The sequence below is a fragment of the Microbulbifer marinus genome (genome assembly GCF_900107725.1).
Taxonomy (GTDB): domain Bacteria; phylum Pseudomonadota; class Gammaproteobacteria; order Pseudomonadales; family Cellvibrionaceae; genus Microbulbifer; species Microbulbifer marinus.
Window position 1 is genome coordinate 962,814 of the sequence record NZ_FNQO01000001.1, and the last position, 115,343, is coordinate 1,078,156.

At 59.6% G+C, this 115,343-nt stretch carries 100 protein-coding genes and 1 pseudogene (1 of these 101 only partly in view); 41 read left to right on the plus strand and 60 right to left on the minus strand.

Translation table 11 applies throughout. The features are described 5' to 3' along the window. Window positions 1-143: 143 nt before the first annotated feature. The 14 genes from BLW36_RS04150 to gyrA form a co-directional block, all read right to left on the minus strand. On the minus strand, window positions 144-2,048 hold the full coding sequence (locus tag BLW36_RS04150) for a polysaccharide biosynthesis protein (protein ID WP_244506123.1): 1,905 nt from the start codon (window positions 2,046-2,048) through the stop codon (window positions 144-146). A gap of 114 nt (window positions 2,049-2,162) precedes the next feature. Continuing rightward, complete coding sequence (locus BLW36_RS04155) at window positions 2,163-3,005, minus strand: MraY family glycosyltransferase (RefSeq protein ID WP_170833114.1); 843 nt, start codon at window positions 3,003-3,005, stop codon at window positions 2,163-2,165. A 44-nt stretch (window positions 3,006-3,049) separates the two neighbouring features. Then, window positions 3,050-3,976: an NAD-dependent epimerase/dehydratase family protein gene (locus BLW36_RS04160; RefSeq protein WP_091385443.1), complete on the minus strand. Its 927-nt coding sequence runs from the start codon at window positions 3,974-3,976 to the stop codon at window positions 3,050-3,052. Between the two features lie 87 nt (window positions 3,977-4,063). Further along, a complete protein-coding gene (locus BLW36_RS04165; protein WP_091386936.1) occupies window positions 4,064-4,372 on the minus strand; it encodes a ComEA family DNA-binding protein in 309 nt (102 codons plus the stop codon). Between the two features lie 133 nt (window positions 4,373-4,505). Further along, entirely contained in the window at window positions 4,506-5,234 is a 729-nt protein-coding gene (gene pyrF, locus BLW36_RS04170; protein WP_091385446.1) for an orotidine-5'-phosphate decarboxylase, read from the minus strand. 54 nt (window positions 5,235-5,288) lie between these two features. Beyond that, window positions 5,289-6,479 (minus strand): lipopolysaccharide assembly protein LapB, encoded by a 1,191-nt coding sequence (lapB, locus tag BLW36_RS04175; protein ID WP_091385449.1) that lies wholly within the window; start codon window positions 6,477-6,479, stop codon window positions 5,289-5,291. A 6-nt stretch (window positions 6,480-6,485) separates the two neighbouring features. After that, a complete protein-coding gene (locus BLW36_RS04180) occupies window positions 6,486-6,794 on the minus strand; it encodes a lipopolysaccharide assembly protein LapA domain-containing protein (RefSeq protein ID WP_244506124.1) in 309 nt (102 codons plus the stop codon). A gap of 119 nt (window positions 6,795-6,913) precedes the next feature. Continuing rightward, window positions 6,914-7,222, minus strand: a complete 309-nt coding sequence (gene ihfB, locus BLW36_RS04185) for an integration host factor subunit beta (RefSeq protein ID WP_091385451.1) — start codon at window positions 7,220-7,222, stop codon at window positions 6,914-6,916. A 142-nt stretch (window positions 7,223-7,364) separates the two neighbouring features. Continuing rightward, window positions 7,365-9,044, minus strand: coding sequence for a 30S ribosomal protein S1 (gene rpsA, locus BLW36_RS04190; protein WP_091385453.1), 1,680 nt, complete (start codon window positions 9,042-9,044; stop codon window positions 7,365-7,367). Between the two features lie 173 nt (window positions 9,045-9,217). Next, the gene (cmk, locus tag BLW36_RS04195) at window positions 9,218-9,916 is read right to left on the minus strand and encodes a (d)CMP kinase (RefSeq protein ID WP_091385455.1); all 699 of its coding nucleotides are present in this window, start codon (window positions 9,914-9,916) and stop codon (window positions 9,218-9,220) included. Window positions 9,917-9,995: 79 nt separating this feature from the next. Further along, complete coding sequence (locus BLW36_RS04200; protein WP_091385457.1) at window positions 9,996-12,242, minus strand: bifunctional prephenate dehydrogenase/3-phosphoshikimate 1-carboxyvinyltransferase; 2,247 nt, start codon at window positions 12,240-12,242, stop codon at window positions 9,996-9,998. Continuing rightward, window positions 12,242-13,345, minus strand: coding sequence for a prephenate dehydratase (gene pheA, locus BLW36_RS04205; RefSeq protein WP_091385459.1), 1,104 nt, complete (start codon window positions 13,343-13,345; stop codon window positions 12,242-12,244). The genes BLW36_RS04200 and pheA overlap by 1 nt, the downstream gene beginning before the upstream one ends. Window positions 13,346-13,375: 30 nt before the next feature. Then, on the minus strand, window positions 13,376-14,467 hold the full coding sequence (gene serC / locus BLW36_RS04210; RefSeq protein WP_091385461.1) for a 3-phosphoserine/phosphohydroxythreonine transaminase: 1,092 nt from the start codon (window positions 14,465-14,467) through the stop codon (window positions 13,376-13,378). Window positions 14,468-14,637: 170 nt separating this feature from the next. Then, window positions 14,638-17,211, minus strand: a complete 2,574-nt coding sequence (gene gyrA, locus BLW36_RS04215) for a DNA gyrase subunit A (RefSeq protein WP_091385463.1) — start codon at window positions 17,209-17,211, stop codon at window positions 14,638-14,640. Window positions 17,212-17,411: 200 nt separating this feature from the next. On the opposite strand from gyrA, the gene BLW36_RS04220 reads away from it, so the two are divergent. From BLW36_RS04220 to BLW36_RS04235, 4 genes are all read left to right on the plus strand, one after another. After that, a complete protein-coding gene (locus BLW36_RS04220; protein WP_091385465.1) occupies window positions 17,412-18,737 on the plus strand; it encodes a TRZ/ATZ family hydrolase in 1,326 nt (441 codons plus the stop codon). A gap of 75 nt (window positions 18,738-18,812) precedes the next feature. Next, window positions 18,813-19,514, plus strand: coding sequence for a bifunctional 2-polyprenyl-6-hydroxyphenol methylase/3-demethylubiquinol 3-O-methyltransferase UbiG (gene ubiG / locus BLW36_RS04225; RefSeq protein WP_091385467.1), 702 nt, complete (start codon window positions 18,813-18,815; stop codon window positions 19,512-19,514). 15 nt (window positions 19,515-19,529) lie between these two features. Next, window positions 19,530-20,192 (plus strand): HAD family hydrolase, encoded by a 663-nt coding sequence (locus tag BLW36_RS04230; protein ID WP_091385469.1) that lies wholly within the window; start codon window positions 19,530-19,532, stop codon window positions 20,190-20,192. 75 nt (window positions 20,193-20,267) lie between these two features. Beyond that, window positions 20,268-21,026 (plus strand): YciK family oxidoreductase, encoded by a 759-nt coding sequence (locus BLW36_RS04235; protein ID WP_091385472.1) that lies wholly within the window; start codon window positions 20,268-20,270, stop codon window positions 21,024-21,026. A 90-nt stretch (window positions 21,027-21,116) separates the two neighbouring features. On the opposite strand, the gene BLW36_RS04240 is transcribed toward BLW36_RS04235, so the two are convergent. Then, entirely contained in the window at window positions 21,117-21,494 is a 378-nt protein-coding gene (locus BLW36_RS04240; RefSeq protein ID WP_091385474.1) for a hypothetical protein, read from the minus strand. 155 nt (window positions 21,495-21,649) lie between these two features. Here BLW36_RS04240 and BLW36_RS04245 point away from each other — a divergent pair, with 155 nt between their 5' ends. The 5 genes from BLW36_RS04245 to BLW36_RS04265 all read left to right on the plus strand — a co-directional run bounded on the left by BLW36_RS04245 (window position 21,650) and on the right by BLW36_RS04265 (window position 25,264). Further along, window positions 21,650-22,072 carry a hypothetical protein gene (locus BLW36_RS04245; protein ID WP_091385476.1) on the plus strand — a complete coding sequence of 141 codons (423 nt, stop codon included), beginning with the start codon at window positions 21,650-21,652 and terminating at the stop codon, window positions 22,070-22,072. A 605-nt stretch (window positions 22,073-22,677) separates the two neighbouring features. Beyond that, on the plus strand, window positions 22,678-23,811 hold the full coding sequence (locus BLW36_RS04250) for a sigma-70 family RNA polymerase sigma factor (RefSeq protein WP_244506125.1): 1,134 nt from the start codon (window positions 22,678-22,680) through the stop codon (window positions 23,809-23,811). A gap of 98 nt (window positions 23,812-23,909) precedes the next feature. After that, window positions 23,910-24,503: an acyloxyacyl hydrolase gene (locus BLW36_RS04255; protein WP_091385480.1), complete on the plus strand. Its 594-nt coding sequence runs from the start codon at window positions 23,910-23,912 to the stop codon at window positions 24,501-24,503. 276 nt (window positions 24,504-24,779) lie between these two features. Next, window positions 24,780-24,962, plus strand: a complete 183-nt coding sequence (locus BLW36_RS04260) for a hypothetical protein (RefSeq protein ID WP_091385482.1) — start codon at window positions 24,780-24,782, stop codon at window positions 24,960-24,962. Continuing rightward, a complete protein-coding gene (locus tag BLW36_RS04265) occupies window positions 24,956-25,264 on the plus strand; it encodes a glycosyltransferase (RefSeq protein WP_091385483.1) in 309 nt (102 codons plus the stop codon). The genes BLW36_RS04260 and BLW36_RS04265 overlap by 7 nt, the downstream gene beginning before the upstream one ends. 1 nt (window position 25,265) lies before the next feature. Here BLW36_RS04265 and BLW36_RS04270 read toward each other — a convergent pair whose 3' ends face one another. Continuing rightward, window positions 25,266-26,387 (minus strand): glycosyltransferase, encoded by a 1,122-nt coding sequence (locus tag BLW36_RS04270; RefSeq protein ID WP_091385485.1) that lies wholly within the window; start codon window positions 26,385-26,387, stop codon window positions 25,266-25,268. 265 nt (window positions 26,388-26,652) lie between these two features. Here BLW36_RS04270 and BLW36_RS04275 point away from each other — a divergent pair, with 265 nt between their 5' ends. After that, window positions 26,653-27,543, plus strand: coding sequence for a TraB/GumN family protein (locus BLW36_RS04275; protein WP_091385487.1), 891 nt, complete (start codon window positions 26,653-26,655; stop codon window positions 27,541-27,543). 147 nt (window positions 27,544-27,690) lie between these two features. Further along, complete coding sequence (locus BLW36_RS04280; protein ID WP_091385488.1) at window positions 27,691-28,965, plus strand: OprO/OprP family phosphate-selective porin; 1,275 nt, start codon at window positions 27,691-27,693, stop codon at window positions 28,963-28,965. A 57-nt stretch (window positions 28,966-29,022) separates the two neighbouring features. Here BLW36_RS04280 and BLW36_RS04285 read toward each other — a convergent pair whose 3' ends face one another. Continuing rightward, window positions 29,023-32,589, minus strand: coding sequence for an indolepyruvate ferredoxin oxidoreductase family protein (locus BLW36_RS04285; RefSeq protein WP_091385490.1), 3,567 nt, complete (start codon window positions 32,587-32,589; stop codon window positions 29,023-29,025). A 277-nt stretch (window positions 32,590-32,866) separates the two neighbouring features. Here BLW36_RS04285 and BLW36_RS04290 point away from each other — a divergent pair, with 277 nt between their 5' ends. Next, window positions 32,867-33,337, plus strand: coding sequence for an Lrp/AsnC family transcriptional regulator (locus BLW36_RS04290; protein WP_078085981.1), 471 nt, complete (start codon window positions 32,867-32,869; stop codon window positions 33,335-33,337). A 52-nt stretch (window positions 33,338-33,389) separates the two neighbouring features. On the opposite strand, the gene BLW36_RS04295 is transcribed toward BLW36_RS04290, so the two are convergent. Continuing rightward, window positions 33,390-33,902, minus strand: a complete 513-nt coding sequence (locus BLW36_RS04295; protein ID WP_091386940.1) for a shikimate kinase — start codon at window positions 33,900-33,902, stop codon at window positions 33,390-33,392. A gap of 61 nt (window positions 33,903-33,963) precedes the next feature. After that, window positions 33,964-34,686: an acyltransferase gene (locus BLW36_RS04300; protein ID WP_091385492.1), complete on the minus strand. Its 723-nt coding sequence runs from the start codon at window positions 34,684-34,686 to the stop codon at window positions 33,964-33,966. A gap of 108 nt (window positions 34,687-34,794) precedes the next feature. Here BLW36_RS04300 and BLW36_RS04305 point away from each other — a divergent pair, with 108 nt between their 5' ends. Beyond that, window positions 34,795-35,412: a class I SAM-dependent methyltransferase gene (locus BLW36_RS04305; protein ID WP_091385494.1), complete on the plus strand. Its 618-nt coding sequence runs from the start codon at window positions 34,795-34,797 to the stop codon at window positions 35,410-35,412. Here the strand turns inward: BLW36_RS04305 and BLW36_RS04310 are convergent. The 11 genes from BLW36_RS04310 to BLW36_RS04360 all read right to left on the minus strand — a co-directional run bounded on the left by BLW36_RS04310 (window position 35,341) and on the right by BLW36_RS04360 (window position 51,204). Continuing rightward, window positions 35,341-36,456: a prenyltransferase/squalene oxidase repeat-containing protein gene (locus BLW36_RS04310; RefSeq protein ID WP_139304814.1), complete on the minus strand. Its 1,116-nt coding sequence runs from the start codon at window positions 36,454-36,456 to the stop codon at window positions 35,341-35,343. The genes BLW36_RS04305 and BLW36_RS04310 overlap by 72 nt on opposite strands. Next, entirely contained in the window at window positions 36,453-37,241 is a 789-nt protein-coding gene (locus BLW36_RS04315; RefSeq protein ID WP_091385495.1) for a class I SAM-dependent methyltransferase, read from the minus strand. The genes BLW36_RS04310 and BLW36_RS04315 overlap by 4 nt, the downstream gene beginning before the upstream one ends. Further along, window positions 37,241-38,587 (minus strand): glycosyltransferase family 4 protein, encoded by a 1,347-nt coding sequence (locus tag BLW36_RS04320; RefSeq protein ID WP_091385497.1) that lies wholly within the window; start codon window positions 38,585-38,587, stop codon window positions 37,241-37,243. Before BLW36_RS04320 ends, BLW36_RS04315 begins: the two co-directional genes overlap by 1 nt. A 281-nt stretch (window positions 38,588-38,868) precedes the next feature. After that, window positions 38,869-39,714 (minus strand): OmpW/AlkL family protein, encoded by an 846-nt coding sequence (locus tag BLW36_RS04325; RefSeq protein ID WP_091385499.1) that lies wholly within the window; start codon window positions 39,712-39,714, stop codon window positions 38,869-38,871. Window positions 39,715-40,041: 327 nt separating this feature from the next. Beyond that, on the minus strand, window positions 40,042-41,427 hold the full coding sequence (locus BLW36_RS04330) for a glutamine synthetase family protein (protein ID WP_091385501.1): 1,386 nt from the start codon (window positions 41,425-41,427) through the stop codon (window positions 40,042-40,044). Window positions 41,428-41,508: 81 nt separating this feature from the next. Beyond that, a complete protein-coding gene (locus BLW36_RS04335) occupies window positions 41,509-42,858 on the minus strand; it encodes an aspartate aminotransferase family protein (protein WP_091385503.1) in 1,350 nt (449 codons plus the stop codon). A 527-nt stretch (window positions 42,859-43,385) separates the two neighbouring features. Then, window positions 43,386-44,552: a cyanophycinase gene (locus BLW36_RS04340; protein WP_170833115.1), complete on the minus strand. Its 1,167-nt coding sequence runs from the start codon at window positions 44,550-44,552 to the stop codon at window positions 43,386-43,388. 98 nt (window positions 44,553-44,650) lie between these two features. Continuing rightward, complete coding sequence (locus BLW36_RS04345) at window positions 44,651-45,589, minus strand: GlxA family transcriptional regulator (RefSeq protein ID WP_091385507.1); 939 nt, start codon at window positions 45,587-45,589, stop codon at window positions 44,651-44,653. Further along, window positions 45,586-46,764: a beta-aspartyl-peptidase gene (gene iadA, locus BLW36_RS04350; protein WP_091385509.1), complete on the minus strand. Its 1,179-nt coding sequence runs from the start codon at window positions 46,762-46,764 to the stop codon at window positions 45,586-45,588. The genes BLW36_RS04345 and iadA overlap by 4 nt, the downstream gene beginning before the upstream one ends. A gap of 16 nt (window positions 46,765-46,780) precedes the next feature. Continuing rightward, window positions 46,781-48,229, minus strand: coding sequence for a putative basic amino acid antiporter YfcC (yfcC, locus tag BLW36_RS04355; protein WP_244506126.1), 1,449 nt, complete (start codon window positions 48,227-48,229; stop codon window positions 46,781-46,783). Between the two features lie 170 nt (window positions 48,230-48,399). Next, a complete protein-coding gene (locus tag BLW36_RS04360; RefSeq protein ID WP_244506127.1) occupies window positions 48,400-51,204 on the minus strand; it encodes a TonB-dependent receptor plug domain-containing protein in 2,805 nt (934 codons plus the stop codon). Between the two features lie 314 nt (window positions 51,205-51,518). Here BLW36_RS04360 and BLW36_RS17090 point away from each other — a divergent pair, with 314 nt between their 5' ends. Next, a complete protein-coding gene (locus tag BLW36_RS17090) occupies window positions 51,519-51,752 on the plus strand; it encodes a hypothetical protein (protein ID WP_139304815.1) in 234 nt (77 codons plus the stop codon). Between the two features lie 78 nt (window positions 51,753-51,830). Here BLW36_RS17090 and BLW36_RS04365 read toward each other — a convergent pair whose 3' ends face one another. From BLW36_RS04365 to BLW36_RS04385, 5 genes are all read right to left on the minus strand, one after another. Then, window positions 51,831-53,207 (minus strand): Type 1 glutamine amidotransferase-like domain-containing protein, encoded by a 1,377-nt coding sequence (locus tag BLW36_RS04365; protein ID WP_091385513.1) that lies wholly within the window; start codon window positions 53,205-53,207, stop codon window positions 51,831-51,833. Between the two features lie 173 nt (window positions 53,208-53,380). Further along, window positions 53,381-53,689 carry a DUF6122 family protein gene (locus BLW36_RS04370; RefSeq protein ID WP_091385514.1) on the minus strand — a complete coding sequence of 103 codons (309 nt, stop codon included), beginning with the start codon at window positions 53,687-53,689 and terminating at the stop codon, window positions 53,381-53,383. 4 nt (window positions 53,690-53,693) lie between these two features. After that, complete coding sequence (locus tag BLW36_RS04375; RefSeq protein ID WP_091385517.1) at window positions 53,694-54,365, minus strand: GntR family transcriptional regulator; 672 nt, start codon at window positions 54,363-54,365, stop codon at window positions 53,694-53,696. After that, window positions 54,362-55,468: a hypothetical protein gene (locus BLW36_RS04380; protein WP_091385519.1), complete on the minus strand. Its 1,107-nt coding sequence runs from the start codon at window positions 55,466-55,468 to the stop codon at window positions 54,362-54,364. Before BLW36_RS04380 ends, BLW36_RS04375 begins: the two co-directional genes overlap by 4 nt. Before the next feature lie 105 nt (window positions 55,469-55,573). Continuing rightward, window positions 55,574-56,014: a VOC family protein gene (locus tag BLW36_RS04385; RefSeq protein ID WP_091385521.1), complete on the minus strand. Its 441-nt coding sequence runs from the start codon at window positions 56,012-56,014 to the stop codon at window positions 55,574-55,576. A 78-nt stretch (window positions 56,015-56,092) separates the two neighbouring features. Between BLW36_RS04385 and BLW36_RS04390 the strand changes: the two genes are divergently transcribed. Together BLW36_RS04390 and BLW36_RS04395 are read left to right on the plus strand one after the other, a co-directional pair. After that, entirely contained in the window at window positions 56,093-57,256 is a 1,164-nt protein-coding gene (locus tag BLW36_RS04390) for an aminotransferase class V-fold PLP-dependent enzyme (protein ID WP_091385523.1), read from the plus strand. A 108-nt stretch (window positions 57,257-57,364) separates the two neighbouring features. Further along, complete coding sequence (locus BLW36_RS04395; RefSeq protein ID WP_091385524.1) at window positions 57,365-58,072, plus strand: SIMPL domain-containing protein; 708 nt, start codon at window positions 57,365-57,367, stop codon at window positions 58,070-58,072. Window positions 58,073-58,146: 74 nt separating this feature from the next. Here BLW36_RS04395 and BLW36_RS04400 read toward each other — a convergent pair whose 3' ends face one another. Beyond that, the gene (locus BLW36_RS04400) at window positions 58,147-59,469 is read right to left on the minus strand and encodes a metal-dependent hydrolase family protein (protein ID WP_091385526.1); all 1,323 of its coding nucleotides are present in this window, start codon (window positions 59,467-59,469) and stop codon (window positions 58,147-58,149) included. Between the two features lie 108 nt (window positions 59,470-59,577). Here BLW36_RS04400 and BLW36_RS04405 point away from each other — a divergent pair, with 108 nt between their 5' ends. Beyond that, complete coding sequence (locus BLW36_RS04405) at window positions 59,578-60,189, plus strand: glutathione S-transferase family protein (RefSeq protein ID WP_091385529.1); 612 nt, start codon at window positions 59,578-59,580, stop codon at window positions 60,187-60,189. A gap of 20 nt (window positions 60,190-60,209) precedes the next feature. Here BLW36_RS04405 and BLW36_RS04410 read toward each other — a convergent pair whose 3' ends face one another. The 5 genes and pseudogenes from BLW36_RS04410 to BLW36_RS04425 all read right to left on the minus strand — a co-directional run bounded on the left by BLW36_RS04410 (window position 60,210) and on the right by BLW36_RS04425 (window position 67,237). Beyond that, on the minus strand, window positions 60,210-61,538 hold the full coding sequence (locus tag BLW36_RS04410; RefSeq protein ID WP_091385531.1) for a mechanosensitive ion channel family protein: 1,329 nt from the start codon (window positions 61,536-61,538) through the stop codon (window positions 60,210-60,212). Window positions 61,539-61,646: 108 nt separating this feature from the next. Continuing rightward, window positions 61,647-61,955, minus strand: a complete 309-nt coding sequence (locus BLW36_RS17475; protein ID WP_425286750.1) for a cation:proton antiporter regulatory subunit — start codon at window positions 61,953-61,955, stop codon at window positions 61,647-61,649. Then, window positions 61,938-62,861: pseudogene (locus tag BLW36_RS04415) on the minus strand (ATP-grasp domain-containing protein); the annotation flags it as partial. The gene BLW36_RS17475 and the pseudogene BLW36_RS04415, both read right to left, overlap by 18 nt. Window positions 62,862-63,122: 261 nt before the next feature. Beyond that, window positions 63,123-65,939 carry a M16 family metallopeptidase gene (locus BLW36_RS04420; protein WP_091385534.1) on the minus strand — a complete coding sequence of 939 codons (2,817 nt, stop codon included), beginning with the start codon at window positions 65,937-65,939 and terminating at the stop codon, window positions 63,123-63,125. A gap of 221 nt (window positions 65,940-66,160) precedes the next feature. After that, window positions 66,161-67,237: a Glu/Leu/Phe/Val dehydrogenase dimerization domain-containing protein gene (locus tag BLW36_RS04425; protein WP_091385537.1), complete on the minus strand. Its 1,077-nt coding sequence runs from the start codon at window positions 67,235-67,237 to the stop codon at window positions 66,161-66,163. A gap of 369 nt (window positions 67,238-67,606) precedes the next feature. Between BLW36_RS04425 and BLW36_RS04430 the strand changes: the two genes are divergently transcribed. The 5 genes from BLW36_RS04430 to ybaK all read left to right on the plus strand — a co-directional run bounded on the left by BLW36_RS04430 (window position 67,607) and on the right by ybaK (window position 73,819). Beyond that, a complete protein-coding gene (locus BLW36_RS04430) occupies window positions 67,607-69,577 on the plus strand; it encodes a VacB/RNase II family 3'-5' exoribonuclease (RefSeq protein WP_091385539.1) in 1,971 nt (656 codons plus the stop codon). 133 nt (window positions 69,578-69,710) lie between these two features. Further along, window positions 69,711-71,183, plus strand: a complete 1,473-nt coding sequence (locus tag BLW36_RS04435; RefSeq protein ID WP_091385541.1) for an aminoacyl-histidine dipeptidase — start codon at window positions 69,711-69,713, stop codon at window positions 71,181-71,183. Window positions 71,184-71,596: 413 nt separating this feature from the next. After that, window positions 71,597-71,977 (plus strand): VOC family protein, encoded by a 381-nt coding sequence (locus BLW36_RS04440; RefSeq protein ID WP_091385543.1) that lies wholly within the window; start codon window positions 71,597-71,599, stop codon window positions 71,975-71,977. 548 nt (window positions 71,978-72,525) lie between these two features. Then, the gene (locus BLW36_RS04445; RefSeq protein ID WP_091385545.1) at window positions 72,526-73,023 is read left to right on the plus strand and encodes an endonuclease V; all 498 of its coding nucleotides are present in this window, start codon (window positions 72,526-72,528) and stop codon (window positions 73,021-73,023) included. A gap of 328 nt (window positions 73,024-73,351) precedes the next feature. Then, window positions 73,352-73,819: a Cys-tRNA(Pro) deacylase gene (ybaK, locus tag BLW36_RS04450; RefSeq protein WP_091385547.1), complete on the plus strand. Its 468-nt coding sequence runs from the start codon at window positions 73,352-73,354 to the stop codon at window positions 73,817-73,819. 96 nt (window positions 73,820-73,915) lie between these two features. Here ybaK and BLW36_RS04455 read toward each other — a convergent pair whose 3' ends face one another. Further along, a complete protein-coding gene (locus BLW36_RS04455; protein ID WP_091385550.1) occupies window positions 73,916-74,932 on the minus strand; it encodes a WD40/YVTN/BNR-like repeat-containing protein in 1,017 nt (338 codons plus the stop codon). 261 nt (window positions 74,933-75,193) lie between these two features. On the opposite strand from BLW36_RS04455, the gene BLW36_RS04460 reads away from it, so the two are divergent. The 4 genes from BLW36_RS04460 (at window position 75,194) to BLW36_RS04475 (ending at window position 79,974) form a co-directional block, all read left to right on the plus strand. Beyond that, window positions 75,194-77,551 (plus strand): TonB-dependent receptor domain-containing protein, encoded by a 2,358-nt coding sequence (locus BLW36_RS04460; protein WP_091385553.1) that lies wholly within the window; start codon window positions 75,194-75,196, stop codon window positions 77,549-77,551. Between the two features lie 188 nt (window positions 77,552-77,739). After that, window positions 77,740-78,732 carry a recombination-associated protein RdgC gene (gene rdgC, locus BLW36_RS04465; protein ID WP_091385555.1) on the plus strand — a complete coding sequence of 331 codons (993 nt, stop codon included), beginning with the start codon at window positions 77,740-77,742 and terminating at the stop codon, window positions 78,730-78,732. Between the two features lie 57 nt (window positions 78,733-78,789). Then, the gene (locus tag BLW36_RS04470; RefSeq protein ID WP_091385557.1) at window positions 78,790-79,263 is read left to right on the plus strand and encodes a GNAT family N-acetyltransferase; all 474 of its coding nucleotides are present in this window, start codon (window positions 78,790-78,792) and stop codon (window positions 79,261-79,263) included. 168 nt (window positions 79,264-79,431) lie between these two features. Beyond that, window positions 79,432-79,974, plus strand: a complete 543-nt coding sequence (locus BLW36_RS04475) for a DUF4136 domain-containing protein (protein WP_091385559.1) — start codon at window positions 79,432-79,434, stop codon at window positions 79,972-79,974. A gap of 70 nt (window positions 79,975-80,044) precedes the next feature. Here the strand turns inward: BLW36_RS04475 and gndA are convergent, their stop codons facing one another. Further along, window positions 80,045-81,577, minus strand: coding sequence for an NADP-dependent phosphogluconate dehydrogenase (gene gndA, locus BLW36_RS04480; RefSeq protein ID WP_091385561.1), 1,533 nt, complete (start codon window positions 81,575-81,577; stop codon window positions 80,045-80,047). A 522-nt stretch (window positions 81,578-82,099) separates the two neighbouring features. On the opposite strand from gndA, the gene BLW36_RS04490 reads away from it, so the two are divergent. The 7 genes from BLW36_RS04490 to BLW36_RS04520 all read left to right on the plus strand — a co-directional run bounded on the left by BLW36_RS04490 (window position 82,100) and on the right by BLW36_RS04520 (window position 89,510). Next, window positions 82,100-82,561 carry a methyltransferase family protein gene (locus BLW36_RS04490; protein WP_091385566.1) on the plus strand — a complete coding sequence of 154 codons (462 nt, stop codon included), beginning with the start codon at window positions 82,100-82,102 and terminating at the stop codon, window positions 82,559-82,561. Between the two features lie 422 nt (window positions 82,562-82,983). After that, entirely contained in the window at window positions 82,984-84,708 is a 1,725-nt protein-coding gene (locus BLW36_RS04495) for a carbohydrate-binding module family 20 domain-containing protein (RefSeq protein ID WP_091386945.1), read from the plus strand. A 193-nt stretch (window positions 84,709-84,901) separates the two neighbouring features. Then, window positions 84,902-85,996, plus strand: coding sequence for a PaaI family thioesterase (locus tag BLW36_RS04500; RefSeq protein ID WP_091385568.1), 1,095 nt, complete (start codon window positions 84,902-84,904; stop codon window positions 85,994-85,996). A 215-nt stretch (window positions 85,997-86,211) separates the two neighbouring features. Next, a complete protein-coding gene (locus BLW36_RS04505) occupies window positions 86,212-87,813 on the plus strand; it encodes an AbgT family transporter (RefSeq protein WP_091385570.1) in 1,602 nt (533 codons plus the stop codon). 112 nt (window positions 87,814-87,925) lie between these two features. After that, on the plus strand, window positions 87,926-88,462 hold the full coding sequence (locus tag BLW36_RS04510) for a DUF2058 domain-containing protein (protein WP_091385572.1): 537 nt from the start codon (window positions 87,926-87,928) through the stop codon (window positions 88,460-88,462). 13 nt (window positions 88,463-88,475) lie between these two features. Next, window positions 88,476-89,021, plus strand: a complete 546-nt coding sequence (locus BLW36_RS04515) for a DUF1415 domain-containing protein (protein WP_091385574.1) — start codon at window positions 88,476-88,478, stop codon at window positions 89,019-89,021. A 63-nt stretch (window positions 89,022-89,084) separates the two neighbouring features. After that, window positions 89,085-89,510 carry an MAPEG family protein gene (locus BLW36_RS04520; protein ID WP_091385576.1) on the plus strand — a complete coding sequence of 142 codons (426 nt, stop codon included), beginning with the start codon at window positions 89,085-89,087 and terminating at the stop codon, window positions 89,508-89,510. Between the two features lie 40 nt (window positions 89,511-89,550). On the opposite strand, the gene BLW36_RS04525 is transcribed toward BLW36_RS04520, so the two are convergent. Next, a complete protein-coding gene (locus BLW36_RS04525; protein WP_211567131.1) occupies window positions 89,551-90,429 on the minus strand; it encodes a patatin-like phospholipase family protein in 879 nt (292 codons plus the stop codon). 203 nt (window positions 90,430-90,632) lie between these two features. Here BLW36_RS04525 and BLW36_RS04530 point away from each other — a divergent pair, with 203 nt between their 5' ends. Together BLW36_RS04530 and BLW36_RS04535 are read left to right on the plus strand one after the other, a co-directional pair. Continuing rightward, complete coding sequence (locus tag BLW36_RS04530) at window positions 90,633-91,124, plus strand: PH domain-containing protein (RefSeq protein WP_244506128.1); 492 nt, start codon at window positions 90,633-90,635, stop codon at window positions 91,122-91,124. Window positions 91,125-91,346: 222 nt separating this feature from the next. After that, window positions 91,347-92,678: a tetratricopeptide repeat protein gene (locus BLW36_RS04535; RefSeq protein ID WP_091385580.1), complete on the plus strand. Its 1,332-nt coding sequence runs from the start codon at window positions 91,347-91,349 to the stop codon at window positions 92,676-92,678. Between the two features lie 50 nt (window positions 92,679-92,728). Here BLW36_RS04535 and BLW36_RS04540 read toward each other — a convergent pair whose 3' ends face one another. Genes BLW36_RS04540 through BLW36_RS04550 form a run of 3 tightly spaced genes read right to left on the minus strand, consistent with a single transcriptional unit; the run spans window position 92,729 to window position 95,881 of the window. Continuing rightward, the gene (locus BLW36_RS04540) at window positions 92,729-94,162 is read right to left on the minus strand and encodes an RtcB family protein (protein ID WP_091385581.1); all 1,434 of its coding nucleotides are present in this window, start codon (window positions 94,160-94,162) and stop codon (window positions 92,729-92,731) included. Between the two features lie 10 nt (window positions 94,163-94,172). Continuing rightward, a complete protein-coding gene (locus tag BLW36_RS04545) occupies window positions 94,173-94,592 on the minus strand; it encodes an archease (protein WP_091385583.1) in 420 nt (139 codons plus the stop codon). Between the two features lie 26 nt (window positions 94,593-94,618). Beyond that, window positions 94,619-95,881, minus strand: a complete 1,263-nt coding sequence (locus BLW36_RS04550) for a hypothetical protein (protein ID WP_139304816.1) — start codon at window positions 95,879-95,881, stop codon at window positions 94,619-94,621. Between the two features lie 313 nt (window positions 95,882-96,194). On the opposite strand from BLW36_RS04550, the gene BLW36_RS04555 reads away from it, so the two are divergent. The 4 genes from BLW36_RS04555 to BLW36_RS04570 all read left to right on the plus strand — a co-directional run bounded on the left by BLW36_RS04555 (window position 96,195) and on the right by BLW36_RS04570 (window position 99,680). Continuing rightward, window positions 96,195-96,896, plus strand: coding sequence for an esterase/lipase family protein (locus BLW36_RS04555; RefSeq protein WP_091385587.1), 702 nt, complete (start codon window positions 96,195-96,197; stop codon window positions 96,894-96,896). Between the two features lie 86 nt (window positions 96,897-96,982). Continuing rightward, window positions 96,983-97,825, plus strand: a complete 843-nt coding sequence (locus BLW36_RS04560) for a carbonic anhydrase (protein ID WP_170833116.1) — start codon at window positions 96,983-96,985, stop codon at window positions 97,823-97,825. A 304-nt stretch (window positions 97,826-98,129) separates the two neighbouring features. Then, window positions 98,130-99,137, plus strand: a complete 1,008-nt coding sequence (locus tag BLW36_RS04565; protein ID WP_211567132.1) for a mechanosensitive ion channel family protein — start codon at window positions 98,130-98,132, stop codon at window positions 99,135-99,137. Between the two features lie 72 nt (window positions 99,138-99,209). Then, window positions 99,210-99,680: a GNAT family N-acetyltransferase gene (locus BLW36_RS04570; RefSeq protein WP_091385594.1), complete on the plus strand. Its 471-nt coding sequence runs from the start codon at window positions 99,210-99,212 to the stop codon at window positions 99,678-99,680. On the opposite strand, the gene BLW36_RS04575 is transcribed toward BLW36_RS04570, so the two are convergent. The 10 genes from BLW36_RS04575 to adk form a co-directional block, all read right to left on the minus strand. Next, window positions 99,677-100,006, minus strand: coding sequence for a DMT family transporter (locus BLW36_RS04575; RefSeq protein ID WP_091385596.1), 330 nt, complete (start codon window positions 100,004-100,006; stop codon window positions 99,677-99,679). The genes BLW36_RS04570 and BLW36_RS04575 overlap by 4 nt on opposite strands. Before the next feature lie 79 nt (window positions 100,007-100,085). Next, window positions 100,086-101,654, minus strand: coding sequence for an AbgT family transporter (locus BLW36_RS04580; RefSeq protein ID WP_091385598.1), 1,569 nt, complete (start codon window positions 101,652-101,654; stop codon window positions 100,086-100,088). A 116-nt stretch (window positions 101,655-101,770) separates the two neighbouring features. Then, a complete protein-coding gene (locus tag BLW36_RS04585) occupies window positions 101,771-102,778 on the minus strand; it encodes a tryptophan--tRNA ligase (protein ID WP_091385600.1) in 1,008 nt (335 codons plus the stop codon). Between the two features lie 84 nt (window positions 102,779-102,862). Next, window positions 102,863-103,987 carry a tRNA-queuosine alpha-mannosyltransferase domain-containing protein gene (locus BLW36_RS04590; RefSeq protein ID WP_091385602.1) on the minus strand — a complete coding sequence of 375 codons (1,125 nt, stop codon included), beginning with the start codon at window positions 103,985-103,987 and terminating at the stop codon, window positions 102,863-102,865. 40 nt (window positions 103,988-104,027) lie between these two features. Further along, window positions 104,028-104,909, minus strand: a complete 882-nt coding sequence (locus BLW36_RS04595; RefSeq protein WP_091385603.1) for an NAD(P)-dependent oxidoreductase — start codon at window positions 104,907-104,909, stop codon at window positions 104,028-104,030. A 6-nt stretch (window positions 104,910-104,915) separates the two neighbouring features. Next, complete coding sequence (locus tag BLW36_RS04600; RefSeq protein WP_091385604.1) at window positions 104,916-105,713, minus strand: undecaprenyl-diphosphate phosphatase; 798 nt, start codon at window positions 105,711-105,713, stop codon at window positions 104,916-104,918. Window positions 105,714-105,716: 3 nt separating this feature from the next. Continuing rightward, complete coding sequence (tsaB, locus tag BLW36_RS04605) at window positions 105,717-106,418, minus strand: tRNA (adenosine(37)-N6)-threonylcarbamoyltransferase complex dimerization subunit type 1 TsaB (protein ID WP_091385606.1); 702 nt, start codon at window positions 106,416-106,418, stop codon at window positions 105,717-105,719. A gap of 195 nt (window positions 106,419-106,613) precedes the next feature. Then, window positions 106,614-107,402 (minus strand): hypothetical protein, encoded by a 789-nt coding sequence (locus BLW36_RS04610; RefSeq protein WP_091385608.1) that lies wholly within the window; start codon window positions 107,400-107,402, stop codon window positions 106,614-106,616. 289 nt (window positions 107,403-107,691) lie between these two features. Then, window positions 107,692-108,696, minus strand: a complete 1,005-nt coding sequence (gene hemH / locus BLW36_RS04615; RefSeq protein ID WP_091385610.1) for a ferrochelatase — start codon at window positions 108,694-108,696, stop codon at window positions 107,692-107,694. Window positions 108,697-108,842: 146 nt separating this feature from the next. Continuing rightward, on the minus strand, window positions 108,843-109,496 hold the full coding sequence (gene adk / locus BLW36_RS04620; RefSeq protein ID WP_091385612.1) for an adenylate kinase: 654 nt from the start codon (window positions 109,494-109,496) through the stop codon (window positions 108,843-108,845). A 262-nt stretch (window positions 109,497-109,758) separates the two neighbouring features. Here adk and BLW36_RS04625 point away from each other — a divergent pair, with 262 nt between their 5' ends. Further along, entirely contained in the window at window positions 109,759-110,754 is a 996-nt protein-coding gene (locus tag BLW36_RS04625) for a 2-hydroxyacid dehydrogenase (RefSeq protein ID WP_091385615.1), read from the plus strand. Window positions 110,755-110,771: 17 nt separating this feature from the next. On the opposite strand, the gene mazG is transcribed toward BLW36_RS04625, so the two are convergent. The 3 genes from mazG to cysM are packed head-to-tail and all read right to left on the minus strand — an operon-like array spanning window position 110,772 to window position 114,792. After that, a complete protein-coding gene (gene mazG / locus BLW36_RS04630) occupies window positions 110,772-111,584 on the minus strand; it encodes a nucleoside triphosphate pyrophosphohydrolase (protein WP_091385617.1) in 813 nt (270 codons plus the stop codon). A 17-nt stretch (window positions 111,585-111,601) separates the two neighbouring features. Further along, the gene (gene relA / locus BLW36_RS04635; protein WP_091385620.1) at window positions 111,602-113,848 is read right to left on the minus strand and encodes a GTP diphosphokinase; all 2,247 of its coding nucleotides are present in this window, start codon (window positions 113,846-113,848) and stop codon (window positions 111,602-111,604) included. Window positions 113,849-113,898: 50 nt separating this feature from the next. Further along, complete coding sequence (gene cysM / locus BLW36_RS04640; protein ID WP_091385621.1) at window positions 113,899-114,792, minus strand: cysteine synthase CysM; 894 nt, start codon at window positions 114,790-114,792, stop codon at window positions 113,899-113,901. Window positions 114,793-114,943: 151 nt separating this feature from the next. On the opposite strand from cysM, the gene BLW36_RS04645 reads away from it, so the two are divergent. Continuing rightward, window positions 114,944-115,343: the start of a response regulator gene (locus tag BLW36_RS04645; protein ID WP_091385623.1), read on the plus strand. It continues 2,444 nt past the right edge of the window; the window shows 400 of its 2,844 coding nt (coding positions 1-400); its start codon is at window positions 114,944-114,946; its stop codon lies beyond the right edge, outside the window.

The following is a 115,343-nucleotide window of genomic DNA, read 5'->3' on the forward strand; positions in this document are numbered from 1 at the left end:
AACATGAAAGCCCTTAGCGAAAGCTAAGGGCTTTTTTCGTTGTGTCCTTGCCAAGGTAGATCCTTGCGCCCCTCTTTCCCGATACAAAAAAGCCCCACATTCCTGCGAGGCTCTTCCGAAGACACACTGCCGATCACTACAGGTCAGCGACGCCCGACATCCGTTGGCAGCGGCAACCTTTCCACCTGCCCGACTTGCGGTGCCGGCATATTTTCGCGGCGCTGAGCCCAAACCACATCGACCAGGCTTTGTTTCGGTGAATAGTCTTTCACTGCCTCCAGCAGAATCCGGTGGACTTCCTCGCAGTCGTGCCGGCTGCACGCCTGTCGCAACTCGCCAATCAGCAACTGCAGCTTGTCAGTGCTGAGACGCTCCTCTTCGGCACGCATGATCATCGGGTGGTCGGTGCCGGATACGTTGTCGCCGAGCAGAAGCTCCTCGTACAGCTTTTCTCCCGGGCGCAGGCCGGAGATCTGGATTTCGATATCGCCCTCCGGGTTCTCTTCATCGCGCACGGTGTGCCCCATAATCTGGATCAGCCGCCTGGCCAGATCGTGGATGCGCACCGGTTCCCCCATATCCAGAACAAACACATCACCATTGCGCCCCATACTGCCGGCCTGTAATACCAGCTGCGCGGCTTCCGGGATGGTCATGAAATAGCGTGTCACCTTGGGGTGCGTGACGGTCACCGGACCACCTGCATTAATCTGGTCAGTAAACAGTGGGATTACGGAGCCGGACGAGCCGAGCACGTTGCCGAAGCGCACCATACAGACGCGGGTCTTGGTAAAACGGCGCCCGAAATCCTGACACAGCAGCTCGGCAAATCGCTTGGTCGCCCCCATCACATTGGTCGGCCGCACGGCTTTGTCGGTGGAGATCAGTACGAACTGCTCGACTCCAAACGCCTCGGCCGCCTCCAGCACGGAGAGAGTGCCGAGCACATTATTGTCCGCCCCTAAGACCACATTCTGCTCCACCAGCGGCACATGCTTGTACGCCGCCGCATGATAGATAGTGTGGATCGAGAAGCTCTCGATAATCTCTGCCATGCGGGCGCGGTCGCGCACATCGCCGAGCAGTGCGGTCACCTTCAGCTGATGCCCCTCATCCAGCTGCTGCTGGTAGAGCTCCCGCTCGATCTGATAAAGGGCAAACTCCGAGGTCTCCAGTAACACCAGGTGGGCGGGCCCCCACTGGGCGATCTGCCGGCACAGCTCCGAACCGATCGAGCCACCAGCACCGGTGACCAACACCACTTTGCCGCTGATCGAGCTGGCGATCAGGGCCTTTTCCGGCTCAACCGGCGCACGACCGAGAATGTTCTCGTAGATCTGCGATACGTCTGAGACGCGCCCAGCGCCATCCACGAGCTCTTCCAGCCCCGGGATCACCTTCACTACCAGTCCGCGCTCGCGGAGCCCGCGGGTAATCTCCCGGCGGCGACGCTTGGGCACACCGGGCATTGCCAGCAGCACCTCGGCAATATCGCGCTCAGCGACTACGTCGAGAATATTGCTCGGGTTATAGACCAGCACGCCGTCAATCAGCGTCTTCTGCTTGGAGGCGTTATCGTCGAAAAACGCCACTGGCTTGTAAATTTCACCGTGTACCAAAGCTTTGTACAGCTGCAGACCAGCGGTACCCGCACCGTAAATTGCTACGCGGGTCTTGTGGATTTCCAGCGCCATCTGGTAATAGACACGCACCAGCCAGCGGGAGCCACCGACGGCGATAAGCGCAAAACACCAGTAGATGACCGGTACCGAGCGCGGCACCCCGGCGAAGGTAAGGTAGGAAGCTACCGCGAGCACCACGGCAGATGCAGTGACCCCCTGCAGCACGGCCACGATGGCCTGCTGCCCCATATAGCGGATAACGGTGCGGTAGAGGCCCAGGCGCAGAAAGATGAAACTACTGGAGCCGAGCGTCAGCGCCAGGCAGATCAGCATTTCCGCCTCCAGCGCCGGAGTGATCCCATTGACGCGGATCGCCATCGCCATGACAAAGGCGAGGCTCAACATCAATAGGTCGAAGAGCAGCATCAAAACCGGTTTGTGATGTTTTTGTACTATCCGCCAGATGCGTGTCACGCAGCCCCCAAATTTTCCCCATTTCCCCACTCGCTGCCACCCTGCCCCACACAGGGTGTCGACCGGTTATGCCAGGCCGAGCTTTGTAAGTGAGACCGCCAGTATAGACATACTCAGCATAAATCCCAGCTCCCAATACAGCGTTTGTTTCACCCCGATACGCAGCGCGCTGCGCTGGTAGAGATGTTCGCGATGCGCTTCCCACCAGCGTTTGCCGACCAACATCCTGCGCAGCAGCGTCAACGTGGCGTCCAGCCAGAAAGGCGCAAACACAAGAACAGGCACCAGCAAGCCGAAAGCGCCGCTCTGCCAGCCGTAAAGACTGACCCCAACGGCGGCCAGACCCAATACTGTAGAGCCGGCATCGCCCAGAAAAATGCTGGCCGATGGCCAGTTGAAGCGCAGGAACACCAATGCACCGGCGACCAGCAACGCGCAGACACCAGCGAGATCGCCATGTCCGCGCAGCATCGCAATCAGCCCCAGCGACGCAAAGCCGATGACCGTCATGCTACCGGCCAGGCCATCCATACCATCCATAAAATTGTACAGATTGATCATCCACACACCGCTGACTAACAGCAGCGGGTACCACCACCAGGCCAGCGCCTGCGGCAGTGCCCACAGCACCAGTGCCACCGCCAGCAAATGCACAGAAAAGCGGATTCTTGCCGGGACGTGACGCAGGTCATCGATGGCGGATACCGCCAGCAGCAACACGAACCCTGCCGACAGCGCCAGGGGCGGTGAGATCGGGCTGACAGCCAGCGCCGCCAGGCATCCGGCCACCAGGGCCCAGCCGCCGGTGCGCGGTACCGGTGTTTCGTGCATGGAGCGATGGTTCGGCAGATCCAGCGCAAACTCACGCAGATTTGACAGTAACAGTGTGGTGATGGCGTAACTAACCACTACAGCCACCATCGCCGGGGCCAACCACCCCCCCATTAACCCCATCAGGCAATACCCCGTAAAAACTGACTGTATCGCTCTTTCGCACGCCATGGCAGCGCGCGACGCAATCGCGCGGCACTATAAAGTTCGCTCTGCTCCAGCTCAAGTAAAGTGCGGACAATCGACAGGCGGCGCAGGGGGCGGGCGGGCGCCAGCAGCAGCGAGGTCAACCGCCTGCTGGTGCGTGCGCGCGCGCCAGTCAGGGCTTGAATGATGTTCGCCAAGTCGTAGTAATTGGGTTCCGCGGCAATAAAGACCTCCCGGTCACATTGCTCTGCCTGCGCCAGTAGAATAATTGCGCGGACCAGGTCCCCCAGGTGGATAAAGCTGCGGCGACCGCTGGCCGGCAGTATCGGGGCCAGGCGACCGAGCAAATGCAATCGCCCTCGCCAGCGCCCCGCCTTACCGCCGACTTCGGCGATTCCCTCGTCAACTCCATAAACGGCCGCTGGCCGGATCAGGTTGACTCGACAGCGGGATTGCTCGGACAGCAATTGTTGCTCCCCTAGCCACTTACTGCGCCCGTAGGCATCCTGGGCCGGCGAACCGCAATGCTCATCCGCAACCCGGCCCCCTGGCGGACACAGCGCTTTGACACTGGAGAGATATGTAAAAGATTCGGCGCCGGCGGCTTCCGCACAGCGCAACAGCTCTAGCGGGCAATCACTATTCAGCCAGCGCGCGAGATCGGGTCGGCGCTCGCAGTCAGAGCGGCGGGCCATTCCTGCTGCGTAAACTACCCGATCCCCGGACTGGAAAAGAGAAGAGAAATCACCGTCGGGCGACAGTGACAGGGGCTGGTGATCACAATTTTGCGGGCCGCTGGGGGCACGGGACACGGACAGCACTCGCTGTCCACTAGAACTGAGGCGACGGCAAAGTGCCTCGCCAATGTAGCCAGTGCCGCCGATTACTACCCAACGCGCCATCTGTTGTCTTACCCGGATTTGTTCTTTGCCCGCCACACTAGCCGACAGTGACCCGCGGTACTGTCGACTGTGCACGGATTTATGTTACTAGAGTTGAATCCTGTCGCGATTCTTTTCCAACGTTGCCGTTCCTATTCCCTTGATCTCCAGCAACTGCTCGACCGACGTAAAGGGCCCTTTTTCCTCGCGGTATTTAACAATCAGCTCCGCACGCGCGGCGCCGACGCCATCGAGTTTTTCCGCCAGCTCGGCGGCCGAGGCACTGTTAACATTGACCGTGATTGCGACCACCTGTGCTGTGTCAGTCTGCATGTCGTCGGCAACGGCAAGCGCCGAAGAGCAGACCATCAACAGGGCGGCGAAAAGGATAGAAAATGATGTACGGATAGTGTTCATAGCGAACTCCCAGTGAAGGTTAACTATTTTCACTTTGGGACTGCTGTTACTCCCCCAAGCCGCAACACTCTACCAGCTCATCACACGCCTTTGGCTGCAAATTGATTACACGCCATTACAGTACGCGATCCGCTTATGCGCCCGCGCCGATCTCCGCCAGAATCTTCTGCAGTGACTGCATTGGATCAGCGGCGGCAGTGATCGGTCGACCGATCACGAGGTAGTCCGCACCCCACTCCAGCGCCTGAGCCGGAGTCACGATCCGCCGCTGGTCATCGGCGGCGGCGCCCGCCGGACGAATGCCCGGAGTAACTAACGCAAAGTTCGTGCCACACCGCTGACGCAAAGCCTCTGCCTCACGCGCCGAACAAACGACCCCATCCAGACCGCACCGCTGCGCCAGAACGGCGAGGGACAGCACCTGCTCTTCCAGTGAACGCGCGATGCCTATGGCCGCCAACTCCTCGGGCGCGGTGCTGGTCAGCACGGTCACGCCAATCAATAACGGCCGCTGTTCGCCAAACGGCTGCAACGCCTCGGCCGCCGCCTCCATCATGCGCGCGCCGCCGCTCGCGTGGACATTCACCATCCAGACCCCCAGCTCTGCGGCCGCCTTTACCGCCGCAGCGACAGTGTTCGGGATATCGTGAAACTTGAGATCCAGAAAGACCTGAAATCCGCGCCCTACGAGATCCCTGACGAGCTGCGGCCCGGCAATGGTAAAGAGCTCTTTGCCAACCTTGACGCGACACAGGCCGGGATCAAGCCGATCTGCCATCGCCAGCGCAGCTTCGGCATTGTCATAGTCCAGCGCGACAACGACGGGGGAAGAAACCTGGGATTGCAAGGGTTTACCTCTCATTGGCGCTCATGTCGCGCCCAAAACAGTTAATTGGTTAATAGGGGGCCACACTGGTCACTCTCCCTCAACCCCCCTGACGGAGCGGACAGAGTCCCAGTGCTTGCAGCTGGGGCAGAGCCAGTGGAGCTGATTGCCGGAAAAACCGCAGTTGTTACAGCGGTAATGGGGGCGACTGGCGATCAATTGGTCGATCAGGGTTTTGAGCAGCGACAGGTTTTCCCGCGCCCGGCCCTGAGTAGTGTCGATGTGCAGGTCAATAAAGTGCCCCAGGCCGCGCAGCGATGGGCGCAGCGCCAGCTGCTTGCCCATGAAGGCTGCAGCCGCCGCTTCACTTTCCTGACGATGGATTCTCTCGGTCAGCGCAATCAGCACACTGTTGGAGGGGTGTTCCCGCAGCAGCGACTCCAGGTAGCGATCCAGCCCCTTTTCATCACCAATTTCCTGATAGCAGGTAATCAGCAATTCCAGAATCTCCGGAATATAGTCCGGGTTCTGCTTCGGGATCCGCTGCAGCACCTTGATTGCCTCCCGCGGACGATTCAGCAGGTGCTCCAACCTCCCCCATAGCAGGTTGGCGCGCACAGAATTACGATCGTAACCGAGGGCAGCGTCTATATGCTTGCGCGCACTCAGGTAATCCTTATTTTTGATGGCTTCTTCCGCGAGCTCGCAGCAAAAGTGCGCCTGCACCGGCGCCCATTCGGGCGAAAGCCGCTTGAAGCGACGGCCGTGCAGCAGGTTCACCGCATGGATGGCTTTCGTCCACTCGCGCTCGTCCCGATAGACCTCGACCAGATGCTCGAGACTGGTATTGCGTAGCTCAGAGGAGGTTTCGACCAACTCTTGTAACAACCGCTCGGCCCGGTCGAGCCAGCCAGCGGCAATATAATCGCGCGCCAGTTCGAGCTGGGCCTTCTGCTGACTGGCCCGCGCCAGACTCGGACGCGCCAGCAGATTCTGGTGCACGCGAATGGCTTGATCGTGTTCGCCGCGCTTGCGCAGTAAATTTCCCAGCGCCAGGTGCGTATCGAAGGTAGCACTGGTGACTTCAAGCGCATCGATAAATTTGTCGATGGCATCATCGTGACGCTCACTCAGCAGGTAGTTAAGGCCCGCCGCATAAGAGCGCGCCAGTGCCTGTTGCTGTTCACTGCAGTCCACCTTCTTTCTGGTACTCCTGCGCCCCAGCGTCCAACCGATGGCAATGGCGGCAAGCAGAAAAAAGAAAAACGTTAGGTCGAGCATCAGGCCCTAGTCTCCGGATACCTGTCGGCGCACCGTTTGGAGTTCCCGCTCCAAGCGCTGCAACTGCCGTTCCAGCCCGCGAGCCCGACGCCGCTCGGCGTAGAAAGGCACGAGGCTGACGACAAAGCCCAGCAGCAACCCAAGTAACAGAAAACCGATCAGCCAGAAACCCACACTGCCCGATGGCAGCGCGTAACCAGCAAAATTTGGGGCTATGGCATCGGGGTTGTCGACGGCAAAGTAAACACCGACAGCGATACACAGCAGGGCCAACAATCCGTAGAAGAGACGCAGCAGCCAGCGCAAGAATGACAAGGGAACCTCCGCGTTCCGCAAGAAGTGACTAAATCAACGATTCGATGGGGTACTAGTCTCTACTGCCCTGCCCCATCCTGTTCCACAGCCCCAGGCACTTCGACCCGCGGGCAAATTCATCATACTTCGGTCACAGTCTCATCGTGCATGCTGCGATTGACTCTGTCACGCAGCTCCTTGCCCGGCTTGAAATGGGGCACGTATTTGCCCGCCAGGGCCACCGCATCGCCCGTCTTGGGGTTGCGGCCAGTCCGCGGTGCGCGGTAGTGCAGCGAAAAACTGCCGAAACCACGTATTTCGATGCGCTCGCCCTGGGAAAGCACATCCGACATGGTGTCCAACATTACCTTGACCGCCAGTTCGACATCTTTGACTGGCAGCTGATCCAACCTCAACGCAATCCTTTCGATCAGTTCGGATTTGGTCATGCGCGCCGCAACCTTCTGTAAGTCATTGATTATTCTAGATTAGAGCGGCAATCATCTAATAGAAAGCCGGACTGGGCAACCCCAGTCCGGCTCTCGAATAGCCCTAAACAATCAATTCAGAGCCTATAACAACCAAGAGCTATTACTCTTTGTTGTTCATCTGCGCCTTGATCAGGTCACCGATAGTCGCCGGCTGAACCTGCTCAGCCTGCTTCTTGCTGTGATCCTTGATGGCTTGCTTCTCGTCTTCCTGGTCCTTGGCTTTGATGGACAGGCTGATCACGCGGTTCTTGCGATCCACGCTGGTGATCTTGGCCTCGACCTCTTCACCTTCTTTCAGGACATTGCGGGCGTCTTCCACCTTGTCACGGCTGATTTCGGAAGCGCGCAGTACGCCTTCGACTTCGTCCGCCAGGGTGATGACAGCCTGCTTGGCGTCAACTTCCTTGATGGTGCCGGTCACGATGGTGCCACGATCATTGGTGGTCACGTAATCGTTGAACGGATCGGACTCCAGCTGCTTGATACCCAGGGAGATACGCTCGCGGTCGGAGTCGATACCCAGGATAACAGTCTCGATTTCGTCACCCTTCTTGAACTTGCGCACGGCTTCTTCGCCAGCTTCGTTCCAGGAGATATCGGACAGGTGCACCAGACCGTCGATGCTGCCGTCCAGACCGATGAAGATACCGAAATCGGTGATGGACTTGATCTTGCCGGAGATCTTGTCGCCTTTGGCGAATTTACGCGCGAAGGCATCCCACGGGTTCTCCTGGCACTGCTTGATGCCCAGGGAGATACGGCGACGCTCTTCGTCGATGTCCAGAATCATCACCTCTACCTCGTCGCCAACATTGACAACTTTGGACGGGTGGATGTTCTTGTTGGTCCAATCCATTTCGGAAACGTGCACCAAGCCTTCGACACCCTCTTCCAGCTCGGCGAAGCAGCCGTAGTCGGTCAGGTTGGTCACAACGGCCTTCACGCGGCTGTTTTCCGGGTAACGCTGCTTGATGGATACCCAAGGATCTTCGCCCAGTTGCTTCAGGCCCAGGGATACACGGCTGCGCTCGCGGTCGAACTTCAGTACTTTTACTTCGATCTCGTCGCCAACATTCACGATCTCGCTCGGATGCTTGATGCGCTTCCAAGCCATATCGGTGATGTGCAGCAGGCCGTCGATGCCGCCCAGGTCCACGAAGGCACCGTAGTCGGTCAGGTTCTTGACGATACCCTTGATGGTCATGCCTTCCTGCAGGCTTGCCAGCAGTGCTTCGCGCTCTTCGGAAGTCGCGGCTTCCATAACGGCGCGGCGGGATACCACAACGTTGTTGCGCTTGGCGTCCAGCTTGATGACCTTGAATTCGAGCTCTTTGCCTTCCAGGTGCGCGGTGTCGCGAACCGGGCGTACGTCTACCAGAGAGCCGGGCAGGAATGCGCGGATGTTGGCAACGTCGACAGTAAAGCCACCTTTAACCTTGCCGCTGATAACGCCTTTAACCACTTCGTCAGCAGCGTGGGCTGCGTCGAGGATCTTCCAGGCTTCAGCGCGCTTGGCTTTTTCACGGGACAGACGGGTTTCACCGAAACCGTCTTCTACCGCTTCCAGGGCAACCTGTACTTCGTCGCCCACCTGCAGCTCTACTTCACCCTTGTCATTGGCGAACTGGGCGGCAGGGATAACGCCTTCAGACTTCAGGCCCGCGTGAACGGTAACCCAGTCTTTGTCCACGTCGATCACAACACCGGTCACGATGGAACCCGGTGCCATCTCTACGCTTTTCAGGCTCTCTTCAAATAAATCAGCAAAGCTCTCGCTCATTACATTACCTATATAGATGGGCCCAGCCGTTGGTAACTATTGAGTTTAGTCAACCGCCAGCCGCAACCCCACCGCGCTGCCAGCACGCGGGTCGGATTACGACAACGGCCGGGCGATTCTGGCTGATCCCGGCCGCTGTCGTTAAAAAACTGATTGTCAGGCTATCCGCTGTGCTAAGCGCCCCGGACACGGATCCGGTCGCGCACCAGCTGTAGCACTATCTGCAGGACACCGTCGATATCCACCCCGGTACTGTCGAGCTCGACCGCGTCTTCGGCGGGAGCCAGGGGGGATGTGGCGCGGTTCATATCGCGCGCGTCGCGGGCGCGGATGTCCTCCAGCAGGTCGCGGAGGCTAACAGAAACCCCCTTCTCCCGCAACTGCTCAGAGCGCCGCCTGGCGCGCTCCTCGGCGCTGGCGGTCAGAAAGATTTTGACCGGCGCGTCGGGGAACACGGTGGTACCCATATCGCGCCCGTCTGCCACCAACCCCGGCGCCTGGCGGAAGTCCCGCTGGCGCTGCAGCAGCGCGGCGCGCACGCCGGGCATGGCGGCCACTTTTGAGGCGGCCATGCTAACCCGTTCCATACGGATATCGCGACTGACATCCTGCCCTTCCAGCAGAGCAGACACTTCGCCATCGCGCAGATCGAAGCGGATATCCAGATTGGCGGCGATCTCGGTCAGGGTGGCCTCATCGGTCAAATCGACTTCTCGGTTCAGTGCCGACAAGGCGGTCAGGCGGTAGAGGGCGCCGGAGTCCAGCAGGGAAAAATTCAGCTTGTCGGCCAGCAGCCTGGCGATGGTCCCCTTGCCGGAACCACTGGGACCGTCGATGGTTATGACCGGCGGCAGTTTGTCTAAATCGCTCATAGAATCCTGTTCTTGGTAGGCACTGAGAAGGCCCCACTGCCAGCGACAGCGGAGCCTCTTTACATGCTACATGCTCGCGCTACGCGAGTTGCAGCTTCAACCCGGCGCGCTTGGCCAGCTCGGCAAAGTTCGGGAATGACGTCGCCACATTGGCGCAGTGCAAGATGCGTATGGTATCGCGGGCACGCAGGGATGCCACGGCGAAAGACATGGCGATGCGGTGATCGCCGAGACTGTCCACGGTGCCACCGCCGAAGGCAACACCTTCCCCCGCCCCCTGAATGACGATGCCATCCGACGTCGGCTCGGCGTTGACGCCAAGAATACGCAAACCATCGGCCATCGCTTGGATACGGTCACTTTCCTTTACCCGCAACTCCTCGGCGCCGGTCAATACAGTCTCACCCTCGGCGCAGGCGGCGGCGACGAACAGCGCCGGGAACTCATCGATCGCCAGCGGCACCTGGTCCTCGGGAATACTGATTCCTTTCAGCGGCGCGTAGCGCACGCGGATATCCGCCACCGGCTCGCCCCCGACTTCGCGCCGGTTCAGCAGCTCTATGTCGGCGCCCATCGCGCGCAGTATATTGATCACACCGTCGCGGGTCGGGTTGATACCGACGTGCTCCAGCAGCACATCGGATCCTGGAGCGATGGCGGCGGCCACCATAAAGAAGGTGGCCGAGGATATGTCGGCGGGCACATCGATCCTGGCCGCGGTCAGCCTGCCACCGCCGCGCACCGTCGCACGGGCACCCTCGCGCCGTACCTCGTAGCCGAACCCCTGCAGCATGCGCTCGGTATGATCACGGGTAGGCGCCGGCTCAGTGGTACTGGTCTCACCTTCGGCATACAGGCCGGCCAGCAGCACACAGGATTTTACCTGCGCACTGGCCATCGGCAGCTGATAGTCGATACCGCGCAATTTGCACCCACCCCTGACCACCAGCGGCGGACGACCATCCGGGCCGGTATCGATCACCGCACCCATTTCCCGCAGCGGGTTGGCAACACGGTTCATCGGGCGCTTGGACAGTGACTCGTCCCCGGTCAGCGTCACATCGAATTCCTGCCCTGCCAGCAGGCCGGCCAGCAGGCGCATCGAGGTGCCCGAATTGCCCAGATACAAGGGTCCCGGCGGCGCCTGCAGTCCATTCAGACCCACGCCGTGAATCACCACCCGGCCATCCACCGGACCCTCGATAACCACCCCCATATCGCGAAACGCCTGCAGGGTGGCGAGGGCATCCTCACCCTCGAGGAAACCCTCCACTTCCGTGACCCCCTCGGCCAGCGAGCCCAGCATGATGGAGCGGTGGGACATGGATTTGTCACCGGGCACCCGCAGCGTGCCGCTGACAGTACCCCCGGGTTGCGCGATAAAAGTAACTTCCTGTGCTTGCATAGGCTCTGTATACGCTTTCTTGGCCAACATTTTTGTAAAGTGATCCCGCGCCGCCTTGGCCCGGGTGAAGACGCCCATCAGCTGCTCACTGTCGCCAGCGGCAATGGCGTCGCGCAGTGAGGACAGATTGGCGCTGTACAGATCGATCGCCTGCAGAATCGCATCCCGATTCGCCAGCATGATGTCCCGCCACATAACCGGGTCGCTGGAAGCGATACGGGTGAAATCGCGGAAGCCCCCGGCAGCGTAGCGGAAGATATTTTCGTTTTCCGCGTCGTGTGCGAGCGTATCGACCAGGCCATAGGCGATCACGTGCGGCAGGTGACTCGTTGCAGCCAGTACTTCGTCGTGCTCGGCCACCGGCATATTCAGGACTTCCGCGCCGGTCGCCTGCCACATCTGCACCACGCGCTGCAGGTGATCTCCGTCGGTATGCTCCAGCGGCGTCAGGATAATGCGGTGGTCGATATAGAGGTCGTCCCTTGCCGCGGTCACGCCGCTCTTTTCCGATCCGGCGATTGGATGGCCGGGCACGAGGAATTCCGGCACCCGCCCCCAGATCTTTTCCGCCGCGGTGATGACACTGCCCTTGACGCTAGCGCCGTCCGTTATGGTTACGCCCGCGGGCAGTCGCTCGCGCATCTCGGCAAATACCTGTTCCACCGCGAGGGTCGGCACGGCGATAAAAACGACGTCGCCGGGTTCCAGTTGCGGCAGCACTTCGCCGAGATCCGTTACCGCGCGGTCGACGATGCCGAGTTCGACAGCCTGTTCACAGGTTCGTGGGCGGCGGGCGACACCGACCACCTCACGGCAGGCGCCGGCGGCCTTCAGTGCCAATCCCAGACTGCCCCCGATCAGACCGATACCGACGACTACCAGGCGGCCGATAACCCCTCGCCCACCGGCCGTTTCGAACATCAGAGGACCCCGCGCGGGTAGGAACCGAGCACTTTGAGATCCGATGCGCAGGCTCCGACCTCTTTTAACGCCGCGGCGATATCCGCACTGTCACGGTGCCCCTTAAAGTCAATAAAGAACACATAGGTCCAGTTACCGGACTGCGAAGGCCTCGTCTCCACGCGCGTCAGGTCGACATTGTGGCGCCGGAAAGGCTCGAGCAGATCGTGCAGGGCACCGGGCTCATTGCGCATCGACACCATCAGCGAGGTCTTGTCATCGCCGCTGGCGGGCACCGCCTGGGAACCGATAATCAGGAAGCGCGTGGAATTGTCAGGGCGATCTTCGATTTTCTCCGCCAGCACTTTGAGGTCGTAGAGCTCTGCCGCCATATCGCCGGCAATCGCTGCCGCATTCCACTCCCCTTTTACCCGCTTGGCCGCCTCGGCGTTGCTGGCCACGGCGATCCGCTCCACGTTCGGGTAATGGGAATCCAACCACTTGCGACATTGCGCCAGGCTCTGCGCATGCGAATAAATACGCGTAATCGCATCCGGACGAGTGATATCCGAGATCATCAGGTGGTGATGGATACGCAGCTCCACCTCTCCACAGATCTTGAGATTGGACGTCATAAAATTGTCGAGCGTGTGGTTGATCACACCCTCGGTGGAATTCTCCACCGGCACCACGCCATAGCTGACCGCACCGGCCTCCACTTCGCGAAACACTTCGTCGATCGCAGCGAGCGGACGGCTCTGTGCCGAGTGGCCGAAATGCTTGAGCGTCGCCTGCTGCGTGAAGGTGCCTTCCGGCCCGAGATAAGCGACCTTGACCGGCTCTTCCAGCGCCAGACAGGCGGACATGATCTCGCGGAACAGTCGCGCCATTTCCTCATCGGTCAGCGGGCCCTTGTTGCGCTCCATGGCCCGACGCAATACCTGCGCCTCGCGCTCTGGACGGTAATACAGCGCGTCCTCGCCAGTGGCCTTTTTCACTTCCGCCACTTCCAGCGCGCAATCGGCCCGCTCGCTGATCAGGCGGGCGATTTCGCCGTCGATCTCGTCGATGCGATCGCGCAGCGCCAGCAATCGCTGGTCGCTGCTTATGGTTTCTTCAGTCATCCGTCTGCCTAGATTCTTCCGTCGAATTGATTAGCCGCAGCGCTTCTCGAAATCGGCCATAAAGGCCACCAGCGCCTCGACCGCTTCCAGAGGCACCGCGTTGTAGAGGGATGCACGCATACCGCCCACGGAGCGATGCCCTTTCAGGTTCAGCAGCCCCGCCTCTTCGGCCTGCTGCAGAAAAGCCTTGTCGAGCTTGTCGTCAGCCAGCACGAAGGGGACGTTCATCCGCGAGCGACTGGATTTTTCCACCGGGCTGGAATAAAAATCGCTGCCATCGATAAACCCATACAGCAGTGAAGATTTCTTCTCCGCCAGCTCCGCCATCGCCTCGACACCGCCCTGCGCCTTCAGCCACTGAAACACCAGACCCGACAGGTACCAGGCAAAAGTGGGCGGCGTATTGTCCATGGAGCCGGCATCGGCAGCGACCTTCCATCTCAGGCTGCGCGGGATATCCGGCAGGGCGCGATCGAGCAGATCATCACGCACTATCCCCACCGCGATGCCGGAGGGGCCGATATTCTTCTGCGCGCCGGCATAGATCATGCCGTACTTCTCCACCGGAATCGGCCGCGACAGGATGTTCGAGGACATGTCCGCCACCAGCGGACAACTGACCTCCGGCACATAATCAAACTCCACCCCGCCGATGGTCTCGTTGGGCGTGTAGTGGAAATAGGCCGCGTTGTCACTCTGCTGCCAACTGTCCGGTCCGGGAGCATAGGAAAAATTGCGGTCCGCACTGGAGGCAACTATGTTGACCTGTCCGTAGCGGCGCGCTTCCTTGATCGCCTTCTCCGCCCACTGTCCCGTATGAATATAGTCCGCGACGCGCTGCTCCCGACTGCCGGCGGCGCCGAACAGATTCCAGGGCACGGCGCTGAACTGGCCGGTAGCGCCGCCCTGCAGGAACAGCACTTTGTAGTTGGCGGGGATGTCGAGCAGATCGCGCAGATCCTGTTCGGCGCCCTCGGCCACTTCCGTAAATTCCGGCGAGCGGTGACTGACCTCCATCACCGAGCAGCCGAGGCCACGCCAATTGAGCAGTTCCTGTTGGGCCTGGCGCAGAACAGGTTCCGGCAGCGCGGCGGGGCCGGCGCAAAAATTGAATTTCCTCATGAAGCAACTTCCAGAAGAACCCAGAGAAATGGTTACAAAATTAACTAGATAAACCGACGCAAAAAATGCCAATTGGAGCAAAGTACATCACGCATTCGCTCAAGTTTTAGAGAAGCGGAGTCAAAAAAGGCCGCGAAATTCGCAGCCTTTCCTGTCAGCGCCAGCGGGGATCACTCTTCCCCGCCCTCGTCCTGTTCGCCCTCTTCGCCTTCCTCGCTCTCCTGGATGCGCGCCAGACCCACCAGCTTTTCGCTGGCCTTGAGTCGGATCACTCGCACACCCTGGGTATTGCGGCCGAGAACGGAGACTTCGTCGACGCGGGTGCGCACCAGCGTGCCCTGATCGGATATCAGCATGATTTCCTCGCCTGGATGCACCTGGCAGGCGCCGACCAGAGCGCCGTTGCGCTCGCTCTCAGCAATGGCGATCACACCCTGGGTGCCGCGCCCCTTGGTGGGGAAGTCCGCAGTGGCGGTACGCTTGCCGTAACCGTTTTCGGTCACCATCATCACGGAGCCACCCTCTTCCGGGATCACCATTGCGATAACAAACACACCCTCTGCCATGCGAATACCGCGCACGCCGCGGGACACGCGCCCCATGGAGCGCACATTTTCCTCGGCGAAGCGGGCCGCCTTACCGGCACTGGTGAGCAGCAGCACATCGCGGCTACCGTCGGTAATGGCGGTGGCCACCAGGCGGTCGTCCTCTTCGAGCTCGATGGCGCGCAGGCCGACGCTGCGCGGACGCGCAAAGGCGGACAGCGGGGTCTTTTTCACGGTGCCATTGGCAGTGGCAAAGAAAATAAAGTGATCTTCGTCGTATTCGGATACCGGCAGCATGCTGCTGATGCGCTCGTCTTCTTCGAGCGGCAGCATGTTCACCATCGGCCGTCCGCGGGAGGCGCGGCCGGCGGTCGGTACTTCGTAGACTTTCAGCCAGTACACCTTGCCCTTGTTGGAGAAGCACAGAATGGTGTCGTGGGAATTGGCGATCAGCAGGTGCTCGACGAAATCCTCATCTTTCACCTGGGTCGCGGACTTGCCCATGCCGCCGCGGCGCTGGGCCTGGTAGTCCGCCAGCGGCTGACTCTTGGCGTAGCCGCCGTGGGAGATGGTCACCACCTTGTCTTCCGGGGTGATCAGGTCTTCCACGGTCAGATCCTGGCGGGAGGCGACGATATCGGTGCGGCGCTCGTCGCCGAACTCCTTGTCGAGCTGCTCCAGCTCTTCACGGATCACCTCCATCAGGCGCTCGAAGCTGCCGAGGATATGCAGGTATTCGGCGATCTGCTCCAGGCGCTCCTGGTACTCGCCCAGTAGCTTGTCGTGTTCCATGCCGGTCAGGCGATGGAGGCGCAGCTCCAGAATGGCCTGAGCCTGGGCCGGCGACAGGTAGTAGGCACCGTCGTCGCGCAGGCCGAATTCCTGCGGCAGATCGTCCGGGCGGCAGGCGTCGGCGCCGGCGCGATCGAGGAACTGCTGCACCTCGCCCACTGCCCAGCCCTTGGCCAGTAGTGCTTCACGCGCGTCCGCCGGAGTGGCGGAGGACTTGATCAGCTCGATCACCGGATCGATGTTGGAAATCGCGATCGCCAGACCTTCGAGGATATGTCCGCGCTCACGCGCCTTGCGCAGCAGGTAGACGGTACGGCGGGTGACCACCTCCTGACGGTGGCGAATAAAGTATTCGAGCAACTGCTTCAGGTTCAGCACCTTGGGCTGGCCATCCACCAGCGCCACCATATTGATGCCGAACACACTCTCGAGCTGGGTCTGGGAGTAGAGGTTGTTCAGGACCACATCGCCCAGCTCGCCACGCTTGAGTTCGATCACCACGCGCAGGCCGTCCTTGTCGGACTCGTCGCGCAGCTCGGAGATACCCTCGATCTTTTTGTCCTTGACCAGCTCGGCAATGCGCTCGATCAGGCGCGCCTTGTTCAGCTGATAGGGGATCTCATGAATGACGATGGTTTCTTTATTGGTCTTGTCATCGCGCAGCACCTCCGCCTTGGCGCGCACGTAGATGCGACCGCGGCCGGTGCGGTAGGCCAGCAGTATTCCGGCGCGGCCGTTGATGGTGGCGCCGGTGGGGAAGTCCGGACCCGGGATGTATTCCATCAGGTCGTCGACAGACAGCTCCGGGTTGTCGATCAGCGCCAGGCAGGCCCGCACTACCTCACTCATGTTGTGCGGCGGGATATTGGTGGCCATGCCCACAGCGATACCGGAGGAGCCATTTACCAATAGGTTTGGTACCCGCGACGGCAGCACTTCCGGCATCTGCTCGGAGCCGTCGTAGTTGTCGATAAAGTTGACGGTTTCCTTGTCGAGGTCCGACAGCAGCTCATGGGCGAGCTTGTCCATACGGATCTCGGTGTAACGCATGGCCGCCGGGCTGTCGCCGTCGATCGAGCCGAAGTTACCCTGGCCGTCCACGAGCATGTAGCGCAGCGAGAAGGGCTGGGCCATGCGCACGATGGTGTCGTAGACCGCAGTATCGCCGTGCGGGTGGTATTTACCAATGACATCACCAACGACACGTGCCGATTTTTTGTACGGCTTGTTCCAGTCGTTTTTCAATTCGTTCATCGCGAAGAGCACGCGCCGGTGCACCGGCTTCAGGCCATCGCGCACATCCGGCAGCGCACGGCCCACAATCACGCTCATCGCATAGTCGAGATAGGACTGCTTGAGCTCTTCTTCGATATTGATCGGAGAAATTTCTTTGGCTAATTCGCCCATGGCTTATGGCGTTCCTTTTTATAGCGCGGGCGTTAGTACGGTGCCCGGATAAGCGGGCGATTCTACCACAGTTTGGCGCCAGAGGATGGAGTCCTTACCGGTGCGGATACAGGGCCCACCCCGGCGGAGAGCTCCGGTTGCCGGCGTGGTGCTCCACCGCTAAAGTCTACCGCTCTGTAAACAGCCGCTAAGCCACTTCCATGCCCCAAACCATCGACACACTGGTTCGCGCACGCTGGATAATCCCGGTCGTACCCGCGCAAAAAGTGTACGAAAATTGTGCACTCGCGATTGACGCCGGCAAGATTATCGCCCTGCTGCCCGCTGCGGAAGCCGCCGCGCGCTTCCGGCCGCGCCGGGAAGTTGAGCTGCAGCGCCACGCGCTGATCCCGGGCCTGATCAACACCCACAATCACGCCGCGATGACGCTGTTGCGCGGTTTCGCCGACGATCGCCCGCTAATGCAGTGGCTGGAGCAACATATCTGGCCGGCGGAGCAGAAGTGGGTGAGCCAGGAATTTGCCGCCGATGGCAGTCGCCTGGCAGTTGCGGAAATGCTGCGCGCCGGTACCACGACATTCTCCGATCAGTACTTTTTCCCCGAGGCCACGGCTCTGGTCGCCAGGGAAGCCGGCATGCGGGCCCAGATTGCGTTTCCGGTGATCGACTTCCCCACCCCCTGGAGCCGCAACGGCGATGACGCGGTGCAGAAGGGCCTGGCCCTGCGCGACGACTATCGCGCCCACGAGCGAATTGATGTGGTGTTTGCCCCCCATGCACCCTACACGGTTGGAGATGCCACACTGGAGAAGATTGCCGTCTACGCCGCCGAAGCTCAGGTCCCGGTACAGATGCACCTGCATGAGACGGCGGGCGAGGTGGAGCGCGCCCTCACCGAGACTGGCGAGCGCCCGACCGAACGGCTGCAGCGCCTCGGCCTGCTGGGCCCCCAGACCCTGTGCGTACACATGACTGCGGTCAACGAGCGCGATTTCGAGCTGCTGCAGCAAAGCGGCGCCCACGTGGCGCACTGCCCCAAGTCCAACCTGAAGCTGGCCTCCGGCTTCTGCCCCGTCGCCAGATTGCTGGCAGCAGGGGTGAATGTCGCCCTCGGCACGGACGGCGCCGCCAGCAACAACAGCCTGGACCTGTTCGCCGAGGCCAACACCGCCGCGCTGCTGGCCAAGGCGGTCAGCGGTGATGCCGCCGCCCTGCCCGCCCACCAGGCACTGGCCATGGCCACCATCAATGGCGCCCGCGCACTCGGCATCGATAACGTGACCGGGAGCCTCGAGACAGGCAAGAGCGCCGATCTCACCGCCGTAGATCTCGGCGGGGTCGAACAGCAGCCGCTGCACGATCCGATTTCACAGCTGATCTACACCGGCGGCGGGCACAATGTCAGCGATGTCTGGGTAGCCGGCAAACAGCTGCTTAAAAACCGTGAACTGCTGACACTCAACGAAGCGGAGGTGATTCAGCGGGCCCAGCAGTGGCGTGCTAGAATCGCCGGCCAGTCAAGGTGATGGCATATCCCCGGCACCAGTGCCGCCCCCGCTTTCCGAACACGAGCGGAGCCAAAAAGAAGTTAGGGAAAATCCATGAGCAATGTCGATCCGGCGGAAATCGCCAAGTTTGAACAACTCGCCAGCCGCTGGTGGGACCGCGAGGGCGAATTCAAACCGCTGCACGAAATCAATCCTCTGCGCGCCAACTATATCGACCAGCGGGCGCCGGTCGCCGGGAAGAAGTTACTGGATGTCGGCTGCGGCGGTGGCATCCTGACCGAAGCAATGGCGCAACGGGGCGCCGAGGTCACCGGTATCGATCTCGGCGAGGCACCGCTGAACGTCGCCAAGCTGCATGCGCTCGAGAGCGGGGTAACCGTGGATTACCGCCGCATCGCCGTGGAGGAACTCGCCGCCGAAAAGCCGGCCAGCTTCGATATCGTCACCTGCCTGGAAATGCTCGAACATGTGCCCGACCCCGCCTCGGTGATCCGCGCATGCGCGGAGCTGGTAAAACCGGGCGGCCAGCTGTTTTTCTCCACGATCAACCGCACCGCCAAAGGCTGGCTGTTCGCCGTCGTGGGAGCCGAATACGTACTGCGCTTACTGCCCAAGGGCACACACGAATACGGTAAATTTATCCGCCCGTCTGAGATGGGCTCCTGGCTGCGCGACGCGGGGCTGGAAGTCCGCGATATCACCGGCATGACCTACAACCCGCTTACCCGCAATTACAAGCTGGATCCGCGGGACGTAAACGTGAACTATTTGATGCATGCCAGCAAACCGGAATAAGTGACCGCAACGACAATGAAAGCTGTTTTATTCGACCTGGACGGCACCCTCTTCGATACCGCTCCGGACTTTATCGTGGTCCTCAACCAATTGCGTCATCAGGAACAATTGCCGCCGCTATCCGATGACACCATTCGCTCGGTGGTTTCCAACGGCGCGCGCGCACTCGTGACACTTGGATTTGGCAAGGACGAGGGTGACCCGGCTTTTGATGGACTGCGGCAGCGGCTGCTGGATCTGTATCTCGCGCATCTGGCCGAAAAAACCGTACCCTTTCCCGGTATCGAGAAGCTGCTGGACAATCTCGCCGCCCATAATATCGCCTGGGGCATTGTCACCAATAAGCCGGAAGCCTACACAGTCCCATTGATGCAGGCCTTCAAGCATCTGCCGACGCCGGCAGCGGTTATCTGCCCCGACCATGTGACCAACCGGAAGCCGGATCCGGAGCCCGTCCTGCTCGCCTGCAGCCAAATCGGTTGCGGCCCGGATGAGGCGGTTTATGTCGGCGATCACGAACGGGACATCCGTGCCGGGCGCGCCGCGGGCATGCCGACCATCGCCTGCCGCTACGGCTATATCGATAACGGCGATGATCCCGGCAATTGGGGCGCGGATCACCTGGTGGATTCCGCGGAAGAAATCTGGCCGCTGCTGCAGCAACTTTATTTAAAGTGAGCGCAATCCCTAACTGGAAGGCGGCGCGGAGGTGTAACTGCTGCGCACCGTTATACGACCAAACCTGGAATTTCTATGTCTGAATTCATCGGCGAATACAAAGCTCCCCAAGACCTGCTCAAAGGCAAAGTCATCCTGGTCACCGGCGCCGGCGACGGCATCGGCAAGACCGCAGCCAAAACCTTTGCCGCCCACGGCGCCACCGTGATTCTGCTCGGTCGCACTACGGCGAAGCTGGAAATGGTCTACGACGAAATCGAAGCGGCCGGCGGCCCGCAACCGGCGATCTTCCCGATGGACCTGAACGAAGCGCGCATCGAAACGTTCGAGCACTTCGCCGAAGCCGTGGACCAGGAGTTCGGACGTCTCGACGGCCTGCTGCACAACGCCAGCCTGCTCGGCCAGCGCACGCCCATCGCCAATTACCATTTCGGCACCTGGCAGCAGGTCATGCAGGTGAACGTCAACGCAGCGTTCGGTCTCACCAAAACGCTGCTGCCACTGCTGGAGAAATCTGAGGCCGGCTCTATCGTGTTTACCAGTTCCAGCGTCGGCCTCAAGGGCCGCGCCTATTGGGGCGCTTATTCGGTATCGAAATTCGCCACTGAGGGCCTGATGCAGGTACTTGCCGATGAGCTCGATGGTGTCTCCAATGTCCGTGCCAACAGCATCAATCCCGGTGCCACACGCACCAACATGCGCGCCGCCGCCTACCCGGCTGAGGATCCGCAAACCGTCACGGCACCGGAAGCGATAATGCCGACCTATCTGTACCTGATGGGCGATGACAGCCGCGGCGTGAGCGGCAAGCAGTTTAATGCGCAGGGTAGTTAGTCGCGGACTCGCGCTGCGACCTCCACATAAAAAAATACCCGGGAAATTCCCGGGTATTTTTTTGTGCGATGAAACAGATCGACCGGGAAATTATTCTTCCGCGTGATCAATCTCTTCTTCGGCCATTTCCATCGCTTCCTCAGCCATTTCCCCTGCTTCGTCGGCCATTTCCTCAGCTTCGTCAGCCATTTCCTCAGCCGCGGCCTCCACCGAGTCCGCTGCCTCTTCGGCAGTTTCCATCATATGCTCGGGGGCATCGGCAAATACGTCACCTTCAACTTCCGTCATTTCGTTGGTGGCGACAACCGCCTTGTCCGCAGCCTCTTCTGCCGCCTCGCCGGCCTGTTCCACCGCGGATTCAACTTCCTCCGCAATGGCAGCCTCGGGAGTCGCGGGCTCCATGTTCTGGTAATAGAAGTAGCCGCCGATAGCAGCGATTACGATAGCGGGAATAATGAGTTTCTTCATTCTCCGACCCCTGGATAGTGTGGATTTATGATTATTTGCACCGACTATTGTTCCACGCTGCTCCACCTAAAAACGTGAGATGTAGCACGTTTTTGTTTGTCGATTTTCGCCTATTCGGGCAAAATTTGCCTAACTAAACTAACGAAACTGACAATATGCGAACTGTACTGATGATTCCCCTGCTGGCGCTGCTCGCGACCGGTGCCAGCGCTGACAGCCTTGCCAATCAATTGAAAGGCTGCTCCAGCATTGAGGCCGATACCGAGCGGCTGGCCTGTTACGATGCGCTCAGCAACTCGCTCACCGAGCGAGCCGAGCAGCACTTCGGCCAGGAGCAGCAACGCGTTATCGAGGAGGCGCCCGACTCCATTGAGGCAACCATTGCACAGATTGACAAGGTGGCCTACGGCAAGCTGTTGATCACGCTGGATAACGGCCAGGTATGGCGCCAGAATGACAGCGGACGGGTCAACTGGAAAACCGGCGACTCGGTAACGGTGGAGCGCGCCCTGTTCGGCTCTTTTCTGATGAAGCCCACCGACGGAGGTCGCAATCTGCGGGTAAAGCGAGTTAAGTAACCGCCTTCCAGAAATCTCTCGACGCTGCCCACAGCCCGCGCCTGACGGGCAGCTTCGTCCACCCTCCCGATTGGTTTGCCTGTCCGGCGCCGCATTTCCGGCACGATACTACTCGCCAATGCCCCGCAGGCTTCGCGGTTCGAACTTCTGATTCCTGCCACAGCGCTGGAGTCCACAAAAAGCGGGAACAGAATCAGCTTCTCCACACGACGGTAGAACTGGCCGGTCGCAGAATCCAGTTGCGACCACCCGCGCGGATTCAGTTCCGCGGCGGCGATTTGCGAGCCAGCGGCAGCTTTACGCTCAGCCACCGACAACCCGGCCCGAAGTCTTTCAGCGCCGCCATAGGCCCTACAAGTAGCCGAAAATGTCGACTTTACCTGCGACATCCGTACGAAACGCAGCAATCGAGTCTCAGCGAGTAATTCCGTACGTCCAGCTTTAAGACCGATAAAACCATTCGGTCGAACATAGTCCGGCGCGGTATTCGACATTCATCTATATTCAAAAGGAATCAAGCGCCATGCGGTTGGCACCCACACAAGGAGCCAATTGCAGGCCGTCATACAGCCAACAGAAGGTTTACTCTCTTGTCCCGAGAAAATTTGTACTCAAGGGATGAAACATGGCTGAAGGACACAGACGAATCCCTCTCCGACGACATTCCTGCGGAGGATACTTCCGAGCGAGCCAGCAACGCTGAGCCCGAAGGCGCCGAGATACCGGCGGCGGAAGAAACGGTCGCCGATAGCAGCAGTACGCCGATGCAGAACTACCTCAAGCATCTGTACCGGTTGGAACTGCTGACGCCGGAAGAGGAACACACCACTACCTGCCTGCTAAGGGATCTGGAAGACAAGCTGATCGCGCTGCTGCAGAAACGCGGTACCGAGCTGGTGCAGTTGCGCAGCGAGGGCGTGGAGCAGCGCGGCAGCACCGGAGCCTACGATCACGGCCTGATCATCGCCCGCGCCGAGAACCTCCTCGCATCGGACAAGCTTTCGCGGCGCGACCGCACCTCCATGCAGAGCCTGCTGCGACGCTTCCAGGCCCAGCGCAAGAAACTGATCCAGTGCAACTTGCGCCTGGTCATCGCCATCGCCAAGCGCTTCCGCAATCCGTCGGTGCCTTTCATCGATCTGATTCAGGAAGGCAATGTCGGCTTGATGAAGGCCATAGAACGCTTCAAGCCACAGATGGGGTACCGCTTTTCCACCTACGCCTACTGGTGGATACAGCAGGAGATTCAGCTGGCCTTGCGCCGCAATGAAGATCTCGTGCGCCAGCCGGCCAATGTGCAGGACGACCTGCGCGCAATCTACCGCGCCATTGGCGAAGTGCGCGCCGATGGCCTGCCCGCTTCCGATGAGAACCTGGCCAAGTACACCGGTCTCGATCTGGAGCGCATCCAGAGCCTGCTGAAACTGCCGGGCCCTACCGGTTCACTGGACGATCCGGTGGCGGACGATCAGAGCAGTACGCGACTGGATTACGCGCCCGCGGACGAGCTCTACAATACCGATGAACTGGTCACCAACCAGGAGCTCGCCCAGCGACTGCGCGAAGCGGTGGCGCGCCTGCCGGCTCGTCAGCGAACCGTGCTGAATCTGCGCTACGGTTTAGCCTCAGACCGCGACTGTTCTTTCCGCGTCATCGGCGAGCAGCTCGGCCTCAGCCAGGAGCGCGCGCGCCAGCTGCACTCAGACGCGCTGCGGCAACTCAAGCGTCAGTGGCGTTGACCCATTGGCCGATGGCAGGCGGCACGACTTGCGCTTGTCATCGGCAGATATCCCGCTAGGCTTACTCACTGTTGCTTAACTGAATTAAGCGAGAAGCCATGCGCAGAGTGTTTGCGGCTGCTCCCGGTTCCAACGCGGTTTTTTCCGCCCTATGTTGTCTCGCCGCAATTGCCTGTAGCTTTTTTGTCACATCTACAGTTCGCGCAGAGCAGGAGTTGATAGTCAGCGCCGGCAAGGGTCTCGGCGATGCATTGATTCAGCAGAAATCGATTTCGGCCGCGGAAATGGTCGGGGTCAATTACTCGTACCTGTTCTCGGAATTTCGGGGCGGTATCGGCTACTGGCAGTGGTGGGCGCAGGGCAGCTATTCACATATGCGCCTGGATTATCGCGGCAAGAAGCAACGTCAGAATATTTTCGAACTAAAACCGGTGTTGCGCTGGTATCCCGACAAGGACCCGCACGGCATTTTTGGCGAAGTCGGCGTCGGCGCGGCCTACCTGACCAATAAAAGTTTCGGCGATATTCAACTCACCACAAAGCCCAATTTCGCCCTGCACTTCGCCGGCGGCTACCGCCTGCGCAGTGGCTATACTCTGTCACTGCGCTACAGCCACTTTTCCAACGCCTACACCAATACCCCGAACCCGGGGTTCGATTTTGCCTCACTGAACGGTCACTTCCATTTTTAGTGAGAGGCCAGCATAAGGTAGTCAATTTTTATAACGCCCCTCTAAAACCGTCAGAATTCAATCAAAGTTCTGTAACAGCCCTCCTTCAAAATACCCCTAATAAGATTATGAGGGATCTATAGACGCTACCGATCGGCGCTTCAATCGGGCAGTCAGACCATGCCGTCAGACTCGCAGCCTGAAGTTCAGAAGCCCACAATAGCTTCGACAGCACAGCCGCATCACGTTCACAGCGTCTGTCATCTGGTCGCCACACGCCTATTGACGCAAGCAGACATGGATGCGGTACTGGAGGTGCTGGTGCTGCTAGCGGTGGTGCGTTTGATCGTATTCGCTGGCGGCCGGGATAAGCCGGGGCTGGAACACATCAGTGAAAGGCTTAACCTCACTGAGAGTGTGAGACGTACCAGCCACATCGAGCGTTTCGGGGCTTTTATGCGGGGCGTGGATTTTTGCTGATACCGTCGCCCGGTGAAACCACAGCCTACACGCTTATCGAGGCGCTGCTGAACCGCTGCCCGGTGATCGCGGACCACAGCGGATATGCCGAAGAATACCGTCCGCCGGAATACCTACCGAAAAAGCTGGAACCTGCCTATCTGGTGGAGAAACTGCAGTATGCCCTGCAGGGCATGCACAGTCTGCGGCATGTTTTTTCCGCAACGTTCGAACGCGTCGCAACCGAACTGACCTGGAGCAGATGGGCCGGTCGACCTGGCAGATCTACGCGCAAATGCTCGCCTGATAAAGTACTTCTGTAAACTACCCGGCTGCTGGCGCCTGTACGGGTTGTAACAGATCCCTATACACCGCCAGTGTCTTGGCCGCCGTATCCTCGTGACTGAAACCGCTGAAAGAAATCTTCTGTGGACGCTCGAGGACTTGCAGGCTCGCCTCCACCAGTGCATCCAGACTGCCACGCTCAACCAGGCCCTGTGGAAAGCACTGTTGCAACATCTCGACAGCGTCCCCATCCACAAAGGAGATCACCGGGCAGTTCATCGCCAGGGCTTCGGCTGCCGTCATTCCGCAGCTGTCAGAACTTTTGGCCAGCTGGTAGGTGATCTGCGAGCTGGCGTAGAGTTCGCGCATATCGCGACGCTCACCGAGGAAAAGCACCTTGTCGCTCAATCCCAGGTCGAATGCCTGTTGCTCCAATCTGCGCGCGAATTTTTCCCCGCCCTGGCCCGCGGCACCGACCACCAGCCCGAACACGTCCTCACGCTGCCTGGCCAGTGCCGCCAGCAGCTGCAGGAATATCGTCTGACCATTTTCCGGCGACAGGGGTGCCGGCATCAGTAACCAGTTCTTCCCCTCCAGCTGCGGATAATCGTTGAGAAGGCGATTTTGCCAGTGACCTGAAATGGGAGCCCCGCGATCGAACTCGCGGGTATTCACCCCCCGGTAAACGACGTGCGGCGGCGTGCGCAATTTATGCCCGCAGCGTTCCTGCAGTTGATCCGCCACGCGCCGTGAAGTCGCGATGACCCGCTCGCCGGAGGCCAGAATTCCGTTGTAGAAGTTGCGTCGGTAAAAAGTATGTGCGGCGGTCACCAGGCGCGGGCGCTGCTCTTCCGGCATACCGCGCCAGGCGCGCAGGGTGATCCAGGCCGGCATATACGATCCGACATGGACGACGTCGGCCTGCAACTCCTGTAGCAGGCGGCGCATTCGCCCTGCCAGGCGCAAGGACCACAATGAATTTTTGTGCAACGGCATCTCGATGTGTTGACTGCCGCGCAGTGTCAGGCGGGCAACCAGTTCGCCGCCGCCGGAAATCACGATGGACTCATGCCCGAGACGGACCAGTTCATGGGCAAAATCCAGTGCTGCCTTACCCGTGACATCTGCTTCCAGAACGGGCAATACTTGTACAATTTTCAAACTGCCACCGTGAATTCCTTGAAAACCGGACTATTCTGCAGCCGTTCTGCACTCGCTCCCAGTGCATTCCGCACAAAATTCAATTCCGCCGTCGGGAATTGCTGACCACACCGCGCGGCCTATCCGGTCTGTTTGGCTTCGATACCACGGGCCGGCGCGCATCACCAATAGCGGTTCGGCAAGGCCACCTACAGCACAGGCTGCATGTGGAGACTCTGGTTGGGTGCTAAGATTTCATGTTAGTCGCCATTTCCAAGAGACAAGAATGCTGAACCGCTACTTTTTGCTCCCGCTGTTTTTCGTGTTCCTGTTGTTCGCCGCGGTCGTCAGTGCGGCGGAGAGCGATCGGGGAATTTTCTGGCAAGCGGAGAAGGCGGGCCGTACAGTTTACCTGCTCGGTTCCGTGCATCTTGCCACCGCCGATTTCTACCCCCTGCGCCCCGATATCGAGCGCGCCTATGCCGATAGTGATGCCCTGGTCGTGGAGGCCGATATTGTTGCAGCCGAAAGCGATATGGCCCTGCAACAGCAAATCATGCTGCAGTCGCTCTACCAGGGGGATCGCAGCCTGCGCGACGATCTGTCGCCGGCCGTGTACAAACAACTGCAGTCCTGGCTTCAGCAACGGCGACTGCCGGAGGCGATGTTTATCCGCCAGCGCCCGGCTATTGCCATGATCTCAATCAGCATGGTGGAAATGCAGGCCCAGGGGCTGGATCCACGACTGGGCATCGACCGGCATTTTCTGAAGAAAGCCAAGCGCGACGGCAAGCCGATCGTTGAGCTCGAAGGCGTACTGCAGCAGTTACGACTGCTGAACAGTCTGGAAAACCCGAGTCTGTTACTGCAGCAGACGCTGGAACAGTTAGAGGACATGCAGAATTTTGTGCCCAAAATGACCAGCGCCTGGAAACGCGGTGACAGCGAATCCCTGTACCGCCTCATCATTGCCGAAAGCCTGCAAGAACATCCCGAGTACCGGTCTCTGTACGACACCCTGTTTTTCCAGCGCAACCGAACGATGGCAGAAAAGATCGCAAGTGGTGCCCCCACGTATCAATCACTGTTTGTGATCGTCGGCGCCGGCCACCTGGTCGGGAATGAGAGTGTCATTGAACGGCTGAGGGAACAGGGTTACAAAGTGCAACAGCTGTGACCCCCACTATGGCGCGCCCCGCTTCAGCGCCTGTGAATTGTCCATTGTATTAATTGATTAACCAGGGCGCCCTCCCCGGCAATTGCTAAACTCGAAAAGTATCGCGTTACGCGAGCGTCTCAGCAATGGCATACAGGGAGGTAGCCAATGAACCGCTGTGCCCTTTTATGGATCCTGGCCGGCGCAGCCATCATCCATCCGGCACTGGCCGACCAGGCGGAAACCAAAGGTGGATTGAAGATCACGTCGGATGACGGAAACTTCTCCGCCGAACTCGGCGGGCGCATCCACTTCGATACCTACCTGTTCGACCGGGATATCGAGGATCCGGTCAGTACTACCGAATTTCGTCGCGCGCGACTGGCCATGAAGGGTCAGTTGTGGAACTGGGAATACAAACTGGAACGGGACTTCGCTTCCGGTGGTACCGGTGGCTTGCGCGACGTGTACATCGCCACCAAGGTACTGGGCGGCAAGCTGACCATCGGCAACTTCAAACCCTACCGCTCCATCAATGAGCTGACCAGCTCAAATGAAATCACGATGATGGAGCGCTCCTTCGCCTCGGCCAGCGGCATCTATGCCGACCGCGGGCGCCAACAGGGTGTCGGCTGGCTCACGCACTGGGACTGCTACACATTCGGTGCCATGGCGTTCAATCTGCGCGATCCCGGCGGGCCGCGCAACGAGGGTGTCGGTGTGGCCGGGCGCTTTACCTGGGCACCGATCAATGACGACCTCAGCACATTGCACCTGGGGATCTCGGGAAGTTACGAAAACGCCAACCGCAATTCAGACCCATTAGAGGCCGATGTCAGCTACGCGGGCCGTCGCGGCCCCAGCCAGCTCATTGCGTTCACCCCAGGCGACCGGGAGTTTTTCTTCAACGATTTCGACGATGACGAGTTTTTCTTCGGCGATCAGGGCGGCAGCGTTGGCACCGTGGGACTCGAGCTGGCCGGCACCTATGGCCCCCTGTACGGACAGGCAGAATACGTATATGGGGATTTTGACGGGGACTATTTCATGTCCGAAGATGTTTTCGAAGACTTCTTCGGTGCGCCACCAACCTTTAGCTGCGATCCAGATTTTGGTTGCTTCGTTGGTGGCCAGGATGTGCGCACCTGGTATGTCATGGGCAGCTGGGTGATTACCGGTGAACACAAGCCCTACGACAGTAAGAAAGGCGTGTTCAAGTCCGTAAAACCACACAGCGACTGGGGTGCCTGGGAGCTGACCGCGCGCTACGAAACCATCGAAAACAAGGACATCCGCAAGCTGGAAGCGAGCAACCTGCGGCTCGGGGTTAATTTTTATTTCAACCCAAAGGTGCGCTTTATGCTCAATGTGGTGCTGGGGGAAGATGACTTCACCGGCGACGATACCAATCAACTGGCGTTTCGCGCCCAGGCGAACTGGTAGCCTATTTCAAAGCTTCAGCGGGGGCGGCCGAAAAAGCCGCCCCCGCCCACAAAGGCCTCAGCCCACCTGCTGCGCCTTGGCCGGGTCGAAGACCTCGACCGGCGTGATACCTTCCAGATCCACGGACGGATTTTCGAATCGCAACAGCGCCGCATCGCGCAGCTTCTTCGCCTTTTCCAGGCTGGCATCCTTCACCAGACCATAGCCGCGAATTTCATCGGGGTAGCTCAGCAGATCGATCGCCGCGGCGTGGTTTTCGGCATTCAGTTCGCCGACGACCTTGTCCACCAGCTGTTCGTATTCACCGATAAGGGCGCGCTCCATCTTGCGCTCGGCGGTGTAACCGAAAACATCCAGTGCCGTGCCGCGCAGGAACTTCAGTCTCGCCAGTACGCCGAATGCCTTGTGCATCCAGCCGCCGAACTTCATCTTGCGCGGGCGACCGAGGGCCTTGTCGAACGGTGCCAGCAACGGCGGTGCCAGATTGAATTCCAGCTCGAAGTCGCCGGCGAAGTTTTCTTCCAGTGCCTTGGTAAAGCGGCCGTCGGTGTACAGGCGGGCCACCTCGTACTCGTCCTTGTAGGCCAGCAGCTTCGCATAGTAACGTGCGACGACTTCCGCCAGCGCCTCACTACCGGGAACCTTGAGGATTTCAGCGGCCTTTACCTTATCCACCAGGGCGCGATAACGCTGCGCCAACTCGGCATTCTGGTAGCCGGTCAGGTGCTCGGCCCGGTGCGCGACTATGTCTTCCAGGCTGCGCGGCAGCACAATTTCCGACTCGTCGCGCACCAGCAGTGCATCCAGCGCAGAGCGGTTCGCGGCGGCCAGACGACCGGCGGCAAAGCCCTGCAGATTGCCTTCGACGGCCACGCCGTTCAGTTCGATTGCCTGCAGCAGGGATTCCTGCTGCAGCGGTAATAGGCCTTTCTGCCAGGCGAAGCCAAGCATAAATATGTTCGCTGCCAGGGTATCCCCCAAGGCCGCGCTGGTGAGCTTGTGGGCTTCCACCGCCTCCAGTTCCTTCACCGCACCACTGATGGTGTCCAACACCGCCTGCGGCGAATGCACGTCTTCGCGGCCCAATACGGAGGCGGCGGTCGGGCTCAGGTGGGTGTTGACCACCGCGCGGCTGTGGGTCTCATCCAGTTTGGCCAGACAGGCGGCCAAGTTGCCCGCCGCAATCAGGTCGCAGGCCATCAGGCCATCGGCGCGGCCATCGGAGATACGCACCGCCTGCAGTGCCTCCGGCTCGGCGGCAAAGCGTACGTGCGAGTAGACCGCACCGCCCTTCTGCGCCAGACCGGTCTGATCGAGGGTACTGCTGGCCTTGCCTTCGATATGGGCGGCCATTGCCAGCAGCGCGCCGATGGTGACGACGCCGGTACCGCCGACACCGGTCACCAGCAGGTTGTAGGGCTCGGCCAGTGACGGCAGCTGCGGCGCCGGCAATTTATCTGCCTCGGTGCGCAGCACATCACCCACGCCGGCGCGCTTGGCCAGCTTGCCGCCCTTGATGGTGACGAACGACGGGCAGAAGCCGTTCACACAGGACATATCCTGGTTGCAGCCGGTCTGGTTGATGCGGCGCTTGTCGCCCAGTGCGGTTTCCACCTTCTCCACCGCAATACAGCTGGACTGCTGCACGCAGTCGCCGCAGCCCTCGCACACCAGCTCGTTGATAAACGGCCGCCCTTCCGCCTTTGGCAGCAGGCCGCGCTTGCGCTTGCGGCGCAGTTCGGTGGCACAGGTCTGGTCGTAGATGATGACGGTGACGCCTTCGGTTTCGCGCAACTCCTTCATCACTACCGGCAAGTGGTCGCGGTGGCGAATTTGCACTTCGCTCGGGAAGGTCAGCGCGCCCTTGTACTTGTCCGGGTTGTCCATGACCAGTACGACTTTGTTGACGCCCTCCGCCAGCACTTGGCGACAGATCATGTCCGGCGCCAGTTCGCCGTCGTGCGGCTGGCCGCCGGTCATCGCCACGGCGTCATTGAACAGGATCTTGTAAGTGATATTCACCTTGGCCGCGACGGAGGCGCGGATGGCGAGAATGCCGGAATGGAAATAGGTGCCATCGCCCAGGTTGACGAATACGTGCTTCTCACTGGTGAAAGGCGCCTGACCGACCCAGTTCACGCCCTCGGCGCCCATCTGGGTGAAAGTGTAGGTCTCGCGATCCAGCCACTGGGCCATATAGTGGCAGCCGATTCCGGCCAGCGCACGGCTGCCCTCCGGCACTTTGGTGGAGCGGTTGTGCGGACAGCCGGCACAGAACATCGGCAGGCGCGACACACTGGAACCGGCCTGCTGCGCGATGCGCTCCGCCAGCGCATTGAGGCGCATCAGCCGGTGCTTGGCGCGCTCACTCAGCTTGTCATCGCCGAGCACCCGGCCCAGTACCTGCGCCACGATTGCCGGCGACAGTTCGCCGTACATCGGCATCAGGGCGCGATCGTGTTCATCCACCTTGCCGAGGATACGCGGGAAATGCGGATCCTTCTGATGCACGTTGTACAGCTCTTCTTTCAGCTGCACTTCCATCAGGCTGCGCTTTTCTTCCAGAACCAGCAGCGTGTCGAGACCGCGGGCAAATTCCTGGATGCCGGGTACGTCCAGCGGATAGGTCATGCCCACTTTAAGGATACGGATACCGAGCGCTTTCGCCTTCTGCTCGTCGATCCCCATGTCCTCGAACGCCTGCATCAGGTCGAGGTGCGCCTTACCGGTGGTCACGATCCCCAGGCTCGCCTCGGGATTTTCCAGCACCACCTTGTTCAGGTTGTTGGCGCGCGCAAAAGCCAAGGCCGCCGGGCGCTTGTAGCGCCACAGGCGTTCTTCCTGCTCCAGCGGGTTGTCCTGCTTACGGATATTCAGGCCGCCCTCGGGGCGCTCAATCTCCGGATAGGAAAACTGTACCCGCTCGGGATCCACATCAACGGTGGCCGAGCTGTCCATATTTTCCGCCAGCGTAATCATTGCTACCCAGCAGCCGCTGAAACGGGACAGCTCGAAACCGTAGTGGCCGTAGTCCAGTACTTCCTGCACCGTGGCCGGGTTCAGCACCGGGATATGCATATCGACAAAGGCGAACTCGGACTGGCCCGGGTAGGACGAGGACTTACAGCCGTGATCGTCCCCCGCCACTATCAGGGCACCGCCTTTCGGCGACGAACCGGCTGCATTGGCATGCCGGAAGGCGTCACAGGAACGGTCAACGCCGGGAGTCTTGCCGTACCAGATACCGCAGACGCCATCCACCTCTGCACCTTCAAACAGCCCTACCTGCTGCGAGCCCCATACGGCAGTTGCCGCCAGCTCTTCGTTGACGCCCGGCTGGAATCGAACATTGTGCTGATCGAGGAGTTTTTTCGCGCGGGAGAGCTGCTGGTCGTAGCCCCCCAGAGGAGAACCGCGGTAACCGGAGATAAAGGTAGCAGTGTTGAGTCCGCGGGACTTGTCCATGCGCATCTGATCGATGGGCAGGCGGACCAGGGCCTGGATACCGGAGAGGAGCACGCGGCCCTTGAGGGTGGTGTAGCGATCGTCCAGAGAGATCCGTTTTGCCTGGCCATTTTCCGGGGACTGGGCCGCGCGCTGCGGGCTGCTTACTTTCTCACTCATTCGCCTACTTCCGGTTGTCTATTCAGCTCGAAACTGGATTCGAGTCATTGGTCATTATTCTTCCGGCCTAACTGCCATCAGCCGCCACCAGCCTCGATCACCCCGGTCGGCCACTGACCAACTGGCGGGCAATCACAAAAAGCGTTCAGGCTGCGACGAACTGGTCAGGTCATACTAGAACGTAAAGCGCAATGAAGCATTGCTTTATTTACGCATTTGCGCGTAAAATTATGACAAACATCTCGACTAGATTATTTTTTGTAGGATAGGAGTTTATATGAAGCGTTCGACAGACCTGGATGATTTTGACCGCAAGATTCTGCGAGCGCTGCAGGAGAACGCCGATTATTCCATGGCGGAACTCGGAGACAAAGTGGGCCTCTCCCATACTCCCTGCTGGCGCCGGATCAAACGCCTCGAGGCCGAAGGCATCATCCGCGGGCGCGTTACCCTACTCGACCCCCGCAAACTCGACCTAGGGGTCACAGTATACTGCTATGTCACTATACACAACCACGACGAGGAGTCACTGAACAGCTTCGAGTCGGCGGTCCAGGATGTCCAGGAAGTGGTGGAGTGCTATTCCACCAGTGGTGACAAAGACTATGTACTGCGCGTGGTCGTGGACAGCGTCGAGCACTACGAACAACTGCTGAAGCGCTCACTGGTGCATCTGCCGAATGTGGCCTCGGTCAATTCCACCTTCGCGCTGAAACAGGTGAAGTACACCACGCAGTTGCCGCTGTAAATTCGCGGCCTTCGACATAGGGCGAACACAGTGTTCGCCCTATGCCCCTCCCCTAATTCAGGGCGTTCAATTCCCGCAATACCTGATCCACCACCTGCTGCAGATCGCGGCCATCACAGCACACGGTAATATCCGCGTACTTGCGGTATAGCGCCTGGCGCTCCGCGAACAATTCCTCAAACGATTGCCCCGGCGCCATCGCGATACCACGACTTTCGTAATTGTGGATACGCCTGCGCAATTCATCCGCTGAACAATCCAGAAACACAACGGGACCGAAACGCTGCAGATTTGTCATGCCCTCGTCGCTATACACGGCGCTACCGCCGGTGGCGATGACGTGATTGGGCAGATCGGCGTCCGAGAGCACCTCACCCTCGATACGACGCAGATTCATGTAATCGCTCTCGTCGATTACCTCCTGCAGGGTCTTGCCTTCGCGCAACTGGATCATCACGTCGGTATCGACAAAATCCAGAGCCAGCTCCTTCGCCAGCAATACCCCCAGAGTACTTTTGCCGGCTCCCGGCATGCCTATCAGCACGATACTTCTATGTTGTTTCATTTCGCTATTGTATTTCGACTTGGCAGTACTGTCAGTTTCCACTGAAACTACCGGCTAACGCTCAATCTCCCCGCCTTGGCAGCAGTAGCGAGCGCAGCCAGCCCCGCAGGGAATTGCCGTCCAGCAGCATACGGTCCAGTCCGTCCATATTGTGCGCCTGGCGAAAGGCGTCGGCAAACAGTGCTTCGCGGGTGATCATGCGCCTGCGGGGGTTGATCTGCTTGATTTCGCGCGCGGGATTCCCGGCTACGACAGTGTTCGCGGGTACGTCTTTCGTCACGACACTACCCGCACCGACGACAGAGTTTTCACCGATACTGACGCCCTTACAGATAATCGCGCTATCCCCGATCCAGACGTTGTCAGCCAGTGTCACCGGGGCGGTACAGCGGAAGGGACGCGTGCGATTGTAGAGACCGTGCCAGTCGGAATCGGATATATACACGTTGGCGGCGATCATGCAGGCATCGCCGATAGTGATAGAGGCCTCCGCAGAAATGCGCACCCCCGGAGAAATCAGCACATAGTCGCCGATTTTAATAAACGCATCGCCACCACGGTGCCCGAGCGTGGTGAAGCGAATACAGTTATCCGGGGTAGAAATCAGATGTGGATAATTTCCCAGGCAAATATTTCTGCCGAAAACCCGCACCGAACCCGGATCCATAATTTCCGGCTCAATTCCTATAGCGTCAAACTGGGGCAACAAGAAATGCCGTGCTCGCCACTTGCGCAACCGTACCAGCCAGTGCTTTAGCCAATAGGGTCGATGGTCTTTACGCATCTTTCGAAATCCGGTTTTGCCGCATTTTTTCGTCGGAAAAATTCACAATTGCTTTTATCCAGGCGGCGGTTTAGTGTTTGGGCCATTCAATATAACGAGCGGTAAAAAATGTCTATCAAGCTGCCTATCGACGTTCACGCCATCAAGGGTTTTTTGGCCGCCCACGAGGGCGAAGCACTGTATCATTTAGCAGCAGAAGCCAGTGAACTTGGCCCCTGCCTGGAGGTCGGCAGCTACTGCGGCAAGTCAAGCGTATATCTCGCCGCGGCATGTAAACTCACGGACAACGTCTTGTTCGCGGTCGACCATCACCGCGGCTCAGAAGAGCACCAGCCCGGAGAGGAATACCACGATCCGGAACTGTTTGATGACAATGCGCAGCTGATGGACAGTTTCCGCACTTTCCGCGCAAACATTCGCGCGGCACAACTTGAGGATTGGGTGGTACCCGTGGTCGCGCCTTCCGCCGTTGCCGCGCGTTGCTGGAACACGCCACTCGGCCTCGTTTTTATCGACGGCGGCCACTCACTGGAAGCAGCGATGACCGACTATCGCAGCTGGTCTCGCCATATCGTGCCCGGGGGCTATCTCGCCATCCACGATATTTTCCCGGACCCGGCTGACGGCGGACAGGCGCCCTACGACATCTATAAACTAGCCCTGGCTTCCGCTCAATTCGAACTGGTGGAGACGGTCGACACGCTCGGTGTCCTCCGCCGGGTCTGACAGCAGCCGCACCGAGGTAAAAAGCCCGCTCGCCGGCGTCAGCCCGGCGAGCGCGTCAGCGGCGAGCAGCATGGCCCCCACCGTCCAGGTGGTTTTCTCTTCCGGCCAGATCGCCTGGTCGCGGTAAACGTAGCCGGTCCAGTAACCGCCATCTTTGTCCTGCCAGCGGTGCAATCCGCGGTAAAGCTTGGCCGCGCGCCCCATTTCTCCTGCCGCGATCAGTGCCATCGTCAGCTCGCAGGATTCCGCCACCGTCACCCAGGGCTCATCGTTGACACAACGGCAGCCCAGCCCGGCCACGACAAACTCATCCCACTTCTTCTGCAGGCGCGCCCGCGCCCCGCTGCCGGAAACCACACCGGTCAGCACCGGGTAAAACCAGTCCATTGAAAAGCGCGCCTTGCTTTCCCAGGTGCGGTCAAAACGCTGCGGCCGCTCCCGCAACGCCGTGCCCAGAGCAGTCCTGCCGGCAAGCCAGTGCGGACGCGAATGGCCGAGCCTGTGGGCGATATTGATCGCGCACTCCAGGCTCTTGTATATCGAGGCACAACCGGTTATCAGCGCGTCTTCCTTTGGCTTGCCATCGGTATCGACGGCCCAGTGAATTTCTCCGTGTTCAGTCTGCAGGGAGAGCACGAACTCCACCGCTTTTTCTACGGTCACCCAGTAGCGCAGCAAAAAATCCACATCACCGGTAATCAGGTAGTGATGCCAGACACCGGTGGCAACATAGGCCACGAAGTTGCTCTCGCGGCGCTCGCAATTGTGCACCTCGCCATCCTTGTACGCCGCCCACCAACTGCCGTCCGCCAACTGGATATCGGCAAGCCAGCGATAGGCCTTCTCCGCCGCGGCAAACTCGCCAGCGATACTAAGGCCCATCGCCGCCTCTACATGATCCCAAGGGTCTGCGTAACCGCCATCAAACCAGGGGATGGCACCATCGCTGAGCTGTTGCGAGAGAATATAATCGGCGCTATCTCGCAGGAAACCACGCGGGAACAGCCCTATTTCGGCCGGGGAGGAAATCGCCAGATCGCTCAAGACTGTGCCTCCACTGCAATTCCCGCTGGTACCGCCGTGGAAGGAATTTCTTTGCCTGCCCCTGCGTTAACGGCTGACAGCTGCGGCTTTACAAAATAGAGCACGATGCTTTTACCCAGGACAGGGTTCAGTAGTTTTTCCAGTGTGCGCGTCAACAACGGCTTTTTCATCAGATCCCAAACCAGCAGCCGGTGATAGGCCGCGAGCAACCGGGATTCAGGCTTGTTCCACAGCCAACACTTTAACCACCAGTAAGGGGCATGCAGGGCGTGTGCCTTGTGCCGGGCAAAAAATCGATGACCGAGCTTTTCAATACTGCCGCGCAGCTCGCGCTCGCGGAAGATGCGGATGTGCCCCCCTTCCACCTGGTGGTAAGCATCGCTGAGCCGCCAGCAGACCCATTCCGGAAAAAATGTCGGGACACTCGCGGCAAACACGCCACCCGGTTTCAGTATCCGGTCGATCTCCTGAAGCACTGCCCGGTAATCTTCAATGTGTTCCAGTACTTCCGAACAGATGACCACATCAAAGCTGTCATCTGCAAACGGCAGCTGCAGACCATCGGCCACCCCAAGCAGCAGTCGCCCGCACGCCTGCTCCTGCTCGACAAACGGCTGCGCGCGCTCACTGGCGGTGCGCACATCGTCGATATTCAGATCGAGGCCGACGATATCCACCGCCTCTGAAATCAGCAAGTGTATGGAATGGCGTCCTTCGCCGCAGCCAAGGTCCAGCACTGTCTGCCCTGGCTGTAGCTTCAACAGCTGCGGGTCGACGGTAATCATCAGGCCGCCTCCGCGCCGTTGGCGCCTGTGGGCGGTGCCAGCCGCTGTTGTGGCAGCGTTTCAATCCGAGGCTCGCCGATTATCTGCCGGTAGTAGTCAACCAGACGCGATGCCGCCAGCCGCCAGGAAAACTGCTCAACGATACGGGCCCGGCCTTTCTCTGCCAGCCGCGCACGCAGGGCGTCGTCCGTGAGGAGGTTCTGCAGCGCCCGCGCCAGGGCCTCGCTATTACCGGCAGGCACGATGACGCCCGCATCGCCCACCACTTCCGGCAAGGCTCCGCCATCACTGGAAATCACCGGTACCCCGCAGGCCATTGCCTCACCTGCCGGCAGGCCGAACCCCTCATAGAGGGACGGACAGACCACTACGCTGGCACTCGCGTAATAATCGACCAGCTGCTGGCTGGATATGCCGGATACAAATCTGACGCACCCCTGCAGCCGCAATTCGCCCAGCAACTGCTCTGTGGCGCCGCCTTGCTGCAGGCGCCCTACCACCAGCAACTCCAGGTTCGGGAAGCGCCCGCGCAGCCCGGCTATGGCATGCAGCAGGAAGCGCAATCCTTTCAGGGGCTGATCTGCCGAGGCAGTCGTCATAATACGCAGTGGCCTGCGCTCGACATGGTGCTGCGGCTTGAAAATATCGGTATCGATGCCGTTGTAAATCAGGTGGATCTGCCGGGGGGCCACACCAAACTGCTCGACAATGTCCTGCTTTGACTGGCGAGATACCGTGACGATGTGCCGCAGCTTCCGGGCCACCTTGATCTGCATGCCGAGGAAACTGTGCCAGCGGCGGACCAGCAGGCGGAAACGCCAGTCTGGGGCGGCATCCAGGGCCAGCTGGCGATCGCGCGTAATCGGGTGGTGGATGGTCGCAACAACCGGCATTCCACTACGTTCGATATCCAGCAGGCCGTAGCAGAGCGACTGGTTGTCGTGCACGATGTCGTAATGCTGGCCGTGGCGGCGCAGGTATTTCGCCACGCGGCGACCGAAGGTATAGGGCTCGGCAAAACCGCCGGTCAGCTTGCCCCACCATTCAAAGAAATCGGCCCAGGAGAACAAGTGCCTGAATCTCAGTGCGCGGGTCGGGTTCTCAACCTCAAACAAGTTCAGCCCCGGCATCTTGATCAGCTTGACTCGCGGGTCCAGCTCCGGATAGGGCTGTCCCGAAATCACATCCACGGAGTGACCGGCTTCTACCAGCGCCTTACTCAGATAGTGAAGGTAAACCCCCTGCCCGCCACAGTAAGGGTGACTGCGATAGCCCAGCAGGCAAATTTTAAGCGGCTGCGAATCCGCAACCGATGGACCGTCTGCAAAATTCCCCAAGGCGGTCATAGCTTCCCCATTTGCGTTGTTCTGTAGGGTTCCGTGAGCACCGAATTTCCCAGCCGCTATTGCAACCGTCTTACGCTTGGACGGCAACGCGGCCAATTATTTTAGTGTCTACAGCCCCCGAGCTGGCGAAAGCGAAGAATACACTGGCGCGGAAATGACTGCTAGGCGAAATCTGTCCACCCACAGATTCCGACGCCGTCCGCCACCCGCATCCCCCCCAAAAACAAAAGGCAGGCGGGCTGCCGCAGCCGCCCACCTGCCTCGTTTAAAAGCCGGATTGATCAAAAGCTGAACCTGTAACCCACGCCAAGATTGACCAGCCACGGATCCAAGTCCAACTCATCGCGGACCCGTACCGGCAAGATCACACTGTCGCCAAAGCCCGGCACAAATGTCTCGGTGTCGTAGCCGATGAAAATATCCGGTCGGGCCCGCACATACATCGCAGACAGGTTTACCTGCCAGCCGTTATCAGGGCCGAAATTGAAATCCACACCAACCTGAGCGGTCCAGTTGAAGTCACTGCCGAAATCGATCAACCCGAATCTCTCGCGACCTTCACGGAATACCGGCCGCAGGAAATCCTGCTCGATATCCACATAGGAGAAACCAAGGCCGACATACGGTTGAATCAGGCAGGTCGGGCTCATCGGATACCAGTTCGCGTAGAGGCTGGTGATGTAGGTATCGAAATCGCCGATGCCCTGGGAGAAGTCACCGATAAATTCCCCATCCGTCGTGCTGGCGGACGAGAACAGTGTCGCGTCAAGATTCGCATCGACACTGGCAAAGAGCTCCACCCCGAAGTGTTCAATCGGCAGCCAGACAGCACTGACATACCAGGTAGTGTCATTGTCCAGGTCCAGCGCAGTTCTGACATCCACCGGCACCTCCTCTATGGGATCCGTGGTGGGGTCATCGGTGACGAATGTCTGTCTACCAAAACGAAACCTGTCGTCAGGCTCCACGTAGGAGGCACCGATACGAACCATAACGGTGCCGGCGGTATAAATGCCTTGGGGAGGTGGCGGTTCGGGGTATCCGGAGGGGCCGGCCAGGGCCGGCAGAGCGGCGAAGCCGGCGTAACCCGCCATTGCCAGAGGGATGAGGAGAGACTTCAATCTCATGGGGTAACTCCTTGTAACGCTGAAAAGCTCCTTCGCCGCATTCGCGGTTACTTCCAGTATAGGCAGGCATTTTCAAGCTGCAGTAATGCGTACCAATTAGACAGCGTAATTAAGGAAAGAATTTCCGACACTAACTGAACAGGAAAAAAAAATGCCCGCCAAGTGGCGGGCCAGTTTTCTCGAACACACTTTCAGGAGGAGAGTATCAAGCGCGTTACGCGCTTAGATTAGGTATAGCAAAGGATTCCCCCCGCCTATCCCCCGCTGTCGCCTAAGGCATCCAATAGCGGAAACAATAAGCGCCGATGCGTTCACACATATTAGAAGTCACACTCGATACAGATAACTCTGGTATTCCACATCTGTTACCCGCGCGCCGATTTCGGCCAGCTCCTGTCGCTTCAATAAAAGGAACAGCTCGACGAAGCGGGGATCCAGATATTCCTGCCACAGCGGGCTCGCCTCGAAACGGTTGAGCGCGCCACTCCAGGTATTGAGCAGCTGCTCACTCTCCACCTGATAGGCGTCACCTTCAACCGGCGCCGGTGGCTGCAGTTTGTTCTCGATACCGTGACAGACCCCAGTGAGGATTGCCGCCAACACCAGGTAGGGATTCACATCCGCGCCGGCGATGCGGTGCTCGATACGGCGCGCCGCCGGGTCGCTGGCGGGTATACGCAGCGTGGTCGTGCGGTTGTCGTACCCCCAGCACAGGTTGAGCGGCGCATGTGAGCTTTCCTGGAAACGGCGATAGGAATTGCTGTGCGGAGCAAAGAACGCCATAGCGTCGTTGGCCGTGGCCAGCATGCCGGCCGCAGCATAACGCAGCAGATCGGAACCCTCGTCACTGCCGTCATCGAATACATTTTTGCCGCTGTCGTCGATCAGGCTCAAGTGCACGTGCATGCCGTTACCGGCCTGATCACCGAAGGGCTTGGCCATAGTGCTGGCACGCAGGCCGTGGCTACGGGCCACGCCCTTGAGCAGCCGCTTGAACAGCAGGGTCTGGTCGGCGACTTGAACCGGGTCCGCACTGTGCAGCAGGTTGATTTCAAACTGTCCCGGTGCGCACTCGGACAGGACGGAATCGGCGGGAATCCCCTGCTCTTCGCAGGCCGCGCGCACATCGGCGAAAAAGTGCCGCTGCGCATCGAGTTCCGACAGGTCGTAGACATCGGTGGATGGGACCAGCTCGGTATCGTTGTCGCTGACCGGGCGCGGGCGTGCCAGGTGATCCACCTCTTCGCGCAGCAGGTAGAACTCGAGTTCGGTGGCACACACCGCCGTGTACCCCAGTTCCTTCAAGCGCGCGACAACGCCCTGCAACTGGGTACGAGGGTCCGCATACAGCGGCGACCCGTCCGGCTCGTGCAGCTGCATATGCAGTTGCGCCGTCTCCTCGCGGTGCCACGGCGCGCGACAGATGGGTGAAACCGGGATACAGACACCGTCACTGTCACCACTGGCATAAACCAGCGGGCTGTGTTCGATATCGCGCCCCCAGATATCCAGGCTGGCGGCACTGCGCGGCATCTGCAGGCTGCCCTTCAGCAGCTTCTCTGCAGAGTCTGCCGGCAACCACTTGCCGCGGGGAATGCCATTGATATCGAACGAAAACCCTTCAATCCATTTGAGATCGGGATGCTCGTGCAGGAACTTGCGCGACTCTTCCAGCAATTCCGGTGGCGGGGTAAATTCTTTTTCTTGAGACATATATTGCCTGAGTGTTTTAAATCTGACTGCGGGAGCGGCCGGTGGCCGCTCCCGCACAAGCCAAGTACAACGCTTGCGATATTACGCCAACGCCTTGGCCGTGTCGTCCAGTGCGCGGCGCGCCTTTTCCACCAGCTCGTCCACCTGCTCAGTGGTGATGATCAGCGGCGGCGCGATAATCATCGTGTCACCGGTGGCGCGCATTACCAGGCCATTCTTGATGCTCATGTCACGGCAGACACCGCCGGCGGTACAGTCGTCATCGAAACGCGCGCGGCTGCCCTTGTCTTTCACCAGCTCCAGCGCGCCTACCAGACCCAGACTGCGCGCCTCGCCGACAATCGGGTGATCCGCCAGCTCCGCCCAGCGCTTGGCCAGGTAGGGGCCGGTATTGTCGCGCACATTTTCAATGATCTTCTCGTTGCGCAGGATATTGATGGTCGCCAGGCCCGCCATACAGGCCGCCGGATGCGCAGAGTAAGTGTAACCGTGGGTGAATTCGCCCCCCTTGGCCTTGATCACATCGGCCACCCGATCGCTGATCATGGTGCCGCCCAGCGGGAAATAGCCGTTGGTTACCGCCTTGGCAAAGGTCATCAGGTCCGGCTGCATACCGTAGTAGTCGGCACCGAACCACTCGCCGGTACGGCCGAAACCGAAGATCACTTCGTCCATGACCAGCAGGATGTCGTACTGATCCAGGACTTTCTTCACCTCCGGCCAGTAGGTTTCCGGGGGGATGATCACACCGCCGGCGCCCTGAATCGGCTCGGCGATAAAGGCCGCTACCTTCTCCGGGCCCAGCTCCTGAATTTTCTCATCCAGGCAGCGCGCGGCGTAGATGCCGAACTCTTCCGGAGACATATCACCGCCTTCAGCGAACCAGTAGGGCTGCTGAATGTGCTCGATGTAGTCCAGTGCCTGGAACTGCTTGTGCATGCCGCTCATGCCACCGAGGCTGGCGCCGCCAATGGTGGAACCGTGATAAGCATTCTTGCGGGAGATAATGATGCGTTTCTCCGGCTGCTCTTTCAGGTCCCAGTAGCGGCGAATGATACGCAGGTTGGTGTCGTTCGCCTCGGAGCCGGAGCCGGTGAAGAACACATTGTTCATGTGCGCCGGCGTCACTTCCGCCAGCGCATCAGCCAGCTCGATGGACGGAATGGTCGTGCACTGGAAGAAGCTGTTGTAGAACGGCAGTGTGTTCAGCTGCTCATAAATCGCGTCGCTGATTTCCTTGCGGCTGTAACCCAGGTTACAGCACCAGAGCCCGGACATACCGTCGAGCATTTTTTGACCATCAATGTCGGTGATGTAGGCGCCCTCAGCGCTGGTAATCACCCGGGTCCCCTGCCTTCCCAGGTCGTGGAAATCGGTAAACGGGTGCAGCAGGTGCTCGCGGTCGTGTTGTTGCAGTTGACTCTTGTTCATATCTCGCTCCTGGCTTGTAGATGAGATCCGCTCCACCGCTCTGGGCGGCGCGCCACCCATGACATGGGCCCTATCTCTCCAAAATCTGTTATTCGCCGGTCCCTGGCGCTCACCCTAAGGGCGCCGCTGGCGCCCAAATTTGCTCCCTGCAAATTTGTGATCACATTTTAGAGGTGACTGCGGCGAGAGCGCAAGATCTATCGATCCACAGGGACAACACTATAGTGAGGAGCCTTTCTATACCCCCCGAATCGCTGGGGCTCGGCATGGAAGGTGACTGTGAGGCTGCCGCCAGGGGTTACCAGGGCGGATCAGGAGTTACTGCGGATCTAGGAGATGATGGCATGGCCAGGCGAGGCTCTGGGACAGTGACGACGGCGCAGCGCCACTCTGCCTCGACCGCTGTAGCGGTGCCGGACGCAATAATGACGTCACAGTCTGGCCCGGCCTCGCGGAGCAAACGGGCCGCCGCGGCTACAGCGCTCGCCCCTCAATGGGCGGCCCGCGGACGTGTACTCAACAAAGTATTACGGCTTGATTTGGACCGTTACCGGTTCCACTGACAGACGCACTTCGCCGATCGAATACTGATCCTTGGTCCCCGACCCATAGCGCCAGAAACCGCGACTCTCATCGGTCTGCACAAAGCGGAAGCGGACGCCCCGCCCCGTCTCATTGAATGCATAGCGACGCAGTTCCCGCGAATCGCTGTTATCGAGCAGGGAAAAACCCAGCAGCTGATCCAGACGCTGATTCGGGAGAGCGATACCTGCGCCCTGTTGCGGCTGGTAGGCAAATGCCTCGTTTCCAACCGTTGCACCACCCGCAGCGCGCAGGGCGCCCGTTTTCCAGTTGTAGCTGTCGCCGTTACTCAGCACTGACAGCCGTATACCGTCAACCCCAAAGTGCGACTTCTGTTTCGCGAAATTTGCCCGGCGCGCATCGAGCAGAATCAAGTTGCCCCGCCCCAGTACCTGCATTTCGCCGCTATTCCGATCGACCAATATCGCGGTGTCCTCATCGATACCGAAACCGCGCCGTTCCCCCTCCGGCAACGGCGGCGCCAGCGCCCGCACCAGGCGGCCGAGACGGCTCTTGCGATCGAAGTGCTGATCGACGATACCTGTCGGCATAAATCCGAGACCGGTTGCCAGTAAGAGCTGCCCGGACTCCTGTGACTGCATTCCCGTGTACCGCGCTGCCGGCGGCTGGGTCAGTGCGGAAAGGGAATCCCCGGCGGCGATCATTGTGCCACTCATGATGGCCGCGCCGGCGCTGGTACCACCTACAATTGCACCCCGCTCCAGCTGCCGGCGAATCGCGGCCAACAACGGGGTATCACTGCCGTCGGCGTCCAGAAGCGTGTTCGTGATACGCGTTTGGTCGCCACCGACAAACCAGACTCCGCCGACCCTCTCCATTTGCTCGACCAGGGCGCGATCGTAGGCTCCACGCCGCCAGCGACTCTCGTCTTCCGGCGTCTCCGGATCATCCTTTACCGCCACCGGCAGAACATGCACCTGACCGGCAAAGCCGTAGAGCCGCATATCCTGCCGAAAGGCTTCGGCGTAGTGAGCCGGCCGCCCCGATGCAGCAGGCACAATGGCGACATCGGGGAACGCGGCGGGTATCGAGGCAATGAACTCGCGATAAACTGTCGCATTGTCGCTGCGCAATGCGCCGCCGACGATCATCAGCTTTCCGCGGTCTGCAGCCAGGGCATGACTTGCGACCAGTCCGAGCAAAAGAGTAATGAGAGTTCGGCTAAATCCGTAAATACCAAAGCGCATAGTTAACCTGCGTATAAATTCATATTTGTCGCCCCGGATGTTGAGGCTATTTCCGATATCGCCGTGAATTGCTGACGCTCGACGCGTGGCGGGCGACCAAAGTGATTGCGAAAAGCACGACTGAAATGGGACGCCGAGCTGAAGCCACACCGGTTGCCGATCTCTTCAATACTGAAGTTGCTGTGATGCAGCATTTGCCTGGCGGCAGACAGGCGCAAATCAATATAAAAGCGCGCCGGTAACTGCCCGACGAGCCGCCGGAAAATTCGCTCGAGCTTTTTGCTGGTAACCCCGAGATAAGTTGCGATCTCTGCGGTGGTCAACGGCTCTGTGACGTTGTTCCGCATCAGCATCTGGGCTTCCAACAAGATCGCGCGATCCTCAACTTCACTGCGTGACCTGGCACCATCAGCCCCGTCCTTCTCGCCAGGTTCGGAGAACAGCGCATTCAGCATGACGGCCACAGCGTCCTCATCGCTGCAGGTCCACAGCCGGCCATCGCGGGTAAACGCAAATGGGCTGAGCAAGAGTTGCGGATCCTGTCGTTGCAGCTCCGCGCGGAGTTCCATCGGCGCACTGCAGCGGCAACTAGCGAGTAGCCCGGCCTGCGCGAGCGCGATTACGCCGCTGCCGATGCCCATCAACTGCCCACTGCGCACGCCAATTCGTTGCAACAGCACGCGCTGACTCGGCTCGAGTCGCAGGCTCTGGCGCCCACCACAGACAACCAGGATGCGGCATGCCGGTACCGCCTGCTGCGGCAGCGATCGAGCCTGAATCTGCACGCCGTGTTCCGCAGGAACCATTTCTTCACGGAAACTGCAAATCAGCGGCGCACCTCCGCTAATGGCGGTGAAGCGCTCCGTCATTACTCCCAGGCTGGCCACGGAAAAGCCGGGCAGCAGCAGGATAACAACTGAGTTCGCGGCTGCCTGACTCATGATCCGGCAAATGCCCCCGAGTAGCGGAGTCCGCCATCAAAATACTGCCACTCGCCCCGCGCCATCACGTGTCGAATCGAGAAGCTCTGCGGATCCACGACGATGAGATCGGCGTCCATTCCTGCAGCGATCCGGCCCTTTTGCCGCAATCCGAGCACGCCGGCCGGGTTGGCGGTTACCGCCTGCAGCGCCTTGACGAAATCAATGTTTTCCTCGCTGACAGCCCGCTGAAATTCCCCGAACAGACTGGACACGGAGCCCACCTCAATATCCTGCAAGCGACCCTTGTCACAGAAGTTCGTCATGGAGCCCTGGGCGTCCGATGAGAACGTAATACGATCTGCGGGGACACCGGCGTCCAGGACCGCCTTCAGCGCGGCACTCGCGCGCAGCTCACCAGTGGCTAGAATTTCCGGTGTGGTCGAAGTGGTAAAGTCGATGTATCCGCCGGCGCGGGCAAATGCCACTCCGTGCTCCAACAGAGCCTCGTCGCGATTGATATGGGTCGGGTAAAACTGGCTGATGGGGATGTCGGACGCCGCCACCGCATCGAATAGCGGCTGCAGCCGCCCCGCACAACCGCCCACATGGATGCTGACTACACCACTCTTGCCACTTAGCAGCCCCGCCACCCGCGCATCGGATGCGACTCGCACCAGCTCCTGAATTGAGGGCTGGGAAGAGCGATGATCGGAAATCGCCAGCTCGCCGACGCCGATAATATTGTCCACCAGCATAATATCGGTGCGAACACTGCCGGTCAGCGTGGTTACCGGGAACTGGTAGGAACCGCTGTGCATGTAACAACTGAGCCCCTGCGCATCCAGCGCACGGGCCTTGCCGTAGAGCTCATTCAATGTCCGGGTGGTGGCGTCGGTGCCGAGTACACCGACCAGCGTCGTAACACCGGAAGCAAAAGCCTCGCGAGGCTCCAGCTCCGGGGTGCGCGAGGCAAAGCCGCCCTCACCGCCCCCTCCACTGATATGCGCCAGAGAATCCACCAGGCCCGGCAGCAACCAGGCACCGTCAGCATCGATGACATCGCCGATTTCGGGCGGCAGCTCCAGGCCCTGATCGATCCGGGCTATCTTGTCGCCCGCTATGAGCACATCGCAGACACCAAGATCTCGCGGCGCAAACACATGGGCATTTTTTATCAGGAAAATTTTTGACATAGAGAATAATTACAACTTAAAAACCACTGAATGCGGCGATGATCACCGCCAGAGACGCCAGCAGGAAGAGTCCGGCCTGCAGAGGCAAAACAAAACGTATCCAGATACCCCAGTCGAGGCGCGCGGCTCCCAGACACCCCATCAACGCTGCGGACGTGGGCACAACGATGTTGGTAAAGCCATCCCCGAGTTGAAATGCCAACACCGCAGTCTGGCGCGTGACGCCAACCACATCGCCGAGCGGCGCCATGATCGGCATGGTCAGTGCCGCCTGTCCGGAACCGGAAGTAACGAAGAAATTGAAAACAGTCTGAAACAGCAACATAAACCAGGCAGACACAGCGCCGGAGACACCGGACAGAGATTCGCCGGCCCAATGGAGAATGGTGTTCAATACGCTGGCACCACTGGGATCATCACCGCCGAGTAACAGCACTATGCCTTTAGCGAAGGCCACCACCATCGCCGCAGGCAATAACTGCTGTGCTCCCTCTTTAAAGGCTGCCGCAGCTTTATTTGCTGTAAGACCGTTGAGGCCGAAAACAATGGCCACCACCGCAATGACAATGCCCATGGTAAAAAACTGGGTAGCAATTTCAGGGAGAAAATAGCTGCGCTCGACCACGCCCCAGATCATCCAGGCGATACCCGCCGCGAACAGCAGCAACACCCAACCATCTCCGCGCACCATGGTGCGTAGATGATCTGTCGACTGGCGCTTTTCGCGAAACACCGCATCCGACGTATAGGCTAGCGACGATTGCGGATACTGCTGCACGCGGCGCGCATAGAGTACAGTGAAGCCAGTGAGGAGAGCCGTGGCGATAAACCACAGCAGCATGCGTGGGCCACTTCCAGACATCAATGGCACATCAGCAATTCCCTGGGCGATGCTTACCCCGAACGGATTCATCCATGAGGTGGCAAAGCCAACCTGAGTGGCAACGTAGGTCACCAACAGCGCGGTAATGCTGTCATAGCCCATCGACACCAGCAGCGGCACCAGAATCAAGGTGAAGGGGATCACCTCCTCCCCCATGCCAAACACCGCGCCGCCGACCGAAAACAGGCCGCACAAAATAACCAGGTACAGGGAACCCGCCCGGCGGTTACGCGCAATGACCTGGAACAGCCCGCGCTCTACCGAACCGCTGGCAAAGATCAGTCCGAAGGCGCCGCCGGTAAGCAGAATAAATGCGAACACACCAATGGAAGCACCCCACTTGGAGCCTGACACCATCCCCTCGAAGGGGAAGTTCAGCAAGCCAATTTCTCCGCCTTCCGCGAACAGCGCCATTCCCTGTGGTGCCGCTGCAACCTGCCGGTAAGTGGCCGGGTCGATCACACTGCGCTCGACGCCATTGACCGTATTGACCACGGTGTCGAAGCTACCGGCGGGAATAAAAAAATTAAGTGCGAAGGCAAAGACCGCCACACACAGGAGAATCAGATAGGTATCAGGCATTGCCCACTTTGGCTCAGCGGCAATACTGCCGGATTCTTGCCGGTCAGCTCTGGGAGCAGTTGCTTGCATAGAAAATACACCCGTTTAAAAGTCTTTTTCGCTCTCGCGGTCACCGGGGGTACCCGCCGAACAGGAAATGCCCAGCGGATACCACCTGTCACTCATTCATATCAGAATGCATGGCCATAACGGAGCGTGACGAAGCGCCCCATCGAGTTGTGGTTGAAGTGATCCACGTTGGCGCTCGTACCCAATACCAGCGGCGGTTCTTCATCCAGCAGGTTATCCACGCGCAGGCTCAGCCAGCTGCCGTTGTCGAAGTCGCGACTCATACTCAGGTCAAACACTGTCCAGGGATCCACTTCGACTTGCGCGTCGTCCGGCAGGCCTACCGCCGTCAGAACCCGCGGGCTGGGATCGTCCATATAACTGTGCGTATACCTGGCACCCAGCGTCGCGGACCAGTCCTGGTAACTCCAGCGCAGTGAGCTGTTGGCCAGCCAGCGCGGGTAAGTGTACTCGCCGGCTTCGCTGACGACACCCAGGGCCGCCGACGGCAACTTGTCGAATGTCTCCAGGTAGGTGCCATCCAAAGTGAAGCGGAAACGACCCCAGTTATCGGTATCGAAGTACTGGGTGAATGCCATGTCCACACCGCTGGTTTTCTGCCAGCCCAGGTTGGTCAGCTGGAAGTGGGCATCGACTACAAAGCCACCTGCCACTTCCAGTCCGGGCATCCCGGTCGCCAGCTCGCCCTCGCCAACAGCCGGAAATTCCCCGGCCAGTGCGCGCAGGATGAAATCATCCTCCTCGACACCAATCAGGTTTTCATGCTCGATATTCCAGTAATCGATCGAGATCTCGGTATCTGCGGTGGGTTTGAGCAGGAAACCGGCGCCCCAGGTCGTGGCAGTTTCCGGCTTCAGGTTGTCATTGCTCACCTCTTCGGACAGCAGCGCCTCACCATCTTCATCGACAAGGCCATCACAGGCAGCTGGCGTCACGGCACAGTCCACGGTGTAACTGCTCAACAGCGTGCCGGCGCCTACCTGGGCCAGTGACGGGGCCCGGAAGGAAGTCGACCAATTGCTGCGGAAAATGATCGCTTCATTGAACGCATGGCGCAGCGCGATCTTGGGATTCGCATCGCCACCGAAACTGTCGTAGTGGTCGTAGCGCAGTGCCAGTTGCAGTTCGGTACTGGATGCCAGGGGGATCATCTGCTCGGTGTAAAGGGCCCACTGGTCGCGCTCGGCATCGGCGGAGGTGGAGCTGAAACCGAGAATCGGCTCCGGGTTCAGGGTCATGGAGACCGCATCGCCCGACGGCCTGTCCTGCACGGACTCACGGCGGAACTCGGCACCGACCGCCACCTGAATCGCGCCAGCGGGCAACTCTATCCAGCTGCCGGAAATATTGCCGTCAATCGCAAACAGTTCGGAGACGCCACTGCGACGCGCATCGGTGCGGACATACTGATCGACGACGTCGAGCTGTTCTGCCTGACCACCAAAAGGGTTATACCAGGCGGTAGTCTGGCCGATGGATTCACAGGTTTCACCGACATAGTCCGCATCCGGGCGCGCCAGATCCAGATCCCACCGATTGACCAGGCTACCATCGCTACACAGGTTGCCCATGCTGGCGTTATAGAAGGCCTCGGAGCGGTACAGGCCGGACAGACCACGCTGTTCCGACTCGCTGCGACCCAGATTGGCAGCCAGCTCCCAGTCCCAGCCGGAGATAGCGCCGCGCAGTCCGGTCACCAGCCGCGCCGATTCGCTCTCGACCTCCACCGCACGGGGATCGGGAAATTTGCCCCAGGCGTAAATCGGGTAACCGTAGAAATCACTGAAGGAATTCGTCGGGTAATCCGCGCTAAAAGAGCCCTCTTCGACGAGATCTGCCTGCAGCGCTTCCGGCCACAGGGGGCTCTCCGGGTCGAAAGGCGCGCGACTGAAATTGGCCGGGGCGGCCGTGCCACGGGACTGATTCATCTGCAACATCGCGGTATTGAACCACTCGACATTGTCCGTCAGCTGGTAACGGAATGTGCCCACCAGACTCGCACTGTCATACTCGTCCTGGGTAGCGACAAAAGCATTGGTATTGAATTCACAGTACTCGCCAAAGCTGCCAAAGCCGAACTGGTCATCCGGACAGCCGCCATCAACCGCCATTTCGGTCTGGTCGTAGTACATCGCGAACAGGTCGTTGAAACTCGGGTAGACGCCCTGTTGACTGGGGCGCACGGAGTTCGCGGAAATGTCGCGATCCCGATCGTAGAGGGCATTGCGGGTAAAGAAGTCGGCAACCAGCATCGTATGGCTGCGTTCGCCTTTGTGACCCCACACCCAGTTCAGGTTGTACTTGCCCTCATCGGTAGCGGCAGTCGAGTTGCCGTGCGACAGGGAGATCTCGCTGCCCTCAAAATCCTCGCGCAGCACAAAGTTCACGACCCCGGCAACTGCATCGGCGCCGTAAGTGGCGGCGGCACCACTCGGCAGGACTTCCACCCGCTCGATGGCCGACAGCGGAATCGCATTGACATCGACAAACGATTCCTGCCCCTTGGCGAAGGAGCTGACCGAAACGCGTCGCCCGTTGACCAGTACCAATGTCGCAGAAGCACCCAGGCCGCGCAGGGAAACACCGGCCGCCCCTACCGGCGTATCGCTCGACAGCGGCCCGCCAGTAGCAGTGGAAAAAGTCCCGCCGCCACCACCGGTCTGTGTCAATTGCTGCAGGATTTCAATCGGCGATGTCGCCCCGGAGGCTTCAATATCTTCACGGCCGATCTGTACGACCTGCACCGCGCCCTCGGTATCCAGCCCCTTGATGTGGGTACCGGTCACCACTACCTGTTCGATAGCCTCCTCCGGCTGTTGGGCGTTCTGAGCGAACGCCGTGCCATATACCAGAGAACAGCCGATGGCGAGACGAATTGCCTGATATAGATGGGTTCTTTTATTCACATTATTTCCCTTTTGCTTTTCGGGTGTCGGATCCCAAATTAGTGGATAGTCAGAAAATTCAGACACATCACGGGTAAACGGACACACGACGGCCGGGCAAAGCCACACAAATCAGCAGACCCTGGGCATACCAATCCTGTGGAATATTGCAGTGGAAATAAGTACGGGGAGATTCCGACTTATAGCTTCCCTTCCAATTCACCTAACGACTTACGGGCAATGCGAAATGTTAAGCAATGCCCAATAGCGTTGGGCTCCCGGCTACGCCGAGAGGAGGAAGCTACTCGTCAAACCACTCGCTGAGCTGGTAGTTGGTGGAGCAGCGCTCGATAGCAGCAATTGTAATCATGTTGCCTGAGTTCATAGCGCTTTTAAGTTGGCAGGTTAAAGTTTTTATTAGCAAACTTCCTGCATTTTTTATCACGGCAAAAAAATGCTGTAAAGCCTTTATTCAATCCCGCGCAAACCAACGGAAAACAGCCGCCAATACCGAACTATCTGCCGCGCTGCAGCCGGAATCATTGGCTCAAAATCAACACGTCCATTAAAACCATGTGCTGTACCGGGCCGCGAATCGGCAACAGACAGCCCGATCCGCGCACCCCCAACATGCACACTACTGGTCATTACTGGTAAGGCTGATTGATATAGAAGCTGCCATATCGCCCATCGACGCCGATGCGCTTCGGCACTGCGCTGGTCGCGCCGGTGACAATATTGAACTGCTCAAACTCGGACAATTGATAGCGCAGCACATTCTCGTAGATGACCGGCTCACCACAGCTCGCCTGGGTTCGCGAGGTGGCCCCATCCTCGGCCAGTACATAGACATGACCGCTGCCATCGACGATACCGCTACCGTCTGTCGAGAAGAAAATGGACGTAGCCTCATCCACGCCGATACCGCCTATACCAACCGGCAGGGCGGCCATAAATACCATCAGCCGCCCCATGCGGTCCCGCTCGACAAAATGCGTATCGACAATCAGGTTCTGCATCACTGGCGTGCCGAGAAAACCCGTGGAGATATTGACGTAGGCGTGGCACAGATCGGTGACCGCCTCGGAGGAGTAGACACCGAGCACGCCGTCCGGATCGTAGATATGTTCTGATTGCACCGCGGCACCGGCAGAAGTGCCACCGAGTACACCTCCGCGGGCCAATACCTCATCCAGCGCCTGCTGCAGCTCCGTACCCTGCCATTGATTCAGATAGTCGGACTGATCGCCGCCGGCGATCCATACGAATTCTGCCGACCGCACCACCCAGGCAACATATTCGTCATCCGCATACTGACGGCGATCAACGATCAGTGTCTCTACCGAATCCGCGGCCAGCAGCTGCTGCAGATAATCGTTGTAGCCATCACTGCCGGAGGTGCGCAATACCACCACATCGCCACCACCAATCAGCGGCTTGACCCTGCGGGTAAAGGCCGCGTCCACATCGCTGCCGCCGCCCATCACCAGCAAACCGCCCTCGCCCTGCTCCACGCAGATATCCGCTTCGCTGCCGGTTAGATAACGGGTCAACCCGCCCGGCTTCGCCGGCCGCACGCCCAGATCACACTGACCGCCAGAACCGCCGCCGCTACCACCCGCGGGAATACCGCTCACATCCAGGCTGTACCAGCCCTGTCCCCGGTAGCGGGCCACCTTTAGCGTATAGAGGCCCGCGCCGTCGACGCTTACCGAAGCGCGCTCGGGCACAGCACCGGTTTCCGCGCGATAAAGTTGTTGCTGGGAATCGTACAGATACCAGTCGAAATCATCGCTAGTGTGATGTTCGAGGGTAATATCCAGAGTGACCGGTTGCTCGATATTGAAATAATACCAATCCTGATCGCGGCGACTGCCGATAGCGCCATCTACCAGCTGGCCGGAACAGACGGGGCCGTCAGCATCGGGCTCGGCTTCGTTGGATTCGGATTCCTGGGAAATACAGGCGAAAGCAGAATGGCCTACCAGAAGACAGGAAAATAGCAGTGCGATTCTCGCGAACATGACGCGCTCCTTGATGGGGGCGGCCGACCTGGATGGCGGCCGATTATTGTTATGCCATCAAAGAGTAACGCGGCGGCTGTTTTTTGAATCACCGCCAGATAATGAAGGGTAAAAATGAGCAAATTCACGGCGGAAATTGCACATTTTCAATGGATTCGGCGCAACGGTTCGCGTCAGAAAGCGCAGTCCGTGGCGTCCAGCAACATATGAATAATGAGTCCGATACCCAGGTAGCGTAACGGCTTCGCGGGCAAAAACATCATCGCGCCGTAGAGGGAGATGGGCAGCATCTTGTGCAACGGGTGGAAGTTGATACTGCAGCGGTTGGGGTCGTAAACCGTATCGGCGACCAGGTGATCCAGATCCACCAGGTTGGCGGCCAACATAATCAGCGCGGCCCTCTTCCAGTCGTCACGAAAGAAAAACCAGGCAACTGCCACCGGCACCAACCCGTGCAGGACGAGATGAATATAACTGAACATTTATTTACAGGAGCTCTTCTGCAGAAATGGAGCCGAGCCCCTCTTCGATATCCTGGCGCACGGCGGTGCGCACAAGCGCCGCATCGCCGGAGGCGATAGCCTCGATCAGGTCCTGGTGGCGGTCCGGCAGCTCCTGCACACCGAAACGCTGGAATACCAGGTGCTGTAGCGGCGCTGTCTGCAACCACAGGCTCTCGATCAGGGACAGGATGATATGGGGTCGCCCCAGACGGTACAGGGTGAAATGGAACTCGAGGTTGGCGGTGACATATTCCTCAATGTCCTTGTCCGCCAGTGCCGCGGTAACCCGCTGGTCCAGCTTGCGCAACTGCTCCAGCTCCTGCGGGCCAACAAAGGGCAGTGCCTGCTCTGCGGCCTGGCATTCCAGCGCAACACGCGCCGCGCAAATTTCGGCGAGTTTTTCCGGTGTCATGGTCGGCACGGTCACCCGCCGCGTATCCGACAGCTCCAGCGCGCGCTCCGAGGTCAGGCGGCGCAGCGCTTCGCGCACCGGCATCGGGCTGCAATCGAGGTCTGCGGCCAGACCGCGGATAGTGATCGCATGGCCGGGCAGGAACTTGCCGCGCAGAATCGCGTCGCGCACTTGGTAGTAGACCCGCTCCTGTGTGGTGCGGTACTCCTCCTGCGGGGCGTTGAATTCCGGTGCCGTACTCATGCTGCGGCGACCTGCTGCAGTTTGTGCGGCACATCATCGGACCCGACCTCGATCAAATGATCGGCTACAGTACCGGTCTGCCACAGCTCGTAGAAGTCTTCCGCAACCTGGCGGCTCATATCCACCACCCTGTTCCAGTACTTCAGTCGCTCGTCGTTGCTGAGCTTGTAGAAATCATTGCGATCCGGAATCTTGCCGTAGGGCAGGCTCGCCACAAAGGCGGGCGACGGCGCTACCAGCAGCGTGTTCTGCATGGCACCGCCCCTGACCCAGCGCCACGACAGGCTCTTGTCAAACCAGCCGGGCACCATGTAGGGGAAGAAGTGCGGATAGAGCGACAGGCCCTCCGGATGCTGGAAGCGCAGGTCGAAGTGGTAGTCGGTGATGCCGCCATCGCGGTAATTGCCGACCGGCGCCCCATGGGGATTCTGTACCCCCGCCATGACCAGCGGTATCGAGCCGCTGGCCAGTACCGCAGCGCAGACGTTCTCGGTGGACAGCCGTGTATTGACCGTGCGCAGGTTGTCAAAGTGGACTGCCGGCCGCTCACCGGAATGGAACACCACCCTGTCCCAGAAAGCACTCAGGCTGCGCCGGGACAGCGCGTTGGCCAGTGCGGAAGCAAACAGGGCCGGTGCCAGCAGCGCGCGCTTTTCACTGGCCAGCGGTCCGCGGCCGCGCACGGTGACGAAGTGGCTGTGCCATACGGGATTGTCCGCCACCTCGCGCGCGCCCTCTTCGCCCAGTACGTCCTGCAGGATCTTTTCACCAGCGGCGGTGATCTCCACCGGAGTGGGCCTGTCCGAAGCGTAGGACTGGTTGATATAGCCGTACTCGAGGCGCTCGAGGGCCGACAGCGGATCCCGCATCGCGTAACACATATTGCGAAAACTGCCGATAGAGGAGCCAAGGGTCACTATCGGCTCGCGGCGCTCGCGGAAGAACTCCCCCATCAGTACCCGGTCCAGCTGACTGATTACCAGCCACTTGGGGCCGCCGGAGGCGCCCACCAGGGTGGAGAATTGCTGCGGGCGCAACCCCTCGTCGCGGATGCGGCCGGCCGCGTTGGCGCCCGCCAGTAGTACGCAATTGGTTTTTTTCAAAGCTGCTCTCTAAACACTCACCGGCAAACGCAGGGTTCGCCGTTCAAATCGTTACCGCCGGGCCAAAGTCGCGCTCGCGCCCTTAGCCTCAACCATCCGCAACCGCTACCACTCGCCGGTGTTTTCCATCGACGCCCACGGCTCCTGTGGGTCCAGGGGCTCGCCTTTCTGCAGCAATTCGATCGAGATACCGTCCGGGGAGCGTACAAATGCCATATGGCCATCCCGGGGCGGGCGGTTGATTGTAACGCCCTCGTCCATCAATCGCTGGCAAATTGCATAGATATTATCCACGCGATAGGCCAAATGACCAAAATTGCGCCCACCGCTGTACGTTTCGGGATCCCAGTTGTAGGTCAGCTCCAGACAGGGAGTCTTGTTCTCGCGCGCGCTATCCGCATCGCCCGGCGCAGCGAGAAACACCAGGGTAAAGCGCCCCTTGTCGTAATCCTTGCGACTGATCTGCTGCAGGCCCAGTTTCTCGCAATAAAACTTCAAAGACTCTTCCAGATCCGCTACGCGAACCATTGTGTGCAGATATTCCACGCCACTACTCCTTCCGTTTGTCACCATCTACAATCGCGACACAAATTAAATGATCCAGATTGCAGACACTAGAACCAAATGTATCAAAAATACTATCGACAGTTTTTGCAGGCTCCCAGTGGCAGCCCGTCCTCGATGCTGCACATGGCGTGCCACTCCCACCACTACTGGCCCGACGTCACAATGGACGCGGTGCAGCAGTACTGGCGCGATTCTGCCCTGCTCGCCGACGAGAAATGGGGCCCGATCTTCGAACAGAAGATTCCGGCCTGGCAGGCGGCCGTCGCCCGCACACTGAATCTGCCGGACCCGGACCGCATCGCCATCGCACCCAATACCCATGAGCTGGTCTATCGCGTCATCAGCGCCTTCGACCTCGCCCGCCCGCTGCGTATCCTCACGACCGATGGCGAATTTTACAGCTTCGCCCGCCAGCTGCAGCGCCTGGAAGAATTACCCAACGTCGAAGTGACGCGTATTGCCAAAAAGCCCTACGCCACACTGGCCGAGCGCTTCGAACAGGAACTGCAACGCAACGATTACCAGCTCGCCTACGCCAGCCTGGTATTCTTCGACTCCGGCGTGGTGTTTCCCGAGCTGCTGGAGATCGCCGCGCGAAAACCGGCGCGCACCGAGTTCGTCATCGACGGCTACCACGGCTTCTTCGCGCGCCCCATCGACCTTAGCAGGGTTGCCGACAAGGTGTTCTTCACCGCCGGTTCCTACAAATATTTGGGTGCCGGCGAGGGTATGTGCTTTATGAGCGTTCCCGCCAGCTGCTCCCTGCGGCCACTGAATACCGGCTGGTTTGCAGAGCTGGAGGAGCTCGAGAACCGCGCCGACCGGGTGGGATTTGCCGACAACTGGCTGCGCTTCGCCGGTGCGACTATGGATTACTCGCCTCTCTACAAGGGGCTGGCCATTTTCGATCTGTTCGAACGAGACGGCATTACCGTGGATAAAATCCACGACTATGTGCTGGCCGCCCAGCGGCGGTTCCTGCAGACCATGGATGAAGCCAACCACCCACTGCTAAACCGGCAAAACCTGATCTGTCACGATCTGGAAAACGGCCACGGCCACTTTTTCACCTTCGATTGCGGCACCGCACAGGATGCCGAGAGACTGCAAAAGGAATTGAAGTCCCGGGCCGTCCTGAGCGATCGACGCCAGCAATTGCTACGTCTCGGTTTTGCAATCTATCACGGTGAAAATGAAACTTATCGACAGGTATTCACCTAAGGAGAGGCGGGCTCGCTCAGCTCCTGTTCAGAAAGCGACGATTAATATTCTGTCATCGGTACTACCGGGATTTCCCGGTCCCAAAACACGACTTATAAGGAAAGAGTCATGAGAGTTGTAAAAATTTCGACCATTGCCCTACTCGCGCTGCTGGCCACCGCCTGCGGCGGTGACCGCGCCCCTGCCGAGCGCGGCACCCTGGTGTCCATTTCCGCCAGCGGTGAAGCCAGCAAGGCACCGGACATCGCCCGTATCTCCGCCGGTGTCGTGACCGAAGCGGAGGACAGCGAGAAGGCGATGCGCGATAACGCCGAACAGATGGACAAACTGCTGAAAGCGATCAAGAAAGCCGGCATCGACGACAAGGACGTACAGACCAGCGGTATCAGCCTGTCGCCGCGCTACGACTATCAGCAGGGTCGCAAACCGCAGATCACCGGTTACATGGCGCGCAACACCGTAAGCATCAAGGTGCGCGAAATGGAAAAGCTCGGTGACGTGCTGGATGATCTGGCGGCGGCCGGCGCCAATCAGATCAACGGTCCGAGCCTGGAGATCGGTGAGCCGGAACCGGTCATGGCCGAGGCGCGCAAACAGGCACTGGAAAAGGCCCAGGCACGCGCCGAAGATTACGCCAAATCGCTGGACATGAAGGTGCGCCGCATTGTCAGCGTTTCCGAGAGCGGCAACGTCGGCATACCGCGCCCGATGATGCGCGCGGAGATGGCGGCCAAAGACAGCGCCGGCACGCCAGTCGCACCGGGAGAAACGACGCTGACCGTGAATCTGGACCTGGTATTTGAACTGGAAGACTGATCCACTAATCGCTTCGCTGTTCCGCAAGCAATAAAAAAGGGCCCGCATGCGGGCCCTTTTTTTAAGCGCAGGTGTTACTGCGGCTGCTTGAACACCTTGCCATCCTTCATCACAAACTTGACCCGCTGCAGTTCGGCAATATCCTCGAGCGGGTTGCCGGCTACGGCGATGATGTCGGCTTTCTTGCCTTCTTCGATACTGCCCAGCTCATCCTGCACCTTGAGCAACCGGGCCGCGTTCCAAGTCGCACTGCGGATGGCGTCGGACGGGGTCATGCCGCCCTGGACCATCAGCACGAATTCACGCGCATTGTCGCCGTGGCGGCTCACGCCTGTGTCGGTACCGAAAGCAATATTCACCCCGCGCTTGTAGGCGGTGGCAAAGGTCCGCTGGATCAGCGGGCCGATCGTGGCCGCCTTGCTGCGCACCATATCCGGAAAGAAGCCCTCGACCGCGGACTTCTCGGTAACCCACTCGCCGGCCATCAGCGTCGGCACATACCAGGTGTTGTTGCGCTTCATCAGTTCCATCGTCTCGCCATCCATGTAGGTACCGTGCTCGACGGAGTCCACACCGGCGCGGATGGCGCGCTCCATGCCCTCTTTGCCGTGCGCGTGCACCGCCACGGTGAAACCGTAGTCTTTCGCCGTGGCGACAATCGCCTCCAGCTCGTCCTTCATGAATTGCGGATTCTGGCCGCTCTTGGCCACGCTCAGTACGCCGCCGGTGGCGGTAATCTTGATCAGATCCGCCCCGTCCTTGTAGCGCTGGCGCACCGCCTGGCGCGCACTGGCCGGACCGTTGACGACACCGTCGGCGGCACTGGGGCTACCCATCAGGTCCTGGCGGTAGCCGTTGGTGGGATCCGCGTGGCCGCCGGTGGTGGCGATTGACTTACCCGCGGTAAAGATCCGCGGGCCCTCGATGGTGCCGGCCTCAACCGCCTTGCGCAGGCTGATGGTCACGTTGCCACTGTCACCGAGGTCGCGCACGGTGGTAAAACCGGCCTGCAGCGTGCGGCGCGCCGCATCCACGCCGCGCAGCGTGTAGTCGGCCGGGTTCCAGGTGAAAGTCTCCATATAGGTACGCGGGCCGAATTCGTAGGTCAGGTGGGTGTGCATATCCATCAATCCGGGCAACACGGTGTAATTGCGCAGATCCACCAGTTTTTCGCGATCGCGCTTGGCGAAGCCTTTCTGCACCGACGCTATGCGGCCATCCACGACGTGAATTGTACGATTTTCCAGCAACCTGCCGGTTTCACTGTCAAACATCTTGCCCGCGTAGATGGCGGTGGCCTCGGCGAGGGCCTGCCCGGAGGCAAGCCCGGCGCAGACCGCCAGCAGCGCAGCGGCGGCGCGATTGAGGAAGTAGCTCCGATTGGTATTTGTTGTCATTGTCCCACCCGTGAATTCCAACATAGAGTCAATTTGTTCTTATAAGAAGCGGCACAATCTACCGCAATCGCCGCCCAACCCCAAGGGAAGAGTCGAGAGGAAGCCCCGATGAAAATCTACGAATTTGCCAGTGCCCCCAACTGCCGCCGGGTGCGTATGTACCTGGCCGAGAAAGGTGTGGAGGTCGATTACGTACCGGTGGATATCGCCAAGGGTGAGAACCTGACCGCGGAGTACCGCACCAAAGATGTCAATGCCAAAGTGCCGGTGCTGGAACTGGACGACGGCAGCTGTATCGCCGAGTCCGTGGCCATCCAGCGCTACTTCGAGGAACTGCACCCGGAGCCGCCCCTGTTCGGCCGCAATGCGAAGGAAAAAGCCCTGGTGGAGATGTGGAATCGCCGCGCCGACTTCAACATGATGACCAGCGTCGGCATGTGCTTTCAGCACACCTCCGGCTTTTTCAGTGATCGCATGAATGTCTTCCCGGAGTTCGGCGAGGACGCGGGCAAAAGGGCGTTGAAGTTCTTTGACGTTCTTGACCAGCACCTGTCCGATCACGAGTTTCTCGCCGGCGATTACTTCTCCGTCGCCGATATCGGCATGCTGTGCTCAATGGACTTCGGCAAGGTGGTGAACCTGCGACCGGATGCGGACAAGCACCCCCACTTGACTCGCTGGCGTCAGCAGCTGAGTGCGCGCCCCAGCGCCAAAGCCTGACGCCTGGGCGGAGCCTCCCGTCAGACGGACGGCTCCGCAACGACACGGCTCGGACTGTTGACCAGCCGCACGTCCCGCTGTGGGAACGGGATTTCGACGCCGTTTTCCTGCAGTGTTTCGAGGATGATCAGCAGAAGGTCGCCGCCCACCCGGTTGCGGCCGTCATCCACCCCCTCCATCCAGAACTCCACAAACATATTGACCCCGTTATCGCCAAAGCTGTCGATTTCACAGTCGGGGCGCTCCTCGATCGGCAGCTCATCACCGCTCAGCACCTGCGGGTGACGCGCGACAGCCTGCTTGATGATCTCCACGGTGTTGCGGACATCGGTGCTGTAGGCCACGGAAAAATCGACCCTGTAACGCTGTTTGTTGTTTTTTTGTGTCCAGTTGACAAAAGAGTTGGAAATAAATTTCTCGTTCGGCACCACCACATCCTTGCCGTCGAAGGTCTCCAGGGTGGTGGAGCGCATGCTCAGTTTGACGACGGTTCCCTTGCGGCCATCCTCCATCTCGATGTAATCGCCGAGTGTCAGCGACCTGTCGAGGATAATGATGATGCCGGAAATCAAGTTCGCGGCGATATGCTGCAAGCCGAAACCAATGCCGACACCGACAGCACCGCCAAATACTGCCAGCGTGGTCAGATTGATCCCCATCAGCTGCAGGATCAGCACGGCAATGACCACGAACAGCAGGATCTCGAACAGCTTCGCGATCACTTCGCGCGTGCGGTAATCGAGGTTTTCCTGCCTGCGGATAATTGTCTGACCGGTGGAGTTGGACACGCGGCCGAGCCAGAACAACAGTGAGCCGAAAATCAGGGTCCTGACGATTCCGTAGGCGGACAGCCGTATATTCCCGATCTCGACAGCCATGGAATCAAGCACGCTAACAACGTCATCCAGAGCACCGACCACATACAGGAACAGGATCGGCATTCCCACCCAGCGGAATATCGTCGCCGCGGTTCCATTGGTGATCACCACCCGGACAAAGGAATTGAACAGCAGGATAATGGCCACGGCCAACGCCACCTGTACCAACCAGCTCTCGCCGATCAGGCGGGGAATAAAGGCGGCGGAAACCTTCAGTAACAGGATGGCGAGCAGCGGAAACAGCAGCCTGCCGAACCGGTAGAGCAGCAACCGCAGCGGGTATGCAGCCGGTGACTCCGGTGGTCTCTGCAGTACGGGGACGTGCTTTTGCAGACGGTGTGTAATGACGAAGGAGAGTGCGTAGATCAGCAGAATCACGCCTAACTGGCTGACAATCGACACCTCGGAAGTCTCGGCCAGCAGCTTCTCTACCTGTGCTTTCAGTTGGCTCAGCAGTGCCTGGGTATCCATAGTGATGCGCTAGCGAAACCTGATATACGCGAGCAGCCACCAACACCGAGCCGCGGTCGCTCGGATTGATGGCTGCTCTGCATCACCGACGGACAAGCGGACCGGCCCCTATTCCACCGATTCCACGTCCGCGGCGGTCACTGCATCCACGGGCAGGCTGGTGATATCCGGCTGGCGCCGGCGGCGGGTCTTGGCCGGAATCATGCCGCGCATTACCTCCAGCTTGCCAAAGCAAAGTAGTTTGTCATTGGCTTCCAGCACGCGGTCGCGGCGCGGGTTGGGGATAACCTTGCGTCCGCGGTAGAGCGTCAGCACATTGATATCGTGCTCCTCCGCGCGAATCTCGGCAATGGTGCGACCCACGAATTTGGACCCTTCCGGCACATAGATCTCGGTGACGCCGTAGCCTTTGCTCACGGTAAGCCGCTGGCGCACGTCGATCTCCGGGAAATCCACCTGCGCCGCAATATACTCGATCACCGCACCGGCGACATCCAGCCCAGTGCAGGTCTCTATGCCCTCGAGCCCCGGCGACGAGTTCACCTCCATAATCTGCGGTCCGGAACGGCCCTCCAGCATATCGACGCCGGCCACCTGCAGGCCCATGATCTGAGTGGCGCGTACCGCCGTCTCAATATATTCCTGCGGAAGATCCACCGGTTCGGCGATGCCGCCGCGGTGGACATTACTGCGGAATTCCTGTCCCTGCGCCACCCTGCGCATTGCCGCCACGACACGATCACCGACGACGAAGGCACGGATATCCCTACCCTTGCTCTCAGCGACGAATTTCTGGATCAGCACATTCTGCTTCTGGCTCTGCAGCAGCTCGATAATGGCCTCTGCTTGCTTTACTGTCTCTGCCAGCAATACGCCGATTCCCTGGGTGCCCTCGTTCAGCTTGATCACCACCGGCGCCCCACCCACGCGCTCGATCGCTGGCAATACATCCTTCTTGTTATGGACAAAGGTGGTTCGCGGGATACCGATATGGTGTCGACTCAACAATTGAAGACTGCGCAGCTTGTCCCGGGAGTTGTTAATACCGTGCGCCGTATTTGCACAGAACACATCCATTTCCTGGAGCTGCCGCACCACCGCCGTACCGTAGTAAGTGATGGAAGCGCCGATGCGGGGCAATACCGCATCGAAATCTTCGATCTGTTTCTGGCGGTAGTACAGGTCCGGCGCACCGCGTTGCAGGTCGATGGCGAATTTGATCGTATCCAGTACCCGCACCTCGTGGCCGCGATTCTGCGCGGCCTCCTGCAGGCGCAGGGTGCTGTAACACTTAGGTGAGCGGGAGAGGATGGCGAGTTTCATTGCGGTCACCTTTTCTTATATGTTCAGGGAAGCACATCAGATGCAGACTACCTTCCGGTGGCGAAGGGATCCGCTGGGCGATTGCGGTTATTCTTGTACAGAAATTGATCGACCACCCACAGGAATCCCAGATACCACCGATCCAGCCGATGACTGGGGCAATACCCAGCCTAGTAGAAAATGAGAGAACTGCCAGTTTTGCACTCTGAAACGGGCGCGAGACCCGGGCTCCCCTCACAGAGCTGCGACAGGCGCGCCGGCTTATGACTCGCTCGGCAGAACCGTTACTGGGCCTATATCCAGCGCCTCCACTTCAGCTTGTATCTTGTCGAGATCTCCCACGATCACCCAGGTGAATTGCTCGGGTGCGAGAAATTCCCGCGCGGAAGTTTCCACTTCGTCCTTGGTCAAAGCGGCCACTCGCTGCGGATACTCGGCGATGTATTCCGGCGGCAGGCCTTTCTCCACTTGCCAGGTGATACTGGACAGCAGCTGCCCCTTGGTCTGGAAGCGCCCGCTCTGCTTCAACACTTCGTCATCGCGATAATCGGCCAGCTCTTTTTCGCGCACCGGATTGTCGCCGAGATAACTGCGGTACTCCTTCAGTAATTCCTGCATCGCCGGAGCGGTTTTATCGGTTTGCACCGGCGCGAAGAGGATATAGGGGCGCTGACCTTCGGTGTCCAGCGACACCGCACGGGCGCCGTAGGACCAGTGCTTGTCCTCTCGCAGATTCATATTCACCCGCGAGGTAAACTTGCCGGCAATGATATCGGCCATCGCGTCGAAAGCCTCAGCGCCCTCCGGCTGCCACGGCGACATAACCAGGCCCGCCATGATATAGCTCTGCTGTGCACCCGGACGATCGAGCAGATAGACCCTCGCCTTCTGCGGCCGCTCCACCGGCGGCACTACAATTTTCACCAATTCTGACTCGGGTGCCTTCCAATCATCGAGCGCCTGATTGAGCAGCGACTTGATCTCCTCTTCGGTGACGTCGCCAACAATCGTTAACATGGCGTTATCAGGGCGCACCCAGGTGTTGTGGAACTGCACCAGGTCATCGCGGCTAATTGCCTCAATGCCCTCTACAGTGCCAGAGCCGGTCAGCGGCGATCCGTACGGGTGCTTTTCCCCGAACAGCAGCGGCGGCAGCTCGCGCAGCGCCAGCCCCTGCGGCTGGGCCTTCTCCTGGGCAATTTTGTCGATGCGATTGGACTTCACCCGCGCCAGGTCCTTTTCCGGGAACAGCGGCTCCAGCACTACCTTGGCAAACAGTTCCAGCGATGGCTCCAGCTGCGTCTTCAGTGCGCTGAAAGTGATGCTGTTGTAATCCAGGCCGCTGCCGGCACCGATACTCGCCCCCAGCTCCTCCTGGCGAGCGCTGAACTCGAGGCCGTCGAGATCTCCCGCCCCCTCACTGAGCATTTGCGCGGCCACCGAGGCCAGGCCTGGCTTTTCACCGTCCGCCGCCGCCCCGCTGCGGAACTGCAGGTTCATAAACACCACCGGCGTATCGTGGCGCTCTGCCAGCACCACGCGCAGACCGTTTTTCAGGGTGAATTCCTTCTGCTCCGGCAGTTCCAGCTCAACCGTCTTGTCCACTTCCGGCAGCTTGCTGCGATCCACACCCTGCTCCGCTGCCGAATACTTCTGTCTGGGTTTCACCACCAGCGTATAGCTGTTGGGCTTGAGCCAGTGGCTGGCAACATCCTGCACTTCCAGCGCGGAAACCCCGGCGTAATCCTCCAGGCCATTGATCAGCGCGCCGGGATCGCCGTAATAGAATTCCGAGCGTGCGAGAATATCGCTCTTGCCGCCAAAGCCGCCGGTTTTCTCCAGCCCTTTGACCAGACCGGCAAACTCGCTCTGCTTAATGCGACGCAGCTCTTCGACACTGACGCCACTGCGGGCGAATTCCCGCAGTTCTTCATCCAGCAGTTTTTCTACCTTCTCCAGCGGCTGTCCGGGCTTGACATCGACGATGATGATCAGCTGCCCGGCCAGCTGGCGCCCGTAGTAGAAAGCGCTGACTCCGGTGGCTACCTGTTCGTCGCGCACCAGGCGGCGGTAGAGCAGCGAGTTCTTGCGGTTCGCCAGCAGCGACGTCATCAGGTCCAGCGCATCTTCTTCATCACTGCCGAGCGCCGGTACGTTCCACACCTTGTAGATGCGCGTCTGCGGCACCTGGTCGAACATCACTTCGCGCTTGTTTATCTGGGCGGGCAATTCCCAGTTTTTCAGGCGCGGCTGTACCTCGCTACTGGGGATATCACCAAAATACTGCCGCGCCTTGGCCATCGCCTCGTCAACGGTGATATCTCCGGCGATCACCAGTATCGCGTTGGCGGGCTGGTAATAATCGGCAAACCACTTTTTCACGTCTTCCAGGCTGGCATTGTCCAGGTCATCCATGGAGCCGATCGGCGTCCACGAATAGGGGTGGTAAGGCGGGAAGGTGCTGCTGGCAATCGTGTCGAAGGCCTTGCCGTAGGGGGCGTTCTCTCCCTGGCGTTTCTCGTTTTTCACTACGCCACGCTGTTCGTCGAGCACTTCCTGGGTTATGGCCCCGCTGAAGTGCCCCATGCGATCCGACTCCATCCACAGCGCCATATCCAGCGCCCCCTTGGGCACCGTCTCAAAGTAATTGGTACGGTCGTTATTGGTGGTGCCGTTCATATCGGTGGCGCCGGAGCGCTGGAAGGGTTCGAAATATTCGCCCGGATAATTTTCCGAACCATTGAACATCAGGTGCTCGAACAGGTGTGCGAAACCGGTCTTACCGGGCGATTCGTCCTTGGAACCGACCTTGTACCAGATATTGACCGAGACCACCGGCGCCTTGTGATCCTCGTGCACGATGACGGTGAGACCGTTGTCCAGCACTTCCCGGTGGAAGGGGATCTCCAGCTTCGGCGCCGGCACATACGCCTGCTTGTCCGATGCCGCCGCGCGACTGCTGGCGGCGGCCTCCTTATCTACCGTCAGGGCCCGATGGGTATCGTCATCGGGCCTGCCGCAACCGGCGAGCAGCAACGTGGCAAAAAGGAGACTGAGTGCTGATAGGCGCAGATCCATGTTCTTATTTCCTTATCAAGACCGGGTCTTAAGAAGGAGATTGTAGGCAACATTTGCACGGGCGTGTCGGCAAATTCGCTGACTAAGCGCGCCAGCGCGACAACTGGAAGGCAAAAAAATGGGCACCGCAGTGCCCAAGTAAATACATCACAGAGAGAAGCGACGATGCATATCGCTTTAAGGGAGAAAGGTTCGGCAGGGCGTCACACCCTGCTTAAAAATCATGCAGCTTCGGAGTCAGTTTTTTTTAGCGCGTCTTCGTGGCCAAAGCGCTCTTCGGCTATACGGTCGGCCACGTGCGCAGTGGTCTCACCGCTTTCTTCGGCGCGCTGGAAAACTTCCTTCATGGTGGAGCCGATAGTCTCGATGTGCTCCTTCACCTGCGCCGGCTTGTAATCGCCCTGCTGCTGGTAGTAAACGTCGATAATGCCGCCGGCGTTAATCACGTAGTCCGGCGAGTAGAGAATGCCCTTCTCGCGCAGTACCGCCGCATGGCGCTCTTCCGCCAGCTGGTTGTTGGCAGCGCCGGCGATGGCGCCGACCTTCAGGCGGGAGATGGTGTCGTCATTGAGGATGGCACCCATTGCGCAGGGGGCAAACAGGTCTACGTCCAGGTCGAAGATTTCGTCCGCGCCAACCGCAGTCGCGCCCAGCTCATTTACTGCGCGGTCGATGTTGTCCTGGAAGATATCGGTCACGAAGAGTTCGGCGCCCGCCTCCTTCAGCAGCTTGGCAAGGCGGAAACCCACGTTGCCCACACCCTGCAGGGAAACCTTGAGGCCGGTCAGGTCCGTCTTGCCCCAGCGGTGCTCAACAGCGGCTTTCAGGCCGACGAATACACCGTAGGCAGTGGACGGGGACGGATCGCCGCCGTGCTCGGAACCTTCGATCAGGCCGGATACAAACTTGGTGCGCTCGCCGATGATGTGCATATCGGCAACGCTGGTACCGGAGTCCTCGGCGGTGATGTAACGGCCGCCCAGGGTGTTGATGAAGTCGCCCATCGCGCGCAGCAGCTCGGGGGTCTTGTCCTTGCGCGGATCGCCGATGATCACGGCCTTGCCGCCGCCCAGCTTCAGGCCGGCCATGGCAGATTTGTAGGTCATACCGCGAGACAGGCGCAGCACGTCATTCAGCGCCTCGCCGTCGTCGGCGTAGGGCCACATGCGGCAGCCGCCTAATGAGGGTCCCAAATTGGTGTTGTGCACCGCAATAATCGCCTTCAGTCCGCTTTTGGCATCCTGATAAAAAGCCACTTGTTCGTGCTTATCGTAGGCGGGATGGGAAAATATACTCATTTACTGTTCCTCTCCGGAAGACCGGTTCTACAGCTGGGGAACAACCACAGCCCTTATCTGTTTTTATCGGAAGGTAAGATTATATCCACCTTCGGCAGATAAAGTTTGCAAATTTTGCACACTTGCTCGCCAACGGAGCTAAATCATCACCCAAATTGCCGCAATTTAGGATAACGGGTCACACAAGAACGTCGTCGGCTCTATAGTCATCAAATGGGAATAGCTTCCTCCACCCTTTTTGACCGGGCCCATAAAAAGCCATCTGGAGGTGCATGGCGCCAAGGCCCGCGATGCGTTACCCGACGCCACATCCGTCTGGTAGAATCCGCGCCCACTAATGACCCCCAGAAGACCCTCAGAGATAACTCGATGCTGAATGCCGACGCCCTCAAACAACTTTCCCAACTGAAGACTGACATCCGCTCCAGCAAGGAGTTTGCCGAGGGCCGGGTGCGCGGCAGCAGCGGCAAGTTCGGCTTTGTGGTACTCGACGATGGCCGCGAGGCCTTCCTGCCGCCAGCGGAAATGGAACGCGTCTTTCCCGGCGACCGCGTGCGCGTCAGCCTGAACGAAGAAGACAAGGGTAAGCTGTCCGCGGAACTGGACGCGCTGCTGGATAGCGAACTCAAGTTCCTGGTGGGGCAGTACGTACAGCGCGGCCAGGGCCACTTCGTGCAGCCGAGCCAGAACGGCCTGTCCCGCTGGATCTTTCTGCCGCCTAAAGCCCGCGGCAAGGCGCAGCCGGGTGAATTTATTGCCTGCAAGGTCAACCGCCACCCGTTTAAAGACGGCAAGGCTCAGGCCAAGGTAGAGACGGTGATCGGCAAGCCGGACATGCCTGGTATCGAGCACGCCTTCGTCGTTGCCCAGCACCGGCTGCCGGAACAGTTCGGCGAAGCCGCGCTGAAACAGGCAGAGGCGATAAAAGACAAACTCGCCGCAGTGACCGCCGAGCGCACCGACCTGACTGAAATGGGTTTCGCCACCATCGATGCCGAAACCACCCGCGATATGGATGACGCCCTCGCCGTCACCACCCGCGACGGCGGCTGGACCCTGCACATCGCCATCGCCGACCCGTCCAGCCTGATAGAAGAAGGCAGCCCGCTGGACAAAGAAGCATTCAAACGCGCGCACAGCCAATACCTGCCCGGCGAAACCCTGCCGATGTTACCGCGCGATCTGTGCGAGAACCTTTTTTCCCTGATCGCCGGCGAATTGCGCCCGGTGCTGGTGGTACACATCGATATCGAACAAGACGGCAATATTGGTGACAGCCGCTACGAGTTCACGGCGATCCGTTCGCAGCACAAGCTGAGCTACGAGCAGGTAGCCAGGTTTATCGATGGCGACGAAGCCGCCGTGCCGGCCGAGCAACACGAGAGCCTGCGCAATCTGGCTGCGCTCGGCGAAGCCCGCGCAGCCTACCGCGCGAGCCACTCGCTGATTATGGAAGACAGACCGGATTACGAGATCTATCTGAACCGGCAGCGCAAGATTGAACGCATCGAAAAGCGCGAGCGCAATGCCGCCCAGCGGATGGTCGAGGAAGCCATGCTCGCCACCAATATCTCCATCGGCCGCAAGCTCGCCGAGCTGCAGCAGGGCTGCTTCTCCGTACACCTGGGTTTCCGCGATGAGCGCATGGGGGAAGTTAAAAGCCTGCTCAAGGAACTGCTGCCGGAGCACGCAGAAAAAGACCTGCACCAGCTGGAAAATTACCTGGCGCTGGTGAAGTACCTGGAAACCCACCACGAGCCGCAGATGCGGAACCTGCTCGCGGTACTGAAGCGCATGCTGCGCCCGGGACAGCTGGCCAACAAGGCCGGCGCCCATCTGGGGCTCGGCCTGGACGCCTATGCCACCGTTACCTCGCCAATCCGCAAGTACAACGACCTGCACAACCATCGCGTGCTGCGCGCCGCTGCGGAAGCCCAACAGGCCAAGTCGCTGAGCGACGAACAGATCGAAGCCCTGCAGGACAGCCTGATCCGCGGCCGCCAGGCCAACCGCGGGCTCGAGCAGTGGCTCTATGCCCAGTTCATGCAGGACAAGATCGATCAGGAATTTACCGGCAGGGTCACCCTCGTCAATGGTGCCGGCCTCGGCGTGCGCCTGGACGACAATGGGATCGACGGCTTTGTCCGCCTGAATGGCAACAAGAAAAACCTGCCGGAATTCGATGGCAAGCATCTGACCCTGAAGCACGATGAGCGCAGCTACCAGCTGGAACAGCCGGTAACCGTCAAGGTCGCTGCCGTGGATGTGGACAAACGGCGCATCGCGTTGGAACTGGTGTTAAACGAAAAGGCACTGGCCGACGCCGACGCAGCGGAATAACCTGTAGCTGTCGGGGCGCGGTGTCACACCGCGCCCCGTTATTACGCCCGACGTCTCGGCCGGCACCGGCCCGCGGCAAAACCGCACAACCGGTGGCAAGCCACTCTCAAAAAGAACCAACTTGAGGCCCCCGATGAGCAATATCGCCGAACTGAACCCCACTCCGCTGTGGAAACACTTCGCCAAACTCTGCGAGATCCCGCGCCCGTCCAAACACGAGGACCGGGTGGTGGAGTACATCGTCGACTTTTGCAAGGAGCGCGGCCTCGACGTACAGCTGGACCAGGTCGGCAACATCATCATCAAGAAGCCGGCCACCCCCGGTATGGAGGATCGCAAGATCCTCGCCATGCAGAGCCACGTGGACATGGTGCCGCAGAAAAACGCCGACTCTGACCACGACTTCCTGACCGACCCGATCCGCCCGCAGATCGACGGCGAATGGGTTACCGCAACCGGTACTACCCTCGGTGCCGATAACGGCATCGGCGTGGCCGCCATCCTGGCGCTGCTAGAAAGCACCGATATTCCCCACCCCGCGCTGGAAGCCCTGCTCACCATCGACGAGGAAGCAGGCATGACCGGGGCCAAGAATCTGCAACCTGGCTACTTCGACGCGGACCTGCTGTTGAACCTGGATACCGAGGACGAGGGTGAACTCTACGTCGGCTGCGCCGGTGGCGTGGACGTCAATGCCACCCTGCCCTATTCCGCCGCAACGGTGCCCACAGGTCACAAGCCGTTCAAGCTGAGCGTGCGCGGCCTGCGCGGCGGCCACTCCGGCCTGGATATCGACAAGGGTCGCGGCAACGCCAACAAGATCGCCAATCGCATTATCGATGCCGCGAGCCGCGAAATTACCGCACTGCGCATCGCCGCACTGGATGGCGGCAGCCTGCGCAATGCGATTCCGCGGGAGTCCTTCAGCACCATCACCGTGCCGACGGACGCCGAAGCCAAGCTGCGCGAAATCGTCGCAGCCGAGAGCGCAGTCATCGCGCGCGAATTCGATAACGAAGCCAAGCTGGATATCGCGCTGGACGCAGCAAATGCACCAGCCAGCGTGATGGACAAGGCCAGCCAGCGGAAGGTGATCCAGGCGCTCCGGGCCTGCCCCAGCGGTGTGGAGCGTATGAGCACCGCATTGGAAGGCATTGCCGATACCTCCAACAACCTGGCTCGCGTGGTGACAGAAGAGGTGGACGGCCAACACCAGGTGCGTATTCAGTGCCTGGTGCGCAGCCTGTCCGACAGTGCCCGCGACCAGCACGGTCTGAATGTTGCCGCCGCCTTCGAACTGGCCGGGGCCGAGACCTCACTGGATAACGCCTATCCGGGCTGGACGCCAAATATGCAGTCGCCACTGCTGGCGCTGATGAAGGACGTGTACAAGGAGGTGACCGGCGCGGAGCCGGAGGTGAAAGTCATCCACGCCGGCCTCGAGTGCGGCCTGCTGGCCAAGCCCTACCCGAACTGGGATATGGTCTCCTTCGGCCCCACCATCCGCCGCGCGCACTCACCGGAGGAGCGGGTGCATATTGAGAGTGTGGGCAAATTCTGGGATTACTTCCTGAAGGTGGTGCAGGCGATCCCGGCCAAAGCCTGATCCCACTACCAGGCCCCGCGCAAACACTGCCGCGGGGCCTCTCCTTGCTCTGCGCTTCTTCCCCGCCTAATTGCACAAGGAAATCCTCCCGCTGCGAAATTTATCAGTGATTCCACAGCCAGGCCCTGCAGCAGCGGTCGCGACCAAATAAATTGTCTTACCCGAGCAGAGTTACACTGCGGCTCTGCTTTGCCAGTCTTGCGGCTCGCTAGAGAGAAAGTATTTAATGCTCGACGCGCATGACAGCAGACTTCGCTCATATATATCGACCCAGCCCGCCCCCCATGCATACTCATTCGCAGGAGCAGGGAAAGCGTTGTAGCGAGAAGACGGATAGGAGCACCGCTGCAACAGAGTGACGAGGACTCGTAGAGGTGTGCCCTGCCAGTAAATTTTTAACGAGGAGAGTAAGAATGTTCAGCCATATTATGATCGGCGCCAATGACATCCAGGAGTCCAAGGTTTTTTACGATGCCATCCTGGGAGCAATGGGTTATGAACCGGGTATGATCGACGAGAAAGGTCGTTGCTTTTACTTCACCAAAAGTGGCGTGTTTGCGCTCACCAAGCCCATCAATAACGAGCCTGCGAGCCATGGCAATGGCAGTACCATCGGCTTTGCCGCCGACAGCCCCGCGGCAGCGGATGCCTGGCATGCGGCGGGGCTCGCCAATGGGGGTACAGAATGCGAAGATCCCCCCGGCGTCCGCGAGGGCGCCATCGGCAAGCTCTATCTCGCTTATTTGCGCGATCCCGCTGGCAACAAGATCTGCGCCCTCCACCGGATGGGCTGATCGCTCGAGTATCACTGACGGTACTGCCTGTAAAGGCAGTACCGCATAAGAACCGAAGCTTCCATAAGCCGAATCAACGCTGGAACGACAATCCACCTGACTTCTCCGATCCCACCGCTACATCCCTACTCTTATTGGAATACGTGCTACCTAAAACACAAACTGTGAGAAGTGGCACGCAAATCTGTAGAAAAGTACAAAGGTTGAATAGACTGCCAGCGTGGTAAAGCCATATGCTAAACAAGGGTTTATTCAACAGAGTTTTGCAATGAAATTAAAAGTAGCATTATTAACTTGCGCGGTTACATTCATGAGCGGGTGTGAACTAGTCGGCCCTAGCGTGAAACTGGAGCCCGCTAAAGTCAGGGTCCCTGGTGTCGTGGTTGGTGGTCAACAAAGGCACTGCCCGCCAGGACAGGCCAAGAAAGGCAATTGCTAAATCAATCAGTAATGTTGGGGAGAGGCAAGGCGATCGCGCATAGAGTTCTGCCACAGTAATAGCCAAGCTTTACGCTCCCCATTCTTTTCGCGAACGCTTTTAGGTTCCAATGATCCTCGCCGTTGATGTTGACTACCGAAATTCGCGGGCCTCAACAGTCGGCATTGGTTTCAATGGCTGGCGAGATGACACCCCCTCTCACGTTTACCGCAGCACAATTCACCAGGTCGAAGACTATAAACCCGGCAGCTTCTACCAGCGTGAATTACCCTGCATCCTGACACTTCTGCGTGAGCATAACCTCTCGCCAGATATCATCGTTATCGACGGCTACGTTTATCTCGGCGATGACGCCACTCCCGGCCTGGGTATGCATCTCTACAATGCCCTGGGAGGGAAAATTCCGGTAATCGGAGTAGCCAAATCGCCCTTTAAAGGGACGACAACGGATACCGAACTTTTTCGGGGCGACAGCCACAGGCCCCTCTATATAACAGCCGCCGGGATGGCCATCGATGCTGCGAGGTCCAGCATAAGTTCCATGCATGGCAACTACAGAATCCCTACCCTCTTACAGCTTGCAGACCGAGAATGCAGAAGGCATTGAAGGATGTCACTAGCCAGGCAAGCGAGTCCGCCGCAAACGCTGGCAAACATACTTCTGGCAATCCAGACCGACAAATGAGTCGTTCACGGCACCGGCAAATAACTGCCATTCGCTATTCCTCACTATTTCCTTCTCAGGCATTCGCAGGAACGGAGGTTAGTGTGGCCGCCGATATCGCCGACAAAACCGCGAGCTATGGGAGGCCCCATGTTGATTGCTGAACACGGTTTTCCGGAAACGCGCCAATTGCAGATTGACGATACGACATGCTAGATGCTGGAATTCCCCATCGATAGGGCACTACCTCAACGGGACTCACGAGCGAGTAATGACACCGGCAATCAACATCGCCAAGAAAGCCAAAATTGCGTACAAGGTGCACGAGTATATCCATGATCCAGCGAGCGAATCCTACGGCCTGGAGGCTGCGGAGAAGCTGGGTATTGATGACGCCCGGGTATTCAAAACGCTGGTGGTGCAACTCGATAACAAAGTGCTGGCTGTCGGAGTGGTGCCCGTCGCCGCAATGCTGAGCATGAAGCTAATCGCCAAAGCCGCCGGTGCAAAGAAGGCGGGGATGGCTGACAAGGCTGACGTTGAGCGGTCGACTGGCTATGTTCTGGGCGGCGTCAGTCCACTCGGACAGAAGAAGCGCCTCAGGACCTTTATCGATGCCTCCGCCAGGCAATACGATACCGTTCTTGTCAGCGCCGGCCGCAGAGGACTGGAAATCGAACTTTGCCCCACCGATCTGCAAGCGCTGACCGACGGCGACATTGCCGAAATCACGCAATAAAGCCACAGATACCGGCCCCAACCCTGGGGCACGCATCACAATCTCGCCCAAAAGGTGCCATCGACAGGGTAAATCCCCGCTTTTTTATCCGAGACTTCAACGCTGAGGGGACACGCGAATCACGCCTACCCGACCGTCGGCGCCAGCTCCGAGTATTAGGTCACTGCCCGCCGCCAGGGTATAAAAGCCCTCTCCGCCCAGCGGCTGCCAGCTGACACCGTGATCGAAGGAGATATCGCTGGCGGTCTTGCCACTGGCCACACAGGTACTTTCGATACAGGCCATGGCCGTGCGCAGACCGCGCTGATCATTGTCGGCCACGTGCCAGCCATCGGTGTCGCGCATGGCCAGATTATTATATTTGCCGGGGCGGTCCTGAAAATCACCTCCCATCACAAACACGTCACCGCGCTGATTCAGTGCCAGTGCGTAGCCGCCCGCAGTCTGTGTCTTCTGGTGTAGCGGCACCGAACTGCGCTGCCAGTTATGGCCGTAGTCTTCACTCGCATACACCGAGGCCTGAAAGCCACCGGTGGTAAACCAGGCCTCGCCATTGGGGCCGGTGATCAGCGTATTGCCGCTAGCGGCAAAGGCGGCCTCGTTTTCCAGCAGCGGCGGAATTCTGTCTCTGCCGATACGGCTCCAGGTATGCCCGCCATCTTTGGTTTCCATGACCACGTAATAGCCATCCACCGGATCCCCCAGCAGCAGACCACGATTGCGGTCCCAGAAGGCGATGGAATCGAAGAAACCCTCCTTGTCCGGATTTTCGTACAGCAGCTGCCAGTTCTCACCGCCGTCTTCGGTCAGGTAGAGACGTGATTGCACGCCGCTCCCGACACCCATGACGATGGCAGTCTGATCGTCAAACAGTTCGATATCGCGGAAATCCGTTACCGGCTGCTGCGTTACCGATACATCCTGCCAGCTTTTACCGCCGTCGGTGCTTCTGAACACGGCATTGTCGCTGCCGCTCACCCACAGGCTATTTGGGCCGACCGCACTGCCCCGTAAAGACGCCTTCGCTGACAGCTGCGCAGTCTGCCATTCAGGGAGAATTACCGCATCAGCGGACAAGGGAATAATCATCAGTAGGAAAAACAGGCGGATCATGCAATGCCCCTATTCGGATTTTATTAGCTTTATTTGTTGATCATCATAACAGGAAGTTTGCGCAGAAGACGCCATTCAGCGACCGCCCCGCTCGCACAAAACTGGTTCGTTAAATCCAGCACAAAAACACGGTCAACAGAATTTCATCTGACCGTAAAAAACCATTCATCAACTCCAGTCATTGTATCCGCGTAACAACGTAGAGCCGCCGATACCAGGCTGCCTTCCACCTGACCATTACCATTCACCAGGGATGACCCGATGACTACGACAAGAAAGTATCTGGCTTCAGCCATTTCCTTCGCCACTGCGATGGCGGCCAACCCGCTGCTCGCCCAGCAAGCCACTGACGATAAACTGGAGGAAGTGGTGGTGCTCGGCAGTGGTACCGCATTTAACAGCAGTTCCGTTACCGAGCCGATGCGTAAACAGCAGTCCGCCATTACCAGCGTCAACGCACTGATCGACAACCTGCCAGGTGTGTCGGTAAATGAAGGCGATACCTACGGTTTCGACGACTGGTCCACCAATATCACCATGCGCGGTTTCACCACCAGTCTCGATGAGCAACAGATCGGCACCACCATCGATGGCATTCCCAATGGCGGCTCCAATTACGGTGGTGGCGCCAAGGCCAACCGCTTTATCGACCCGGCCAATATCGGTGGTGTCGCGGTTTCCCAGGGCACCGCAGATATCGCCTCGCGCAGCCATGAAGCGCTGGGCGGCACCATCGAATACCGCACCGACGATCCGCTCGACCTGCGCCGCAGCCGTGCAGAGGTTTCCATGGGCGAATTCGATGCGCAGCGCCTCTACTTCCGCTACGACACCGGCATCTTCGCCGGCAATACCAAGGCGTGGGTGTCCTACTCCGCCCAGGAGGCGACCGACTGGATCACCGAAACCGCCGAGAATGAGCGCGAGCATATTGCCGCGAAACTTGTCAGCACGCTGGAGCGCGGCACTATCAAGGCCTATGTCTCCTACGACGATATCCACGAGGACAATTACCAGCGCATCTACTCCGACGCACAGTTCGAGCGCTTTCCGGAAAATGACTTCCTCACTGGCGAGTGGAGCGGAGTGCCCTATATCGATCAGCTGTATCGCCGCGGCTGGTCGACGCTGCGCGAAAACACCCTCGCCTACGCGCAGTTCGACTTCGACCTGACCGAAAGCTTCAACCTGCAGGGTAGTGTCTACTATCACGGCAATGAGGGCCGCGGAGACTGGGTGCCGCCCTACCTGGTCGATGTCACCGATGACGGAACCGATGGCCAGTCGGAATTTGTCGGCGGTGTCACCGCAACGGGCGGAGCAGCCGCCGGTCAGTTCTTCTTTGTCGATGCCAATGGCAATGCGCTGGCGCCTAACGCCGACTGCGAACGCAACATAGTGACCATCTATGGCCCGGCCGAGCCGCAGTACGATCCGGCCTGTTACCCGACCGGCGCCGTCCCGGTCATGTCCTACCGCCATACCCACTACGAGAAAGAGCGCAGCGGTTTGACCCTGGACTTCATCCACAACGGTGAAATCGCCGGTCTGCAGAACGAACTGCGCGGCGGCATCTGGTATGAGGACGCAAGCCGCGACGAGTACCGTGACTGGCACAAGATCACTGATGCGACCCGCGGCTACGGTTTCAATTCCACTCCCTACTGGGTGCAGTACAACCGCAGCTATCCGCAGGAAACCACCAAGTGGTATCTGCAGGATTCGCTGACCATCGATACGCTGACTCTGAGTCTCGGTGCCAAGCAATTCCTGGTGGACGTAGAGCGCGAAGACCTGTTCGGTGAATCGCCCAACGTCAGCATCGACTCAGACTCCGATGTGCTGCTGTCCGCTGGCCTGGTCTGGGAGACACCAGTGGCCGGCACCGAGGTATTTGCCGGTTATGCCGAGAACTTCAAGGCGGTCGGCGACAGTATTCTCGAGCGCCCCAATTCCGATCTGGACAATATCGAACCGGAAACGTCCGCAACCATCGAGCTGGGCCTGCGTTACTCCGGCGATGCCCTGTCGGCGACGGCGACCTATTTCCAGAACGATTTCGATAACCGCATTATCTTCCTGGACAATAATACCCTGGCCGGCCCCAACTACCTGATCGGTACCAACGGTTCCTATTTCAATGCCGGCGGTATCGAGTCGGACGGATTCGAACTGCTGGTCAATTACGATATCAACGCGGCATTTAATCTCTACGCGTCATACACGATGATCGATGCCAGCTATATCGGCACCGACGATGCGGCTGTCGATACGGCGCAGGGGCTGGTTCCGGGTAACGACGTTGTCGGTATCGCGGACCAGCTGTTCGTCGCCGGCCTGGACTGGAATGGCGAACTGCTCTACGGCGGTATCTCCGCGAAACTGACCGGTGACCGCTATGTAGATCCGGCCAACACCTGGGTGGTCGATTCCTACACCGTTACCGATGCGTACCTGGGGCTGAGCCTGGTCGACATCAACCCGGCGTTCGGCGGCATCAACCTGAGCCTGGTGGTCAACAACCTGTTCGATGAAGACTACCTGGGTAGCGTCGTGACCGGCGGCGCCTGGATAGGTGCGCCGCGCACCGCTTCGCTGTCCGCGACGCTGGACTTCTAATCAACCAATTCATTGCCAGACTCGGTGGGCAGGGTTTTCCCTGCCCGCCCCGGATTGCGGCCCAACTGATCAAGAAACCAGCAGCCGACGCTTTCTTCCAATTTTTCGACACCGTTCGCTGGCTGTACTCCCCGTCATTTCGCATAATTGCCGACCGCTCACGAATAACAGAACAGATGGCCCGATGTATGTGGTTTAAGAATCTTCGCGTCTACCGCCTCACCAAAGAATTTGCCCTGACCTCCGAAAAATTGAACGAACTGCTGGAGCCGCATGCCTTCGTGCCCTGCGGCAGCCAGGATGCGGCCCGCTATGGCTGGGTGGCGCCACTCGGGCGCCACGGCAGTGAGCTGGTGCACGCGGCCAATGGTTACCTGATGGTCTGCGCCAAGAAGCAGGAGAAGGTTATCCCGGCCGCCGTGGTCAACGAGAAGGTCGAGGAGCTGGCCCAGGCCATCTCCGAGAAAGAGGCCCGCCAGGTGGGCCGCAAGGAGCGGCAGAACCTGAAGGACGAAGTGCTGCTGGAAATGCGCCCCAAGGCCTTCGCCCGCTCGCGCCTGCAATACGCCTACATAGCCCCCAAAGACGGCTGGGTGGTGGTGGATGCCTCTTCGGCCTCGGCGGCGGAGGAACTGCTGGAGAACCTGCGCGAGGCGATCAGCAGCCTGGCGGTGGTGCCGCTGGCGGCCAAGAACCTGCCACAGCAGACCATGACCCACTGGCTCTCCGCACCGGAGGCCCCGGCCCAGTTCGAGTTCGGCCACGAGTGCGAACTGCGCGATCCGAAGGACAGCGGCAGCGTGATCCGCTGCAAGAATCAGGACCTGTGCGCGGAAGAGATCCACAACCACCTGGTGGCGGGTCTGCAGGTACACAAGCTGGGACTGGTCTGGCGCGGCGGTGTCGAGTTCCTGGTCGACGACCAGTTGTCCCTGAAGCGCGTCAAGTTCGGCGACGAACTGATCGAAAAGGCGGACAGCGCGGATACCGAAAATGCCGCCCAGCGTTTCGACGCGGATTTCTCGGTCATGACGCTGGAAATCTCCGCACTGCTGACAGACCTGCTGGCCGCATTCGGCGGCGCCAACACCGACACGGCCAGCGTCGAGGAGATCGTCGCCCGCGCCTCCCGCGCCGAGGCCGAGCAGACCGCCAGGGAAGTCGAAGAAGTCGTGTTCTGAACCCGGGCGAATCTCCCGCAATAGGGCTGCGGCGTCCGGCATTCACCCGTAAGGATTGTGTCTTTCGTGAGAGTCGAGAACCTGATCGAGCGCCCGGAGGCTGTGGAACAGCTGGCCCGGTGGCATTACCGCGAGTGGGCTCACCTCTACCCGGAGCAGAGCCTGCAGGACTTTACCGAAGACCTGCAGCGCTCGCTGCGCGGCGCGCCGATACCCGCCACCTGGGTGCTAGTGGATGGCGGCAGCGTCTGGGGCTCCGCTTCGGTGATCGAACACGATATGACCATCAACTGCCACCTGGGTCCCTGGCTTGCGAATGTCTACATCCACCCCGACAAGCGCGGCCAGGGGCTGGGCAGACTGCTGGTCGCGGCGGTCATGGAGGTGTGCCGAAAGAATGGCCTCAATGAGCTATTCCTGTTTACGCCGGCACAGGAGTATTTCTACCAGAGACTGGGGTGGACCCTCCTGAAAAGAGAACTCTATCAGGGCGATACCGTTTCCATCATGACCACCCGGCTGCAGGACTAATTCCCCTCGCCTGCTCCCTGCTGGCGCGACAAAGAATTGCGCCCAACCATCCTGAACTAAGCTCAATCATTGGAACCCCCGGTCGCCCTGTTCGGGGCGACGGCCGCCAATGCGCAGCTGCCACGCCGTGCAGGCGGCCAAAGACTGACATTGTGTGGAGCAAAAGAGATGAGGATCTGGATCGCCAGCGCGCTGCTTGTGTCCCTGCTACTGAGTGCCTGCGCCGGCTCGCCGGCATCTTCCGCATCCGGCAGTGGTGCGCGCTGGGGAGAGTACCGGACTTTCGGGTTTGTACCGGGAGGCAGCAGCTCCGGCGAGGTGAACTCCATCCTGCGGGCGGAAATTTCCCGGCAGCTCAACGCCCGCGGCCTGACCCGCAGCAGTAATCCGGACCTCCTCGTCAGCATATCGGTGCAGACACAGGAGAAAGTGAGAGCCCCCAAGGTCGCTGGCACGACCGGTGGCGCGGCGGCGCGCTATCCGTTCCTCGAGGAATACTACCGGCAACTGCCGCCGTCGCACACGACCAATATCGACAAGTACACCGAGGGCCGGCTGACCGTCGATATACTCGACGTGCAGCAGAAACGGATGGTCTGGCGGGGCAGAACCCAGGGTCGGATTACGCAGGAGATGTACGCGAACCCGCAAGGAACCCTGGCGGCCGCTGTCAGCGAAGTTTTCCGCCGCTTCCCTGTTCAGTCGCGCTGACGGAAGACAGACCAGAAAACTATCATTTTCCCGACGGAAACGGCCGCCTGTCCGGCGGCCGTTTTTTGTATCAGATTTCCACCACCGGGCGGCCCGGTTCACTCCACTGCACGTGGTATTTCTGCTGCTCGGGACGGTCGACGCGGGAAAAGGTGTGCGCGCCAAAGAAATCGCGCTGGCCCTGCAGCAGGTTGGCCGGCAGGGATTCCATGCGGAAGGCGTCGTAGTAGCTGAGCGCGGAAGACAGCGCCGGTACCGGAATACCTTTCAGCGTGGCATCGGCCACCGCTCGGCGCCAGTTACCCTGGTGTTCGGCGATCTGTTCGGCGAAGAAATCGTCCAGCAACAGGTTGGACAGTTTTACATCGCGCTCGTAGGCATCGCTGATGGATTGCAGGAACACCGCACGGATAATGCAGCCGGCGCGCCAGATACGCGCGATCTCGGCAAAATTCAGTTCCCAGCCCTGCTCGCGTGCGGCCAGCTTCATCAGGTCGAAGCCCTGCGCGTAGACGCAGATCTTGGCACAGTAGAGCGCGTCGTGCAGCTCTGCGATAGCCTCGGCGCGCTTGGCCGGCTCGATTGGCTCCACCGCCGGGCCCTGCAGTTTCTTCGCCGCACGGGTGCGCAGTACCTTGCGGGTGGACAGCGAGCGCGCGTACACCGCCTCGGCGATACTCGGCGCCGGGCAGCCCACTTCCAGGCTGCTGACTGCGGTCCAGAGACCGGTGCCCTTCTGGCCGGCCCGGTCGAGAATCACGTCCACCAGCGGTTGCTCGGTTTCCGCATCGACGGTGGCCAGTACTTCTGCGCTGATGCTGATCAGGTAGCTGTTCAGCGGTCCCTTGTTCCACTCGCGGAACACCGCCGCGATATCCGCCGGCGACATATCCAGCGCACTGCGCATCACGTGGTAGGCCTCACAGATCATCTGCATATCGGCGTACTCGATACCGTTGTGCACCATCTTCACGTAGTGGCCGGAACCGATGGGGCCGATATAGGCCGCACAGGGTTCACCCTCGGTGACCGGATTGCCCGGTTCGAAGCGCTCGAGCGGCTGGCCGCTGGCCGGATCCACCTTGGCCGCGATCGCGTGCCATACCGGTTCGATACGACTCCAGGCGTAGCGATCGCCACTCGGCATCAGGGACGGCCCGAAACGCGCACCGACTTCGCCGCCGGAAACTGCGGTGGTGAAAAAGATCAGCTTGCCCTCGTAGCGCTTGGCGCGCTCGACCGAGTCGGTCCACAGGCTATTGCCGGTGTCGACGACGATATCATCCGCCTTCAGGCCGGCATCCAGCAGCTTGTTGCAGACATCATCCACCGGCGCACCGGCAGGCACGGAGAGAATAATCAGGTGTGGGGCCTTCACCTTGGCCAGCAGCTCGGTGTAGGAATTACAGGTTTCCACACGCGCCGGCTGATCGCCGCGCTCTTTTGCGTCTTGCTCCAGCAGCGCATTCAGGCGGCCCTGATCCAGGTCGAAGGCACAGACTCGGTAGCCGTTATCGGCCAGGTTCAGGATCAGGTTCTTGCCCATCACCCCGGCGCCGATAAAGCCTATATCACACCGTGAGTCGCGCAGTGAATCAGACATGGATTTCTCCGAAAATCGTGGCTGCTGTCGAAAAGGGCGCGGAGTATACCAATGCCGACCGCAAGCCGGGAGGCCGGCCGGTCACGAAACCCTGCACGGCGTGGTGAGGCAGCTATAGAAAACAGCCTGATTCAGAGCATTATCCGGGATTTGCACTCGCAGCCCCTATTTATTACCGGCTTTCAGACCGGCAGCGATCAATTGCGCGGCGAATCCCGACTCCGGCAATTTTTCACCAGGCCCGATCGGAACGGGCTGGTCACGACGTAAATTCCGAATACCCGGCGGGGCAAGGTGGCGAGCGAATTGGGCATTGTCGGCCGCCGGGCCGGCTCAATGGCAAAGGTCAGAGCGCAGCTGGAACGATTGGGATTATTACCGCGGGCGGAGAATAGGCGATGAACGATTCCGCAAACACCAGAGTGTTGCGCGATCCAGTTTTTTTCGTTGACCTTCCCCCGATGGCAACGTCTAGCCTTCCCGTCGATACAATGAAACCGTGAAGGCGCACAGGACAGGAAAATGAAAGCGCTGGAAACCAAGATACCGCCGCTTCTGCTGATGCTGGCATTTGCCGGCGCCATGTATGGCGTCGCCACGCTGGAGCTGGCCCACTTCGATAGCGGCAACTACGGACTTACCGCAGCCGCCCTGCTTTTCTGCATCGGCCTTGTTTTCTGTGCCCTCGCCATAATCGCGTTTCGCCGTGTCGACACCACCGTGAACCCCACATCCCCGAGCAGCAGCAGTGCGCTAGTCACCAGCGGAATATTCCGTATCAGTCGCAATCCGATGTATGTGGCCTTCCTGCTGTTCCTGCTCGCCTGGGGCCTTTACCTTGCCGATGCGTTGGCAATCGCACTTGCTCTGCTATTTCAGCGCTACCTGACGGCATTCCAGATCAAGCCGGAAGAGCGTGCCCTGCGCAGACTGTTTGGTGACGAGTACGATGCGTATCTCTCGCGCGTGCGCCGGTGGCTGTAGTCGCAGTACCGGCTTACTCCATTTTCTCTCCGCCCTTCTTCCGCAATATTTTTATACTGCTCGAATTCTTATCGAAAAAACATTATTACTAATCGAGCGCCCGGTTCTGCGGGAATCACTGGCTCCTCCCAATGATTGTGCCTGCCACCGGAACTTTTAACGTGATACGGAATTAATTCTCAAAACGTGCGCACGTTTCCTCTACCACCGGCGATACGCCCCCTGCGGGGAGGATGCCGTGTCACCTCTTGCCTAATTAGGCTTTATTGGGTGCCCAAACCACGGGTATGTCTAGCGGAGAGCGGCCTAAAGGGTTCAGCCTGTCAATGGAGAGGGCAATCCATTCAAAATCGCTGCATAACCAGCCCTGTAACCGGCTGACTCACAAAATAGAATAATTACGAATAATGAAGGTAATCCAGATGCGACACTTTTTCGCGATGATGAGTGTGCTGTTTCTGCTGTCAGCGTTCAGCGCCACCAGCCATGCAGTACCACGCACGGCCTTTGTCCACCTGTTTGAATGGCAATGGGAGGATATTGCCAGCGAGTGTGAGAACTTTCTCGGTCCCAAAGGCTTCGCCGCCGTGCAGGTATCCCCGCCGCAGAAGTCAGTGAACGGCAGTCAGTGGTGGACGCGCTATCAGCCGGTCAGCTACGCCATCGAGGGGCGCTCCGGCAGCCGCGCGCAGTTTGCCGATATGGTCAGCCGCTGTAAGGCAGCCGGTGTCGATATTTATGTCGATGCGGTGATCAACCATATGGCGGCCTGGGATCGCAATTTCCCCGAAGTGCCTTACGGGCCGAACGATTTCCACAACTGCACCGATGACATCAACTATGGCGATGCCTGGTCGATCCAAAACTGCGACCTGGTGGGGCTCAACGACCTGAAAACCGAGTCCGATTATGTGCGCGATAAAATTGCCGGCTACATGAACGACCTGATCAGCCTCGGCGTGGCCGGTTTCCGGATCGATGCCGCCAAGCATATGCCCGCCGCAGATATCGATGCGATCAAGAGTCGCCTGAACGGCAATCCGTATATCTTCCAGGAAGTCATCGGCGCGGCCGGCGAACCGATTCAGGCTGGTGACTACACCTGGGTCGGCGACGTGACTGAATTCAATTTCACCAAGACCCTGGGGCACTATTTCAAACTGCGCGGCCCTCTGCGCGAGATCAGCAATATCGGCAGCTGGTCCGGCTGGCTGTCCAGCGACGATGCCATCACCTTCGTCGCCAACCACGACAACCAGCGCCAGGACACCGATAACACCGTTACCCATAAGGACGGCAACAACGCCAACAACATGGCGCATGTGTTCACGCTCGGCTGGCCATACGGCTACCCGAAGGTCATGTCCAGCTTTGACTGGACCGATCACGACCAGGGCCCGCCCGCCCAGGGCGCCGGCTCCTGTAGCAACGGCTGGCTGTGTGAACATCGCAGCAGGCCCATCGCCAACATGGTCGGCTTCCGCAACAATACCGCAGCTTACTGGGGCGTCACCGACTACTGGGACAATGGCAACCACCAGATGGCCTGGGGTCGCGGCGGCCTGGGCTTCGTGGTGCTCAACATGGAGGGCAGCAACCTGAATCACTCCTTCCAGACCGGCATGCCGGCGGGCACCTACTGCGACATCATTCACGGCGACTTCGACTACAGCGCCGGCACCTGCAGCGGCCCGACCATCACCGTGGACGGCAGTGGCGATGCCACCTTCAATGTCTACAACCACAATGCATCCGCCATCCACGTGGGTGCCAAGGTCGGAGTGCCCTGCCCGGACTGCGGCGGCAATACCAATGGTGAAACCGGCGGCGGATCCGGTGGCGGCAGCGGCTCACGGGTCGACGTCAACTTCACCTGCCACAACGGCTTTACCTACTGGGGTCAGAGCGTCTATGTCTTGGGCGATAACAGTGAGCTGGGGAACTGGGATCCCGCCCAGGCGAAAAAGCTCGACCCGACCGCTTACCCGAGCTGGAGCGGCACTGTCGACATGCCGGCCAATACCGACGTGGAGTGGAAGTGCCTCAAGCGCGAGGAGGCCAATCCCGCTGCCGGCGTGGAGTGGCAGTCCGGTGGCAACAACCAGTTCAATACCACATCCGACAGCGCCCCCTCGGCCAGTTTTTAACGCCTGATACGCGCCTGGCGGGTGCAGCCGCCAGGCGAACTCCACTCTCCCCAGCCGTGCGCCCCCATTGCTGGAGCCGACACAGTGCATGGGGTCAATCTCGTCCTGTGCGGATTCCCGTCGAGAATAGGCATAGATCGCTGCCATGGTGCCCGGACACTAATATCCAGACTGGAGTGACCGGAGAAGTGCGATGGCCAGTATCCCCGATGAGCCCCATCGCGGCGCCATAGGAGATCTACGGGCCCTGCAACAGCCGGGACTGGAGACCTTCAAGCGCTACATACACGGTGACCTGCCTGGTCCGCCAATCTGGCGGCTGACCGGCATGCTGCCGACCGAGGCGGGCCTCGGCAAGGCGACCTTTTCGATGCCCGTAAGCCCGTGGCTCGCAGATGGCACCGGTATCTATTGGGGTGGCATCTACTCGCTATTTGCCGATGCCGCTCTCGCCTCCGCTATCTGGACCACCCTGCCCGCCGGCAAGGTATTGACCACCTCCGAGCTGAACATGAGCTATATCCGCCCGCTGTCCGACAGCACGCGCAATATCATCGGCCGCGCGGCGACGGTGCACTCCGGCAGCCAGGTGGGACTGTCTACGGTGCAGATCACCGACCAGGACGGCCGCATGCTGGCCTTCGGCAGCACCCGCTGCCTGATTGCGGACTTCCCGGTCGACCCGGATCAGCAGCTGGAGGCGCCCGACCTGGGCCCCGATGATTCACCCGACCCCTTTTTGCGGGATCCCCCGCAGGCGAATTTCTGTGACCTGAAGAAATTTGGCGACCAGCTTCCCATCGATCTGCAGCGGGCGACGATCAGCGGCGGGCGCACCCATCCGGTCTGGCAGTTGACCGGCTATCGCGCCGCCGAAATCGATGACGGTTACTGCAAGTCGACGATTCCGTCGTCGCCGTGGTTCTCGAACGGCAGCTTCTCCATCTACGGTGGCCTCTTGGCCTGGGCCGCAGACTTCACCATGGGCATGGCGGTCTACTCCACGCTGCCGGCCGGTGACCTGTTCGCCATGCTGGACATGCACATCCGCTTTATCCGCCCGGCGACGATCGATAGCGGCGACCTCACCCTGACCGGCGAGGTCCACCACCGCGGCCGCCAGCTGCGGGTTTGCTCCTGCGACATAGTCAACGCGGAGGGGAAGCGTGTGGCCATGGCCAGCGGTTCGGCGCTGGTGATTCCAGGCGGCGCACAGATGCTGAGCGAAGGGAAAAAGCCGGAGGACATGATCGCCAGCGCGACCCTGCGCAAACCAGTTCCCGACTGAGCAGCCCTCTATCTCCAGCCACTGCCATAAATTCACGGGACGCGGGCGCATGCACCCGCCGCGTTCAGTCCGACTTCAGGCAACCATTCTGTAGCTTGGCCTTTTTGTGTATCATCCCCACCCTTTAGCGCATTTTTTAACCAAAACATCTATTAAGGGCAGCCGTGGGCACAGTGCGGCTAGCCAAAACAAGAACGACGCTATAGGAAAGATTGATGACGACAAGCGCCTCTTCCAGCGAACAGTCACAGGTGCCGGCCGAGCAGAGAAAGGCCTTCACCCGCTTCTTGGATGCCGTAGAGTGGCTCGGCAATCTGCTGCCCCACCCGATCACCCTGTTTGCCATGTTCGCCATCGGTGTCGTGATCATCAGTGGTATTGCTTCCTATTTCGGCCTGGCCGTGGCGGATCCCCGCCCGGTGGGGGCCGCCGGCCGCACGCCGGACGGCGTGATCGAGGTATTCAACCTGTTCAGCGGCGAGGGATTGCGGATCATCGTCACCAGTTTGGTGACCAATTTCACCGGCTTTGCGCCGCTGGGGACGGTACTGGTCGCACTGCTCGGCGTCGGCGTGGCCGAACACTCAGGGCTGCTGAGCGCGGCTGTGCGCGGCCTGGTGATGCAGGCATCCAAGCGCACCGTAACCGTTATCGTGGTCTTCGCCGGCATCCTGTCCAACACCGCGTCCGAGCTGGGCTATGTGGTGCTGATCCCGCTGGCGGCGATGATCTTCCACTCCCTCGGCCGCCACCCGCTCGCGGGTCTCGCCGCGGCCTTCGCCGGGGTCTCCGGTGGCTACAGCGCCAACCTGCTGCTGGGAACCGTGGATCCGCTGCTGTCCGGCATCACCGAATCCGCCGCCCATATGATTGACCCGACCTATACCGTCGGCCCGGAAGTGAACTGGTTCTTCATGATCACCAGCACCTTTCTGATCACCATCGTCGGCAGCTGGGTAACCATCGCCATCGTCGAGCCGAAGCTGGGCGTGTACGACCCGAAAGAGGCGTCCGTCGACCTGTCCCAGGACAAGATGGGCAAGCTGACCGCCGCCGAGAAACGCGGCCTGAAATACGCCGGTCTGTCAGTGCTGGGGGTTTGCGCGCTGTTGGCAATTTCCATCGTCCCCGAGTGGGGCGTACTGCGGAATCAGGAGACTGGCGAAGTCGCCGGCTCGCCTTTCTTGAAGGGCATAGTGGCGCTGATCGTGGTCTTTTTTGCGGTGCCCGGTTTTGTTTATGGCCGCGTGACCGGCACCATGCACAACGACCGAGATGTGATCAATGCCATGTCCAAGAGCATGGGCACTATGGGCATGTATATCGTGCTGGTGTTTTTCGCCGCGCAATTCGTGGCTTTCTTCAAGATCACCAATCTGGGAACCATTTTCGCGGTGCTGGGCGCCGATGCGCTGCAGAGCATCGGTCTCACCGGCCCACTGGTATTCCTGTTCTTCATCATGATGTGCGGCTTTGTGAATTTGATGCTGGGTAGCGCCTCGGCCCAGTGGGCCGTGACCGCGCCCATCTTCGTACCCATGCTGATGCTGCTGGGCTACGCACCGGAAGTCATCCAGGCCGCTTACCGCATCGGCGATTCGGTTACCAATATCATCACGCCGATGATGAGCTATTTCGGCCTTATCGTGTCCTTTGCCACCCGCTACAAGAAAGACCTGGGCATGGGTACCCTGATCGCCACCATGATCCCCTACTCCATCTTTTTCTTTATCGGCTGGACCGCCCTGTTCTTTATCTGGGTATTCGCACTCGGCATGCCGGTGGGCCCGGGCGCGGCGACATACTACAGCCCCTGACATTCGATCGCCGCGGCGGCCTGTGGGCTGCCCGCGGCGATGATTTCCGTTAAAGTGCGTCTTTTATTCCCTTTACCTCCCCGACGGGGACACTACATCCGGACTAACCGCCATGAGTTCACTGCAAGATCAACTGCTGAAGGCCGGTCTCGTCGACAACAAGAAAGCCAAACAGATCAGCAAGGACAAGCGCAAGCAGCAGAAGGTCGCAAAGAAATCCGCACAGCCGGTCGTCGACGAAACCAAGGCTGCCGCCCAGCAGGCCCGCGCCGAAAAGGCGGCCCGGGACCGCGCCCTGAATGCCGAGCGCGATGCCGCCGCGCAGAAAAAGGCCATCGCCGCCCAGATCAAACAGATGGTGCAGACCAACCGTCAGCCGAAGGGCAACGGCGAAATCGCCTACAACTTCACCTTCGACAAAAAGATCAAAACCATTTATGTCACCGAAGCCGTCCGCGATCACCTGGTCGCGGGCCGGCTGGTAATCGTCGGGCTGGACGAGCAGTTCGAGCTGGTGCCGCGGGTGATCGCCGACAAGATCGCCGAGCGCAATCCCGATGCGGTCGTGCAGCCGGCGGCGACCAGCACCGCGGTGGATGAAGACGACCCCTACGCGGACTACCAGATCCCCGACGACCTGATGTGGTAAGCGGTCGCCACTGATGGAGCAGCAAATCGTCGACTCGGTACAACAGTGGCTGCGGGATGTGGTGGTTGGCCTGAACCTGTGCCCCTTCGCGCGCAAGCCGATGCGCGCCGGCCAGATCCGCTTCAAGGTGAGCGATGCCCGGGACGACGAATCGCTGCTGACAGACCTGCTCGAAGAACTGCGGTTGCTCGACAACACCCCAGTAGAGGAACTGGAAACGACCCTGCTGATCGTGCCCCGGCACCTGCGAGAATTTGCCGATTTCAACCAGTTCCTCGATCTGGCCGAATGGCTGCTGGAGCGTCACGACTACAGCGGCATCTACCAGCTGGCCACCTTTCATCCGGACTATCAGTTTGCCGGCACCCGACCCGAAGACGCGGAAAACCTGACCAACCGCGCCCCCTACCCGATTCTGCATTTGCTGCGCGAGGCGAGCCTGGAGCGGGCATTGAAAAACTATCCCGATCCGGAAACTATTCCCGAAAACAATATCCGCCGGGTAGAAGGCTTGACCGAAGAGCAGAAGCGGCAGCTGTTTCCGTATCTGTTCTGTTGAGCGAATGTTCGCTAGAGCAAAATAACAACTCACAATTCTGCAGAAACAGAACAGGAATCCGGCATGCTGTCACCAAGTCCGATACTAACTCCGGTTGTCGCTCTGGTTGCCTGGTCGCTGATCATGTGGTTGTGGATGTACGCGACCCGCCTGCCCGCCATCAGGAAAGCGCAGATGCAACTGGATCCACGCGCACCGCGCGGTGAGCAGATGAGCACCCTGCCCGCGTCGGTGCGCTGGAAGGCGGACAATTACAATCACCTGATGGAGCAGCCCACGCTCTTTTACGCCGTTGCACTCGCCCTGGCACTGATGGGAGAGGGAAATGGCAGCAACCTGCTGCTGGCCTGGGGATACGTCGTAACGCGAGTGATACACAGCCTGTTGCAGGCACTGGTTAACAAGATCGAAGTGCGTTTCGCTATTTTTGTGCTGTCGACGCTGATGCTGTTTGGACTGACGATTAACGCCCTGCTGCACCTGATCTAGGCAAATATTGGCTACGCGGGAAGCATTTGCCGGATCTCAGTCAGTCAACGCCCTCGCCCTGTACCGATGTACTCTGCAGGTGGCTCAGTCCCAAAGTCCTGCCGCATTGATAACCTCGCTCAAGTAATTCCAGTTCGCGGGTAAAGCGCTTCACCGGGAAGTCCGGCGGCGGCGCAATAGCGGTTACCCGGCAGTCCGCCGGTGGCGACTCGATAAAGTCCAGTGCGCGATTGTAGCGCTCCGCCCGGTCGAGCACCGCCTCAAACAGGCGGGCGTGGTCGTGGAAGAATTGCTTCATCTGCTTGGGCGCGGGACTTACCCGCTTGCGATAGCCCACCGGTCGCGACAGCACCACAGTGATATCTCGCGCGCCCTGCTCATAGGCCCGAATCACCGGAATGGAATCCGCAAGGCCGCCATCCGTCATCGGCTCGCCGTTGACGCGGGGAAAGCCGCGGTAAAAAAGCGGAATCGCACAGGAGGCCGGAAACACCTCATGCATGTTCTCTTCTGTGACCTGCAGATAGCAGGCCTCGCCGGTTTCGATACTGGTGGTAACCGCATATAGGGGTACGGCATTTTTGACATAGCGCTGCAGATTTAGCGGCACCTCGTCATAGGAAGCGTGCCACAACCAGCTGACATCGCAGAAATGCCCGCCCTTCAGGTAGCGTCGCCAATCGATGAAATCGTCACGGCGGGCATGATCCAACAGGATTCTGCGACTGCGGCCGTGGTCACCGGCCAGATAGCCGATCAGGTTGGTCGATCCCGCCGAGACACCGATGGCAAAGTCGAAGGGCAGATAATCCGATTCGATAAAGGCGTCCAACACCCCCGCGGCAAAGATGCCGCGCATTGCACCGCCCTCTACCACCAGCGCAGATCGATTCACATTACCGGAAGTCATTTTTTCCATGCTAAACCCGTAGCTGCTATTACTGTTCCGATACTGCGACAATTGTAAAGTTAACCTTCACAGACTATCCAACCAGATTCACTGGCCTATTCGCCCAAACCCAAGGCTGCCGCGGCCATTTCGCCGCTTCGGTGGCCGCGTTATGATTGCGCGAATCACTTCGACCATTCAGGCCATTCGATCCCAGGCAGAATATGCAGACCATGAAATACCAAGCGCCCTGGAGCCGCCAGCTTAAGTGGATCACGGCCCTGACAAGCGTGATACTGCTCGGCATCCCGTTGCTTTTACTGGACAAGGCGCCGCAAGCGGAATCCCGACTCTATACGGTCGCGATACTGTTGCCGCCGGCGATCTTTGTACTGAGTGCACTCTTTGCTATTCGTGGCTACCGTATCGAACGGACTGCCCTGCTGATTCTCCGTTTTGGCTGGCACACGCGTATCCCGCTGCAGGGCCTGACCTCTGCAGAAGCCGACCCGGAAGCAATGCACGGCTCCATCCGCCTGTTCGGCAACGGCGGACTGTTCGGCTTTACCGGCCTGTACCGCAACAGCAAACTGGGCCGTTACCGGGCCTTTGCCACCGATTCCTCCCGGGCCGTAGTGCTGCACTTCCCCGAGCGCACCCTGGTGGTAACCCCTGACCGGCCAGCGCAGTTCGCCGCGGCGCTGCAACAGAAGATTTCCGCTTAGCCCCAGGTTTCAGCTCGCGCCGCCGACCAACAGGTCACACCTGTGTGCTTTACTCTGGAAAGAGAGCACAGAGGTCGCCGCGACGAACGATGCCATGCCTCCCGATCTCGTTGCCGCCAATGCTCTGCAACCCGAGTGGCTGCGCTGCTAGTTCCGCGCCATGCTGGCGCCCCAGCTTGCCGCCGGCCATTTCAATATCTTCGCCTTCGGTAAGAGGACAACATGCTCACGGATCAACAGGGAAATCCTCTACCCGATGCGACGCCGGAAGCCGTAGACTTTTACAGCGACGCCGTGCAGGCATTCAACCTCTACCGCGGCGACCCGTTTGCGATTGTGGATCAGGCTATCCAGGTGGCGCCCCGGTTTGCCATGGCCCATATCTTCAAGGCGTATCTCTACGCCACCGCCACGGAACCCGCCGCATCACTGGAAGCGCAGAGGATCGTCGTCCACGCCAAGTCGCTGGCGCTGGACGAGCGCGCAGAATCCCATATCGCAGTACTCACGGAACTGCTGGCCGGCAACTGGACCAGGGCCGCCGTAGCGCTGGACTATCACAACGCCAGGTATCCGCGCGACCTGATCGGCATCCAGTGCGGTCATCTGATGGACTTCTATCGCGCCTGTGCCCGCGACCTGCGTGACCGCATCGCGCGCATACTCCCGCAGTGGTCGGCCGAAGTGCCCGGTTACTCCATCTTGCTCGGCATGTATGCGTTTGGGCTGGAGGAGTGCGCCGACTACGAGCGCGCCGAGGAATACGGACACAGCGCTACGGAACTGGAACCATTTGACTGCTGGGCCCACCACGCCGTCACCCATGTGCTGGAGATGCAGGGACGCACCGAGGACGGTATCGACTGGATGGAGAAGCGCGAGCCATTCTGGGCCGGCGACGATAATTTCTTCCGGGTACACAACTGGTGGCACAAGGCACTGTACCACCTGGATCTGGAACAGGAAGAACAGGCGCTGGCGATCTACGACGGGCCGATTCGCAGCGAACGCAGCAGCATGGCGCTGGATCTGGTGGACGCTTCGGCGCTGTTGTGGCGCCTTGCACTGAGGGAGTGCGATGTCTCGGATCGCTGGCAGGAGCTGGCGCAAACCTGGGAACAGCACGCCGATGGCCGCCTCTACCCGTTTAACGACTGGCATGCGGTGATGGCTTTCCTCGGTGCCGGGCGCGACGACGAGGTAGAGAAGATTATGAATACCATGCGCGCGACCCGCAGTAACGACAACGAGGTAGCGCAGTGGGCCTGGCATACCGGGCTGCCACTGATCGAGGGGTTCACCGCGTTCTGGCGCGGCGACTATCGCAAAGCTGCGCAGCACCTGCACGGCGCACGCTTTATCGGCAACAGCTTCGGTGGCAGCCACGCGCAGCGGGACATCATTGACTGGACGCTGACAGAGGCCGCGCTGCGCGCCGGCATGAAGGATCTGGCCGAGGCCCTGGCCAACGAACGACTGGCGCTAAAACCCCACAGCGCGCTCAACCGCGCCTTCCTGCAACGGGCGGTAACCACCGGGGCCGGAACACAATAACCGGAAAAACAGTAAACGCTTAACTGGAGCCGCTGGTAACAAGCTGCCCATCAGCCCTTGATACATACATGTGGCTCAACCCGCGCCACTTTGCGGGCGAGGCCCGCTTTTTCCGCGGCATCCACCACCGCGCGCACGTCCTTGTAGGCGCCGGGCGCCTCCTCGGCAACGCCGCGCATGGACGGGCTGCGGATGATGATGCCGCGGTCCGCCAGTTCATCCACCACCGAACGCCCTCTCCACAACTTGGTGGCCTGGTGGCGGCTCATGGCGCGGCCGGCGCCGTGACAGGCAGAGTTGAAGGACAGCTCCGTGCCTTGTTCGGTACCGGCGAGAATATGGGATTCGGTGCCCATGGAACCGCCGATCAAGACCGGCTGCCCGATCGCCCGCAGCGTCTCCGGAAGATCGGGGTGGCCGGGGCCGAAGGCGCGCGTGGCACCCTTGCGATGCACGTATAATTTGCGTTTTCTGCCTTCGACCTGATGGGTTTCCACCTTGCAGGTATTGTGGGACACATCGAAAATCAGCGTCAGATCCGCTTGCGGTAACACGTCGGCAAATACCTGCCGCGTCAGGTGCGTGATGATCTGGCGGTTGGCGAGTGCGCAGTTGATGCCCGCGCGCATGGCACCGAGGTAGGCCTGCCCCAGTTCGGAGTTGATCGGCGCACAGGCCAGTTCACGGTCCGGCAGTTCTATGCCGTGCTTGCTGGCCTCCAGCACCATGTATTTCAGGAACTCGGTGCCGATCTGGTGGCCCAGGCCGCGGGAGCCGCAGTGGATAAACACTATCGCGTCGTTCTCCCGCAAGCCGAAGGCGGTGGCGATACGCTGGTCGTAAATCTCCGCCACCCGCTGGACTTCCAGGTAGTGATTACCGGAACCGAGGGTGCCCATCTCATCCTGCTGGCGCTTGCGCGCCCGCGCAGACACTTCCTCCGGAACCGCCCCGGCCATGCAGCCTTTCTCCTCGATGTGCTGCAGGTCTTCCGCATTGCCGAAACCCTGTTCCACCGCCCAGCGCGCGCCACCGCGCAGCATCGCGGTCATGCCCTTGTCGTTCAGGTGAATGCGCCCGGTACTGCCGACACCCACGGGAATGTTTTTAAACAGCGCATCTGCCAGCTGTTTTTTGACGGGTTCTATGTCTTCGATGGTGAGTCCCGTGCGCAGCGCGCGCACGCCACAGGAGATATCGAAACCAACGCCGCCGGCAGAAACCACCCCGTCCTGTTCGGCGTCAAAGGCTGCCACGCCGCCGATCGGAAAACCGTAGCCCCAGTGGGCGTCAGGCATCGCATAGGCCGCCTGTACTATCCCCGGCAGACCGGCCACATTGCACAGCTGTTCGAACACCTTGTTATCCATGTCCCTGATCAGGTTTTCATCGGCGTAGATAATTCCGGGCACACGCATCTTGCCGAACGGGTCTATGCGCCAGCTGTATTCGGATTCTCTCTGCAGGGGGTATTCGTCGCTCATCTCGATTCACTCATACGTCGACCACGCACTGGGCCAGCCAGCCGCCATTTTCTTGTTGCGCCACCTTCAACGCCGTGTAGGTCGCGCCCTTCACTTCCACCGCGGGGCTGTGCCGCTGCCGATCCACCGCTTCGCCCCAGGCTTTGCCAATCAGCCGGTGATCGACAAGCTTTACGGTAAAGCGTGAAAACAGCATCCGGCGGGTAGCCATTTCGAATACCAGGGCGTTCAACCAATCCACCAGCAGCAATTCCTGATCGCTGCCCTCACACTCGATATCCACGCATCGCTGTGGTGTCACCAGCCCAAGCTCGGTAACCGTTGCCGTCAGTGCCAGCGCCACCTGCTCGAACGCCTGCGCCAGTGTGTCGCCGAAACCGCGCAGGCCCATATCCGCCTCGTGACTGAAATGTTCCCAATGGGGCTCCATAGGCCAATCAACCGCACAGTCCGTATTCAGAAGGCCACATCGAATCCCAGCAGCAGGTAATACTCCTTGGTCAGGTGGCCGGTGTAATAGAGACCGCTCTGCTTCTCCTTATCGAGGAAGTCAAAGTTCACCTCGATAATGCCCTTGGCATTGCGCATAAAGTAATAGGAGGCTGTCAGCGTCAAAGTATTGATATCTATCCCTTCATAGATCGTATCGGTATCGTCCAGGTCACCGGCATCGGCGTAGTTGTAGAGCGCCGATAGCGCCCACTTTTCACCCGGGGTATAGTCGACACCGAGAAAGCCGCCACTCCAGTCGTAATCTCTGCTGCGCAGCGGAAAATTGTCTTCAGGACCGGGCTGCAGGAAGTCGTCCCAGCGGTTCCACAGATACTGCACAAACCAGCTGGTGTTGCTGGCGATACTGCCGGACAGATCGACGCCCGATATCCGCACATCGGAATCCCGATCACCGATCTCCAGCCCCGCCGGACCGGTGGCGCTGTCCTGCTTGCCGGACAGACCGAATAATCCCAGCGTCACCGGACCGATCTCCGCTCCCAGGCGACCGAACAGGTTCTTCGAATTGTTGTTGTCGAACAGGCGGTCCGGACGCCGGTAGCCGGGGCTGTTGATATTGAAGCTCTCCTCGATACCATTGCCGTTGACCAAACCGAGCGCCATTGAAACCGGGCCAAACTCCCGATCCAGCAGCATGCCGCGCTGATAGGTGACATTGGCCATGCGGTAGACCATATAGTCCTGAAATGTCAGGCGCAGTTCCCGCGGAAACATCAGGTCCGAAACCTGGAACTGCCCCAACTGAAAGCCAACCTGGGTACAGGCGACATCGTCATAACGAATCCAGGCGTCCTCGATGACCACGCTGCCGTTCTCACCCTTTTCGGCGAAAATGCCGTAGAAGTAATACGTCAGATGCTCACTGAGCGGCGCACTGGACAGCAGCTTGACCAGATAAGGGGACTGAAAATCGCTATTCGCCTCAATGGTTTCGCCGCTGATCGTGTCAACAAATTCTGCCGAACGCCCCTGGATATACGCCTGTGCGCGAACAGCCAATGGCACATGGTCGGGAAGTGCCAGATACTTGTCATCGATATCGAGCGTCTTCTCGCGCCAGTTCGGCAGTTTGTAATTACTGGCGGCAAAATGTTCACCAAATGCGTTCAGTTTTGGGAAAGCGGAGTGGCAAGCTGCGCAACTGAGCTCATAGGTCCGGGCAAACTCAGGTATCGCCTGTGCACCGATGGAGATCGCTGACAGCATAATCAGCAGCAAGACAGTTATTCGGCGCGAGACCATACAATTGCGCTCCGGGTTCGAAGGATTCACTTTTTACTTCATCCGGGTCGGGAAGGATTTTTGCGGCTAATGGCTTAGGAATTTCTCTATCGGAATTTAGTTCAAAGGACGTTTATGTAAAGCGCTAAATATTTCGCTCAACGACAGTATCGCAACGCAGTAAGTAAATACCCCGACCAGTCCGTTAATAATTCAGTTCAGGTAGAGCGCCGCCCATTTTCTATTTCGTACCGCTGCGCGTAGAATCAAACACCCCTAAGACAACCGTGAATCGCTTATGAAGTGGCTTTTCCCGCTACTGTTTGCCGCAGTTCCTCTGACTGCCAGTGCGCAATCGGCATGCGTTATCCTGCTACACGGCCTGGGCAAGTCTGAATCCTCGATGAGTGAGCTGGAAAAGAATATTGCGGCGGCCGGATTCACCACCGTGAATACCGGTTACCCGTCTACCGACTTCCCTATCGAACAGCTGGCCGGCAGGGCCATAGCCCCGGCACTGGATAAATGCGCAGGTCACAACGAGATAAATTTCGTCACCCATTCCATGGGTGGCATCCTGGTGCGGCAATACCTGAGCCGGGTATCGATCGATAACCTGAACCGCGTAGTGATGCTGGGCCCGCCAAATCACGGCAGTGAGGTAGTGGACAACCTCGGTGACTTTCCCGGTTTCCATTTTGTCTTTGGCGATGCGGGTCTGCAGCTCGGCACTGGGGAAATGAGTGTCCCCAACAAACTCGGCGCCGCCAATTTCGATGTCGGCATTATCGCCGGCACGCGCAGTATCAACCTGATACTCTCCCAGCTGATCCCCGACAACGATGACGGCAAGGTTTCGGTGGATAGCACCAAACTCGAGGGTATGAATGATCACCTGACAATGCCGGTGACCCATGTCTTTATGATGAAAAATGACAAGGTTATCGCCCAGGTCATTCACTACCTTCGCCACGGATCCTTCCAGCGCGAACAGCAGTAAAGCGCTGCGGTCACCGCGACAACTGATTAATGGCAGACCACTAGTTCAGCGCGGCCCGCATTTTCGACCTGTTTGGAATGGCTGCTGTGGACTACTACACTCAGCAGCACGTCTTTCAGATCTCGCGAGATGGGATTATGGCTTGTCAACGAGTACCTGCTGCCCTGTTGGGCGCCCTACTGGCAGCCACTCAGGCCCTGCTGTTTGGCGTTGCCAGCGCCAGTACGGCGGTGGATCCCCCTGAAAGCAAAAGCAATTGGAGCTATGCAGGCGAAACGGGTCCCGCTCACTGGGCGGAACTGGACGCTGAGTACACCGTATGTGGCAGCGGCCAGAGACAATCTCCCATAGATCTTAAAGGCGCCACTACCAAGGCCATTGCCAATATAGATTTTCACTACAGTAAAGTGCCACTGAGCCTGTCCAATAATGGCCACAGGGTTCAGGTACCCGTCCCTCCCGGTAGCCACATGACGCTTGATGGGCAGCGCTACGACCTGCAGCAGCTCTATTTTCACACACCCAGCGAGCACCGAGTTGACGGAAAATTGTCTGACGGTGAACTCCACCTCGTGCACAAGCATGCGGATGGCAGCCTCGCCGTGGTGGGCGTCCTGCTGGAAACGGGTAGTGCCAACCCCGCTCTTGCACCCATCATCAGCGCCGCCCCAGAAAAAAATTCCGGGCCGGTAAATACCGGTAAACATATTGACGTGAACGCGCTGTTGCCCCGCCAGCGGACCAGCTATCGCTATGTCGGGTCCCTCACGACACCGCCGTGCACGGAGGGGGTGAAGTGGACGGTGATGAGCGAGCCTATCGAACTATCCTCCGCCCAACTGGATCGCCTCACCATGGCGACTGGCAAGAATAATCGGCCGGTACAGCCCAGGAATGGACGGCCGCTACTTAAAGACTCTACGCCCTGAGCACTGCAGTCACTATTTGCCGACGCGGCCCGCGGTCCGCGCCGGGCTTGATTCGGGCTGCCCGAGTCAGGCCATGTGATTGCCGCAGTCGGTGTCACCATCCAGTTCCCATTCAAACACTTTCTGTCGGAATGACTCGCGCGACAGCCGGGTCGTCGCCCTCGTCGGCTGCCCGGCGCTTCGCTCAGTGTCTGGCTCCATATTCGGCCGTATCGCTTTTAGGGCTCCAATTCCGGACGGCTAAACTGCACTGAGAGAGCAGCGGATTCCAGACTGGATCATCCGGCCAACAGGATAGTGACAGATGCCGGTACAACGTCTGATGGCAGCGCAGGAAGAGAGTAAGGAGGCGATCAAGGAGCTCCCGAAGCAAGTTGACCGCAGTCTGGGTACGGCGCTCGACAAGGTGGACAGCTGGATCGCCGATGGCGTGCAACACTTTCCCAATATCCTTGCCGCCCTGTTGGTCATCCTGTTGTTCTACCTGTTGGGTGTCTTCTTCGCTTACCTCGCGCAGCGGCACCTGACACGGCGTAAACGGGAGAATCTTGGCGAGGTTCTCGGCGGGTTGGTGAAATGGGTACTGTTCGGTATCGGCTGTCTGCTGGCTGCGACAATCGTCATGCCCACGCTGAAGCCGGGCGACCTGGTCGCCGGGCTGGGGATCGGCTCCGTCGCCTTCGGCTTCGCCTTCAAGGACATACTGCAGAACTGGCTCGCCGGCCTGTTGATCCTGCTCAAGGAGCCCTTTCACGTCAACGACCAGATCCGCGTCGGGGAGTACGAGGGCACGGTCAAGAAGATCGAGAACCGCGCCACGCTGATCCGCACCTTCGACGGCCAGCGGGTGGTGATACCCAACAGCGATATCTACACCACCGCCGTGGTGGTAAAGACCGCGCATCCCCTGCGCCGCAGTGAATACGACGTCGGCATCGGCTATGGCGACGATATCGACCGCGCCTGCGAGGTGCTGGAAGGCGCCGTGCGCAAGGTTGACGGCGTGCAGAATAAACCGCCGGTCGAGGCACTCCCCTGGGAGCTGGCTGCCAGTTGGGTCACCATACGCGTGCGCTGGTGGACGAAGAGCCGCCAGACCGACGCCAACCATATCGGCTCGGCGGTGGTGCGCGCCATCAAACTGGCTCTGGACGAGGCGCACATCGATATGCCCTTCGAAACCTGTGTGCAGCTGCTCCACGACCAGACCGAAGAGGACGACGGCGACCGCGGCCGCCAGCGGGAGGGCTGGCCGGCGCCGGCCGAGGGCTCCACGAAACCGCGCTGGAAAGCCAGGACCGACCGGCAGTAGCGGGCCCTTTCAATACAGGCCGACAACGCGCTATTCTCGCTGGCGGCTTTCTTTGCATGAGTTTGGCTAACGATGATTGACTGGCAGTGGCGGCGATTCGAGGATCTGGACATTCACCAGCTCTACGAAATCCTGCGCGTGCGGCAAGAGGTATTCGCGGTGGAACAGGACTGCGCCTACCAGGATGCCGATGGCAAGGATAGCTGCGCCTGGCATCTGTGCGGCTGGAGTGGCCGCGCTCCGCACCCCCAGCTACAGGCCTACCTGCGGGTGGTCGATCCCGGCCAGAAGTTTGACGAGCCCTCTATCGGCCGCGTACTCACCGCCGCTTCAGCGCGGGGCACCGGGTTAGGCCGGGAGCTTATGCGCCGCGTTCTGAACGAGCTGCGGTCCCCATTCCCGGACTCGGCCATTCGTATCTCGGCGCAGCAGCATCTGCAGAAGTTTTACGGCGAGTTCGGCTTCATCCAGTGTTCCGAAGTCTACGACGAGGACGGCATCCCCCATATCGAAATGCTGCGACCGCCACAATCCATCGGCTAGTGGGCGACGGACTGTGAAAACAGATTGATCACTATTACGCCGATGATAATCAGCCCGATGCCGATAATAGCCGGCAGGTCCGGCACCTCACGGTAGACAGCCATCCCCACCAGCGTGACCAGTACGACGCCCAGCCCGGACCAGATCGCATAGGCGATCCCCACCGGGAGGGTGCGCAACACCAGCGTCAGCATGTAAAACGCGATCCCGTAACCCACCGCGACAATCAGTGTCGGCAGCGGTCTGGTGAATTGTTCCGACGCTTTCAGTGCCGTGGTGCCCACGACTTCGGCAACGATGGCAATGGCGAGATACAGGTAGGCCATAGATTGACTCGACTGGATTCTGAAGCAAAAACGGGGGCTGATGACTGCCCCCGTTTGTACGCAGGTTATTCCCTACAAATCAGGGATAGGTGTAACTGGCCTGTAACCCCAGCGGAATTCCCAATGACCAGTAGATCACCAGGAACACCGACCAGCACAGCAGGAACACCAGTGAATACGGCAGCATCATCGATACCAGCGTGCCGATGCCTGTGCCTTTTACATAGCGCTGGCAGTAGACGACCACCAGCGGGAAATATGGCATCAGCGGCGTGATGATATTGGTGGAGGAATCACCCACACGGTATGCGGCCTGGGTCAGGTCCGGAGAGAAGCCAATCTGCATCAGCATCGGCACGAAAATCGGTGCCAGCAGGGCCCACTTGGCGGAGGCGGATCCCACGAACAGATTGACAAAGCCCACCAGCAGGATAATGCCCATCAGGGTCACCGGGCCGGGCAGGTCCATCGCCGCCAGCAGGTTGCCACCCTCGACGGACAGCAGCGTGCCGAGGCCGGAGCGGGCAAACTCGGAGATAAACAGCGCGCAGAAAAACGCCATCACGATGTAGTAGGCCATGGAACCCATGGTCTTCGACATCGCATCGATAACGTCCTTGCTCTTGTTAAATGTGCCCGCGGCGTAGCCGAATACCACACCGGGAATAATGAACATCAGGAAGATCAGCGGCACGATGGACTTCATCGCCGGTGCCGTAAACGAAGCCAGCTGGCCTTCGGCATCTCGCAGCGCGGACGTCTCCGGCAGCATCCAGGCCACCAGCCCGACGATGCCTGCAACCATCACCGCCACCGACAGATACAGGGCCTTCCTCTCGCGGCCGCCCAGCTCGTGTATCGCCGGCATATCTTCCTTGTCACCATCGATGGCGACATTCTTCAGGCGCGGTTCGATGACTTTGTCGGTCAGCCACCAGCCGAGCAGCGTAATCACCAGGCAGGAAGCGGAGGTAAAGAACCAGTTGTTCAGCGGGTTCAGCTGCACCGCTGGATCGACGATCTGGGCCGCGCTCTGGGTGAAGCCCTGCAGCAACGGGTCGATCGCGGAAGGCACGAAGTTCGCCGAGAAGCCGCCGGAAACCCCGGCGAAGGCGGCGGCGATACCGGCCAGCGGGTGGCGGCCGGCGGCATAGAAAATGACTCCGCCGAGCGGAATCACCAGCACATAGCCCGCGTCCACCGCCGTGTGGCTGACGATTGCTACTAAAATGAGCATCGGCGTCAACAGCATCTGCGGCGTCACCGCCAGCAGTTTCTTCAATACCGCATTGATAAAGCCACTGTGTTCGGCCACACCGACACCGAGCATGGCCACCAGCACCACCCCCAGCGGGGCGAAGCCGGTAAAGGTGGTCACCATGCCCGACAGGAAGCGGGCCATCTCACTGCCGGAAAGCAGGTTGTTCACCTGAATCGCCTCACCGGTGGCCGGGTGCAGGGTGTCGAAACTGACCCCGGACAGCAGCCACGACAGCACCCAGATAACCACCATCAGCAGCAGGAACAACACTGCCGGATCCGGCAGGCGGTTGCCCACGACCTCGATAAAGTTCAGCGCCCGGTTGATCCAGCCGCTTTTGGCGACGCCGTCATTACCCGAGCCGGGACTGGCTTGAATGTTTTCCATTGTTTTATCCCTGTTGTTATTAGTTTTGTCTTTTAATTTTGCTTCCGGGAGCGGCCGATCGGCGCTCCCTGCAGATCGTGATCCGTGATCCGTGATCCGTGATCCGTGATCCGTGATCAGCCGATCTTGCGGATTCCCACTGCGTGGCGCAGCTTGTCGATAAACGGCGCGGCGTAGGCGCGGGCCTTCTCCGCGCCCTTCTCCAGTTCCACTTCGATCTGCGCCGGATTGGCCAACAGCTCGTTGTAACGCTCCCGCGCCTCGCCAATCTGGCCGTTGATCAACTCGAACAACTGCTTTTTGGCCTCGCCCCAGGCGATGCCGTCCTCGAACGCCTTGCGCATCTCCGCGGTCTGATCCTTGGTGGCGAAGGCCTGCCAGATCTGGAACACGGTGGAGGTTTCCGGATCCTTCGGCTCGCCCGGCTCCAGCAGGTTGGTCTTGATCTTGTTGATATGTTTCTTCAGCTGCTTCTCCGGCAGGAACAGCGGAATGGTATTGCCGTAGCTCTTGCTCATCTTGCGGCCGTCGAGGCCCTGCAGTACCGCGACATGGTCGTCGACTACCGCTTCCGGCAATACGAAGTGCTCTCCGTAGTGGTGATTGAAGCGCTGGGCGATATCCCGGGCCATTTCGATATGCTGCACCTGATCCTTGCCCACCGGCACCTTGTTGGCGTTGAACATCAGGATGTCGGCCGCCATCAGGATCGGGTAGCTGTACAGTCCCATGGTGATACCGAAATCGGAGTCCTCACCGTCGGCGCGATTGGCATCCACCGCCGCCTTGTAGGCGTGGGCGCGATTCATCAGACCCTTGGCGGTCATGCAGGTCAGCAGCCAGGTCAGTTCCGGAATCTCGTGAATATCGGACTGGCGATAAAACACCACGTTGTCGGTTTTCAGCCCGAGGGCCAGCCAGGTGGCGGCGATCTCCAGGGTGGACTGGTGTACCTGCTCCGGATCCTGACACTTGATCAGCGCGTGGTAGTCGGCCAGAAAGTAGAAAGACTGGTTGTTTTCTTCCTGACTCGCGGCAATCGCGGGGCGGATAGCGCCGACGTAGTTGCCGAGATGGGGAGTGCCGGTGGTGGTGATGCCGGTCAGTACGCGCTGCTTGGTCATAAATCCTTCGTAATCCGTGCTGCAAATCTGGAGTTGAAGGGCGAATAATAACCTTTTCGCGCCGGGCATTGTATGGGCCCTCGCCTAGGCCGGGATGCCGGCTGGCGAGTTCCCGCTGGCGAGCTTTACCAGCAGCTCGCGGTACTCTGCCGCGAGCTGCTGCCAGCTGAGCCCGGAGACATCGGGCACTGTCAGGGACTCGCCCCGCTCCACCCGCTCGGCGCACCTGAGCATGACCTTGCTGAGGTTCGCCGCACAGGACTCGACGTCCTCGGGAAAGTGGTATCCGATCCGCCCGAACCACTCGGGATAGGCCAGGTTGTCCGGCACCAGTGGCTGGCAGCGGGCCGCTACCGCTTCCAGCACTGCGAGCCCCTGAAAGTCGTGCCGCGCCGTGGACAGCACGGCATGGCTCTGCCGCAACAGCCGCCGGTAATCCGCCACATGGAGCTGATAGCCCCAGGCGCCGAGGGCATTGTGTTTTTGCAGCAGCTTGCGGATCTGGGCAAATTCCGCCGGCTGACGGCGAAACTGCTGCCCTACGACATGCAGCGTGAACGGGCGCTTGTGCTGGGCGAAACGGCGCAGTGCTGCCAGCAGGATATCCGGCCCCTTGTCGTACTCCCAGCGGTGATTCCAGATAAACGTGGGTTTCCCGGGCCGCGCTTCCGGCTGGCTGAATACCGTCTGTTCCAGTGGCACCGGCAGGATGTGGGACTTGCGATCGATCTCCGCACAGAGCCCCGGGGGCACGCAGTCGGGGAAACGCTTCAACAGTTCCGCTGCGCCCTCGAGCAGGGTGCGGCGGTTGTAGTCCGAATTGAACAGCAGCAGGTCTCCGGCGAGCGCCGTATAGATATTCAGCAGTTGCGGTTCCACGGATTCGTAGGCATCCGTACTCAGTGGATAGGCAAACTGGTTTTCGTGGAAGTAGACCGCGGTGGGCACGCTGGCAATCTGCGGTACCAGCCCGCGCAGGGCGGACAGATCCGTCATTGAGGTGGCGACGATCAGGTCCCAGGGCTGGTTCAGCGTCTGAGCCGCCTCGCCCCTGCCCCAACTCAGGCTGTTGCCGCGAATGCGCCAGCTGAAATAGCGCGGTGGCAGGGACAGTACCGTCCACTGCCAGTCCGGAATCGCCGCGACCAGGCCGCGGCGCCAGCGCTTATGACTGTCGGCATCATAGGCGGATAACAGCAGTACTTTCATAGATCAGCTATCAATCAGCGACTGCGCGCCGGCAACGGCATCAATCGAAAGAACGCACATTCGTCAGCCGCGCGAACAGGCTGGACGTATCCCAGCGACCGCCGCCGAGCGCCTGAACTTCACTGTAAAACTGATCCACCAGGGCGGTCACCGGCAGCAGGGCGCCATTGCGCTGGGCCTCGTTCAGAACGATGGCCAGATCCTTGCGCATCCAATCGACCGCAAAGCCGTGCTCATATTCGCCGGCCAGCATCGTCTTATAGCGGTTTTCCATCTGCCAGCTCTGCGCGGCGCCCTTGGAGATGACATCAATCACCTGTTCAGCATCGAGGCCCGCGGCCCGGGCGAAATGCAACCCCTCGGCCAGCCCCTGCACCACCCCGGCGATACAGATCTGGTTCACCATCTTGCACAGCTGGCCGCTGCCCACCGGGCCGAGCAGATTGACGGCGCGCGCATAGCAGTCGATCAGCGGCAGCGCGCGCTGGTAGTCGGCCTCGTCACCGCCCACCATCACCGTCAGGGCACCGTTCTCCGCGCCCGCCTGACCACCGGATACCGGCGCATCGAGAAAGCCTATGTCCTTTTCCCGGCCGATCGCCGCCAGCTCCCGCGCCACATCGGCAGAGGCGGTGGTGTGGTCGACAAACAGGCTGCCACCGGCCATGCCGACAAAAGCCCCCTGTTCACCGGCGACTACTTCGCGCAGGTCGTTGTCGTTACCGACGCAGGCAAACACGATTTCGGCTCCACTGGCAGCCTCGGCGGGGGTCGCAAACGACTCGCCGGCATAGTGTTGCAACCACTGTTCGGCACGGCCGGCAGTGCGGTTGTAGATACGCACGCTGTGACCGGCCTTGGACAAGTAGCCGGCCATTGGATAACCCATTACGCCGAGACCGAGAAATGCGACAGTTGCCATAGCGGATTACCCCCAGATCATCCAGATAAGCGCCGCACCCAGCAGCAGGCGATAAATCGCAAAAGGCGCCATGCCGATGCGGCTGATAAATTGCAGGAAAAAGTGAATACACAGATAAGCGCTGATAAACGACAGCACCGTGCCAAGCAGTATGTCATTCCAGGGCACCGCATCCAGGGACAGCAGATCGAAAGTCAGCAGCATGGCGCTGAGTGCGATTACCGGAATGGACATCAGAAACGAAAAACGGGCGGCCGCCTCGCGCTTCATGCCCAGCATCAGGCCCGCGGTCATGGTGATGCCGGAACGGGAAGTGCCCGGTATCAGGGCCAGCGCCTGAGCGACGCCGATCAGCAGTGCCTTCTTCCAGTTCAACTGGGCCAGTGTCCGGGTGCGCGCCCCGCGCACATCCGCCCACCACAGCACGATACCGAAACCGATAGTGGTGGCGGCGATCACCGCAGCAGAGCGCAGGTGCGTTTCGATAAAACCCTTGAAGACAAGCCCGGCGAGGCCCGCGGGAATCGTCGCCAGCACGATAAGCCAGGCGAGGCGACCGTCATCGGTAAAGCGGCCGTTTACCAGCCCGCCGAGGCCGTCGCGCAACAGCGCCCAGACTTCGCTGCGGAAATACAGTACAACCGCCAGCAGCGAGCCGAAATGCACTGCCACGTCGAATGCCAGCCCCTGGTCGGGCCAGCCGAGAACCTCCTTCGGCAGAATCAGGTGCGCCGAACTGGAGATCGGCAGGAATTCCGTCAGCCCCTGAATCAGGGCCAGGATAACGATTTGAATGATTTCCATGGACTACTTCGAGCGGATTTTCTGTCGTTTTTGCCAGGTAATTTCATCGCGCAGATAGAGTGGCTCGAGCGCCTCCGCGGCGACGGCGGCGCCATTTTGCCACAGTGGCAGGGCCAACTCGGCGATATCCCGCGCGTGAATCGGCGACTCCAGATCATATTCGGCAACCGGGGCGTCGGCGAACGGCGGGTAGTGCCAGCCGGGGCCCGCCCCGTACAACGGCTGGGATAGGCTGGCTTCACGCAGCCGCTGCACCACGCGTTCGGGATCCTGCACCGCCTCCGGCAGCATGCTGTCATTAGGCGTCTCGGCGGCGTAAATGCCCCAGTAGACCTGCTGCATGCGCGCATCCAGCATTGCAACGATGGGCGCATCTCGCCATTCGGGGTGGGAGCGGCGCGCGCCTGCAGCCAGGGCCGCGAGGCTGGAAACCGGTACGACCGGCTTGTCCGCGGCAAAGGCGAGTCCCTGGGTAAAGCTGATGGCGATACGCAAACCGGTGAATGAGCCGGGGCCGCGACTGACCGCCAGCGCATCCAGCTGGCCGAGGCTAAGTCCCGCTTCGGCCAATACCTGGTCGACCATGGGTAACAGGCGGCGGGTATGATCCCGCTCGGCGCGCACGAATTGTTCGCAGATCTGTCCCCCGCTGTACAGGGCGACGGAGCAGGCTCCGGATGTGGTGTCCAGGGCGAGAATCTTCACAATACACTCGGTCAGCTACTTGGCGAGGGCGAATTGTGTCACGGTCGGCGGATAGAGTCATGCGCATTCACCGCAGTCCATGGCTTCGCCTTCCCGGCGGCCACACCAAACGAAAAAAGCCCCGGGGAACCGGGGCTTTCGATTGTCGGCGAAAGGGACTGTGAACCGCGCTCCCCCGCCGGTATAGCAGCCGAACTACTTCTTCTTCGGCGGGCGACCGCGACGGGCCGCGGCTTTCTTGGCTGCGGTTTTCCTGCCTATCACGGAAGGCTTGTCCTCGGTCTTCTTCGGCCGGCCACGGCGTGCCGACTTCTTGACAGTGCCCTTCTTCGCCGTGCTCTTCTTGGCCGCAGCTTTCTTGGCGGCAGCCTTCTTGGGCCGACCGGCCTTTTTGGCCGCGGTTTTCTTCTTGCTGGCCTTTTTCGCCGCCTTCTTCGCCTCAGCTTTGGCTTTGGCCGCCGCCTTCTTCTCTAGTGCTTTGGCCTTTGCAGCAGCCTTTTTCGCCTCCGACTTAACCTTGGCTTCGGCTTTCTTCTCGGCCGCCTTTACCTTCTTGGCATCGGCCTTGCTGCGAGCCTTCTTCCAGCGGGCCTCAAAAGCCTTCTTCGCCGCTTCAAAGTCCTTTTCCGCTTTATCAGAAAGGCTGGCGGCCATATCGGCAACTTTCTGTTTCGCCGCCTCTTCGGCCTGACGAACCGCATCCATCGCCTTGGCTTTTGCCAGATCCACCTTCGCGGATGCCAGCTTGGCGCGTAAATCTTTTGCCTTGGCATTGGCGTTGGTCAGTGATTGTTTCGCGGCTGCAGTACTACTTTTTTGTACTCGGGCGCGCGCCTTCGCGACACGGTCAAGCTGTGCATCCAGCGACTTGGTCGCTGCATCCACAGCCTTTTGCGCCTTGGCTACTACTGGTGATTCTCCTGCCGGAGCTTTTGCTCGCACAGCGCGCTTGGCCCGCGCTTTCTTTTTCGCTACTCGTGCCATCCCTTGTCTCCTCTCTGATGATAAGAAGAAGTACATCCGAAAGTGTGCTGGCGGTATTGCCGTTTTACTGCCGAATAAGCGCTGAATACGACTCAGCCTTTATCGTTTCCACAGCAAGTCGCACCGTTTAAATCAATGCAACTGTATCAAAGTTAATAAAAAAAACCCGCTTTGCAAGAAAAAACGAGAAAAATGAGAAACTTTTTATAAAAAAATATGATTTTTTGCCAAAAACTACAGCTCATGCGTTTTTTTGGACCGAGAAAACGTAATTGTTTGATGCCGGCAATTAACGCGCGGATTGAGCCGGGAGTTTCTGCTCGACAATCGCCGCCAAGGCCTCGATATGGTCGCGACGTAAATTCAATGCGGGGATATATCGGTAATCCTTGCCGCCGGCATTAAGAAAATTAGCGCGATTCTCTACCGAGATTTCCTCCAGCGTCTCGAGGCAATCGGCCGAAAACGCCGGGCAAATCACATCTACACTGGCAACCCCCTGCTTACCCCACTCAATCAGTGTTTTATCCGTATACGGCTGCAGCCACTCCGCCTTGCCGAAGCGCGACTGAAAGCTGACCTGCCACTGCTCTGCGCGCAGCCCCAGCTCCGCGGCCAGATGCTCGGCAGTTTCACTGCACTGCCGATAATAGGGATCACCTTTTTTGATATTCGCTTTGGGAATGCCGTGAAATGACAGTAATAACTTCTCTGCCGGGCCACGCTTTTCCCAGTGATCGCGCACAGAGCTCGCCAGGGCGCGAATATAGTGAGAGTTCTGGTAGTAGTCCTTCACCACGCTGATATCCGGTATATCGCGACTGCTACGGAAGATTTGCGCCACCTGGTCATATATCGCGGCGGTAGTAGTGGCCGAATACTGCGGATAGAGCGGAAAGACGATAAAGGATTCAAAGCCTTCGCGACGCAGTCCGTCGACGACCGATTCGAGGCCTGGCTTACCATAGGTCACTGCATGGGCAACGGTGATATCCCGGCGCCGCTCACCGAAGTATTCCTGCAGCAGTTCCGCCTGGCGGCGCGTGTAATACAGCAGTGGCGACCCTTGCACCGGCTCGCCGTCCGCGCTGCGCCCCCAGATTTCCGCATAGGCCGGGGCGATGCGCCGCGGGCGCAGGGGCAAAACCAGGCCGTGCAAAATCGCCAGCCACAGGGGACGGGGAATTTCGACTACGCGCGGGTCGGAAAGAAAGTCGCGCAGAAAGCTTTTCACCGCCGGCGCCGTGGGTTCCGCAGGCGTTCCGAGATTCATCAAAATAACCGCTGTCGACATAATTGGACCTGTTTGGGGTTCGAGCCCGCAAATAGTAACTGCAATGGGATAGGTCTGCTAAACCCGACGGGGCAGCAACCTGTTTCTGCGGACATAAAAAAAGCTCCCACTTGGGAGCCTTTTTACGCAATTTTACCAGCTGCAGATCAGCTCAGCGCGGCGAGAACCTTTTCACGGATCTCGTCCATCGAGCCGATACCCAGCACTTTGCTGTATTTGGGTGCACTTTCCGGTGAGCGCTCCGCCAGTTCACGGTAAAAACCGACCAGCGGCTCAGTCTGTTCGTGGTAGACCGACAGGCGGTTGCGCACAGTCTCTTCGGTATCGTCACTGCGCTGGACCAGCGGCTCGCCGGTGACATCGTCGACGCCTTCCTGCTTGGGCGGATTGTAAATAACGTGGTAAACGCGACCGGAGCCTTCGTGAACACGGCGGCCGGACAGGCGCTTGACGATCTCCTCATCGTCTACGGCAATTTCCAGTACGTGATCGATAGCGACATCGGCATCGAGCAGCGCCTGCGCTTGGGGAATGGTGCGCGGAAAGCCGTCGAACAGGAAGCCGTTGGCGCAGTCAGGCTCGGCGATACGCTCCTTTACCAGGGCGATAATCAGGTCATCCGATACCAGTTTGCCGGCGGCCATGACGTCCTTGGCCTGCAGACCCAGAGGGGTACCCGCCTTCACCGCAGCGCGCAGCATATCGCCGGTGGAGATCTGCGGAATGCCGAACTTCTCTGTAATGAACTGAGCCTGAGTACCCTTACCGGCACCCGGCGCCCCCAGCAGAATAATTCGCATAGTCAGATAGCCTCCAATACTGCCGACGTGCCAATGCCCGCCGCGCCAAAAGAGCGCTACCTTACACTCAGACCCCTGTTTCGGCAAGGTTGCGGGCCCTGCACGGCCGGGGCTTGCGGACACCGAACCGAGGTAAACGGTCACCAAACAGGATCTTTGCCGGCGTATGCAGGCCCGCCTGCCGGGATTTACGGTGTCGGAGGCTGCTAACACCGAGCGGCTATCCTTGTCATAGCAAGACTGCCGGAATTATGACCTGCCAATGAAGATCGCCATCTACAACGCGCGCGCCTATGACAAGCAGTATTTCGATCGCTACAACCGGCAGTTCGGACACGAACTGCTGTATGTCGATACCCACCTGGATGCGCACACACTGATCCTGAGTGAAGGGGCACCGGTGATCTGTGTGTTCGTCAACGATCCGGTGCAGGAACCGCTGCTGAAAAAGATGCGCGACCAGGGTACCCGGATGCTGGCGCTGCGCTCTGCCGGATTCAATCACGTGGATATTCACGCAGCGAATGCGCTCGGTATCGTTGTGGCCAATGTCCCCGGCTACTCCCCCTATGCGGTGGCCGAACACGCCGTGGCAATGATTCTCTGCCTGATTCGCCGCATTGTGCGCGCCCACGCGCGGGTGCGCGAGGGCAACTTTTCCCTCGATGGACTGATGGGCTTTGACCTGCACGGCAAGACCGTCGGCGTGGTGGGTACCGGCAAGATTGGTTCGGTCTTTACCCGGATCATGCACGGCTTCGGCTGCCAGTTGCTGGGTGTCGATCCGGTGGAAAACCGTAGCTGCCGCGACTTGGGCATGCAGTACGTATCCCTGCCAACCCTGTGCCGCCAATCCGACATCATTTCGCTGCACTGCCCGCTGCTGCCGGAAACACAATATTTGATCGACGATGCCGCCATCGCCGGTATGCGTGATGGCGTCTGCCTGATCAATACGTCGCGGGGTGCCGTGATCGATACCGCAGCGGTCATTCGGGCACTGAAATCAAGGAAAATCGGTTACCTGGGGCTGGACGTCTACGAGGAGGAGGAGGACCTGTTCTTCGAAGATCACTCCAATACGGTTCTCAGCGACGATGTGTTTGCGCGCCTGCTCACGTTCAACAACGTCATAGTGACTGGCCACCAGGGCTACTTTACCCGCGAAGCCATCACCAATATTGCCAAATGCACCCTCTCCAACGTGACGGAATTTGAACAGAGCGGCCAGTGCGTCAACCAGTTGGTTGCGCCTTAGCAGCCTTCACGGCGGCGCTAGCCTTCGGTGTTCTTGGCCTTATCCCAGAGCTGATCCAGCTCCTCCAGACTCGCATCCGCCGGTTGGCGGCCCTGGCTTTTCAGCTCGCTTTCCACCGCATTAAAGCGACGCTCAAATTTGCGGTTACAGTGGCGCAATGCCGTTTCTGGATCGACTTTCAGGTGGCGCGCAGCATTGACACAGGAGAACAGCAGATCACCCAGTTCCTCGCGGGCGTGCTCGCGATTACCCGCGGCAATGGCCTCACGCAATTCGGCGATTTCTTCCTCGATCTTGGCCAGCACACCGTCGATATTGGGCCAGTCAAAACCCACCCGCGCAGCGCGTTTCTGCAACTTGGCAGCGCGGGTCAGTGCCGGTAACCCCAGCGCTACCCCATCCAATGCGCCGGCCTCACCCTTGGCACCGCGCTCTGCCGCCTTGATGGCCTCCCAGTTCGTCTTGACCTCTGCCTCATCGATGGCGTCAGTGCGTCTGTTGCCATAGAGATCGCCGCTGGGAAACACATGCGGGTGGCGGCGCACCAGCTTGCGCACCAGCGTGTCGACGATTCGGTGGAAATCGAAGTGCCCCACTTCGTCGCCGAGCTGGGCGTAGAAAATGACCTGGAACAGCAGATCGCCCAGTTCCTCGTGCAGGTGCTCGAAGTCCTCCGCCTCGATGGCTTCGGCAACCTCATAGGCCTCCTCGATGGTCGAAGGGACGATGGTCGCGAAGCTCTGCTTGAGGTCCCAGGGGCAGCCGCCATCCGGATTGCGCAGCTGCGCCATTAAATGCAGCAAATCTTCCACTGTATACCGCTGTTGCACGCTGTCTCCTTGTCCTGTCAGTGCAGTATCCGCCGTTTCGCCGATGCCACGTTCGGCAGCTGGTTGATCCGGTGCAGCACGCGGCTCAGCTCCTCGAAATTGTGAATCTCAGCGGTCAGCACCATATCCACCGTGTGCTTGTGTTTGTTGGAGCGGGTCTGCATGGCGGTGATGTTGATACGCTGGCTATCCAGCATTGTGGTGATGTCTCGCAGCAGTCCGTGTCGATCATAGGCCTCGATCATGATTTCCACGGCATAGAGCTCCTTGGGCTTCTTGGCCCACTCCACCTGCAACACCCGCTCGGATTCCTCCGTCTGCATGCGCAGCATGTTGGCGCAATCCTTGCGGTGAATGGAAACGCCGCGACCGAGGGTGATGTAACCCATGATGTCGTCGCCCGGCACCGGGTTACAGCAGCGGGCGATATGGGTCATCAGGTTACCGACGCCGTCGATGTAGACATCGGCCTTACCCTCGCCACGCGCCACCGGCGCCGTCAGAGAGGGTACCGGTTCAACATGATCGACTTTCACCATGCGCTGGGCCGCGTTCAACACCTGACCCACGCCGACATCCCCGGCCCCCACCGCAGCATAGAGGTCTTCCAGGGAGTGCATGTTCAGCTTCGCCGCCAGCTTTTCGAAATCAAAATCGCTCAGTGCCAGCTGCTTGAATTCACCGTCGAGGATACCGCGGCCATCGGCGATATTCTGATCCCGAGCCTGCTGCTTGAACCAGTGAACGATCTTGGCGCGGGCACGCGAAGTGGTGATATAGCCCATGCCCGCTGAGAGCCAGTCGCGACTCGGCGCCTCGCGCTTTCCGGTCAGGATTTCAACCTGGTTGGCGGTCTGCAATTCGTGGTTCAGCGGCACTATGCGCCCGTCCACCTTGGCACCGCGGCAGCGATGGCCGATTTCCGTGTGGATCTTGTAGGCGAAGTCCAGCGGCGTGGCACCGCGCGGCAGATCGACCACGTGGCCGTCGGGAGTGAAGACGTAGATGCGGGTATCGACATCGCTGGACTGCAGATCGTCCTCCAGCGGGTTGCCGCCCACCTCCTCGTGCCAGTCGAGCACCTGGCGCAACCAGGAGATTTTCTGTTCGTAGCCGTCCTGGCCTTCCGATTTCTGGTCGGTGCCCTTGTAACGCCAGTGCGCACAGACGCCGTACTCCGCCTCCTCGTGCATGGCAAAGGTGCGAATCTGCACCTCCAGCACCTTGCGCTCCGGCCCGATCACCGCTGTGTGCAGCGAGCGATAGCCATTCTCTTTGGGCGAGGCAATGTAATCGTCGAATTCATTCGGAATGTTGCGCCACAGATTGTGCACGATACCCAGCACCGCGTAGCAGTCGCGCACCGTCGGCACCAGGATACGCACCGCGCGAATGTCGTAGACCTGGGAAAAACCGATGTTCTTCCGGCGCATCTTGCGCCAGATACTGTAGATATGTTTCGCGCGGCCATAGACATCGCCCTGGATATCCGCCCGCGCCAGCTCGCCCCGCAGCAGGTCGAGTACCTCGTCGATGTATTTCTGCCGCGCCAGCCGCTTTTCATCCAGCAATTTGGCAATCTGCTTATAGTCGCTCGGTTCCAGATAGCGGAAGGAGAGATCCTCGAGTTCCCACTTGATATGGCCGATACCCAGCCGGTGCGCCAGGGGGGCGTAGACGTCGGCAACTTCGCGCGCGACGCGCCGGCGCTTGGCCGGCTCGGCATTCTTGGCCGCGCGAATGGCACAGGTTCGCTCCGCCAGTTTGATCAGTGCCACGCGCACATCGTCTACCAGAGCCACCAGCATGCGGCGGATGTTTTCCGAGTGTTCCTCGACTGCAATACTGCGGCTATCCCCACCGGTGTCGGCGCTGCGGCTGCGAATTGCCGCCATGCGCAACACGCCGCGAATCAGCTTGGCAACCGTCTTGCCGAACTCCTCTTCGACGGTTTTCAGCAGCAGACGCTTTTCCCGCACCGCGCGGTACAGCACCGCCGCACACAATGCCTCGGCATCGATCTGCAGGTCGGCGAGGATCTCGGCCATCTCCAGACCGGTGGCAAAGCTACTGGCACCCTCGGCCCAGATATTTTCCGCGGCGATCGCCCGCTTTTCCGCTTCGGCGCTGACTTCTGCGGCGCGGCGCAGGGTTACCAGCGCACCGCCGTCGAGTCCGGCCAGCGTTTGCACGTGGCGAAGCCAGGATTCCAAATCCAGTTCGCCATCGCCGCCGACGGAGTGGTGTTTTCTTACTTGAACCATTGCTACTTATTGGTCTAATGGGAGCCATATGGCTCAGTGCGCCATCCTATTCAGTCGTTATCGAACAGGCCGGATGACAGGTAGCGATCTCCCCGATCGCAGATGATGGCTACGATAGTCGCATTCTCAACTTCCGCCGACAGGCGCAACGCCCCGGCCACGGCCCCACCGGAGGACACTCCGCAGAAAATGCCCTCTTCCCGCGCCAGCCGCCGGGTCATTTCCTCCGCCTCACGTTGGTCCATATCCATGACCCGATCCACCTCCTCGGGTACGAAAATCTTCGGCAGGTAGGCCTCCGGCCAGCGGCGGATGCCGGGGATACTGGAACCCTCGGTTGGCTGCAGACCGACGATCTGTATCTGCGGATTCTGCTCCTTCAGATAGCGGCCGCAGCCCATGATGGTCCCGGTAGTGCCCATCGAGGACACGAAGTGTGTCACGCGGCCACCGGTCTGGCGCCAGATCTCCGGGCCGGTTCCCTCGTAGTGCGCGCGCGGATTGTCGTCGTTGGCAAACTGGTTCAGGACCAGCCCCTTTCCCTCGGCTTGCATTTGCAATGCCAGATCCCGCGCGCCCTCCATCCCCGCGTCCGCGGTGACCAGGATCAGCTCGGCGCCGTAAGCGGTCATGGCCGCCTTGCGCTCATCGGTGGCGCTCTCGGGCATGATCAGGATCATCCGGTAACCCTTGATCGCTGCCGCCATCGCCAGGGCAATACCGGTGTTGCCGCTGGTAGCCTCGATCAGGGTATCACCCGGCACTATCTGGCCGCGAGCCTCGGCCCGACTGATCATCGACAGCGCCGGGCGGTCCTTGACCGAACCGGCCGGATTGTTCCCCTCCAGCTTGAGCAGAATCGTATTGCTTGTCTCGCCCGGCAGGCGCTGCAGCCGTACCAGCGGCGTATTGCCGACACAGTCGGCAATCGTGGGGTAATCCATAGGGTTTCCAAGTCCAGACCAAAAGCGGGGCGCCATTCTACCTTTCCCGCCAGCGCCTGCGAACCTCGGCCATATACCGGTTAGTTAGTGCGATATTCTGCCAGCGGGGGTAGAATCGGACAAAAATAGTCCAATCAAACAGTTCATCATCATGGCCGTATCCAAGCTACCGCAACCGGCACAGGATTCGCCGCCCCGCCTTCGCTCCCTGCGCGCGCTGCTGTTCCGCTTTACCCTGGCGCCTGCGCTGGTACTGGCATTGATCCTCGGCGTCGTGTTCACCCTCCAGCAAATGCACGACCGCCGCCAGCTGTTGCTGAGCCACGGCCGCGCCAGCGCGGAGCAGCTGGCGGAGCTAATCGAGTTGAGCGGCGGCCAGCCTCTGGAGCTGCGCCTCCAGTGGCTGCACCGGAGCCTGCTGACCCTGATGCTGGAAAAGGACATGGTGCGCTCGGTGCAGATCTATTCCACCGAGGCGAGCGCCAACAGTCCGCTGGACCCGGAAACAGGCCTGCGGCTGCTGGACAGCGTCGGTCCGCGCCCGAAGACCC

Coding starts and splice junctions, on each gene's coding strand:
- BLW36_RS04150 (WP_244506123.1), bottom strand. CDS start 2,048: ATGCTGCTCTTCGACCTATTGATGTTGAGCCTCGCCTTTGTCATGGCG.
- BLW36_RS04160 (WP_091385443.1), bottom strand. CDS start 3,976: ATGGCGCGTTGGGTAGTAATCGGCGGCACTGGCTACATTGGCGAGGCA.
- BLW36_RS04165 (WP_091386936.1), bottom strand. CDS start 4,372: ATGAACACTATCCGTACATCATTTTCTATCCTTTTCGCCGCCCTGTTG.
- pyrF (WP_091385446.1), bottom strand. CDS start 5,234: ATGAGAGGTAAACCCTTGCAATCCCAGGTTTCTTCCCCCGTCGTTGTC.
- lapB (WP_091385449.1), bottom strand. CDS start 6,479: ATGCTCGACCTAACGTTTTTCTTTTTTCTGCTTGCCGCCATTGCCATC.
- ihfB (WP_091385451.1), bottom strand. CDS start 7,222: ATGACCAAATCCGAACTGATCGAAAGGATTGCGTTGAGGTTGGATCAG.
- rpsA (WP_091385453.1), bottom strand. CDS start 9,044: ATGAGCGAGAGCTTTGCTGATTTATTTGAAGAGAGCCTGAAAAGCGTA.
- cmk (WP_091385455.1), bottom strand. CDS start 9,916: ATGAGCGATTTAGACAAACTGCCGCCGGTCATAACCATCGACGGTCCC.
- BLW36_RS04200 (WP_091385457.1), bottom strand. CDS start 12,242: ATGTTCGAAACGGCCGGTGGGCGAGGGGTTATCGGCCGCCTGGTAGTC.
- pheA (WP_091385459.1), bottom strand. CDS start 13,345: ATGACTGAAGAAACCATAAGCAGCGACCAGCGATTGCTGGCGCTGCGC.
- serC (WP_091385461.1), bottom strand. CDS start 14,467: ATGAGGAAATTCAATTTTTGCGCCGGCCCCGCCGCGCTGCCGGAACCT.
- gyrA (WP_091385463.1), bottom strand. CDS start 17,211: ATGGGCGAATTAGCCAAAGAAATTTCTCCGATCAATATCGAAGAAGAG.
- BLW36_RS04220 (WP_091385465.1), top strand. CDS start 17,412: ATGCCCCAAACCATCGACACACTGGTTCGCGCACGCTGGATAATCCCG.
- ubiG (WP_091385467.1), top strand. CDS start 18,813: ATGAGCAATGTCGATCCGGCGGAAATCGCCAAGTTTGAACAACTCGCC.
- BLW36_RS04230 (WP_091385469.1), top strand. CDS start 19,530: ATGAAAGCTGTTTTATTCGACCTGGACGGCACCCTCTTCGATACCGCT.
- BLW36_RS04235 (WP_091385472.1), top strand. CDS start 20,268: ATGTCTGAATTCATCGGCGAATACAAAGCTCCCCAAGACCTGCTCAAA.
- BLW36_RS04240 (WP_091385474.1), bottom strand. CDS start 21,494: ATGAAGAAACTCATTATTCCCGCTATCGTAATCGCTGCTATCGGCGGC.
- BLW36_RS04245 (WP_091385476.1), top strand. CDS start 21,650: ATGCGAACTGTACTGATGATTCCCCTGCTGGCGCTGCTCGCGACCGGT.
- BLW36_RS04255 (WP_091385480.1), top strand. CDS start 23,910: ATGCGCAGAGTGTTTGCGGCTGCTCCCGGTTCCAACGCGGTTTTTTCC.
- BLW36_RS04260 (WP_091385482.1), top strand. CDS start 24,780: ATGGATGCGGTACTGGAGGTGCTGGTGCTGCTAGCGGTGGTGCGTTTG.
- BLW36_RS04275 (WP_091385487.1), top strand. CDS start 26,653: ATGCTGAACCGCTACTTTTTGCTCCCGCTGTTTTTCGTGTTCCTGTTG.
- BLW36_RS04280 (WP_091385488.1), top strand. CDS start 27,691: ATGAACCGCTGTGCCCTTTTATGGATCCTGGCCGGCGCAGCCATCATC.
- BLW36_RS04285 (WP_091385490.1), bottom strand. CDS start 32,589: ATGAGTGAGAAAGTAAGCAGCCCGCAGCGCGCGGCCCAGTCCCCGGAA.
- BLW36_RS04290 (WP_078085981.1), top strand. CDS start 32,867: ATGAAGCGTTCGACAGACCTGGATGATTTTGACCGCAAGATTCTGCGA.
- BLW36_RS04295 (WP_091386940.1), bottom strand. CDS start 33,902: ATGAAACAACATAGAAGTATCGTGCTGATAGGCATGCCGGGAGCCGGC.
- BLW36_RS04300 (WP_091385492.1), bottom strand. CDS start 34,686: ATGCGTAAAGACCATCGACCCTATTGGCTAAAGCACTGGCTGGTACGG.
- BLW36_RS04305 (WP_091385494.1), top strand. CDS start 34,795: ATGTCTATCAAGCTGCCTATCGACGTTCACGCCATCAAGGGTTTTTTG.
- BLW36_RS04315 (WP_091385495.1), bottom strand. CDS start 37,241: ATGATTACCGTCGACCCGCAGCTGTTGAAGCTACAGCCAGGGCAGACA.
- BLW36_RS04320 (WP_091385497.1), bottom strand. CDS start 38,587: ATGACCGCCTTGGGGAATTTTGCAGACGGTCCATCGGTTGCGGATTCG.
- BLW36_RS04325 (WP_091385499.1), bottom strand. CDS start 39,714: ATGAGATTGAAGTCTCTCCTCATCCCTCTGGCAATGGCGGGTTACGCC.
- BLW36_RS04330 (WP_091385501.1), bottom strand. CDS start 41,427: ATGTCTCAAGAAAAAGAATTTACCCCGCCACCGGAATTGCTGGAAGAG.
- BLW36_RS04335 (WP_091385503.1), bottom strand. CDS start 42,858: ATGAACAAGAGTCAACTGCAACAACACGACCGCGAGCACCTGCTGCAC.
- BLW36_RS04340 (WP_170833115.1), bottom strand. CDS start 44,552: ATGATCGTCGGCGGCGCATTGCGCAGCGACAATGCGACAGTTTATCGC.
- BLW36_RS04345 (WP_091385507.1), bottom strand. CDS start 45,589: ATGAGTCAGGCAGCCGCGAACTCAGTTGTTATCCTGCTGCTGCCCGGC.
- iadA (WP_091385509.1), bottom strand. CDS start 46,764: ATGTCAAAAATTTTCCTGATAAAAAATGCCCATGTGTTTGCGCCGCGA.
- yfcC (WP_244506126.1), bottom strand. CDS start 48,229: ATGCCTGATACCTATCTGATTCTCCTGTGTGTGGCGGTCTTTGCCTTC.
- BLW36_RS04365 (WP_091385513.1), bottom strand. CDS start 53,207: ATGTTCGCGAGAATCGCACTGCTATTTTCCTGTCTTCTGGTAGGCCAT.
- BLW36_RS04370 (WP_091385514.1), bottom strand. CDS start 53,689: ATGTTCAGTTATATTCATCTCGTCCTGCACGGGTTGGTGCCGGTGGCA.
- BLW36_RS04375 (WP_091385517.1), bottom strand. CDS start 54,365: ATGAGTACGGCACCGGAATTCAACGCCCCGCAGGAGGAGTACCGCACC.
- BLW36_RS04390 (WP_091385523.1), top strand. CDS start 56,093: ATGTATCAAAAATACTATCGACAGTTTTTGCAGGCTCCCAGTGGCAGC.
- BLW36_RS04395 (WP_091385524.1), top strand. CDS start 57,365: ATGAGAGTTGTAAAAATTTCGACCATTGCCCTACTCGCGCTGCTGGCC.
- BLW36_RS04400 (WP_091385526.1), bottom strand. CDS start 59,469: ATGACAACAAATACCAATCGGAGCTACTTCCTCAATCGCGCCGCCGCT.
- BLW36_RS04405 (WP_091385529.1), top strand. CDS start 59,578: ATGAAAATCTACGAATTTGCCAGTGCCCCCAACTGCCGCCGGGTGCGT.
- BLW36_RS04410 (WP_091385531.1), bottom strand. CDS start 61,538: ATGGATACCCAGGCACTGCTGAGCCAACTGAAAGCACAGGTAGAGAAG.
- BLW36_RS04420 (WP_091385534.1), bottom strand. CDS start 65,939: ATGGATCTGCGCCTATCAGCACTCAGTCTCCTTTTTGCCACGTTGCTG.
- BLW36_RS04425 (WP_091385537.1), bottom strand. CDS start 67,237: ATGAGTATATTTTCCCATCCCGCCTACGATAAGCACGAACAAGTGGCT.
- BLW36_RS04430 (WP_091385539.1), top strand. CDS start 67,607: ATGCTGAATGCCGACGCCCTCAAACAACTTTCCCAACTGAAGACTGAC.
- BLW36_RS04435 (WP_091385541.1), top strand. CDS start 69,711: ATGAGCAATATCGCCGAACTGAACCCCACTCCGCTGTGGAAACACTTC.
- BLW36_RS04440 (WP_091385543.1), top strand. CDS start 71,597: ATGTTCAGCCATATTATGATCGGCGCCAATGACATCCAGGAGTCCAAG.
- BLW36_RS04445 (WP_091385545.1), top strand. CDS start 72,526: ATGATCCTCGCCGTTGATGTTGACTACCGAAATTCGCGGGCCTCAACA.
- ybaK (WP_091385547.1), top strand. CDS start 73,352: ATGACACCGGCAATCAACATCGCCAAGAAAGCCAAAATTGCGTACAAG.
- BLW36_RS04455 (WP_091385550.1), bottom strand. CDS start 74,932: ATGATCCGCCTGTTTTTCCTACTGATGATTATTCCCTTGTCCGCTGAT.
- BLW36_RS04460 (WP_091385553.1), top strand. CDS start 75,194: ATGACTACGACAAGAAAGTATCTGGCTTCAGCCATTTCCTTCGCCACT.
- rdgC (WP_091385555.1), top strand. CDS start 77,740: ATGTGGTTTAAGAATCTTCGCGTCTACCGCCTCACCAAAGAATTTGCC.
- BLW36_RS04475 (WP_091385559.1), top strand. CDS start 79,432: ATGAGGATCTGGATCGCCAGCGCGCTGCTTGTGTCCCTGCTACTGAGT.
- gndA (WP_091385561.1), bottom strand. CDS start 81,577: ATGTCTGATTCACTGCGCGACTCACGGTGTGATATAGGCTTTATCGGC.
- BLW36_RS04490 (WP_091385566.1), top strand. CDS start 82,100: ATGAAAGCGCTGGAAACCAAGATACCGCCGCTTCTGCTGATGCTGGCA.
- BLW36_RS04495 (WP_091386945.1), top strand. CDS start 82,984: ATGCGACACTTTTTCGCGATGATGAGTGTGCTGTTTCTGCTGTCAGCG.
- BLW36_RS04500 (WP_091385568.1), top strand. CDS start 84,902: ATGGCCAGTATCCCCGATGAGCCCCATCGCGGCGCCATAGGAGATCTA.
- BLW36_RS04505 (WP_091385570.1), top strand. CDS start 86,212: ATGACGACAAGCGCCTCTTCCAGCGAACAGTCACAGGTGCCGGCCGAG.
- BLW36_RS04510 (WP_091385572.1), top strand. CDS start 87,926: ATGAGTTCACTGCAAGATCAACTGCTGAAGGCCGGTCTCGTCGACAAC.
- BLW36_RS04515 (WP_091385574.1), top strand. CDS start 88,476: ATGGAGCAGCAAATCGTCGACTCGGTACAACAGTGGCTGCGGGATGTG.
- BLW36_RS04520 (WP_091385576.1), top strand. CDS start 89,085: ATGCTGTCACCAAGTCCGATACTAACTCCGGTTGTCGCTCTGGTTGCC.
- BLW36_RS04525 (WP_211567131.1), bottom strand. CDS start 90,429: ATGGAAAAAATGACTTCCGGTAATGTGAATCGATCTGCGCTGGTGGTA.
- BLW36_RS04530 (WP_244506128.1), top strand. CDS start 90,633: ATGAAATACCAAGCGCCCTGGAGCCGCCAGCTTAAGTGGATCACGGCC.
- BLW36_RS04535 (WP_091385580.1), top strand. CDS start 91,347: ATGCTCACGGATCAACAGGGAAATCCTCTACCCGATGCGACGCCGGAA.
- BLW36_RS04540 (WP_091385581.1), bottom strand. CDS start 94,162: ATGAGCGACGAATACCCCCTGCAGAGAGAATCCGAATACAGCTGGCGC.
- BLW36_RS04545 (WP_091385583.1), bottom strand. CDS start 94,592: ATGGAGCCCCATTGGGAACATTTCAGTCACGAGGCGGATATGGGCCTG.
- BLW36_RS04550 (WP_139304816.1), bottom strand. CDS start 95,881: ATGCTGTCAGCGATCTCCATCGGTGCACAGGCGATACCTGAGTTTGCC.
- BLW36_RS04555 (WP_091385587.1), top strand. CDS start 96,195: ATGAAGTGGCTTTTCCCGCTACTGTTTGCCGCAGTTCCTCTGACTGCC.
- BLW36_RS04565 (WP_211567132.1), top strand. CDS start 98,130: ATGCCGGTACAACGTCTGATGGCAGCGCAGGAAGAGAGTAAGGAGGCG.
- BLW36_RS04570 (WP_091385594.1), top strand. CDS start 99,210: ATGATTGACTGGCAGTGGCGGCGATTCGAGGATCTGGACATTCACCAG.
- BLW36_RS04575 (WP_091385596.1), bottom strand. CDS start 100,006: ATGGCCTACCTGTATCTCGCCATTGCCATCGTTGCCGAAGTCGTGGGC.
- BLW36_RS04580 (WP_091385598.1), bottom strand. CDS start 101,654: ATGGAAAACATTCAAGCCAGTCCCGGCTCGGGTAATGACGGCGTCGCC.
- BLW36_RS04585 (WP_091385600.1), bottom strand. CDS start 102,778: ATGACCAAGCAGCGCGTACTGACCGGCATCACCACCACCGGCACTCCC.
- BLW36_RS04590 (WP_091385602.1), bottom strand. CDS start 103,987: ATGAAAGTACTGCTGTTATCCGCCTATGATGCCGACAGTCATAAGCGC.
- BLW36_RS04595 (WP_091385603.1), bottom strand. CDS start 104,909: ATGGCAACTGTCGCATTTCTCGGTCTCGGCGTAATGGGTTATCCAATG.
- BLW36_RS04600 (WP_091385604.1), bottom strand. CDS start 105,713: ATGGAAATCATTCAAATCGTTATCCTGGCCCTGATTCAGGGGCTGACG.
- BLW36_RS04610 (WP_091385608.1), bottom strand. CDS start 107,402: ATGGCACGAGTAGCGAAAAAGAAAGCGCGGGCCAAGCGCGCTGTGCGA.
- hemH (WP_091385610.1), bottom strand. CDS start 108,696: ATGTCGACAGCGGTTATTTTGATGAATCTCGGAACGCCTGCGGAACCC.
- adk (WP_091385612.1), bottom strand. CDS start 109,496: ATGCGAATTATTCTGCTGGGGGCGCCGGGTGCCGGTAAGGGTACTCAG.
- BLW36_RS04625 (WP_091385615.1), top strand. CDS start 109,759: ATGAAGATCGCCATCTACAACGCGCGCGCCTATGACAAGCAGTATTTC.
- relA (WP_091385620.1), bottom strand. CDS start 113,848: ATGGTTCAAGTAAGAAAACACCACTCCGTCGGCGGCGATGGCGAACTG.
- cysM (WP_091385621.1), bottom strand. CDS start 114,792: ATGGATTACCCCACGATTGCCGACTGTGTCGGCAATACGCCGCTGGTA.